The 115,343-nt window shown below is 63.0% G+C and carries 76 protein-coding genes, 2 other RNA genes and 7 pseudogenes (1 of these 85 only partly in view); 40 read left to right on the forward strand and 45 right to left on the reverse strand.

The features are described 5' to 3' along the window. Positions 1–116 precede the first annotated feature (116 nt). The 5 genes and pseudogenes from ACZZ0O_RS06080 to ACZZ0O_RS06100 all read left to right on the forward strand — a co-directional run bounded on the left by ACZZ0O_RS06080 (position 117) and on the right by ACZZ0O_RS06100 (position 5,915). Complete coding sequence (locus tag ACZZ0O_RS06080; RefSeq protein WP_323526526.1) at positions 117–557, forward strand: NUDIX domain-containing protein; 441 nt, start codon at positions 117–119, stop codon at positions 555–557. Positions 558–835: 278 nt separating this feature from the next. Continuing rightward, positions 836–4,558: a M48 family metallopeptidase gene (locus tag ACZZ0O_RS06085; RefSeq protein ID WP_463592404.1), complete on the forward strand. Its 3,723-nt coding sequence runs from the start codon at positions 836–838 to the stop codon at positions 4,556–4,558. 236 nt (positions 4,559–4,794) lie between these two features. Then, positions 4,795–4,923: pseudogene (locus tag ACZZ0O_RS06090) on the forward strand (alpha/beta hydrolase); the annotation flags it as partial. Positions 4,924–5,029: 106 nt separating this feature from the next. Continuing rightward, a complete protein-coding gene (locus ACZZ0O_RS06095; protein WP_055852817.1) occupies positions 5,030–5,428 on the forward strand; it encodes a host attachment family protein in 399 nt (132 codons plus the stop codon). A 157-nt stretch (positions 5,429–5,585) separates the two neighbouring features. Next, entirely contained in the window at positions 5,586–5,915 is a 330-nt protein-coding gene (locus tag ACZZ0O_RS06100) for a thioredoxin family protein (RefSeq protein ID WP_115526617.1), read from the forward strand. A gap of 88 nt (positions 5,916–6,003) precedes the next feature. Here the strand turns inward: ACZZ0O_RS06100 and ACZZ0O_RS06105 are convergent. Continuing rightward, positions 6,004–6,078, reverse strand: a non-coding RNA gene (locus tag ACZZ0O_RS06105) — sX9 sRNA. Positions 6,079–6,514: 436 nt separating this feature from the next. On the opposite strand from ACZZ0O_RS06105, the gene proP reads away from it, so the two are divergent. Then, positions 6,515–8,005, forward strand: coding sequence for a glycine betaine/L-proline transporter ProP (gene proP / locus ACZZ0O_RS06110; RefSeq protein WP_463590268.1), 1,491 nt, complete (start codon positions 6,515–6,517; stop codon positions 8,003–8,005). Positions 8,006–8,018: 13 nt separating this feature from the next. Here the strand turns inward: proP and ACZZ0O_RS06115 are convergent, their stop codons facing one another. Next, positions 8,019–8,477: an SRPBCC family protein gene (locus tag ACZZ0O_RS06115; protein WP_055852824.1), complete on the reverse strand. Its 459-nt coding sequence runs from the start codon at positions 8,475–8,477 to the stop codon at positions 8,019–8,021. Positions 8,478–8,644: 167 nt separating this feature from the next. On the opposite strand from ACZZ0O_RS06115, the gene ACZZ0O_RS06120 reads away from it, so the two are divergent. The 3 genes from ACZZ0O_RS06120 (at position 8,645) to ACZZ0O_RS06130 (ending at position 10,825) form a co-directional block, all read left to right on the forward strand. Continuing rightward, a complete protein-coding gene (locus ACZZ0O_RS06120; protein ID WP_115514851.1) occupies positions 8,645–9,439 on the forward strand; it encodes an EcsC family protein in 795 nt (264 codons plus the stop codon). 63 nt (positions 9,440–9,502) lie between these two features. Continuing rightward, complete coding sequence (locus ACZZ0O_RS06125; RefSeq protein ID WP_463590269.1) at positions 9,503–9,880, forward strand: DUF4431 domain-containing protein; 378 nt, start codon at positions 9,503–9,505, stop codon at positions 9,878–9,880. 309 nt (positions 9,881–10,189) lie between these two features. Continuing rightward, a complete protein-coding gene (locus ACZZ0O_RS06130; protein ID WP_463590270.1) occupies positions 10,190–10,825 on the forward strand; it encodes a DUF938 domain-containing protein in 636 nt (211 codons plus the stop codon). A 228-nt stretch (positions 10,826–11,053) separates the two neighbouring features. On the opposite strand, the pseudogene ACZZ0O_RS06135 reads toward ACZZ0O_RS06130, so the two are convergent. The 19 genes and pseudogenes from ACZZ0O_RS06135 to ACZZ0O_RS06225 form a co-directional block, all read right to left on the reverse strand. Further along, positions 11,054–11,227: pseudogene (locus ACZZ0O_RS06135) on the reverse strand (helix-turn-helix domain-containing protein); the annotation flags it as partial. Between the two features lie 83 nt (positions 11,228–11,310). Next, a complete protein-coding gene (locus ACZZ0O_RS06140; protein ID WP_463590271.1) occupies positions 11,311–13,107 on the reverse strand; it encodes a carboxypeptidase regulatory-like domain-containing protein in 1,797 nt (598 codons plus the stop codon). Beyond that, entirely contained in the window at positions 13,107–15,371 is a 2,265-nt protein-coding gene (locus ACZZ0O_RS06145; RefSeq protein WP_463590272.1) for a hypothetical protein, read from the reverse strand. The genes ACZZ0O_RS06140 and ACZZ0O_RS06145 overlap by 1 nt, the downstream gene beginning before the upstream one ends. Beyond that, positions 15,368–16,558, reverse strand: a complete 1,191-nt coding sequence (locus ACZZ0O_RS06150; RefSeq protein WP_463590273.1) for a BatA domain-containing protein — start codon at positions 16,556–16,558, stop codon at positions 15,368–15,370. The genes ACZZ0O_RS06145 and ACZZ0O_RS06150 overlap by 4 nt, the downstream gene beginning before the upstream one ends. Continuing rightward, entirely contained in the window at positions 16,555–16,887 is a 333-nt protein-coding gene (locus tag ACZZ0O_RS06155; protein ID WP_463590274.1) for a hypothetical protein, read from the reverse strand. The genes ACZZ0O_RS06150 and ACZZ0O_RS06155 overlap by 4 nt, the downstream gene beginning before the upstream one ends. A 343-nt stretch (positions 16,888–17,230) precedes the next feature. After that, the gene (locus tag ACZZ0O_RS06160; protein ID WP_463590275.1) at positions 17,231–18,127 is read right to left on the reverse strand and encodes a DUF58 domain-containing protein; all 897 of its coding nucleotides are present in this window, start codon (positions 18,125–18,127) and stop codon (positions 17,231–17,233) included. Positions 18,128–18,137: 10 nt separating this feature from the next. After that, complete coding sequence (locus ACZZ0O_RS06165) at positions 18,138–19,130, reverse strand: AAA family ATPase (RefSeq protein WP_463590276.1); 993 nt, start codon at positions 19,128–19,130, stop codon at positions 18,138–18,140. A gap of 211 nt (positions 19,131–19,341) precedes the next feature. Beyond that, positions 19,342–19,986, reverse strand: a complete 645-nt coding sequence (locus ACZZ0O_RS06170) for a DUF4159 domain-containing protein (RefSeq protein WP_463590277.1) — start codon at positions 19,984–19,986, stop codon at positions 19,342–19,344. A gap of 164 nt (positions 19,987–20,150) precedes the next feature. After that, positions 20,151–21,485, reverse strand: coding sequence for a TldD/PmbA family protein (locus ACZZ0O_RS06175; protein ID WP_055852849.1), 1,335 nt, complete (start codon positions 21,483–21,485; stop codon positions 20,151–20,153). Between the two features lie 14 nt (positions 21,486–21,499). Further along, on the reverse strand, positions 21,500–23,134 hold the full coding sequence (locus tag ACZZ0O_RS06180; protein WP_161962972.1) for a TldD/PmbA family protein: 1,635 nt from the start codon (positions 23,132–23,134) through the stop codon (positions 21,500–21,502). Positions 23,135–24,323: 1,189 nt separating this feature from the next. Continuing rightward, the gene (locus ACZZ0O_RS06185) at positions 24,324–25,952 is read right to left on the reverse strand and encodes a TldD/PmbA family protein (RefSeq protein WP_463590278.1); all 1,629 of its coding nucleotides are present in this window, start codon (positions 25,950–25,952) and stop codon (positions 24,324–24,326) included. A 179-nt stretch (positions 25,953–26,131) separates the two neighbouring features. Continuing rightward, positions 26,132–26,521, reverse strand: a complete 390-nt coding sequence (locus tag ACZZ0O_RS06190; protein ID WP_463590279.1) for a hypothetical protein — start codon at positions 26,519–26,521, stop codon at positions 26,132–26,134. A gap of 1,232 nt (positions 26,522–27,753) precedes the next feature. Continuing rightward, the gene (locus ACZZ0O_RS06195) at positions 27,754–28,227 is read right to left on the reverse strand and encodes a hypothetical protein (protein ID WP_463590280.1); all 474 of its coding nucleotides are present in this window, start codon (positions 28,225–28,227) and stop codon (positions 27,754–27,756) included. A 544-nt stretch (positions 28,228–28,771) separates the two neighbouring features. Next, a complete protein-coding gene (locus tag ACZZ0O_RS06200; RefSeq protein WP_463590281.1) occupies positions 28,772–30,385 on the reverse strand; it encodes a hypothetical protein in 1,614 nt (537 codons plus the stop codon). A 2-nt stretch (positions 30,386–30,387) separates the two neighbouring features. Beyond that, positions 30,388–31,284 carry an RDD family protein gene (locus ACZZ0O_RS06205; RefSeq protein WP_463590282.1) on the reverse strand — a complete coding sequence of 299 codons (897 nt, stop codon included), beginning with the start codon at positions 31,282–31,284 and terminating at the stop codon, positions 30,388–30,390. A 148-nt stretch (positions 31,285–31,432) separates the two neighbouring features. Then, complete coding sequence (locus ACZZ0O_RS06210) at positions 31,433–31,837, reverse strand: hypothetical protein (protein ID WP_463590283.1); 405 nt, start codon at positions 31,835–31,837, stop codon at positions 31,433–31,435. 146 nt (positions 31,838–31,983) lie between these two features. Beyond that, positions 31,984–32,451 carry a DUF4410 domain-containing protein gene (locus ACZZ0O_RS06215; RefSeq protein WP_463590284.1) on the reverse strand — a complete coding sequence of 156 codons (468 nt, stop codon included), beginning with the start codon at positions 32,449–32,451 and terminating at the stop codon, positions 31,984–31,986. Positions 32,452–33,077: 626 nt separating this feature from the next. Beyond that, a complete protein-coding gene (locus ACZZ0O_RS06220; protein ID WP_463590285.1) occupies positions 33,078–34,088 on the reverse strand; it encodes a class 1 fructose-bisphosphatase in 1,011 nt (336 codons plus the stop codon). Between the two features lie 480 nt (positions 34,089–34,568). Further along, entirely contained in the window at positions 34,569–35,771 is a 1,203-nt protein-coding gene (locus tag ACZZ0O_RS06225) for an amino acid aminotransferase (RefSeq protein ID WP_463590286.1), read from the reverse strand. A 156-nt stretch (positions 35,772–35,927) separates the two neighbouring features. Between ACZZ0O_RS06225 and ACZZ0O_RS06230 the strand changes: the two genes are divergently transcribed. The 4 genes and pseudogenes from ACZZ0O_RS06230 to adh all read left to right on the forward strand — a co-directional run bounded on the left by ACZZ0O_RS06230 (position 35,928) and on the right by adh (position 40,859). Further along, entirely contained in the window at positions 35,928–38,048 is a 2,121-nt protein-coding gene (locus ACZZ0O_RS06230; RefSeq protein WP_463590287.1) for a TonB-dependent receptor family protein, read from the forward strand. A 150-nt stretch (positions 38,049–38,198) separates the two neighbouring features. After that, positions 38,199–38,495: pseudogene (locus tag ACZZ0O_RS06235) on the forward strand (hypothetical protein). Further along, entirely contained in the window at positions 38,431–39,075 is a 645-nt protein-coding gene (locus tag ACZZ0O_RS06240; protein WP_463590288.1) for a hypothetical protein, read from the forward strand. Before ACZZ0O_RS06235 ends, ACZZ0O_RS06240 begins: the two are co-directional and overlap by 65 nt. Positions 39,076–39,329: 254 nt before the next feature. After that, complete coding sequence (adh, locus tag ACZZ0O_RS06245) at positions 39,330–40,859, forward strand: aldehyde dehydrogenase (RefSeq protein WP_463590289.1); 1,530 nt, start codon at positions 39,330–39,332, stop codon at positions 40,857–40,859. Between the two features lie 268 nt (positions 40,860–41,127). Here adh and ACZZ0O_RS06250 read toward each other — a convergent pair whose 3' ends face one another. Beyond that, a complete protein-coding gene (locus ACZZ0O_RS06250) occupies positions 41,128–42,456 on the reverse strand; it encodes an XVIPCD domain-containing protein (RefSeq protein ID WP_463590290.1) in 1,329 nt (442 codons plus the stop codon). A 71-nt stretch (positions 42,457–42,527) separates the two neighbouring features. Next, the gene (locus tag ACZZ0O_RS06255; protein WP_463590291.1) at positions 42,528–43,088 is read right to left on the reverse strand and encodes a hypothetical protein; all 561 of its coding nucleotides are present in this window, start codon (positions 43,086–43,088) and stop codon (positions 42,528–42,530) included. 453 nt (positions 43,089–43,541) lie between these two features. Here ACZZ0O_RS06255 and ACZZ0O_RS06260 point away from each other — a divergent pair, with 453 nt between their 5' ends. Next, complete coding sequence (locus tag ACZZ0O_RS06260; protein ID WP_115515095.1) at positions 43,542–43,937, forward strand: DUF779 domain-containing protein; 396 nt, start codon at positions 43,542–43,544, stop codon at positions 43,935–43,937. A 33-nt stretch (positions 43,938–43,970) separates the two neighbouring features. Here ACZZ0O_RS06260 and ACZZ0O_RS06265 read toward each other — a convergent pair whose 3' ends face one another. Continuing rightward, complete coding sequence (locus tag ACZZ0O_RS06265) at positions 43,971–44,144, reverse strand: hypothetical protein (RefSeq protein WP_162847477.1); 174 nt, start codon at positions 44,142–44,144, stop codon at positions 43,971–43,973. 152 nt (positions 44,145–44,296) lie between these two features. On the opposite strand from ACZZ0O_RS06265, the gene ACZZ0O_RS06270 reads away from it, so the two are divergent. The 3 genes from ACZZ0O_RS06270 to ligD are packed head-to-tail and all read left to right on the forward strand — an operon-like array spanning position 44,297 to position 47,772. Then, the gene (locus ACZZ0O_RS06270; RefSeq protein WP_115552477.1) at positions 44,297–44,695 is read left to right on the forward strand and encodes a hypothetical protein; all 399 of its coding nucleotides are present in this window, start codon (positions 44,297–44,299) and stop codon (positions 44,693–44,695) included. Beyond that, positions 44,695–45,651: a non-homologous end joining protein Ku gene (ku, locus tag ACZZ0O_RS06275; protein WP_463590292.1), complete on the forward strand. Its 957-nt coding sequence runs from the start codon at positions 44,695–44,697 to the stop codon at positions 45,649–45,651. Before ACZZ0O_RS06270 ends, ku begins: the two co-directional genes overlap by 1 nt. Before the next feature lie 3 nt (positions 45,652–45,654). Further along, positions 45,655–47,772: a DNA ligase D gene (gene ligD, locus ACZZ0O_RS06280; protein ID WP_463590293.1), complete on the forward strand. Its 2,118-nt coding sequence runs from the start codon at positions 45,655–45,657 to the stop codon at positions 47,770–47,772. Between the two features lie 240 nt (positions 47,773–48,012). Here ligD and lldD read toward each other — a convergent pair whose 3' ends face one another. From lldD to ACZZ0O_RS06300, 4 genes are all read right to left on the reverse strand, one after another. Continuing rightward, positions 48,013–49,173, reverse strand: coding sequence for an FMN-dependent L-lactate dehydrogenase LldD (lldD, locus tag ACZZ0O_RS06285; protein ID WP_055852886.1), 1,161 nt, complete (start codon positions 49,171–49,173; stop codon positions 48,013–48,015). A gap of 219 nt (positions 49,174–49,392) precedes the next feature. Then, positions 49,393–50,910, reverse strand: coding sequence for a carotenoid oxygenase family protein (locus ACZZ0O_RS06290; RefSeq protein ID WP_463590294.1), 1,518 nt, complete (start codon positions 50,908–50,910; stop codon positions 49,393–49,395). Positions 50,911–50,935: 25 nt separating this feature from the next. Then, positions 50,936–51,358, reverse strand: a complete 423-nt coding sequence (locus ACZZ0O_RS06295; RefSeq protein WP_323518234.1) for a DUF2141 domain-containing protein — start codon at positions 51,356–51,358, stop codon at positions 50,936–50,938. 208 nt (positions 51,359–51,566) lie between these two features. Then, positions 51,567–52,133: a methyltransferase family protein gene (locus tag ACZZ0O_RS06300; RefSeq protein WP_463590295.1), complete on the reverse strand. Its 567-nt coding sequence runs from the start codon at positions 52,131–52,133 to the stop codon at positions 51,567–51,569. A 33-nt stretch (positions 52,134–52,166) separates the two neighbouring features. Here ACZZ0O_RS06300 and ACZZ0O_RS06305 point away from each other — a divergent pair, with 33 nt between their 5' ends. The 4 genes from ACZZ0O_RS06305 to ACZZ0O_RS06320 all read left to right on the forward strand — a co-directional run bounded on the left by ACZZ0O_RS06305 (position 52,167) and on the right by ACZZ0O_RS06320 (position 55,461). Next, positions 52,167–53,393 carry a sensor histidine kinase gene (locus tag ACZZ0O_RS06305; protein WP_463590296.1) on the forward strand — a complete coding sequence of 409 codons (1,227 nt, stop codon included), beginning with the start codon at positions 52,167–52,169 and terminating at the stop codon, positions 53,391–53,393. Continuing rightward, positions 53,390–54,022 (forward strand): response regulator transcription factor, encoded by a 633-nt coding sequence (locus ACZZ0O_RS06310; RefSeq protein WP_055852897.1) that lies wholly within the window; start codon positions 53,390–53,392, stop codon positions 54,020–54,022. Before ACZZ0O_RS06305 ends, ACZZ0O_RS06310 begins: the two co-directional genes overlap by 4 nt. A 720-nt stretch (positions 54,023–54,742) precedes the next feature. After that, complete coding sequence (locus ACZZ0O_RS06315; protein ID WP_463590297.1) at positions 54,743–54,994, forward strand: hypothetical protein; 252 nt, start codon at positions 54,743–54,745, stop codon at positions 54,992–54,994. A gap of 398 nt (positions 54,995–55,392) precedes the next feature. After that, positions 55,393–55,461: non-coding RNA, sX9 sRNA (locus ACZZ0O_RS06320), on the forward strand. 4 nt (positions 55,462–55,465) lie between these two features. Here the strand turns inward: ACZZ0O_RS06320 and ACZZ0O_RS06325 are convergent. Both ACZZ0O_RS06325 and ACZZ0O_RS06330 read right to left on the reverse strand, forming a co-directional pair. Next, entirely contained in the window at positions 55,466–55,879 is a 414-nt protein-coding gene (locus ACZZ0O_RS06325; RefSeq protein WP_463590298.1) for a hypothetical protein, read from the reverse strand. After that, the gene (locus ACZZ0O_RS06330) at positions 55,876–59,214 is read right to left on the reverse strand and encodes an nSTAND1 domain-containing NTPase (protein ID WP_463590299.1); all 3,339 of its coding nucleotides are present in this window, start codon (positions 59,212–59,214) and stop codon (positions 55,876–55,878) included. Before ACZZ0O_RS06330 ends, ACZZ0O_RS06325 begins: the two co-directional genes overlap by 4 nt. A gap of 316 nt (positions 59,215–59,530) precedes the next feature. Between ACZZ0O_RS06330 and fabV the strand changes: the two genes are divergently transcribed. Both fabV and ACZZ0O_RS06340 read left to right on the forward strand, forming a co-directional pair. Next, positions 59,531–60,739: an enoyl-ACP reductase FabV gene (gene fabV, locus ACZZ0O_RS06335; RefSeq protein ID WP_463590300.1), complete on the forward strand. Its 1,209-nt coding sequence runs from the start codon at positions 59,531–59,533 to the stop codon at positions 60,737–60,739. A gap of 439 nt (positions 60,740–61,178) precedes the next feature. Next, complete coding sequence (locus ACZZ0O_RS06340) at positions 61,179–61,460, forward strand: hypothetical protein (protein WP_463590301.1); 282 nt, start codon at positions 61,179–61,181, stop codon at positions 61,458–61,460. 122 nt (positions 61,461–61,582) lie between these two features. Here ACZZ0O_RS06340 and ACZZ0O_RS06345 read toward each other — a convergent pair whose 3' ends face one another. Further along, complete coding sequence (locus tag ACZZ0O_RS06345; protein ID WP_463590302.1) at positions 61,583–62,605, reverse strand: PfkB family carbohydrate kinase; 1,023 nt, start codon at positions 62,603–62,605, stop codon at positions 61,583–61,585. Positions 62,606–62,890: 285 nt separating this feature from the next. Between ACZZ0O_RS06345 and ACZZ0O_RS06350 the strand changes: the two genes are divergently transcribed. The 9 genes from ACZZ0O_RS06350 to ACZZ0O_RS06390 all read left to right on the forward strand — a co-directional run bounded on the left by ACZZ0O_RS06350 (position 62,891) and on the right by ACZZ0O_RS06390 (position 78,773). After that, positions 62,891–65,671, forward strand: a complete 2,781-nt coding sequence (locus ACZZ0O_RS06350; protein WP_463590303.1) for a TonB-dependent receptor — start codon at positions 62,891–62,893, stop codon at positions 65,669–65,671. Between the two features lie 184 nt (positions 65,672–65,855). Continuing rightward, positions 65,856–69,056, forward strand: a complete 3,201-nt coding sequence (locus ACZZ0O_RS06355) for a TonB-dependent receptor (RefSeq protein ID WP_463590304.1) — start codon at positions 65,856–65,858, stop codon at positions 69,054–69,056. Positions 69,057–69,069: 13 nt separating this feature from the next. Beyond that, complete coding sequence (locus tag ACZZ0O_RS06360; RefSeq protein WP_115526657.1) at positions 69,070–70,047, forward strand: pectinesterase family protein; 978 nt, start codon at positions 69,070–69,072, stop codon at positions 70,045–70,047. Then, complete coding sequence (pelA, locus tag ACZZ0O_RS06365; protein WP_055852922.1) at positions 70,047–71,075, forward strand: pectate lyase; 1,029 nt, start codon at positions 70,047–70,049, stop codon at positions 71,073–71,075. Before ACZZ0O_RS06360 ends, pelA begins: the two co-directional genes overlap by 1 nt. Positions 71,076–71,282: 207 nt before the next feature. Further along, positions 71,283–75,128 (forward strand): LamG-like jellyroll fold domain-containing protein, encoded by a 3,846-nt coding sequence (locus ACZZ0O_RS06370; protein WP_463590305.1) that lies wholly within the window; start codon positions 71,283–71,285, stop codon positions 75,126–75,128. 186 nt (positions 75,129–75,314) lie between these two features. Continuing rightward, entirely contained in the window at positions 75,315–75,524 is a 210-nt protein-coding gene (locus tag ACZZ0O_RS06375; protein WP_463590306.1) for a hypothetical protein, read from the forward strand. Positions 75,525–75,877: 353 nt separating this feature from the next. Beyond that, a complete protein-coding gene (locus tag ACZZ0O_RS06380; RefSeq protein WP_463590307.1) occupies positions 75,878–76,783 on the forward strand; it encodes a hypothetical protein in 906 nt (301 codons plus the stop codon). 658 nt (positions 76,784–77,441) lie between these two features. Then, on the forward strand, positions 77,442–78,077 hold the full coding sequence (locus ACZZ0O_RS06385; protein ID WP_463590308.1) for a hypothetical protein: 636 nt from the start codon (positions 77,442–77,444) through the stop codon (positions 78,075–78,077). A gap of 342 nt (positions 78,078–78,419) precedes the next feature. Continuing rightward, positions 78,420–78,773 (forward strand): SymE family type I addiction module toxin, encoded by a 354-nt coding sequence (locus tag ACZZ0O_RS06390; RefSeq protein WP_463590309.1) that lies wholly within the window; start codon positions 78,420–78,422, stop codon positions 78,771–78,773. Positions 78,774–78,838: 65 nt separating this feature from the next. Here ACZZ0O_RS06390 and ACZZ0O_RS06395 read toward each other — a convergent pair whose 3' ends face one another. Genes ACZZ0O_RS06395 through ACZZ0O_RS06405 form a run of 3 tightly spaced genes read right to left on the reverse strand, consistent with a single transcriptional unit; the run spans position 78,839 to position 81,683 of the window. After that, the gene (locus ACZZ0O_RS06395) at positions 78,839–80,287 is read right to left on the reverse strand and encodes an XVIPCD domain-containing protein (RefSeq protein ID WP_463590310.1); all 1,449 of its coding nucleotides are present in this window, start codon (positions 80,285–80,287) and stop codon (positions 78,839–78,841) included. Then, entirely contained in the window at positions 80,284–80,967 is a 684-nt protein-coding gene (locus ACZZ0O_RS06400) for a hypothetical protein (RefSeq protein WP_463590311.1), read from the reverse strand. The genes ACZZ0O_RS06395 and ACZZ0O_RS06400 overlap by 4 nt, the downstream gene beginning before the upstream one ends. Before the next feature lie 26 nt (positions 80,968–80,993). Then, positions 80,994–81,683 (reverse strand): hypothetical protein, encoded by a 690-nt coding sequence (locus tag ACZZ0O_RS06405; RefSeq protein WP_463590312.1) that lies wholly within the window; start codon positions 81,681–81,683, stop codon positions 80,994–80,996. 517 nt (positions 81,684–82,200) lie between these two features. Between ACZZ0O_RS06405 and ACZZ0O_RS06410 the strand changes: the two genes are divergently transcribed. The 5 genes from ACZZ0O_RS06410 to ACZZ0O_RS06430 all read left to right on the forward strand — a co-directional run bounded on the left by ACZZ0O_RS06410 (position 82,201) and on the right by ACZZ0O_RS06430 (position 85,976). Next, positions 82,201–82,542, forward strand: a complete 342-nt coding sequence (locus tag ACZZ0O_RS06410) for a SymE family type I addiction module toxin (RefSeq protein WP_463590313.1) — start codon at positions 82,201–82,203, stop codon at positions 82,540–82,542. 935 nt (positions 82,543–83,477) lie between these two features. Continuing rightward, positions 83,478–83,921 (forward strand): lysozyme inhibitor LprI family protein, encoded by a 444-nt coding sequence (locus ACZZ0O_RS06415; RefSeq protein ID WP_463590314.1) that lies wholly within the window; start codon positions 83,478–83,480, stop codon positions 83,919–83,921. A gap of 545 nt (positions 83,922–84,466) precedes the next feature. Beyond that, positions 84,467–84,715 (forward strand): hypothetical protein, encoded by a 249-nt coding sequence (locus ACZZ0O_RS06420; protein WP_463590315.1) that lies wholly within the window; start codon positions 84,467–84,469, stop codon positions 84,713–84,715. Positions 84,716–84,901: 186 nt separating this feature from the next. Beyond that, positions 84,902–85,261 (forward strand): contact-dependent growth inhibition system immunity protein, encoded by a 360-nt coding sequence (locus ACZZ0O_RS06425; protein WP_463590316.1) that lies wholly within the window; start codon positions 84,902–84,904, stop codon positions 85,259–85,261. 109 nt (positions 85,262–85,370) lie between these two features. Then, positions 85,371–85,976, forward strand: a complete 606-nt coding sequence (locus tag ACZZ0O_RS06430; protein ID WP_463590317.1) for a hypothetical protein — start codon at positions 85,371–85,373, stop codon at positions 85,974–85,976. Between the two features lie 775 nt (positions 85,977–86,751). On the opposite strand, the pseudogene ACZZ0O_RS06435 reads toward ACZZ0O_RS06430, so the two are convergent. Both ACZZ0O_RS06435 and ACZZ0O_RS06440 read right to left on the reverse strand, forming a co-directional pair. After that, positions 86,752–87,014 (reverse strand): annotated as a pseudogene (locus ACZZ0O_RS06435) (hypothetical protein); the annotation flags it as partial. A 170-nt stretch (positions 87,015–87,184) separates the two neighbouring features. Next, a pseudogene (locus ACZZ0O_RS06440) lies at positions 87,185–87,364 on the reverse strand (hypothetical protein); the annotation flags it as partial. A gap of 235 nt (positions 87,365–87,599) precedes the next feature. Between ACZZ0O_RS06440 and ACZZ0O_RS06445 the strand changes: the two are divergent. After that, positions 87,600–88,699 (forward strand): IS3 family transposase gene (locus ACZZ0O_RS06445; RefSeq protein ID WP_463590318.1). Its coding sequence is split into 2 segments (ribosomal slippage): positions 87,600–87,861 and positions 87,861–88,699, totalling 1,101 coding nucleotides; the frame shifts between segments, so codons are not numbered across the junction. A gap of 606 nt (positions 88,700–89,305) precedes the next feature. Here the strand turns inward: ACZZ0O_RS06445 and ACZZ0O_RS06450 are convergent. From ACZZ0O_RS06450 to ACZZ0O_RS06490, 9 genes and pseudogenes are all read right to left on the reverse strand, one after another. After that, on the reverse strand, positions 89,306–91,303 hold the full coding sequence (locus ACZZ0O_RS06450; RefSeq protein ID WP_463590319.1) for a hemagglutinin repeat-containing protein: 1,998 nt from the start codon (positions 91,301–91,303) through the stop codon (positions 89,306–89,308). 233 nt (positions 91,304–91,536) lie between these two features. After that, positions 91,537–91,761 carry a hypothetical protein gene (locus tag ACZZ0O_RS06455; protein ID WP_153066720.1) on the reverse strand — a complete coding sequence of 75 codons (225 nt, stop codon included), beginning with the start codon at positions 91,759–91,761 and terminating at the stop codon, positions 91,537–91,539. Positions 91,762–92,324: 563 nt separating this feature from the next. After that, positions 92,325–94,094 (reverse strand): annotated as a pseudogene (locus ACZZ0O_RS06460) (hemagglutinin repeat-containing protein); the annotation flags it as partial. A 54-nt stretch (positions 94,095–94,148) separates the two neighbouring features. Beyond that, complete coding sequence (locus tag ACZZ0O_RS06465; protein ID WP_463590320.1) at positions 94,149–94,682, reverse strand: Imm42 family immunity protein; 534 nt, start codon at positions 94,680–94,682, stop codon at positions 94,149–94,151. A gap of 3 nt (positions 94,683–94,685) precedes the next feature. Beyond that, positions 94,686–95,144, reverse strand: coding sequence for a hemagglutinin repeat-containing protein (locus ACZZ0O_RS06470; protein WP_463592405.1), 459 nt, complete (start codon positions 95,142–95,144; stop codon positions 94,686–94,688). A 6-nt stretch (positions 95,145–95,150) separates the two neighbouring features. Next, complete coding sequence (locus tag ACZZ0O_RS06475) at positions 95,151–95,765, reverse strand: hypothetical protein (RefSeq protein WP_463590321.1); 615 nt, start codon at positions 95,763–95,765, stop codon at positions 95,151–95,153. Between the two features lie 2 nt (positions 95,766–95,767). Beyond that, positions 95,768–96,040, reverse strand: a complete 273-nt coding sequence (locus tag ACZZ0O_RS06480) for a hypothetical protein (RefSeq protein WP_463602939.1) — start codon at positions 96,038–96,040, stop codon at positions 95,768–95,770. 130 nt (positions 96,041–96,170) lie between these two features. Next, positions 96,171–107,291, reverse strand: coding sequence for a hemagglutinin repeat-containing protein (locus tag ACZZ0O_RS06485; RefSeq protein WP_463602874.1), 11,121 nt, complete (start codon positions 107,289–107,291; stop codon positions 96,171–96,173). 22 nt (positions 107,292–107,313) lie between these two features. Continuing rightward, positions 107,314–109,056: a ShlB/FhaC/HecB family hemolysin secretion/activation protein gene (locus tag ACZZ0O_RS06490; protein ID WP_463590323.1), complete on the reverse strand. Its 1,743-nt coding sequence runs from the start codon at positions 109,054–109,056 to the stop codon at positions 107,314–107,316. A gap of 917 nt (positions 109,057–109,973) precedes the next feature. Here ACZZ0O_RS06490 and ACZZ0O_RS06495 point away from each other — a divergent pair. Continuing rightward, positions 109,974–113,089, forward strand: a pseudogene (locus ACZZ0O_RS06495) (alpha-1,4-glucan--maltose-1-phosphate maltosyltransferase). Then, positions 113,086–115,343: the 5' portion of a maltose alpha-D-glucosyltransferase gene (gene treS, locus ACZZ0O_RS06500; RefSeq protein ID WP_463590325.1), read on the forward strand. It continues 1,093 nt past the right edge of the window; only the first 2,258 of its 3,351 coding nucleotides appear in the window; its start codon is at positions 113,086–113,088; the stop codon falls past the right edge of the window. The pseudogene ACZZ0O_RS06495 and the gene treS overlap by 4 nt, the downstream one beginning before the upstream one ends.

Below are 115,343 nucleotides of genomic sequence, written 5' to 3' on the forward strand. Positions count from 1 at the left end.
GCCTGTTGATCCGAGCGCAAGCCCCGATACCCCGCAGCGATCGGTCGCGGAGACAACACGCGCTGACCACGTCGGCCACATCTGGGACAATTACCAGCCTGCTCACGAGACAGCTCATGCCCCATTCCGATCTGCGTGCCCGCGTTGGCTGCGGTGCCTTCATCCAACGCGCCGATGGCCACTTGCTGCTGGTGTTGCGCGGGCGGGCGCCCGAGCAGGGGCATTGGGGCCTGCCTGGCGGCAAGGTGGACTGGATGGAAACGGTGGAAGCCACGGTAGTGCGCGAAGTGCTGGAAGAAACCGGCCTGCAGGTGCATCCGCAGCGCGTGCTGTGCGTGGTCAGCCACTTCGAGCCGGACATGGACCCGCCGCAGCATTGGGTGGCGCCGGTGTATCTGGCCACGATCGAAGGCAGCGAGACCGCCGAACTGCGCGAACCGCAGGTGCTGCTGGATATCGGCTGGTTTGCCCTGGATGCGCTACCCACGCCGCTGACCCGCTCGGCAAGGCAGGCGGTGCAGCAGCTCCAGGCGGAACGGGACGCACAGCCCGCCTGACACGTGTTACTGCCGGCGGGCCGCGCGTGGCAGCGCGCGGCGCCCGCCGGCACGCATGGATTTTGCAGCAGCAGTCCGTTATTTTTGGCGCGTCCGGGGCGAGGGGAGATCGCACCTGGACATCGAATCACCCGGCCGGGATGCCGATTGACTGCGTTGCGCCCGGTCACTCATTACAGGGAAGAAGAATGGAATCGCTCTATCCGCAAGGCCCGGCGGTAGTGCCGGAACGGCTCACCGCACCCAGCAGTAAATACCGACGCAATGCCTGGCTGGCCATGCTCGGGCTGGGCGGCTTCATCGCCGTGTATCTGGGATTGCTGGGGTGGTTCGGTTGGACGGCGTATCGGTTGGCGTCCGGGCTGCTGCAAGGCTCCGGCGGCGAGCAGGCCGTGTGGATGTGGCTGGTGGCCGTAGGCGCCGCGTTTCTGGCCGTCTTCATGGCCAAGGCATTGGTATTCAACAAGCGTGCCGAACGCGATACGCGCGCGCTGGAACTGCGCCCGGCCGAGCAGCCGGAGCTGTTCGCGTTCCTGCATCGGTTAGCCGACGAAGCCGGTGCGCCACGTCCGCACAAGGTCTACCTGTCGGCGCAGGTCAACGCCGGCGTGTTTTACGACCTGTCGCTGCTCAACCTGCTGCTGCCCTCGCGCAAGAATCTGGATATCGGCCTGGGCCTGGTCAATGTGCTCAACCTGGGCGAATTGAAGGCCGTGCTCGCGCACGAATTCGGCCACTTCGCGCAACGCACGATGGCGGTCGGCCGCTGGGTCTACATCGCCCAGCAGATCGCCGCGCATATCGTGGGCAAGCGCGATGCACTGGACAAGCTGCTGGCGACGCTGTCGCGGATCGACCTGCGTGTGGCGTGGATCGGCTGGGGGCTGTCGTTGATCGTGTGGTCGATCCGTTCGTTGGTCGAAATCGCCTTCCGCGGCGTGGTGCTGGCGCAGCGCGCGCTGTCGCGCGAGATGGAATATCAGGCCGATCTGGTGGCCGCCTCGCTCACCGGCAGCGACGCCCTCGTCCACGCGCTGCACAAGCTGGAAGCGGCCGACGACGGCTGGCAGCGCGCGTTGCGCTTTGCCGGGCGCGAGTTTGCGCAGGACCGGCCGGTCAAGGATCTGTTCGCCATCCAGTCGCGCACCATCGAACACATGCGCGTGGTCTTGAACGACCCCGGCCACGGCGTGGTACCGGCGGTGCCCGAGGATGCGGCGCACGCGTACCGGCTGTTTCAGAACGACATCGCACAACCCTCGCAGATGTGGGCCACCCATCCGCCCAGCGCCGCGCGCGAAGAAAACCTCAAGCGTCACTACATCGCCTGCCCGATCGACGCCCGCCCGGCCATGGACGTACTGCGCAACGCACAAGCGCTGCGCGAGCAGGTCTCGCTCGGTTTGTTCAACGGGCAAGCGCCCACCTGTGTGGACATCGAGGTGTCGCTGGCCGCGCTGGAGCGCGAGTTTGCAGCCCTATCGTTATCGCGGCGCTATCAAGGCCTGTACCTGGGCCGCTCCTGCACCCGCGCTGCGCGAACCGTGGCCGAGCTCTACGCCGATCCGTTGCCGCAGGACGATCTGCTGCAGGCGCTGGATGGGCTGTACCTGCCTGAGGATGGCCAGGCCATCGAGCAATTGCGCGAACGCGAGCGGCAACGCGCCAGCCTGCAGGCCTTGATGGACGGTGGGTTGCGCGCGAATGGCGGCGTGGTGACCTGGAAAGGCACCAGCCTGACGCGCGCGCAGCTGCCTGCGGTGATCGCAACACTCGATGACGAGCTGCAGGTGTTGCGTGCGCGGGTCAGCGGCCACGACCGACGCTGCCGCAGCGTGCATCTGGCCGCAGCCAACACCCTCGGCGGCGGCTGGCCCGAGCTGTTGCGTGGCTACCTGGCCGTGCTGCATTACACCGACCACACCCTCGCCGATCTGGACGATGCGCATCTGCTGTATCTGCAGACCTTCCACAGCGTGATCGCCGATGGCCGGGTGTCGGCTAAGGAGCTGCGCCAGCTGGTGGCCGCATGCAATGAGCTGCAACGGGTGCTGCGCCGGGTGTACGAACAGGTCGCGCACATGCGCTTGAATGCTCCGCTGGCCGCTGCCCTGGGCAAAGAACAGTGGCAGCAGTGCCTGCCGGAGTTCCGGCTGTCCGAGGCCGACGAAAACAACATCAACCCGTGGATGGATGCGGCCAAGGGCTGGGTGCAGGTCACCATGAGCGCGCTGGGCGAGCTGCGCGATGCCAGCCTGGAGCAGTTGCTGCACGCCGAAGATGCAGTGGCCGAGCAGGTGCGCCACGGCGCGCCGGCCCCCACCAGCGACACACCGGCGGCGGCACCTGCAGACTATCCGGTGCGTCTGCCGGGCGAGGAGCGTCAGCGCAACCTCAAACAAAACCTGTGGCAGCGCTTTCTGGCCGCCGATGGTCTGTTTCCCTCCGTTGCGCGCGTTGCGGTGGCCGCGTCCATCGTGGCCGGGGTGCTGTGGGCCGGCGGCACAGTCGGCCTGGCCGAGGTGGTGGCCTACAACGGCTTGCAGCAGACGGTGACGGTGCGCATCGACGACCAGATCGCCTCGCTGCCGCCAAACGGTCGCCATGTGTTCCAGCTGGCAGAGCAGGCAACACACCACATCAGCACGCGCTCGGCGGCGGGCGGGGTGATCGAAACCTTCGATGCGCCCAGCGGCGGGCACGGCGGCCAGTTCGCCTACAACGTGGCCGGCGCCGCGCTGCTGCTGCACTGGCGCGCCAGCTATGGCGCGGCAGCAGAAGACAGCACACGCCATCTCGACAACGCACGCTGGGAACGCACCACCGCGCAGGCGGTCTTCAACGAGCCGCCGCAAACGGTCAGTGGCAAGGGCAGCCAGTACCGCGATGTGGTGACCGCGGTGTCCGATCGGCCACCGCATCAACTGCTGGGCGAGCTGACACCTGCGCAGGATCTGGCGCTGATGCAGGCGCACGCACGCTGGGATGGCGCGCAATCGGCCTATCTGGAGCAATGGCTGGATCGCCTACAACGCGCGGCGCCGCAGGCAGTCCCGGCGATCCTGGCCGAGCGCCTGCAGCGCGACCCGCTGGATGTGGTGGCCTTGCGCGTCCAGCAGGACACCGCCACTCCGGAGCAGCGTGCTCAGGTCTGCAAACAGCACACGGCGATGGCCCTGGCCCGCCCCGACGCGCCGGTATTGCAGTACGCGGCGATCCGTTGCGGCAGCAACCCGGCGGCGCGCGATCGGGCCTTCCTCGATGCGCACGCGCGCTGGCCGAACGATCCGTGGCTGCAACGCGCTGCCGCTGCTGTGCATGCCGAGCAAGGCCGCTTGCCGGAAGCGCAGGCGCTTTACGAACAAGTCGCACAGGTTCCGGCGATGGCCGATGACATCGTGCCGCAGCTGGTGCGGCTGCAGCGTTACCGTGGCTTGGCCCCGGATCTTGCGGCGATGGCGCAGCGCTCGCCAGCGCTGGCCTCGATGCTTGCGCTGGCAAGCGGCGAGGGCACGCAGGACACGCCATACCAGGGCTATCACGCATTGGCCGCTGGCCAGTTGGCCGCTGCGGTGGCGGGCGCTGCGGCAGACCCCGATGTCCAGGCAAGGCTGGTGCGGCTGGCGGCAGCATCGGAGGGTGCCACCGCGGCACTACTGCAACAGGCACGCGCGCTCGGCGATGAGGCGGGGATCGACTATTTCACCGCACCCGTTGCGTGGGCCTTGGCCGCAAGTCAGGGCTGGCCGGTGCAGGCAGCGCGCGACACCACCCTGCGCGATCTCGGCGACGATGCCACGGCAATCTCGCATTTCTTTACCGCCGTGCAGGCCGGCAACAGCCAGCAAGATGCCGAGGCGGCATTGAAGGGAGTCAGCCTGACCGGGCGCGGCGTGGCGTATGCGATGGCGGCGGTGTTGCTCGGTCAGCGCTGTCCCCAGGCATGGCGCGACGGCGCACGGAACTTGCTGTTTACCAACGAGCGGCCGTATCTGGGCTGAGCGTGGCGCACAGCAGCTGGCACGCAGTGCTCCGCTGCGTGCCGGTGACGCAGCAGTCGCTGTGCGGGGAAAGGCGCCCCAACGCCGAGCGCCGATGCGCGTGCACAGCGCGCGTCTGATGGATGCGCCACTGCATGTGCATGTGCATCCCTGCCGCTGATCGTCTTCAGCAGGGATGCAAGGTGTGGCGCCACCGCGCACGTGTGCGACTGCCCACGCCAGGCACGCACGTGTGAGATGGGCTGGGCCGCGGGTTCCATCGCACCGACACGTTGCCTGAAAGCCAACAGGCGCTGCGCGTGACCGCGCGCTTTTTCAGCCGACATCTGAGGCTGCCGCTGCCAGCCTCGGCCGCGCCACGCTAACGCGGCACTGACACTGGCTAGGCACAGTGCTTACATCTTCTCGCCTAGGTTGAGACCGACTGGGTGCAGCACATGCCGCACCGATCATCGAAACAGGAGAAATCGGATGAGCCTGCAAATTCCTCAGGGTGCCTTGGTGGTAGTGGCCGACGGCGGCGAAGCGCGTTGGTTCACCAATACCGGCAACGAAGCCAAGGTGGTGCTGCGCCAGCATGCGCGCACCGATGTGCAGAACGTCGACGACGACGGCCCGGCCGGCAAGGCGCCGCAGGATCTCACCGACGCAGACCGGGACGAAATGACCTTCGCCAAACAGCTGTCGCACGCGTTGAACGATGGCGCACTGAAGCACGAGTACATGCACCTGGTGCTGGTGGCCGACCCGACCACGCTGGGCCGCATCCGTCCGTTGCTGCACAAGGAAACCCAACAGCGGCTGGTGGGCGACCTGGCCAAGGACCTGACCAACCTGCCATTGGAAGACATCCAGCGCGCATTATCGTAAGCGCAACGATCGAACCGAGCGCCGTTCGGCCCGCGCGGCCGGCGTTCGGGATCTGGGAGATAGCGTTCGTGCACCGCGCTGCCGACCGCAGCTTGCGCAGTGATCGGTCGCCTGTGCGGTAGGGTGTCGGTCACTTACGGTCATGGAGACAGTGTCGATGGGGTTTGTTCGCGATTACGCCACACAGGCACCGGAGCGTAGCGAGGTGGATGCGCAGGCCGGGCTGCAGCTGCTGGAATTCGGCACCGACTGGTGCGGGCATTGCATCGCGGCGCAGCCGTTGTTGCAGAAACTGCTGGGTGGTTATGACGCGATGGCGTACTACAAGTTCGAAGATGGAAAAGGGCGGCCGTTGGGTCGCTCCTTTCGGGTCAAGCTCTGGCCGACGGTGATCCTGCTGCGCGATGGCGAAGAAGTCGCACGTGCGGTACGCCCGCAGACCCGTGAAGATCTGCAAGACGTGCTGGCGGTGCTGGACGCAGGTTGACGCGCGCTGCGCTTGCGGCCTGCGCGGCGGTGAATATGTTGCGGTTGGCCCGATCGCGCGCGCCATCGCGCGCAAACGAACCGAGAGCGGCTAAAAATGCAGTGAGCAGTCGTCCGGTGGATGCAGACGGCGCACTCGGAATTGCAATGTACGAGTCGTACATGTCGCACTGAGCAAATGCGGTGCCTGCCTAGCGGCTGCACACGCGTTTTGTTGGCTGCTCCAAGCGTGCAGTAGTGCCACTGCATCAAAACGTCGTCATTGTCATCGCGAAGCAGGTATTGCTGCCGTTGATGCAATTGCAAAAAAATCAAGAAAAACGTCTGAAATCAGCGCACATCCTGCGTCGTGCACGGTCGCGTCTGCAGCCAATTGCTCGTTGTAGTAACATGGCGGGCTGATCAAGCCCTTGGGCGTACGCCCATCCCTTTGGTCATCTGTCCCGCAGCGCTGCTGAGTTGACGCGGCCGTCCGGGAATGCCTCCGGTCTCTCCAGTGCATGTGCTCCTGCCGTGTGTGTGAAGTGCCGTGTCCTGTGTGTTGTCGGGACGAGCGGGCAGCGATGGCCCGCAGCTGCAACGCACCTGGAGACCAAGCACATGCACGACACGCGCGCGATTCGTTCGCACTTCGGTTGGTTCAAACGCCGCCGCCAACTGCAACTCGACGACGTCACTGTGGTGGATCGCAGCATGCTGCGCCGCGCGGTGAGCGCCGCGGCGCTGGGCAACGCGATGGAGTGGTTCGACTTCGGTGTGTACGGCTATCTGGCGGTGACGCTGGGGCAGGTGTTCTTCCCGGCGAGCAATCCCACTGCGCAGTTGATCGCCACTTTCGCCACCTTCACCGTCGCCTTTCTGGTGCGGCCCATCGGCGGTATGGTGTTCGGCCCGCTGGGCGACCGTTATGGGCGGCAGAAGGTGCTGGCGGCCACGATGATCCTGATGGCCTTGGGCACCTTCAGCATCGGCCTGATTCCCTCCTACGAACGCATCGGTCTGTGGGCACCGGCATTGCTGTTGCTGGCGCGCTTGCTGCAAGGGTTTTCCACCGGCGGCGAATACGGCGGCGCGGCCACCTTCATTGCCGAATACGCCACCGACCGCAATCGCGGTGTGATGGGCAGCTGGCTGGAATTCGGCACGCTGGGCGGCTATATCGCCGGTGCCGCTACGGTGACCGCCTTGCACATGAGCGTGACGCCGGCGCAGATGCTCGATTGGGGCTGGCGCGTGCCCTTTTTGATCGCCGGCCCGCTGGGACTGCTGGGCCTGTACATGCGCATGAAACTGGAAGAAACCCCGGCGTTTCGTGCCTACACCGAGCAATCCGAACAGCGCGAACGGGAGACTGCCGGCCAGGGCCTGATGACCCTGCTGCGCCTGCATTGGCCGCAACTGCTCAAGTGCGTCGGCCTGGTGCTGGTGTTCAACGTCACCGACTACATGCTGCTGACCTATATGCCCAGCTACCTCAGCGTCACCATGGGCTATGCGGAAAGCAAGGGCTTGCTGCTGATCATCCTGGTCATGCTGGTGATGATGCCGCTCAATATTGTCGGCGGCATGTTCAGCGACAAACTGGGGCGTCGGCCGATGATCATCGGCGCGTGCATCGCCCTGTTTGCGCTGGCGATTCCGTGCCTGCTGCTGATCGGCAGCGGCTCGGATGCGCTGATCTTTCTCGGATTGATGTTGCTGGGTTTGGCGCTGGTGTGCTTTACCAGCTCGATGCCGTCCACCTTGCCGGCGCTGTTCTACACGCCGGTGCGCTACAGCGCCCTGTCGATCGGCTTCAACGTCTCGGTGTCGTTGTTCGGCGGCACCACGCCGCTGGTCACTGCCTGGCTGGTGGAGCGCACCGGCGACCCGTTGGTGCCGGCGTATTACCTGATGGGCGCGGCGGCGATCGGGCTGGTGACGATGCTGTTCGTGCGCGAAACCGCCGGGCTGCCGTTGCGTGGCTCACCGCCGGCGGTGGCCAGCGCTGCGGAGGCGCGCGCGCTGCTGCAGGCCGATAGCCCGGTCACGGTGGATGCGCAGTTGCCGCTACCCGGCGCGCCGTCGGTGGGCCAGCCGCGCACTGCATGAGCGCGTGCTGCGCTCAGCGTAGTGCGGGGTCGCGGGTGTCGGGCATGTCCGGGTAGGGCATGCCCTGCCCGGTTTCCACATAGCGCTTGAGGCTGCTGCCCAGGAAGTACTGCCAGCCCTGGGTGCACGCCTCCAGACACGGCGAATCACGGTAGCCGGACTGCACGAACTCCACGCGCGTGCCCTCGCTGGTGGAGATCAGATCGAAGCGCATCACCGTGCCCTCCCAGGCCGCGGTGTCGAGCATGTTGGAGCGCTCGCAGCGCCAGCGCACCAGCCGATGGTCGGCGCCTTCGTCGATGCGCAGGACCACTTGCCAGCCGTGGCTGCTCCAGTCCAGGCGCACGCAGTCGTCGGCCTGCTGCACCTCGCGCGTCCACCAGCGCGCCAGCTGCACGGGCTCGGATAGCGCGGCGGACACCACTTCGGGCGCGGCGGCGATCACGATGCTGTGGCGGATCTCACGGTTCATCTGATGGGCATTGCCTGCGTGGACGCCGATGATCGCGCATTTTGCCAGCCAATTGCAGCTTTGGCCGATCTGCGGCCGGCCGCTCGTCCGGCGCTCACACGGCGCTGGGTACCATCGACGCAGACCCTATGACGAGAGCAGGCATGACGACGCTTCCGATACCGGTGATGGATGTGGCCGCGCAGCGCGACCTGGCCACGGCGCACGCGCTGCTGGAAAACCCCGGCGTGGCAGCCCAGCTGGCCAACGCGCTGGGCGCGCCGATCGAGAGCTTGATCACCAAGCGGCTGCCCAAGATGGTGACCCGCAGCATCGATGGCCTCACCCGTCGCGCGCTGCAGGTGGCCATGAAGTCGGCATTGCTGAGCCTGCGCGGCAAGACCGAGCCGCTGCAGCCGGCCTCCACCACGCGGCACACCCTGGCGGTGGCGGTGGCCGGTGGTGCCGGCGGCTTCTTCGGCCTGCCTGGCCTGATGGTGGAGCTACCGCTGACCACCACCGTGATGCTGCGCTCCATCGCCGACATCGCGCGCGCCGAAGGCGAATCGCTGCAAAGCCCGGACACCGCGCTGGCCTGCCTGGAAGTGCTGGCACACGGCGGCCGCAGCGTGGTGGACGACGGCGCCGAATCCGGCTATTTCGCAGTGCGTGCGGCAATGGCGCAGCAACTCAGCGCCGCTGCCCGCCATGTCGCTGCGCATGGCTTCGCCAGCAAGGGCGCGCCGGCCTTGGTATCGCTGGTCTCGCGCATCGCCGCCAAGTTCTCGGTCAACGTGGGCGAGAAACTCGCCGTGCAGGCGGTGCCCTTGGTAGGCGCGGTGAGCGGCGCCACCCTCAACACGGTCTTTATCCGCCACTTCCAGGCCATGGCACGCGGGCACTTCATCGTGCGCCGGCTGGAGCGGCAGTTTGGCGAGGAGGCGGTGCGGCGGGCGTATGAGGCGCTACCTCCTGCGCGATAGGGCCTTACGATCTACCCTGATCACCATTGCAAGGGACTGCGTGAAATGAAAACTGCACGGCGTTTGCTGTTGATCCTGTGTGGCGTCATCGCCGCGCCTGCCTGTGCGCAGTCATACCGGTACGGCGCGCCGGAAGTCACGCTCCAGGGCATGCTCATCAGTGCCACCGGCCAGACACCCGATGGTGCGGAGGTGAGATATCCGGCGCTCAAACTCATTGCTCCGATCACCGTGGAGGCGACCGATGGCGAAGAGGACTTCGAGCCATCTGCAACCGGCATCACGCTGTTGCAGCTGTCCCTCGATGCAACAACCATGCGCGCGTTCAAGCAGTTGAAGAGCCGCCAGGCGCGCGTGTCCGGGACGCTCTTTCATTCGGATAACGGCCACCACTACACCGATGTGTTGCTGTCGGTGACTAGCGTTTCAGACAAGAACTAGCCGCTTGCGGCCTGCTGCTGTGTACAGGCTGCCGCCGTTGCGCGGGACGGCTCGGCTCAGGCGATTGGCAGTGACGGGCGATCCCGACGAGGCAGTGCACTTCTGGCGCATGCAGCGCAGCGCGCCAGCGAGCGGATGCACCTGTGGCGCGCGCCGCTACATGCAGCTTGGCACCGACGGTTCGACGCCGCGCGGCACACAGCGGCATGTCGAGTGTGAGCATCTCCGTCCCCCGGCCAACGCAATCTGCGCCGCGACGCGCGACAATGGCGAGCGCTTCAATGCCTCCTTTCTGTCCGGACCTTGGCCATGACCAAACCTTTCTCGCCTGCCTCCGCACGTAACCGCGATCCGATTCTTGCGGTGTTGCAGCGTTACTTCGCCGATCGCCACCATGTGCTGGAAATCGGCGCAGGCACCGGCCAGCATGCGGTGCATTTCGCTGCGGCGATGCCGTGGTTGCAGTGGCAGGCCAGCGATCACGCCGATCATCTGCCGGGCATGCAGCAATGGCTGGATGACGCCGCGCTACCCAACACGCCGCCGCCGCTGGCACTGCAGGCCGTGCTGACGCCGACGTCTGGCTTGGCGCCACCGCCGGCCTTGCCCGCGCTGCCCGATGGTCAGCGTGGATTCGATGCGATCTACAGCGCTAACACCTTGCACATCATGGGCTGGCCGCAGGTGCAGGCCTTGTTTGCGGGCTTGCCCGAGGTGATGGCACCGCAGGCAGTGCTGGTGGTGTATGGGCCGTTCAATCGCGATGGTCAGTTCACCAGCGACAGCAATCGCGACTTCGATGCGATGTTGCGCGCGCGAGATGCGGCGTCGGGCATTCGTGATGCGGCCGACGTGGACGCGCTGGCTGCGCAGGTGGGCTTGCAGCTGGTGGAAGATGTCGAGATGCCGGCCAACAACTACTGCCGGGTGTGGCGTCGGGGCTAGAACGCGTTGGCGTTTTGATGCGCGCCGGTCGTGCAGTTGCCGACGATGACCGCATCCGCGCCAGCGGCGGCAGTCATCGCATCGCCGACCGTGTAGCGTTGCCGTTGGTACCTATCGCGTTGTCGTAATGGCTGCACTGCAGCGCACACGCTGGATCACACGCGTTGCCATCGCTTCAATTCAGTCCTGCGGTGGATCGCGGCGAACCGCCTGCGGCGTCTTGCCGGTTCAGACCCGGAAGGCGCGGACGAACGCGTTGGTGTCTTCAAACCCGAGCAGCAAAGCGATCTCCGCGCTGGACATCATGGTCTTGCGCAGATAATGCTCTGCCAGCGCCGCGCGCACCTTGTCCAGCGTTTGCTGAAACGTGGTGCCTTCCTCATGCAAGCGGCGCTGCAATGTCCGGGTGCTTACTCATAGCCTAGGCGCTTGGTAGGACATACGGCAGCGTTCAAACCTTGCGCGCACGCATCACACATCGCTGCCTAGGTGGCAGGTGTCGAGCGGGCGCCACGCCACCGTTCCAACCACCACAGCACCGCCGCTGCGGCGACAAACCCCAGCCACCATGGCCAGCGTTGGCCGGGCTGGGGCGTTGGGCGTGCCTGATGTGGCGTGGCGCTGTGGTTGATGAGTGCACGCGTTGCATCGCGTTGCGTGTTGGCGAACAGGGCAGGCGCGTCGGCAGGTGCGCGGATGTAGAGCGCGCCGCTGCGTGTTGCGTCTTGCCAGCGATACCAACCGGTGTGCTCGGGCCAGAGGGCGGCGCAGGCCGCCGCGCCGGTGCCGGGGTCCGGTGGCAGTGGGCGGGTGGTGCCATCGGGCGAGAGCAGCTGTGCATCGCGGCTCAGGTTGCAGACGCTGATGCGTTGGTCGCGCCAACCAACGCGGGTGGGGCCGCGCGCTGTGGGTTGGGCGCGCGTCAGTGGCGAGAGCATCTGGCTCCACAGCGCGGCATGCAGATCGGGTTGGCCTTGCAGCACCATGCGGTAACTGTCGGTGACGGCGATCAGGCCGATACGCCCGCGCCCGATGGCGCGCCACCATGCGTACGGCGTGCCGTTGGATGCGCGCAGCACGGCGATGGCATCGGGGGCGTCGGGAACCAGCGTGCGGCGTTCCAAGGTGGGCAGTGCCTCGCTTGTGGCAGCGCGCGCGTCCGCTGCCTGCCGTGGCGATTGCGGATGCAGCGCCTGCTGTGAGGCATTGGATGCGGGCGCGACCAGCAGCGGCGCGGCGGAGTTATCGCCACGCAGCGGCAAGCCCAGCGCGGCGAAGGCAGCGCGTTGTGCGGCATCGAGCGGGCCGCTGAGGCGCAGCAACAGGCCCAAGCCGCGTTCGACCGCCGCCCGCACTGCATCGCGTTGCAGCCGCGACAGGCTGGTCAGCGCACGCTCGTCGAGGATCAACAGGTCGCTGCGGTCCAGCGTGGCGGCGTCCAGCGCACGCGGCGCGTCGCCCAGCTGCATGCCGCCGCCGGTGGCGATCTGGGTGTGCAGGTCCAGGCCGGCGTCGTGCGCCCAGCGACGCAGATATTTGAGCTCGGGTTGCGGGGCGCCGGCGATGATCCAGAGGTTGGCGACAGGGCTCTCCGCCACGGTCACCGGTACCTCGGCCTGGTCGCGCGGGCGTGCGTCCGGCCCGAGCACGCGCACCACAAAAACGCTGTCGCCAGCGGCGCGCACGCTGCCGCCGAGCTGGAAGCGGCCGTCAGCGTCGGGCGCAACCAGATCGACGCGGCGCCCGGCCGGGTCCAGCAGTTCGAGCCTGGCCTCGTGCACACCGGTGATGCGGCCGTGGATCCGCAGATCGGCCCCTGGCGCCAGCAACGGTGGCGTGGACAGCTCGCTCAAGCCGGGCGTGGGCGCGGGAGCGGTGTAGCGCAGCGGCCAGCCGCGCACGGTGTCGCGGTCGCGCGCGGGCAGGCCGGCGCCGACGATGCGCAGCCCGGTGGTGCCGGGATGGCGACGCAAGGCGGTGGCCAGATCCGGCATGCGCTCGGCATTGCGCAGCGCGGCCGGGGCTTCGGGTAGCGCGATGCGCGCGTCGCCGGGCGCGGTAGCCAGCGCTGCCGTGTCGCTGCCGGCGGTGGCCACCACCAGCGTGCCGCCATGCCCGGGCAGCGACGGCGGGACCAGTGCGCAATACAGCAGCGCGGCGCACAGCGGCTGCAAGGCGAGCAGGGCGGCCTTGCGCCAGCCGGCGATAGGGGCGCGGCGCAGGCGCCACCACGCCAGCAGCGTGATGCCGACCAGGGTGGCGATGATGATCCAGGTCGGCATCAGGGGCGCTCCTGTGCGTGCAGGGCGTCGAGATAGCGCTGGCCGCCAGCATCGGGGGCAGTGCGCGGTTGCACGGCAGCCGGCGGGCGCGCCAGTACCGGCCACAGCAACGCGCGCAGGCGTTGCCGGCAGCTGGCGCAGTCGGGTGTGGCGCGCAGGGTCTCGACGGCGGCGGCCAGGTCCAGCGGGGCATCGAGCTGGGTCTCGTGCGCCGGCAGCCAGCGCGCGAAGGCGTCCAGTGCGGCGGCATCCTGGGCGGGCGCAGCGTTGCCCAGCGACTGCCAGAGCGCCATCGGTTGCGGATCCGGGCTGGTGCGCGCGTCCAGGGCAGCGGCGCCGCGCGCCAGTCCGTCGCGCTTGCCGCTCATGCGCCGGCTGGGGTCGATCGGCGGCAGTTGCGTGCCGACGCGTGCCAGATAGATGCGCTCGGCCTGCTGCACCTGCTTGATGAAGCCCAGCGCCTTGTTGGCGAACGGCAGCGCGCGCTCGGGGTGGCCCTGGCGCAACTCGCCTTCGGATTGCCACATCTGGTCCAGTGCCGCGCGTAGCAGGGCACGGGTCTGCGGGTCCAGCAAGGTGGCCGCTTCGGCGTGGTCGTGGGTGTGGCCGAACTCGGTCAGCACGTCCTGCGCCTGGCCGAAGCCGCTGCGCTCGGGGCGCCCATCGGCGTGATCGTGGTCGTGGTCGTCCAGGGCAGCGGCGCCGCTGGCGGGGGCGTGGTCGTGGTCATGATCGGCGTGTGGTTGCGTGGCGTCATGGGCGTGCTCGTCCGGCGCGGCCGGCGCATCGGCGGTGGGCATGTCGGCCGTGGGCAGGTCATCGGCCGGGGCGTCGCCGGTGGGCGGTGCGTCGGCGGTCGGCGGGCCCTTTGGTGCGCCTTCGCTTTCTTCGCCCAGGAACTGGCCGTAGCGAAGGCGCAGCAGGCGCTGGTCCACGCCGATGGCGTCGGCGCGTTTGAGATAGGTGGCCGCGTCCAGGCGCGGTTTTTCCTTCAGCAGCGCCTCGGCGTCGATGATGATCTGGCGCTGGCTGCGGAAGTAGGCCGGCAAGGTCTGTTTGACGCTCGCCTCCAGGCCGGCAGCCATGGTCTGTTCCGGCGGCGGCCAGCGCAGGATCACGCTGGCGCTGCGGCCTTCCTGCGGGCCGGGCTGGCGGGTGTCATGCACGATCAGTTGCGCGATCAGGTCATCGCCGGCGGCCATGCCCAGCGCCTGCGGCTGCAGCGTGGCGGCGAAGTTGCGGCGGGTGGCCGGGCCGCTGCCGGTGAGCGTGCGGCGCTGGGTCTTGAAGGTGATGTTCTCGCCGCTGCCCTGGGCCAGGGTCAGGCGCAGCTCGGCGTTGGCGGCCACGGCGTAATCGTCGCTGGCTTCGAAGCGTAGTGCCCAGGCGCCATTGGCCGGCGTCCACAGCACCAGGCTCTGCTCGGGGGCGAGCACGCGCACCTGCGGCGGGCGGTCCGGCAGCACGTCCAGCCGGTGCAGTTGGCGGTCGGCGGGCGTGCCGTCGATGAGAATGCGGTACAGGTTGGCGCGCGTAGCGATCCATTGGCCCTGCCATTGGTCGCTGCTGCCCTGCCGGGTCAGTGGGATGAGGCGGCCGTCGGTGAGCCGCAACGCCACGTTGCGCGGGGCCGGGCTGACCTGCAGTTGCCAGTCCAGCCGGGTGCCGGCGGGCACGCGCGCATCCAGGCCGGGCAGCCGCGCGGCGGGCAGGCCGGTGTAGGCCGGCGGTGTGCTGCGCAGCTGCGCCTGACGCAGCATCGCAGCGCCGCTGCTGGCACGGGCGGCGGCCACGCGGTCGGCAGGGGCGGCCGGCGGCAGCGTCCGTGGCGGCCACAGCAGCAGCGCGCTGCAGGCGACCAGGCCGAGCAGGCTCCAGGGCCATGCGCGCCGCCACGGCCAGGCCGGGCGCAGATCGCGCGGAGTGCTGCGCAGGCGCTGCTCCAGCCGCTGACGTTGCAGCGCCTGCAGCGGGCCCAATTGCGTGGCCGGTGCGAACAGCAGGTCGCTGCTGTCGTCCAGATCCGGTTCGCGATCCAGCCGGCGGATCAGCCAGGTCTGGTCCAGCTGCCGCGCCGCGTGCAGCGCGACGGCGGCCAGCATCGCGACGCCCACCAGCAACAGCGGCACCACCGCGGCGTGTGCGCCCATGCGCCAGGCACCCGCGCCCGGCAGCAGCGCCAGCGGCCACCCGAACACCAGCACCCCGGCAGCGCGACGCCGGCGTGCGGCCTGCCAGGCGCGCTGCAGTGCGGGCGTGCTCATGCCGCGCTGCTCCGGCGTGGCGCGGTGGCCAGCCAGCGCTCGAGCGCAAACAGCAGCAACACCACACCGACCAGCCACGGTGCCAGCGGCCACGGTGGCGTGGTCAGCCGGATCGCGGCGCCGCGCTGCGGCTGTTGGGTCTGCGCCAGGGCGCGCTGCGGGATGGGAGGTGGCTGCAGCGCAGCGTGCAGGCGGGTGGGGAACTCGGCGTCCAACAACGCTGGCAGCTGCTGCGGCTGCAATGGCGCGGCCCAGCGCAGCAGGCGCCCACGCCCGAAGGCGGCAGCGTCGAGCACCGGCTGCCCCTGTGTTTCGAGCACGGGTTGCAGCGGCGCGGCGAGTGCGGGCGGCACCGGCGTGCGCGCATCCAGCAGCAGCTGGCCGCCGGCCGCAACCCAGTCCAGCACCGGCGCGGGCGGGGCGGTGGGCGACAGCCACGCCACCACCGTGCCGGGTGCCCAGCGCGCCGGCACGGCATCGGAAGGCGCGCCCACCGGCAAGCTGCCCGGCAGCGCCCAGGCGGCATGCACCGCGCGCAGATAGCGCAGGGCCGGTGCGGTGCGGTCGTCGGCAATTGCCTGCACGCGCAGCGGCACGGTGGCAGGCGTGGCGGCCACCGGTGACGCACCGGGCAGCACCTGCCACCGCACCGCACGCGACAGCTGCACCCGTTGCGCATCCACCACGCCCCACTGCGCGGGCACGATCACGCTGAGCGGCGCGTCTGCGGGCAGGCTGGCATCGAGTTCGCGCAGCAGGCTGCCAACCGGTTGCGGATTGCCGCCCTGCGCACCATTACTGGTGGCGACATCTGCCTTGGCATCGATCGGTGCAAAGCCCGGCGCCAGCCACACCCATTGCGCATCCTTGGGCTGCGGCAGCGCGCGTGCGGCGGCCAGGTCCACACCCGGGCTCACTGCGATACGCGGGTGCGCATCCTGATGCGCACGCAACGCCGGTTCTGCCAGCAGCAGCGCCAACGCTGCCAATAGCAGCAGGCGCACCAGCAGCAACGGCAGCTCATCCAGGCGCACGCGGTGGCGTGGGCGTGGCACTGCACGCAACCAGCGCAGCGCAGCGAAGTCGGTAGGCCGGTGCTCGCTACGCCGCGCCAGATGGATCAGCAGCGGCAGCAGCAACGCGGCCAATGCCACGAGCCCGGCGGGGAACAGCAACAGCAAGTTCATTGCCATGCCTCTGCGCTGACGCTGGGCGCGAGTGCATGCATGGTGCTGCCGGTGTGCGGGTGGCTGTGGATAGGGTGGGTTTGCTGTCTCAGCGGCAACAGCAGTTGTAGCCGTAGCTGCGACTCCACCTGCAATCGCAGCCGCAGCCGGAGTTGCAAGCCGCGCACGCGCGCGACGGCGGTCGGCGTTGCACTCGTGCGAAGACGTTGCCTAGGCAACTCTGCATGCAACTGCAACTGCAACTGCAACTGCAACTGCACCTGCACCTGCAGTTGCATGCAGAGTTGCATGGCGTGCACGTGCTCGACGTTGGTCAGCGTTGTACCCATGCAAAGACCTCGCCTAGGTAACTGCGGCCGCAACTGCGACTGCAATCGCAACAGCGATGGCCTGCGCAGTTGCAGGGCGTGCGCATGCTCAACGTTGGTCTGCACTGCACTCATGTGCAGGCGTCGCCTGGGTGATGCGGATACATCGCGCATGGCACTGTACGTCGCACTGGTATCGACATGCCATGCGCGATGTGGCGCGGCACGCGTGTCTGCCACTGCGCGCTATGCCAGCTGTTTGCAGGACGCGTTTGCCGCTGTGGTGGCTGCTGTACCGCCACTACCGATCGCGAGACCGATCGCGAGCTGGAATGCGCCGTCGTCGCCCCGCGCAGGCACACGCTCATCGAGCCGTACCCTGACCGAACAGCTGGCGCAGCGCGGCATCGGCCGGCGCATCCAGGTAATGCACGGCATGCGCGATGCCGGCCGCCTGCCAGCGCGCATGCCGCGCGCGCTGGGCCGCGGCAAAGCGTTGCAGATAGTCCGCGCGCATCGCCGCGCCGTCGCCGAGCAGTTCTTCGCCGGTTTCCGGGTCGCGGAAGCGGTGTCCGCCGCTGAATTGAAAATCGCGTTCGTCGCAGGTGAGCACCTGCAGCTGCAGTACTTCACGGCGCGCGGCGGCGAACTTTTCCAATGCGCTCGCCAGTTCTTCATCGAACCCATCGCCGATGGACAGCAGCAGATCGTGCGCGGCGATGCGTTCCCACAACGGCCGCAACGCCTCCAGCCCGGGCCAGCGGCCGCCGGCGCGCAAGCCGTGCAGGGCCAGCCACAGCCGGTCGCGCTGACGGCTGCCGACACCCGCCGGCACCGCAACCAGGCCGCCGCCATGCAAGGCATACAGGCCGACCCGGTCGCCTTGCTGCAGCGCCACTTCGGCCGCGCAGGCGGCCAGTGTCGCCATCGTCTGCAGGCGGGTGTGCGCCGGCCGCGCGCTGTCGGTTTGCCCGGCCGACGCGGTGGCATCGAGAAGCAACCAGAGCGTCAGCGGGCTTTCGCGCTCGGCTTCGCGCACGAAAAACCGGTCCGAGCGCGCGTAGAGCTTCCAGTCGATCTGGCGCAGCGCATCGCCCGGCTCGTAGGCGCGGTATTGCGCAAACTCCAGCCCGGCGCCGCGGCTGCGGCTGGCGTGCTGGCCGATCCCGTGCCCGCCCTGCGCCCGACGCGCACGCAGCTGCAAGCCGCGCAAACGGCTGCGCACATCGGCGGGAATCAGAGCCGGCAGCGGTGGATGCATGGCGCTGCGCTCAGTTCGGGAACGGCACCGCGCGCAGCAGCGCGGCGACCACATCATCGGCACTGCGTTGTTCGGCTTCGGCAGCGAAGGACAGCAGCAACCGATGCCGCATCACCGGCGCCGCAAGCGCCAGCACATCCTCGCGCGTGGCGGCCAGCCGGCCATGCAGCAACGCACGCGCCTTGGACGCCAGCACCAGCGACTGCCCCGCACGCGGGCCGGCGCCCCATTTGATCCATTGCCGCACCTCATCGCTGGCCTGCGGGCCAGGACGGCTTGCCCGCACCAGGCGATTGATCCAGGTCAGCAGATCCGCGCCCACATGCACGTCGCGCACCTGCCGCTGCAGCGCCTGCACGCTGGCCGCATCCATCACCTTGGGCACATGCGCGCTTGCGCTGCCGGTGGTCTGGCTGAGGATGTCGCGCTCTTCCTGCTCGCTGGGGTACTCCACGCGCACATGCAGTAAAAAACGATCCAGCTGCGCTTCCGGCAGCGGATAGGTGCCGGCCTGCTCGATCGGGTTCTGCGTGGCCAGCACGAAGAACGGATCCGGCAACGCATAAGTGGTGCCGGCATAGCTGACCGTGCGCTCGCTCATCGCCTCCAGCAATGCGGCCTGGGTCTTGGGCGGGGTGCGATTGAGTTCGTCGGCGAGCAGCAGGTTGGTGAAGATCGGGCCTTGCTGAAACCGGAAATGCCGGTGCCCGGTGCCGTGGTCTTCTTCCAGCAACTCGGTGCCCAGGATGTCGCTGGGCATCAGATCGGGGGTGAACTGCACGCGGCGGAATTGCAGTTCCAATGCCTGGCCGAGCGAGCGCACCAGCAGCGTCTTGCCCAGTCCGGGCGCGCCTTCCAGCAGGCAGTGGCCACCAGCCAGCAGGCCGATCAATAGCTGCTCCACCACCGCATCCTGCCCGACCACGGCCTGGGCCAAAGCGGCGCGCAGCGCGCCAAGTTGCGAGAGCTGGGCAGTGAGTGTGTCTTCGTCGGGGGAGGTCATGCGGAGTCTCTGGTGATGTGGCGGCGTGCGCACGGCGTATTAGCGCGTAGTACGGTGTTATCGATGGTGTTGCATGGTGCGAGCACGTTCCTGCGAAGCCACCGTGATCTGCGTATGCGATGAGGTTACCCAGCCAGACGTGCCTTACGTAGCAGCGTGCCTGCGCGCGACGCGTTATCGGTGGGCCGCATCGCGCGCGCTGCGCAGCATGTCAGTTGGTCAACGCATACATCACGATGTTCACGCCGAACTTGGTGTTGTCTTCGGCCAGAAAACGTTTGTTGCGCCAGTCGTAATCCCATTCGCAGCCGTAATCCTTATTGCTGTAGAGCACACCCAATCTTCCATCGATGCTGATGCCCTTGAGGTAGTCGTGCACCAGATCATCACCCCAGCCATTGAGTTCGAAGCTGGTGGCGGGCGGGCCGTCCGGGAACTTGAAGAATGCGCTGTAAAGACGATGGTTCTTCGGTAGTTTTTGCAGCGCGCTCTTGCCGAACAGTGCGGTCATCTGCGCCTCGAACGAGGTAGCGAACAAGCCATCGACATCGTGGTTGCAATCGTCCACAAACACGAAGCCGCCGTTACGCACGTACTGTTCGAAATTGCGCCGCTCGGCCGGATTGAATTCCACCAGTTTGTGCCCGGCCAGATAGCAGAACGGCGCTTGCAACATGCGCGGATCGGCCAGGTCGATGACGTGTTCTTCCGGGTCCACCCGCAGCTGCGTGTAGTCGATCAGCGAGGTGATCAGGTTGGACGGCATGCGCGCATCCACATCCCAATCGCCGGAATCGTAGCGCAGCCGCGTAAACCAGAAGTCGTAAGCGCCGGCCGCACGTGCCGGCCATGGCATCGCCAAACTGGCGGCGCTGCCAAGCAGTAGCTGCAGGAAATGGCGGCGCGATGTCGGAGCCGGGACGACACCGGGAACCGGAAGCGCTCGTGAACATTCAGGTTGAGAGAAGCGGCTCTTGCTCTCCCATTCCCGACTCCCGACTCCCGATTCCCGGCTTCTACTCACACCGCATCCGACAACGAGGTAAACGTGAAATCACGCAGCCGCATCGGCGGGATCATCATCACGTAGCTGGATTCATCGCCGGCCACGCGCACCGGCTTGCCCAGTTCGTCGATGTTGTTGAGCATGATGATCGGCGATTCGTTGAAGCGGAAATTCTTCACCGGGTATTTGATCTGCCCGTTCTCGATGTAAAAGGTGCCATCGCGGGTCAGCCCGGTCAGCAACACGGTCTGCGGATCGACCATGCGGATGTACCAGGTGCGCGTAACCAGGATGCCTTTCTCGGTGCCGCGCACCAGCTCGGCGATGTTCTTGTCGCCGCCGGCCATCAGCAGATTGCCCGGCTCACCGATCGCACGCTTGCCGTTCTTCTGCGCCCAATAGCGCGAATACTGCAGGTTGGCGACCTTGCCGTTTTCGACGATGGACATCTTCTCGCGTGGCAGGCCTTCTTCGTCCCACGGCATCACTGCTGCACGCGCGTCCCATGGGTCGGCGGTGATGTTGACGCGCGGGTCGTACACCTGCTCGCCCAGTTTGTTGCCGCCGCCTTTCTTGGACAGGAAGCTGCGGCCCTCATCGGCCATGCGCGCATCGAAGTAGCGCATCATGAACGAGATCAAGCCGGCCGCTGCTGCCGGCTCCAGAATCACGGTGTATTTGCCCGGTTCCAGCGCCTTGGCTTCGGCCGAGTCGCTGGCCTTGCGCATCGCGATGCGGACGTCCTGCTCGGCCTTAAAGTCGGACGCGTCCTTCAGATTGCGCCCCACCCAGCCCGAGCCGCGGCCGTCTTCGGTGCGCACGGTACAGGTGTAGTCGAAGCGTGCGTTGCGCTGATAGCCGAAGTTGCCTTTGCTGTTGGCGAACGCGGTAAAGCTCTGGCCATCTTCCAGAAAGCCGGCAGCGATCAGTCCCTTGCCCTTGCAGGGGGCGATCGAATCGGCTGCGACCTGCGCGCGGAACGCCGGGTCTACCGCTGCAGTGGATGCGCTGAAGGTGGGGCTGGCGGTGTAGGTCTGCTTGTCGACGGCCGGCATGAACTCCGGATTTTCCGGTGCCAGCTTTGCCAGATCTTCGGCGCGGCGTACCACGCGCTCGAGCGATGCATCGTCGAACTCGTTGATGGTGGCGGTGCCCACGCGTTTGCCAAACGCCACCTGCACCTGCAGATCGGTGTTGTCGACAATGCCGCTGGTGGACACGTTATTGAGCGCAAAACGGATATTGCCGTCGATGGCGCCAGTGAGCGTGGCGGTGCACTCATCGGCCTTGGACAGTTTGATGACCTTGTCCAGGATGGCCTTGGCCTGCGCTTCGGTAAGGATGCTCATGTGGGTTTCTCCTGTCAGCCGAGCGAGCGGGCGGTGCTGATGACGTTGATGCCATCGAAGCGTGCGGTGGACGAACCATGCGAGACCGCCGAGGACTGGCTGGGCTGGCCCTTGCCATCGAAGAACGAACCGCCCAGGCGGTAGTCGCGCTGATCGGCCACCGCGCTGCAGGCATTCCAGAATTCTGGCGTGCGGATCTGGTAGGCCACGTCTTCGAGCATGCGGGTGATCGCCCCATTCTTGATTTCGTAAAACAACTGGCCACCGAACTGCGCGTTGTAGCGCTGTTGGTCGATGGAGAACGAGCCGTCGCCGATGATGTAGATGCCGTTTTCCACGTTCTTGATCAAGTCGCTCACGCTCAGCGGCGTCTTGCCGGCGGCCAGCGAAACATTGGCCATGCGCTGGAACTGCACGCTCGACCACGAGTCTGCATAGCAGCAGCCATCGGAGGCGGTCTTGCCGAGGATATGCGCCTGGTCGCGGATCGCCTGGTAGTCCACCAGCTTGCCGTCGCGGATCAGGTCCCACTGTTTGGTCTTGACGCCTTCATCGTCGTAACCCACCGCGCCCAGGCTGCCGGGCTGGGTCTTGTCGGCGAGGATATGCACCTTGTCGCTGCCGTACTGGAAACCGGCCTTGAGCTTGTCCAGCGTGGCGAAACTGGTGCCGGCGTAGTTGGCCTCGTAGCCGAGCACGCGGTCCAGCTCCAGCGGGTGGCCCACCGATTCGTGGATGGTGAGCCAGGTGTGCGAGGGGTCCAGCACCAGGTCGTACTTGCCCGGCTTCACCGACGGCGCCTTGAGTTTTTCCTGTGCCTGCTTGGCGGCGGCGATGGCATCTTCCTTCATGTCGTAGGACAGGCCGTAGTTCACCACGCCATTGGGCGAGACGAACTTGCCCGACGCTGCGCCATCCAGATATTCGTAGCCCAGGCCCATCGGCGCAGACAGCCCCTCGCGGGTGCGGAACTTGCCGCTGGCCTTGTCGATGGCGGTCACGGTCAGTGGCGCCCAGATGCGATGCACATCCTGGTCGATGTAGGAGCCATCGGTGCTGGCAAAATACTTTTGTTCGTTGACCACGAACAGCATCGAGTTGACGAAGCTGGCGCCGGCCGCGGTGGCGGCGGCATTCACACCCAGCAGCAGATCCACCTTGTCCTTGATCGGCACTTCCATCGCGTTCTTGGTGATCGGCGTCTTCCAGCTGACCTCGCCGACACCGGGCGTGGGCGCCAGCTGCACCGGCGTGCCCTGCACCTTGGCATTGGCCTTGGCGATGGCAGCGGCCTGTGCGGCGGCCTTGGCCACGCCCTGCTCGGTCAGATCGTTGGTGGCAGCAAAGCCCCACGCACCGCCCACGATCACGCGGATGCCGGCACCGATGGATTCGGTGTTGACCACGTTCTGCACCTTGTCTTCGCGGGTGATCACGAACTGGCGCAGATAGCGGCCGATGCGCACATCGCAATAACTCGCGCCGGCCTGCCGCGCGGCGGTGAGCCCGGCATCGGCCAGGCGCTTCTTGCGGCCCACATCGAAGGGCGTCAACAACTGTTCGGCGGCAATCGCCTTGCCGAAGTAGGCCGGCACGATCAACCCGCCCATGGTCAGCCCGGTCAGGGCCAGGAAATCACGTCGCTGCACGGCAACTCCCCAATAGTCCCGCGCGGCGCGCAGGTGGTGTGGTGACGCGCACAGCTCTGCACGCGGTATCTCCGATTCTTGCCGGGCGAAGAATGCGGCGTCAAATGACTTTCGGCAGGGGGGTGTGGGTAAGCGATGTCCCACATGACGTCAGTGACGCGGCGGATCTGTCTTGAAACGTGGCGAACACGACTGGCTGCACATGCGTGCTACATCATCGCCGCGACACGCGGTTGATCGATGCCGCACGCGTTTGTCCTGTTGACGATCGCGCCTTGCGTGAAGATCGCAGGGTTGTGCGCAGTAGTTGTCTTACATGTTCCAAACAGCTTGAACACGCAGTGCGTATTCCAGTCGCGCAGTGATAGGGCTGCGGCTTTGGCTGCAGGGCCCTTGCCCGCCTACCATCACGGGACACGCTGCAAGTACGTCCATGTAAGCTCTTTGGCGGCATCCATGCCGCCAAAGGTCCCGCGACGGTAGGCGGGCAAGGACCAGTGAAGAGGGGCGGTGTGTTGGGTTTTCAATAAAGCGGCCAGCACACTGTCTGGTGCGGTGTCCTTACCGCTTGCGGGACGCTTTGGCGGCACGGATGCCGCTAAGGAGCGTCCAAAGATGGATTCACCGCGTGTCCCGCAAGCGGTGAGGGCACCGCATCCCCGACGCACCAGGCATTTGACTGCATTCGAGAGGCGGTATGTCTCGACGTCTCTGTGCTTCTGAGCCTAGTGACCACCGTGAATGTCTCAGTCGCGCATTGATACGGCTGCGGTTTCGCTGCAGGGTCCTTGCCCGCCCACCATCGCGGGACACGCTGCAAGTACGTCCATGTAAGCTCTTTGGCGGCATCCATGCCGCCAAAGGTCCCGCGACGGTAGGCGGGCAAGGACCAGTGAAGAGGGTCGGTGTGTTGGGTTTTCAATAAAGCGGCCAGCACACTGTCTGGTGCGGTGTCCTTACCGCTTGCGGGACCCTGTGGCGGCATGGATGCCGCCACGGAGCGTCCATGGACGGATTCACAGCGTGTCCCGCGAGCGGTGAGGGCGCCGCGCCCTCGACGAACTGTGTCGGTTTGGGTGCCCAACGGAACCATCGAGCGATGGAGGTACGCCGTGTCTCGTAAGATCTTAGGGCGGCACACCAAGGCCAACAAAGAACCGTCCCGTCAGCCGCTTTCAGTCCAACACGTTCAGCCCAACGAACGCGCGGTATTGATCACGTTGATGCCATCGAAGCGCGCGGTGGCCGAGCCATGCGACACCGCCGACACCTGGCTCGGTTGCCCCTTGCCATCGAAGAACGAGCCGCCCAACCGGAAGTCGCGCGCGTCGCAGACCGCGCTGCAGGCGTTCCAGAATTCCGGCGTGCGGATCTGGTAAGCGCCGTCTTCCACCAGCCGCGTGACCTGGCCGTTTTCGATCTCATAGAACAGCTGTCCACCGAACTGCGCGTTGTAGCGCTGCTGATCGATCGAGTACGAACCGCGTCCATGGATGTATAGCCCGCGCTCGACGTTCTTGATCATGTCCGCCACCGCCAGCGGCGTCTTGCCCGTTGCCAGCGACACATTGGGCATGCGCTGGAACTGCACGTTGGACCACGAATCGGCGTAGCTGCAGCCGTCGGAGGCGGTCTTGCCGAGCAGATGCGCCTGATCGCGCGTGCATTGGTAATCGACCAGGATGCCGTCCTTCACCAAGTCCCATTGCTTGGTCTTGACGCCCTCATCGTCGTAGCCCACCGCACCCAGGCTACCCGGCTGCGTCTTGTCGGCGACAAAGGTCACCGCGTCGCTACCCCAGCGGAACTTCGCATCGCGCTTGTCCAGCGTGGCGAAACTGGTACCGGCGTAATTGGCCTCGTAGCCCAGCACACGATCGAGCTCGAGCGGATGGCCCACCGACTCGTGGATGGTGAGAAACAGATTGCTCGGGTCGATCACCAGATCGTACTTGCCGGCCTTCACCGAGGGCGCAGTGAGCTTCGCGCGCGCCTGCTTTGCAGCGGCAATGGCGTCTTCGCGCGCATCGTAGCTGCTTCCATAACCGACCAGCCCGCCAGGCAGTGCATGCTTCTCGCGCGCATCGCCATCCAGATACTCATACCCCATGCCCATCGGCGAGGACAGCCCATCGCGGGTGCGGAATTTCCCACTGGCCTTGTCCACCGCGGTCACGGTGAAGGGCAGCCACAGCCGGTGCACATCCTGGTCGATATAGGAGCCATCGCTGCTAGCGAAATACTTCTGCTCGTTGATCGCAAACATGCGCGAGGCCACGAAGGTGGCGCCGGCGTTGAGCGCGGCCGCGTTGACGTCCATCAGCAGCGCGACTTTGTCTTGCAGCGGCACTTCCATCGCGTTTTTCTTGATCGGTGTCTTCCAACTGACCTGCCCGGCCGGCGTCACCGGCGCCAGCTGCACCGGCGTGCCGCCCAGCCGCGCATTGGCCTTGGCAATCGCCACCGCCTGCCGCGTGGCGGTGGCCACGCTATCGCTGGTCAGCGTATTGGTTGCCGCAAAGCCCCATGCACCCTCGGCCAGCACGCGCACGCCTACGCCACTGGATTCGGCATTGACCACGTTCTCCACCTGCGCCTCGCGGGTGATCACGAACTGGCGCAGATACCGGCCCACGCGCACATCGCAATAGCTGGCACCGGCCGCCTTGGCCGTGGTCAGCGCGGTATCGGATAAGCGGCGGTTGCGTGCCGCATCCACCGGGCTGAGCAATTGTTCGGCAGCGATCAGCCGCGTATGTGGCAGCAGCAACCCGGCTGCACCGATGCCGGACAAGGTGAGGAAGGTACGACGGTCCACAGCGGTTCTCCGTTGAAGGCGAGCGGCACGACTCCCCGCCGCGCCAGCCCCCGAGACTGGCTGGTGCGGGCGATGGCGGTCAAGGGGGCAGCGCAGGCATCGCGCCTGGCAGCTTCACCTGCAGCGCCGTCATGTCCGTCGCGTATACCCTGGGTTCCAGGCAATGCGCCATGGCGGGCTCAGCGTGCAGGTAGAGCCCGCAATCGTCGGTCCAACAGATAGCCCAGCAGGCCGCCGATAGCGATGGGCAGCAGCGCATAGATCGGGATGAAGATCAGCGCCAGCGCCGATTGCGCGTCGGCACGCAGATCCAGCGTGGCGTGCGTCCAGGCCAACGCACCGAAGCCAAGCAGGCACGGCATGAGCAGCGCGACCGCCCGCCGGTACGCAAAACTGATCGCCAGCAGCGCCCCCCAGGCGATTGCGTTGAATCCGCCCAACAACAGCCACCCGCCCCAGCCGGTGTCGGTGTATTGCCGCAACCAGTCCATGCCATACGGCAGTCGCACCGCGTACGGAAGTACCAGGCCAACAACAACCAGCAGGCAACGGGCAGTGCGCATACGCATCGGTACAGCTCGGTTAGCGCGGCGGGAGTGCGAGCGCGCCAATATTTGTGGATGGATGCGCGTGCGTCAACGTCCTCTGGCATGCAACGAACGGCAGTCCTTTCGCGTTGCAGAGCGCACTGCATTTCGTTAAGACGCACGCCATGTCGTTGCGCGGGCGGTACCCGGCGCTGCAGTAAAGTCCTGCGTACCGTGCACGTGCTATTGGCGCGGACAACGACATCGTCTTCGCGCGCTGCAGCTGCGCGTCCTAGCGCAGTTTCCTGGTGTACTGATACAACCAGCTGGCTATTGCAGCCCAAAGGGCGATGGCGGCGAAAAACAACTTCGCAATCCTCTCCGAATAGGTAATCTCAGGCAGATAGCCAAGCAGATACAGGCAAAAACCGACGATCGCTGCACTGCCCGCCCCGACCAGTGCGGCAGTGCGCCGACGTGCGTGCTTCAGCCAAGGAGCAAGTGCAGTGCGGGCGCTGCTAGAACCAAAAATGCAGGCAAGCCCAGGATGAACGAAAGGAGAGTAAAGATGGAAAGAAACAGGTCTCCGCCATGTCCGCTGTAAACTGCCAACACAATGAACAAGATGATGCCGCTGAAAACGACGCGGTAAGGCAGGCTTAAATCGATATGACAAGAATCTTGAAGCTCGCTTTCGCCATCCCTGCCAGGACCAGCAAGAGCGCCCTGCGATCAAACGCCCACGTCATGCCGGCTGAGTCGCAGCGAAGGTCGCATTCGAGATCAATATGCCAGTTCTCCAACGCATATGCGGTCGCTGTCATCAAGCCTGTACTGAACATTCTGCTTGGGGCACAGTATGTCACTCGCACGTGCGATATGGATGTCCAACAGCGCAGATCCACCTTGTGCATACGTATACACAAAGTACTTGGGTTACTCGCCCGTCTCAAATGGTAGTTCCTCCCAGGAACCATCGTAGGGCACGATGCAATCACTATGGGCGCTTGTATAAGCAGCCAAAGCCTCTGCGAGGGTGCCCACATCGGCAAGCACCGGGATAGGCGAGTCCACAACTACTGTCTCGCCCTGTCTGTGCACGAGTCTCATTTCGCTGGACGGGCCGATGATCTCGATCAAGTCTAACGATCTCCAAGCTGTTTGAGCCTTTATGAGCTCATTTCCGGGTTTTCTGTAACGAATGCTGTCAAGGCGATATGTCTATCGATGATGCAGGCAGCTTGTCCACGGACGGCAATTTGTCGCCAGCGCCATTACGTTACTCCAGCCGCCAATTGCTTTGTACGTTGATAGATGCAGCTTGCGACACCTGCCCACAACGTTGGGGGGATAACAAAGATGAACATGCTCGCTGCTGTGTCAGAGGGATCTGAAAGATAATTCAGCCCCGCCAGGGCTGCTGCGGTAAATCCAGCAAGCGCCGCGCCGATAACTCCAGCATTGCGTGGACGTGCATTCTTCAACTTCGGGAAGAAGTGCAGCATTGGTATGCCCAATGCAAAAAATGCGGGCGAGCCAAACATGAAAGAGACGATGCAGTAGTAGATAAGAAAGGTGCCATAATCGGAATTTCCTAAGAAAATTAAATAAATTACAACAATAATAAAGCCACTAAGCATTGTGGCTGCAATACATGAAAAAATAAAACGCCCTAGAAAAGATAGAGCGACTCCTGCCAATGATAGGAGGGTAGGCGCGCACGTCAAAAGCCGAGAATTTCTATTCATAGAGATATCTGATTTGTGTTGGCCGAGCTTAACGAGCAAGCTCTCACAAGAGGGCCCCGCCACGACAAAGCTACTGGTTCAGTGTCGATAACGCTTTCATAGCCTTCGAGCTGGGTGTGATGTGCACCTTGAGTGATGGCGTTATTTGCAATGCATTTAGAGGGCCATAATACCTCCGTTATTTCGAAGGGCTTACAGTTGCCGCACTTGGTTTAAGCCTGTTAGTCATCTGAGTAGTGCGGCTCAAAGGCGCGTTGCGGTCTCTTCTCGTCTCGGATGCTGTTTTGGCTGGATCAATCGATATCTCCGGCAGGTGCGCGACCATGCGCATCTGCCGCTGATATTCGAGGGTTTATAGGTGGTCGTTCTCAAAATTTTCATGCTCAGCTGCGCATCCGCCATGTCTCCGCGTTCCTGACACGCTACAGCCTGAAGGCGAGACTCAGCGGTAATCAGCGCTGTATCAACTTGCGGCAGAGGGGGTAGGCAGACCCCGCCTCCCTGCGTATCGCCGGCCACGTAATCGCGACCGCTTACCTGGGACTCAATCGAAATGGATGACCCGTAACGCGCGCAATGACTGCGCTGCCTGCGCAGGCGGCAATGCGAGTGCCTCGCGATACAGTTGTGCCGAGACTTTGCATCGCTGCGGTTCAGACCATGCGGCCCAGTCGATCGGTTGCTGCGCTGACTCGAGCGCGTTCCAGAACGTAGTGTTGTAGCGCAAGCGCGCTGCGCGTTCTTCTACGTCGGACACCGCGTGTTGCGGCGCCTGCGTGGCGGTGCTGGCGATCAGGTCGGCAAGTAGGCCACGTATGCGTGCGCGCGTTTCCTCGCTCTGTGGGCGTTCGCCGTTATCCAGCAACGTGTTGCACTTGGCCTTGTCCTGGGTACTCACCGCGTCGTCCCAGAGGGCGGCGATCCCTTGACCCCAGCGGATCATGTCGGCATCGGATGAGTACCCGAAGGCAAACGTGGTCATTGCGTCGTACAGCCTGACTAGCCAGGCAACTGCGATGTCTTTGTCTTTGGCGAGCAGCGCCTGACGAATCGACGGTGCGCGCTGCACTACCTGATCGGGCTGCTTCGCCGCATAGGCTAGATAGGCGCGCCAGGATGCGTCGCTTGCGCCCATCTGGTGCAAGGCGCCTGCCATGGCAATGGCAGCAGGGGTTGCCCGCCGGCCCTGCGCATCCACGATACGCACGCTTACGCCGCTATCGATCAACTCGGTGGCATCGACCCAGGCCATCGACGTGGGCGGCGTATTGCTGCGTTTGGACAACAATGCAGGCCCGAATCCGGCGCGTAGCAAAATGGCACGCGACTGTGCGTCCGCTTCCGCCAACGCAGATTCGCGCCATTCCCTGGGCACTCGGCCAGGCATCTTGGTTTGATGCAGCCCGATGGATCCACGCAAACCCAGCTCGCGCTCTGGCGATGCGGCCCACAGCAAGGTGCAGGCGCTGGCGCAATAGTCGTCGACCCGCACTACCAGCTCGCGGGCGCGGATGATCTTGGCGACTTCAAGCGCATCGTCAACCAGCCCGCCACCACTACGGATATCGATCTGTTGCAGATGCGGCGCGCGCGCCAGGGCGGCTTTGAAGTCGTCGATGAAATTTGCCGCGATGGTCCCTTCGATGCGCAGCACCCGTTTATCGGCGCTGAGCACCATGCGCGCGTCTGCAGCCTGGTGACGGGCACGATCGTTGGTCACCAACTGATACAGCAATGCCGCGATCAATGGCAGCGCCAATACCAACAACCACACCGACGTCCATGCGCGCGAGGCGCCATATCCCGGGTCGCGCCTGACTGCGATGCCCAGCACGGCTGCAGTGGACAGCAACGAGACCGCGAACAGGCTCAGGTGCCAACCCAGCGGCACCGGCAACTGCCCGGGGATGTGCAGGCCCCACAGCGGCAATGCGACGCCAAGGCCCAGGCAGCCCAACAATGCAGCGATCCCAAAGGCGGGTAGCCATGGCGGACGGCGTGGGCTCCAACGACGTCCGATTGAGACCCAACGTGTCTCCCCCGGGCACCACGACATGGTGTCGGCCCGGTAACGACCACTCCCGAACTCGGCGTGCACCTGGTCCATCTCCCACACACCGAGATAGCCCCGTCTGTCGCGCAGATGCAGTGGTCCCATGCTCATTGTATCCAGCGCATCAGCGCCACCAATGCCACCGAAGCGATGCCAGCCACCACATACAGGGTGACTTGCCAGCGACCTGTCGGCCGGTGGGTCACCATCCAGCCGCTCTTCATGTCCCAGGAGGTCTTACCTGCATTGATCAGTTTCACCAACGCGAACAGCTGCGTGATCGTGCTGATCAACGGCACGCCCATGGCCATGCCGAACACGAATACCCGGCCCTCGCGGCGCAGTGCATCTGCAAAGCCCAGCGCATAACCATCCGCACGAAGAACGCGAATACCGAACAACCATTTGCCGGGCGTGCTGCCGCACAACCCGATCCAGATGGCAAGCACCGGCATCAGCAACAAGGTGGTCAGGATGCCCGAGAGCAATGGCTTGGTCGACACCGGCACCACAAGTGCCGAATACAGCGGTGGGCTGACCGTGCCGACCACAATGCCGATGGAGAACCACAGCAGCAGGCCAAGTGCGAGGATGTCGAAAGCGCGCGCAAAGTAACGGCGCCATGGATGCGCACGGATGTCTTGCCAGCCATCGGCATAGACGTGCAGCAGCGGTGCGTCGGCCGGTAGCGCAAGCTGCGGTCGGCCGATGGTCGCAAGGAAATCGTTGGCATCGAAGTTGCGAGCCGCCTGGATAACGCCATCGGCCTGCCAAGTGTGCACAGGCGTTGCGACCAACGTGACATCAGGGATGGATGGCGGAGTGAGCTGCGACAGCGAGCAGCATGCATACGGCTTCCAACCCTCCATGCCCGCCGTCCACATCAGCGTGTCCGAGCGAATACGTCCTTCGGCAAACCACGCCTGTGCCTGCGTCCGGGTCGCCCCGATCGAGGCTCCATTCTCCTGGGCATACCAGTACTGCTCCATGTGCAAGGTGCCCATCGCGCTGACTCTATTGATGCATGCGGTAACGGCGCGGTGGCGCCCAACTTGAGGCGCTTGGTACCCATCCCTGCGATGGGGATCCAGATCGCATTGGGCACCCAGGCCTGCTCTGCCGGCGATGCTCCGTGCTTATTGGCATCCTTGATCAGGGATTGGCCTTGCGCAATGCCCCCATCGGGGTAAACAGGTAGCCGGCTGCGCGAATCTGGGTCAGTGCCTGTACTGCCAGAACCGCAAAACACAGATACTTAAAATAGGGAACAACCGCACACAGCACCATCGCGCCGGTGACGAACGAGGACCATCCCAGCGCGGTCGCCGTGAGGTAGCCGCCGTACGCGCCGCAGCCGACCGCAAGCACGCTCAGTGCCAGGCAGACGATGGTGGTGACGGTCCCCATGCCAACTGTGGCGACCATCGCCACTGCAATGCCAAAGCTCAATCCGCTGGCCAGACATGCCAGCACGATCCAGCGCAAACCACTGACCGCATCCCTTGCATTGGCCTGCTGTTTGTGGGATTTGTTGAAAGACAGGTTGCTGACGTCCATGCATCTTCTCCATCAAGAACGCGGATGCTGCAGCAGGCGGTCGCCGGCACACAGCACGATTTAAAAATGACCGGGATGCTGCATAAAGCGAATGGCGCTAGCGCAGCCGCCAACGCGCATCAAGATGGCGCTGGCGTCTGCACGTCTTAGCGCATCTGCGTCAAGCGTTCGACGATTTCTTCGGTGTGGGTTTCGATCAAGCCTTCCGAGGTGCCCCAAGCCGAGGTGTTAGTCGATTCCACATCGAATGCGGCCACCGTCTTGCCTGCGTCCTTGACCTCTATCGATGTCTTGACCTTGTCGCGCCCAGCCATGATGCCGGCCCAGAACCGTGCGCCGTTGCTGCGCATGTAGTAGTGGGTGACGCTGATGTCCAGTTCACGCGCTCCCGCCGCACCTTGCGACCCTTGAAGCTTGGCGGCATTGAGCTTGGCGTCGAGCTGACGTCGAAACACCGCCAGACTCGCCGCATCGGTATCCTCATTGCCCGTGATTTCGTACCAATACGTTGTGGCTGCATCAGCCTTGTAGCTCTGACGCACCACACTATTGGTGGAGCAGGCGCATAGAAACGCAGCGCTCGTCATCGCGAGCACCCAACCAATCTTCTTCATACATGTCCCCGGTGCAATCCATTCGAACCAGCCACTTGCCGACTGGTGAGCAAGCGTAACAAAGCAACCCGCCGTCGCATGTCGGGGAAATTCTGACGGTCGATACCTATAGCTATGCTCGGTTCCTCGACGAGGACGATGCGTGCCAGCAATGGGGGTCACGTCAATGCAAGTGTCGCTATCCGGCGCTGCGGGCGTGTATCGCAGTCTGGTGCATCGTCGATAATCTCGCCGCGGCTGGAACGATAATACGTGCAACACGGTTACGCCGCCGATGCCAGTTCTCTGGCGCGCTGACAGACGCAGCTTGCGATTCCTGCCCAAAGCGCTGGGCAAGCGACAACTACCGCGATGGTGTTTCAGGAAGACAGGGGCACTGATGAGTTATGCATCAAGCGCAGCATCAACATGCTGCGATTGCCGCTCCCGCAATTCCCGCACTCTAGATACGTCAAGTATTAACCTGGCTGGTAAGTGTGTGTACCAGCTATGCGGTAATCTGAACTGCTGCAAAGCACTTCTTCTTTCATGAGTCGTGGGGCACCGGGTGCATAAAAAAGACACCCGCAGTACGCGGGTGTCCTAGGTCAAATACGGTTGCTAGTCGCTAGATCAGACCGCCAGCGTTACGCCTTATCCGCATCCAGGTGATATCGCGTGGCCTGCGCCACTTCATTCTTCGAGCCCAAGAACACCGGCACGCGCTGGTGCAGTTGTGTGGGCTGGATGTCGAGGATGCGTTCGCGCCCGGTGGTGGCCGCGCCGCCGGCTTGTTCTACCAGCATGCTCATCGGGTTGGCTTCGTACATCAGGCGCAGCTTGCCGGGCTTGGCGGCGTCCTTCTTGTCCCAGGGGTAGATGAAGATGCCGCCGCGGGTAAGGATGCGGTGCACGTCGGCGACCATGCTGGCGATCCAGCGCATGTTGAAGTCCTTGCCACGGGTGCCGTCCTTGCCGGCCAGTAGGTCGCCCACATAGCCCTGCATCGCCGGTTCCCAGTGGCGCTGGTTGGACATGTTGATGGCGTATTCGGCGGTGTCTTCGGGTACGCGCATATTGGCCTGGGTCAGCAGGAAGCTGCCTTCTTCGCGCTCCAGGGTGAAGGCGTGGGTGCCGTGGCCCAGCGTAAGTACCAGCATGGTGCTGGGGCCGTAGATGCAGTAGCCGGCGGCAACCTGCTGGGTGCCCGGCTGCAGGAAGTGTTCGTCGCCGGGCTTTTCGGTGCCCTTGGGCGCGCGCAGTACCGAGAAGATGGTGCCGACCGAGACGTTGACGTCGATGTTGGAGCTGCCATCGAGCGGGTCGAACAGCAGCAGGAAATCGCCGCTGGGGTATTGGTCGGGCACCGGCTGGCTGTGGTCCATTTCTTCGGAGGCGCATGCGGCCAGGTGGCCGCCCCAGGCATTGGCTTCGAGCAGGATGTCGTTGCTCAGCACGTCGAGCTTCTTCTGCGCCTCGCCCTGCACGTTGCCGGTGCCGGCATCGCCAAGCACGCCGCCCAGCGCACCCTTGCTCACGGCGATGGAAATACGCTTGCAGGCGCGCGAGACGATGGTGATCAGCTGGCGCAATTCCGCATCGATACGGCCGGCGTGTTGTTCTTCGATCAGGAAGCGGGTCAGCGAGGGACGCGACATGGGGGCGGGCAGCCTGTGTAGGAAGTGGGCCGCCATTGTCGCCATTGCGCCGTTAGATTTCGATCACTTGCTGCGCGTTTCGGAGCGCGGTTGATCGAACATGTGCGAATGGGGGGCTGCGATGGTTGCGCTGCGCTTGCCCCATCCGCCCTTCGGGCACCTTCCCCCGCGGGCGGGGGAAGGGAGCAGGCAGTGCGCGTCGCCCGTCGATAGGGTGGCTGCTCCCGTGCATGCGGGGCTGGCGGGCGCAGCGCCTGTCGTCGCTCGCGGCTTGTGCCTCTGGCAAGCGACGGCGTCGGGCCTGGAACGTGTCGCCGCCCTGTCACGTGCATTGTCCGCGGTGAGCTGTGGAGCGCGTCGTGTGGCCGCAGGCCTGCCAAAGGCTCTGCTGCGCGGGCATAAAAAAACCGGGAGGCTTGCGCGCTCCCGGTACTTGCGTTGCGTAGATCGACCGATGCGGTCAACAGCATCGGTGGCCACTTACATCCGGCTGACGGTCGCCACGGCCTGGGCCACGTAGTCCAGATTGCGCTGGCTCAGTGCGGCCACGCAGATGCGGCCGGTGCCCACGGCGTAGATGGCGAACTCGTCGCGCAGGCGGTCTACTTGCGACCTGGTCAGGCCCGAGTACGAGAACATGCCGGCCTGGCGCTGGATGAACTCAAATTCCGGTGAGCCCAGCGTGGCCAGCCGCTCGACCAGACCGGCGCGCAGGGCGTGGATGCGCTCGCGCATTTCGGTGAGCTCTTGCTCCCACACATCGCGCAGTTCCGGGCTGGTCAGCACGCCGGCCACCAGCGCGGCGCCGTGCGTGGACGGGCTGGAATAGATGGTGCGGATGATGCGCTTGACCTGCGACTGCACAGCCTTGGCTTCGGCCGCGGTGGCCGAGACCACCGACAACGCGCCCACGCGCTCGCCATACAGCGAGAACGACTTGGAATACGAGCTGGCCACCACGTAGCTGTCGATGCCTTCGGCAGCGAGCAGGCGCACCGCGTAGGCATCGGCCTCGATGCCCTTGTCGAAGCCCTGGTAGGCGATGTCCACGAACGGGAACAGGTTGCGTTCCTTCAACAGGCCGGCAACCTGCTTCCACTGGTCCTTGGTCAGGTCCGCGCCAGTGGGGTTGTGGCAGCAGGCGTGCAGCAGCACCACCGTGCCCGGTTCGAGTTTTGCCAGATCGGTGAGCATGCCGTCGAAGTTCAGGCCGTGGGTCGCTGCGTCGAAGTAGGTGTAATCCACGACCTCGAAGCCGGCCGCGCCGAACACCGCGCGGTGGTTTTCCCAGCTCGGGTTGCTGATGGCGATGGTGGAGGTGGGCAGCAACTTCTTGAGCAGGTCTGCGCCCACGCGCAGCGCACCGCTGCCGCCGACGGTCTGCGAGGTCGCCACGCGCCCGGAGGCCACCAGTGCCGATTCGGCACCGAACAGCAGCTCCTGGGTGGCCTTGTCGTAGGCAGCCAGACCGTCGATGGGCAGATAGCCGCGCGGTTTGGCTTCCTGCGCGAGCTGCTGCTCGATCTTGTGCACGGCGCGCAGCAGCGGGATGCGGCCGTTTTCGTCGTAATAGATACCCACGCCCAGGTTGACCTTATTGGGGCGGCTATCGGCGTTGTAGGCCTCGGTCAGGCCCAGGATGGGGTCGCCTGGAACCTGTTCTACGTTTGCAAAGAAGGACACGGCATGACTCACTGAAGGACGAAAGAGTGGGGTACTTCCGGATCGTTGGCCGCTGCTGGGCCAAACCACTTCATCGTAGCAGGGCGTGGCGGGCGTAGCATGCTTCGTTCCGTACGCAACAATGCGGCCACAGGACGGATGAGGGACACTACGCGCATGCCCAGACTCACCTTGTTGGCCGCCGCGTGCGGCGTGTTCGTTGCGAGCGCCGTTGCGCCCGCCCTGGCCGCCGAGCCCACACCCCAGCTGCTGCCAGCCGTGCAGGTGGATGCCGCGCGCGTGCACGGGGTGGACGACTTCGACCTGCCGGCCTCGTTCACCGTGGTGTCGGCCGACGACGACAACCGCCGCGGCGCGCAGGTGTCCGAGCTGCTGGACGGCATCCCCGGGCTGGTGGCGCGCGACCGCCAGAATTACGCGCAGGACACCCAGCTGTCGATCCGCGGCTTCGGTGCGCGTTCCACCTTTGGCGTACGCGGTGTGCGCCTGCTGGTGGACGGCATCCCGGCGAGCATGCCCGATGGACAAGGCCAGTTGTCGCACTTCAACGTGCTGGGCGCCGAGCGGGTGGAAGTGCTGCGCGGGCCGTTTTCGGCGCTGTACGGCAACTCTTCCGGCGGCGTACTGCAACTGTGGAGCGCCGATGGCAAGCCGGATGATCCATGGCGGCTGCGTGCCACCTACGGCAGCAATGCCACCGTCAATGTGGGCGCGCAGTTGCTCGGGCAGCAGGGCGCGGTGCATTACAACCTGGCCGCCAATCACTTTGAAACCGACGGCTTCCGCGACCATAGCCGCGCCAAGCGCGACTCGGTCAACGCCAAGCTCGGTTTCGATCTGGCGCCCGGCAGCCGGCTGGATCTGGTGCTCAATTATCTCGACGCGCCCGATGCACAGGACCCGCTGGGTCTGACCCGCGCGCAATTCAACGCCGACCCGCGCCAGGCCACATCGGTGGCCACGCAGTTCAATACCCGCAAATCGGTGCGCCAATCGCAGGCAGGGGCGATCTTCACCCAGCAATTCGACAGCCAGACGCTGCGGCTGATGGCCTATGGCGGCCAACGCAGCGTGGAGCAGTTTCTGGCGGTGCCGGTGGCGGTGCAGCGCAACCCGCTGCACGCCGGCGGCGTGATCGATCTGGACAGCAATTACGAAGGTGCCGACGGGCGCTGGGCGTGGCAGGGGCAGGCGCTGGGCCGGCCGCTGCAGCTCACCGTGGGCGCGAACGTCGATCGCCAACGGCAGTACCGCACCGGCTACGAAAACTTCGTCGGCGCCACGTTGGGCGTGCAGGGCGCGCTGCGCCGCAATCAGCGCGACCAGGTCGAAAACGTGGACCAGTTTGCGCAGGCCTGGTGGCAGTGGAGCGACCGCTGGTCTGCATTGCTGGGCGTGCGGCATAGCCAGGTGCGTTTCAAGTCGGACGACCACTACATCGTGGGCCGCAATCCCGACGATAGCGGGCGGCGCGATTATTCGGCGACCACGCCGGTGGGCGGCATCGTGTTCCGCGCCACCGACGATCTGCGTTTTTACGCCTCGGCCGGACGCGGCTTCGAAACGCCTACTTTCAACGAGCTGGGCTATCGCAACGATGGCGCCGCCGGTCTGGCGCTGGATCTGGGCTCGGCCACGAGCCGCAATTACGAAGTCGGTAGCAAGTGGCGCGCGCAGAGCGGCGCGGCGCTGCAGGTGGCGTTGTTCCGCGCCGACACCGACGACGAGTTGGCGGTGGCCAGCAACACCAACGGCCGCAGCACTTTCCGCAACATCGGCGCCACCCGCCGCCAGGGCGCGGAGCTGAGTTGGCAGCAACCGCTGGGCGCCACCCAGCAAGTGCAGCTGGCTTACACGTTTGTCGACGCCACCGTGCGCGATGGCTATCTCACCTGCGCCAGCAGCGGCTGCGCCACGCCCACCGCACCGGTGGCCAGCGGCTCGCGCCTGCCCGGCGTGCCGCGCCAGCAATTGTTCGCGCGCTGGCAGTGGCAACCGGCGCAGTGGCAGTTCGCCGCCGAAACGGTGGCCTCCGACGCCACCGTGGCCAACGACCTGGCCACCGAACGCGCGCCCGGCTATGCGTTGGTCAATCTGGAGGCCTCGCGCCGCTGGACCACTGCGCAGGGTGCGCTGCGTACATTTGCACGCATCGACAACGCGCTGGACCGGCAGTACGTGGGCTCGGTGATCGTCAACGACGGCAACGGGCGCTATTACGAGCCGGGTCCGGATCGCACGTATACGGTGGGGCTGCAGTGGGATTTTGGTGGCTGACTAGGCCGCAGGCGGTGCGCGTCCAACAACGCGCCCGCTGCCCCGTAGGAGCGCACCCGGGCGCGACGAAGCCGTCCCGATGACACGCCTCGCTACGTGGCCGCCACAGCGGTGCGCAGAGGCATCTCCAGTAAAACGCCAGGCCACACCATGCGCGTCATCGATCACGCCCCCGCAGACTGGTTTCTCCTGCGCGAGGACAGCCGCTACTGGCTGGACATCAACTGCACGATGTCGGCCACCGGCTTCTCGATCCTGCTGTCGTTGAACGCAACAGAGCTCGCCGATGTGTTGGTAGACGCGCACGCCGCCTGCGCGCAACTGGCGGCGTAGGTACAAGCCAGACCACACGCCTATGCCGTGCGCGATAGCAGCGCCCTGCATGGCAACCGCGTGCTTGCGGCAGTGCAGGCATGGCGCGCCGCAGGCTCCACGACGGCGGCTTGAAGTCGCGTCGCGCCATGCGAAGAAGGCTGTCGTCACTCAACACGTGCGTGATAGTTTGGATCACTCATTCACTGCAAGGAGCGCAACGATGACAGCCTGGAAGCAAGCGTTGGTTTTTTCGACGACGGTGGCGTGTCTGCTGGCCTGCAATGTGGCCAGGGCAGACCATATGGACATGCGCATCGTGCACGACTACCCCGCCGGTGCCCCGGCCATCGCACAGATCCATGCCTGGCTGCTGCAACAACCCAGGCCGAGCGGTCAAACCAGGCAGATGCCGCCGCAGGCCGCTGCCGATTTGGGCACTGTTCGCGTCAGTACCGTCCTTTTCGATAGGCCCATGGGCACACGCATCGATGCAGCCACCGCGGCACTGCCCCTGCCGTCGCAAGGCCGCCCGCGCGATGAAGTCACCATCGATGCGTGCAACGCCGGTCAGCGTTATCGCTGGGTCTATGTATGGCAGCAGACGCCGGCCGCTGCATGGCAGTTGCGCTCCTACCATCAAAAAAGCGTCGCCGACTGCAAGGCACCGCTGGACGAGCCGATGCCGTCAGGGACACACACAACCACGCGTTGACCTTGGCGACAGTGCCCGCACGCCGATATCAACGTCACGCTGCCATCGGTATTGCCGCCACACGCGCTCTTTACTGCTTGTTGATCGTTGCCTTACGCCTATAGGCGATGATGCGCTGCAATGCATTTGAGCGGGAAAACCAGTCTTTCTGCGTAGCAAGAAATGACGCAGCGCAACAGCGCCTGACATGACATTGCGCTAGCACTTGCAGGGGTATACACGTTCGCATCGGACCACGCTGCCAGGAGACCATGATGAACGCGCTTGCCTCAACCAAACCGCTCAATACCGACCCGCAGTCCATCTTCAAATCGCGCTACGACAACTTCATCGGCGGTGCGTGGGTTGCGCCGCACAGCGGCCAATACTTCGACAACACTACGCCGATCAGTGGCAAGGTGTTTACCTCGATTGCGCGCTCCACCGGGCCGGATATCGAGGCGGCGCTGGATGCTGCGCACGCGGCAAAAGAGGCCTGGGGCAAGACCTCCACCACCGATCGCTCCAATGTGCTGCTCAAGATCGCCGACCGCATCGAGCAGAATCTGGAATTGCTGGCCTATGCCGAAACCTGGGACAACGGCAAACCGGTGCGCGAAACGCTCAATGCCGACGTGCCGCTGTGCGTGGATCACTTCCGTTATTTTGCCGGCGCGATCCGGGCGCAGGAAGGCGGCATTTCCGAGATCGACAGTGACACCATCGCCTACCATTTCCACGAGCCGCTCGGCGTGGTGGGGCAGATCATTCCGTGGAATTTCCCGTTGCTGATGGCGTGCTGGAAACTGGCGCCCGCCCTGGCCGCCGGTAACTGCGTGGTGATGAAGCCGGCCGAACAGACACCGGCGTCGATCCTGGTGTTGATGGAGGTCATCGGCGATCTGCTACCGCCCGGCGTGCTCAACGTGGTCAATGGCTTTGGGTTGGAGGCTGGCAAGCCGCTGGCCAGCAACCCGCGCATCGCCAAGATCGCCTTCACCGGTGAAACCACCACCGGCCGGCTGATCATGCAATACGCCAGCCAGAACCTGATTCCGGTGACGCTGGAGCTGGGCGGTAAATCGCCCAACATCTTCTTTGCCGATGTGATGGCCGAAGACGATGATTTTCTCGACAAGGCGGTGGAAGGTTTTGTGCTGTTCGCCTTCAATCAGGGCGAGGTATGCACTTGCCCCTCGCGCGCGCTGATCCAGGAATCGATCTACGACAAGTTCATGGAAAAAGCGCTCAAGCGCGTGGCCGCAATCAAGCAGGGCAATCCGCTCGATCCCAACACCATGGTTGGCGCGCAGGCATCGAGCGAGCAGCTGGAAAAGATCTTGTCGTACATCGACATCGGCAGACAGGAAGGTGCCGAAGTGTTGATCGGTGGCGAGCGCAACACGCTCGATGGCGAGCTGGCCGATGGCTTCTACGTCAAGCCCACGGTGTTCAAGGGCCACAACAAGATGCGTGTGTTCCAGGAAGAAATCTTCGGGCCGGTGGTGTCGGTCACCACCTTCAAGGACGAAGCCGAGGCGCTGGCGATTGCCAACGACACGCTCTACGGCCTGGGCGCTGGCGTGTGGAGTCGCGATGCGTCGCGGTTGTACCGCATGGGCCGCGCGATCCAGGCCGGGCGGGTGTGGACCAACTGCTATCACGCCTATCCGGCGCATGCTGCGTTCGGCGGTTACAAGCAATCAGGCATCGGCCGCGAGAATCACAAGATGATGCTCGACCATTACCAGCAGACCAAGAACCTGCTGGTGAGCTATTCGCCGAAAGCGCTGGGGTTCTTCTGAGCCGATGGCGTGCCGCCTGTTCGGGCGGCACGCCATCAACAGCGCAGGCACGGCGCCTCCGCATCGAGGGTGTCAGCGTGCCCCGTAGACGACGGCATGGCCGTTGCGCGCTGCTCGCTCGTATCACCCGAACGCCGCTTCTGCACGCAGTCCGTTGTCACGTTGCAATTGCTGGTCGCGTGTCCCGATCGATCAATCGCGCATGCAGCAACTCCTCGCAGGCAGCAGACCCTGCCGCCTGCAGGATGTTGCGATAACCGACGGCTGGCTACATCGCCATCGCGCGGTTGGTTTCGCGCGCCGGCTCTTGTTCGATGCCGGTCGGCAGATCCTGCCGCAGTTTCTGCGTGGATTGCTCAAGCGTCTGTTGCACCGCCTGGTCGCGATCGACGTAGGCACGGCGGTGTGCCGGGTCGTCCAGCCTGCCTTCCACCGCAAACAGACCGTTGCCCGCCTTGTTGGGCGTGACGTGGTCGATGCGGGTCAGCCCGCTGATGCTGGCGTCGTGGGTGAGGGTGCCGGCGGCTTGCTCCAGCTCCTTGCGGTCCTTGAACCCGCCCGCAGGGCCGAGCTTTTCCAGCGCGCCCACTGCCTGTTGGTACATCGCATGCTGCGGATGCGCCTGATCGGACAACAGCGGTTGGCGCGCTGACGCGTCACGTTGCTCCGCGGCGGCGGCATGCTCGGGCTGGCGCGGCTGGGCGTCGGCCAGCGCCTTGAAGGTATCCTGGCCGGCGATGCCGTCATCGCTCAGTTGGTGATCGCGCTGGAATGCCTGCACAGCCTGCAGGGTGCGATCGCCAAACTTGCCGTCGGTGCCCAATGGCTGGCCCTGGGCATCGGTGTATCCCAGCGCATTGAGGCGTTGCTGCAGCGCTGTGACGTCCGGTCCATGTTCGTTCTTGCGCAGCACGCCATCGGCAATTGGAGCGGCGCTCACCGCTGCGGCCCCGCCCGGCGCAGCGACTGTGCGGCCATTGCCTGAAATGTCCGTCACCTGGGCCGTACCGGTGAGGTTGGGCTGGGCGTGTTGCGGACGCTGATCGGTGGTGATCTTGCCGCTGCTGATGTCGCGCACATAGCGCTCGGCCTGTGGAAGGTAGCTGGTGTTGATGTCCACATGCACGTGCTTGCCGAACGCACTGGGATTGCCGTTGTTGAAGCCGCCCTGGATGCCCACCGACTGCCCGTATTCGATGCGCGCGCCGGTTTCCAGCTGGGTATTGCGCAGCTCCAGATGCCGATACTGCGCGATCATTTCGCGGCTCGGGTCGGAGGCGGGCTTGTCGTAGATCTGCACGATCCCGTCGCTGGCATCCACGCGGCCGATATAGCCGCTGGCAATGGCCGGCACCGGCACCGCACTGGCCCCACCGGCCTGCAGCACGAAATCCTTCGACACGTAATGGTCGCCATCGCGCGAGACGGTTGCCGCGCCGTTGTAGTTGCCGAGCAGTTCTTCGCGCTCGCCATTGACGGTGCCGTACACGCGCCCGCGCTCGTTACCGCGCGTGGGGTGATGGCGCTCGATGTCTTCGTAGTCGTGGATGTGCTGGACGCCGCGTCCGACCGATTCGACGATGGTGTACCTGGGCATGTGCAATTTCCTTATTGATAGCGAGACAACCAAGAGTGACGGAGTCTGCCCGCAGGCGGGCTAGCCGCCGATCAGCGCAGATGCTGGGTCAACTGCCAGCATTGCTGCGTGTAGTCGAACACATAGGCTTCCGGTGTCCCGACGGTCTTGATCACTTCTTCGTCGGGGGAGAACTCGGCCCTGATGAACTCTGCGCGCATGCGCTCGCCGTCGGGCTTGAGCTCCAGCTTCACCCGCGCCAGTTGCTCGGGCTGCTTGTCGGGTTCGTCGTAGGACCAGCGCGAATCGATCAGGACCAGCCGGAACGGCTCGCCGGGGCGGTCCACCGGCTTGCACGGGTCGCGCAGGTCGCGTTCTTCGACGTGTGGGGCACTGTAGGCCGCACGTAACGCCGGATCGGCGACGATCGCTTCCAGAAACGCAGAGAAGCCGTCTTCGGTTTTCTCGCAGGCTCCCTGGGGCAGCGCGGGGCGCTGTGCTGCCGGGGTGGCCGGAGGTACCGGTTCCGGGGCGGCGGTTGTCGTGGCCGTGGAGGTCGGCGCAGCGGGATCGGCGGCGGTAGTGGACTCGGGCGCCTGACAGCCTTGCAGTAGCAGGGCAAGCAGGGCGGCGGTGAGCAGGCGTTGCTTCATGGTGTGGTTCCTTCCGTATGAGCGTTAAAGCGCACAGTGACCAGCACCACGTGACGCGCAGGCGTCGGGCGGATGCGGATGGCGCACAGAGGCGGAGTGTACGAGTGGCATGTGAGGGCGGCGACTATCGGCCGCGTCCGCGCGGCCGGTGCCTCTTGCGCGTACCGCCATGTCTGCGCTCCATGCGGCTGTGGGGAGCGGGCTCACGCGCAGGCTGCGTGGTTGTCCGGTGCTCGGATGATGGTTGATCGCGGATACGGCCGAATCTGACTTGCCTCCTGCCGCTTGACCTCAAGCGGTACACGTCCCCTGCAGAACACCTGGGTGGCTACGACCGTGGCGACCGACACACCCGACACCCACATCGACTGTCGTATGCATGCGCGCCGGCATGACCGCGAGGGGCGTATCGTGCGCGATATGGCAGCCTGACGCGGCCATTGGAGGCGGATGATGCACGGCACGATCACCCAGACAGACCTGCCATTGCAGGTCATGGCCACGCTGCCAGCATTACAGCTGATCGACACACTGCGCGCGCGGCACGGCGATCTGCTGTTCCATCAATCCGGCGGGTGTTGCGATGGCTCGTCGCCGATGTGCTTTGCGGTGGGCGACTTCATCGTTGGTGATCGCGACGTGCTTTTAGGCGAGATCGGCGGCGCATCGTTCTACATCAGCGCGCCGCAATTCGAGTACTGGAAGCACACCCAGCTGATCATCGATGTGGTGCCGGGCCGTGGTGGCATGTTCTCGCTGGAGAATGGCGAGGGCGTGCGATTTTTGGTGCGCTCGCGGCTCTTCAGCGATGACGAATTCCGCCGTCTGCAGGCGGCGGGGCGGGCCTAGCACCGCCAGACTCGCCTCGCGACCGCGCCGCTGTCAGTGCTCGGCTGCCGGTGTGCTGCCCGGCGTCTTGGCAGGGGTGTCGTCATCGGCCGGGATCAAGCGGCCTGGTGCATCGCCTGCACCGCGATCCTCATACTGCTCGGCATCGCGCTTGCCGTGCTGTTCGCCCGGTTGGGTGGGTTGGTCGCGTAAGGGGTCGCGGGACATGGCGCCGCTCCTGGTGTCTGGATGGGCTGCCAGTTCAGCGCGTGTGCGGTGAAGGGCACGCAAATCGCACGATGTAAGCGGATTTCTCACGTCTGGATCACGGCAGCGGCGCTACTGATGTGGGCCCTCAACGCTGCACCGTGGAGCAGACCATGCGCCCCCAGGACCGCCGTCCCGACCGTCGCCTGTTCAGTGCGCAGGTGGAGCCTGCAGCGGCCAAGCGGACCCATCGCAAGCGACCGCCAGTCGATGCAGTCGGTGTAGCGCAGGACTTCCAGTGCTACAGCCTGGCCGATTATCAGCGCCGCCGCCGCCGGGGCGGGCCCACCTGGCGCGATCTGTCGCCGGCCTATGCGTTCGCCCGCCTGACCCACGCTGCAGACTGGCCGCGCGGCAATGACACGCTCTGCGAGCAGGCGCTGGCGGCGCAGTGGGACAGCATGCGCGGCAACTCGCGCCTGGACTGGCCGCATGCGCGCACCATCGTCGAAGACGCGTGGCTGGCGCTGGACCATATTCCCGAGGCAGCCATCCACGGAGCGGCGCACTGATGGCACGACCGATCTGGACCGGAACCCTGTCATTTGGCCTGCTAAATGTGCCGGTGTCGCTGATGTCCGGCGAACGCAAGGTGGACCTGCACTTCCGCATGCTCGACTCGCGCGACAAGAAGCCGATCCGCTTCGAGCGCGTCAACGCCGATACTGGCGATGAAGTGCCGTGGAAGGAGATCGTCAAGGCATTCGAGTACGACAAGGGCAGCTACGTCATCGTCGAAGAGCAGGACATCCGCTCGGCGTCGCCGGAAAGCCACGAGACGGTGGAGGTGGAAACCTTTGTCGATGCAGCGGACATCGACCCGCGCTATTTCGAAAAGCCCTACATCCTGGTGCCAGGCAAGAAGGCTGAAAAAGGCTATGTGCTGCTGCGCGAAACGCTGCGCGACACCGGCAAGGTGGGTATTGCCAAGGTGGTGATCCGCACCCGCGAATACCTGGCCGCGGTGATGCCGCAGGGTGATGCGTTGATCCTGTTGCTGCTGCGCTATCAACAGGAAGTGGTGGACCCGCAGGACTTCAAATTGCCGGCCGGTGCGGTGGGCGAGTACCGCATCACGCCCAAGGAACAGGAGATGGCCAGGCAGTTGATCGAGTCGATGTCCGGCAGCTGGCAGCCGGAGGACTATCACGACGAATTCCGCGGCAAGCTCGAGAAGATCCTGCGCAAGCGCATCCAGGAAAAGGGTGGCACCACGCAGGTGGAGGTGGTGCCCACCCAGCATGAAGACGCCACCACCAACGTGGTGGATTTCATGTCCTTGCTGCAGAAAAGCCTGCAGGCCAATACGCGCACACCGGCGAAGAAGACCGGCACAGTTGGCGCGAACGCAGCGTCGGCCAAGAAGGCCGCAACCAAGAAGATCGCAAAGAAAACCACCAAGAAGACGGCGAGCAAGGCAACCAAGAAAACCGCTGCAAAAGCCGCACCGCGGCGCAAGGCCGGCTAGCCGATGGGCCGGCACGACCACGCCACCAAGCGCAGCCCAACGCAGGCCACCTGGCGCACGCGGGCACTGGAGTTGGATGGCGCACGAGATGCGCCGTGTCCGACCGACTTGCGTGCGCAGTTGACGCTGTTGCGCGAGCAGGCCCCAGATGGCGATGGATGGCTGCATGAAATCAAATGGGATGGGTATCGCCTGCTGGCCGACCTAGTCGATGGCCGTGTGCAACTGCGCTCGCGTAACGACCAGGCATGGACCGAGCGCTTCCCGGAGGTAGTGAGCGCGCTGCAGGCGTTGCCGGTGCGCGACGCACGGCTGGATGGCGAGCTGGTGGTGCTGGATGCGCAGGGACGTAGCGATTTCTCCGCATTGCAACGGGCGCTGGATGGCAGCGCGCGGCAACCGCTGCGCTATCTCGTGTTCGATCTGCTCGGTGTGGCCGGCGTCGATCTGCGCGACACGCCGCTGCTGCAGCGCAAACAGCTGCTGCGTGCACTGCTTGGCGACACCCCGGGCACATTGGCCTACAGCGACCATGTGATCGGGCGCGGGCCGGAGGTGTTCGCGGCCAGTGCCGACAAGGGCTGGGAAGGCATTGTCAGCAAGCGCGCCGACGCGGCGTATCGCGGCGGCCGCGGTGCGGATTGGGTCAAGACCAAGCACGAAGACAGCGACGAGTTTGTGGTGGTGGGATACACAGATCCCAAGGGCACGCGCAGCGGCTTCGGTGCGTTGCTGCTTGCGCAACTGGACGGCAAGGCGCTGCGTTACGTGGGCCGCGTGGGCACCGGTTTCGATGACGCGTTGTTGGGCAAGATCACCACGCAACTGCGTGCGCTGCACAGCGACACCGCCACGTTGGAACTGCCATCGCATCTGCCGGGCCGTCCGCGCGATGTGCACTGGGTGCGGCCGGCGCTGATCGCCGAAGTGGCATTCCGTGGCTGGGCCAAGCAAGGGCTGTTGCGGCAGGCTGCGTTCAAGCGCTTACGGCAGGACAAACCCATGACCGATCTGGGCGGCGACCGCGCTGCACCCGCCAAGCGCGCGACCAAGACACGCGCTGCAGCAGCGACATCGAGCGCGGCGACGCAGGAGAACGCGAGCAAAAAAGTCTCCAGGACCACGAGCAGCGTTGCGAGCACACGCACACGTGCTGGCGAGGCAGCGTCCAAGAGCAGGACATCCATAGCATCGAGCGTCACCAGCACTGCATCGGCCACGTCGAAGAAGACAGCGGCGGCGCTGTCCACCGACGGCGTCACCATCACCCATCCCGAGCGTGTGGTGTTTCCCGCGCTGGGCATCAGCAAGGGCGAGGTGGCGGCCTACTACCGTGCCGTCGCGCCGCTGGTGTTGCCGGAGGTTGCGCGCCGGCCGCTGTCGTTGCTGCGCTGCCCCGATGGCGTGGGCGGCGACTGCTTCTTCCAGAAGCACCAGGGTCGGCAACTGGGCGCGCATATCGAGGCGATTGCGCTCAAGCAGAAAAGCGGCACTGAGGATTATTTGTATATCGAGGATGCAGCCGGCTTGCTCGAGCTGGTGCAGATGAACACGCTGGAGCTGCATCCGTGGGGGTCGTGCATCGACGACCCGGAGCATCCGGACCGCCTGGTGTTTGACCTGGATCCGGGCGAACAGGTCGCCTGGTCCGCGGTGGTGGCTGCCGCGCGCGACATCCGCACCAAGCTGCGCGCGGCAGGACTGGAAAGCGCAGTGCGCTTGTCCGGCGGCAAGGGGCTGCATGTCGTCGTGCCGATCGTGCCCGATGCCAGCTGGGAGCAAGCGCGCGATTTCTGCGAGGCATTTGCGCAGGCGCTGGCCACACAGGCACCGGAGCGTTACGTGGCCACCATGAGCAAGGCCAAGCGCCATGGCGTGATCTTTGTCGACTGGCTGCGCAACGGCCGCGGCAACACCAGCGTGTGTTCGTGGTCGCTGCGCGCGCGCGCGAAGGCCACCGTCGCAGTACCGCTGCACTGGGAAGAGCTCGGCAAGATCAGCGGGCCGGATGCGTTTCCGATCGACAAGGCCGTGCAACGTGCCAAGCGACAGCGTGTGGACCCGTGGGCGGAAGTGCTGGCAGTGAAGCAACGGTTGCCGACAGGTGAGGGCAAGCGCTAACGATCGACACGACGGCTGCGCAGTCGCTACGCAGAAGCAGTACGGCGTAGGAGATACGCGTACTTCCCGATGTCGAAGCATCGTGCCCGCTCAAGCAAAGAACTGCAGCCGCTCTAGCCGGCTGAGAGAAGGGCGCGGAGCGATGGCAGACAACGCCGCCATTGCTTATTGCCCGGCATGCACCCAGCAAAACCAATGCGGCCAAGCGCTTTTACCGATTCCCGATTCTCCATTCCCGATTCAAGGCGACACAGCGTTCTCGCGCGTCACCCGGCTCAACGCATCGCCACTGATCTCGGCAATCGAATGCGTGCCGGTCAGCGTCATTGCCACGCGCATTTCCTTCTCGATCAAGGTCAGCAAATTTTCTACACCGGCTTGGCCGCCGGCCGCCAGCGCGTAGACGAATGCGCGGCCCAACAACACCGCATCGGCGCCGAGCGCGAGCATGCGCACCACATCCAGCCCACTGCGGATGCCCGAGTCGGCCAGGATCTTGAGCTGCCCTTTCACCGCATCGGCAATGGCCGGCAACGCGCGTGCGCTGGACAGCACGCCATCGAGCTGACGCCCACCGTGGTTGGACACCACAATGCCGTCGGCGCCAAAGCGCACCGCATCGCGCGCATCGTCCGGGTCCAGGATGCCCTTGATCACCATCGGCCCGGTCCAGAACTCGCGGATCCATTCCAGATCCTTCCACGCAATCGACGGGTCGAAGTTGGCGCCGAGCCAGCCGATGTAATCCTGCAAGCCGGTGGGGCTGCCGCGATAGGCCGAGATGTTGCCCAGATCATGCGGTTTGCCGAGCAGGCCCACGTCCCACGCCCAGCGCGGATGCGTCACCGCCTGCAGCATCCGCCGCAGCGACGCATTAGGCCCGCTCATGCCCGAGTGCGCATCGCGGTAGCGTGCGCCCGGCGTGGGCATGTCCACGGTGAATACCAACGTGGTGACGCCGGCCGCCTTGGCGCGCTCCAGCGCATTGCGCATGAAGCCGCGGTCCTTGAGCACATACAGCTGGAACCACATCGGCCGGCTGATGGCCGGCGCCACTTCTTCGATCGGGCACACCGACACCGTGGAGAGGGTGAACGGGATCCCGCGCGCGGCCGCCGCACGTGCGGCCTGCACTTCGCCGCGCCGCGCGTACATGCCGGTGAGCCCCACCGGTGCCAAAGCCACTGGCATCGCCAGGGTTTCGCCGAACAGCTCGGTGCTCAGGCTCAGGTCGGACATGTTGCGCAGCACCCGCTGGCGCAGCGCGATATCGGCCAGATCCGAGACATTGCGCCGCAGCGTGTGCTCGGCGTAGGCGCCGCCATCGATGTAATGGAACAGGAACGGCGGCAAGCGCGCCTGCGCAGCGGCACGGTAATCGGAAGCGGCAGAAATGATCATCGAAGACGGACGACAGCTGCGGGGTAGCCGTTGAGTGTAAGGCGATCGGTGTGTTGCGGGGATGGGCGGCGCGTCTGTTGTAGCAACGCGTGTCTTACAACGGCCACGCTGTTCGTCAGCGTGGTGATGGCCTTGGCGTTCGCAACGCGCCATGCGTCGCTCGGTGAAGAAGGTTGTCAGCGGTCATAGGGCGCAAGCGCGGCCAGGTCCTCCGTCGCGCTACGCAGCCGCCACAAAATGCCCATGGAATCCCAGCGGAATCGCGTAGGGCAGCCATGCCTGCGCAATCGGCCCGGCATCGATGTGCTGTGCGTCCAGCACCATCAACCCGGTGCGTGCGCGCTGGGTGTCGAGCACCGTTCCCACCAGCCAGCCCTGGTCCGGGCGCGTGCTGCCCGGCTTGGCGACGAACACATGTTCTTCGGCCAGCACATGCGAGCCGTAGCGGTGCACCTGGCGGCGGTCGCGTTCCAGGTCGTAGCCGGCCACCGCGTTGAGAAACGGCGACTGGTTCGGGCCATCGATGCACGGCGCATACAGACGTGCGCCGTGCGTGCGTGGGGTGCGGTGGTCGAACAGCGGTAGTTCCAGGTTATCCACCGGATGCACCTGCCAGTGCGCGCGGCCGCTGGCCAGGTCCAGATGCAGGCTGCGTAGCTGCACCGCTGCCGGCTTGGCGTTCGGGTCGCCGTGCATGGCCGCGCGCATCGGCGAGCGGGCTTCTTCCGGATCGGAGTGCACGATGGCGCGCACCACGATGCGGTCGTGCTGCGCGTAGGCATCGGCAAAGTGATAGGCCACCGCAAAGTCGGCCTCGAACCAGCGCGGTTGGTCCAGTGCATCCTTGGGCACCACCGCAATCCGGCAGGGCGCATCCGGGGTGAAGCGCATTTGCTCGAAGAACGCGCCGTCGCCGTCCAGCCGCCGATACGGCGCCATGACCAGGATCAGATGGCGATCGGTCATCGCAAAGCTGTGCATGTAGGCCGGCGCATCGGTCTGCAGCAGCTGCACGCTGCGCAACGTGGCATCGGCGCCCAGGTGCCAGAGCACCACGCCGGTGGAGCCCACCACGCTGATCGAGCCAACATTCCAGACGCTGCCATCGTGGTCGGTCAATGGGTGCGCAGAAAACGGCATCGCGGCCAGATCCTCGCGCCAGGTGACCGGGCCGATGGTGCTTAGCGCGTCGGGGTCCAGTTCGATCGCCGAGCCGGCTTCCCACAGCGCAAACAGGCGGCCATTGAGCATCGTGACCGAGATGTTGGCGGTGTTGACGTCGTCGTTGTTGCGGCCAGGATGCATGTCCGGAACGGAGGTGCCGGCCGCGCGATACAGAAAGCGCCCGGCCTGCTGCTCCTGGGTGAACTTGTGGGTGGCCACCATGCGCCCACGGTGCTGCACCTGGCCGCCGCCCAGCTGCCAGCGGTGCACCATGCCGTCGCCGTCGAACCAGTGCTCGTAGCGGAACCCGGCGCGCTCGGTCCAGGCCGGGCCATTGCGATACAGGCTGCCTACCAACCCCTCGGGCAGTGCGCCCTGCAGCGTTGCGGTGGCCGGCCCCAGGGTGGGGCTGGTGACGCTACGCCAGCCCAGTAACCACGGCGTGCGCTGCAACTGCGCCTGGAACACGGCCGCTTCTGCGGCGTGTGCAGGCAGGCTGCGCAAGGCAAAGCCGCCCAGCGCAGCGCTGCCGGTGGCGGCCAGTAACGATTGCAGGAAGCGGCGGCGGTGCATGCATGGCTCCTTTCGCGCGTGGGCCTCAGCGCATCTGCACGCTGAGGCGTTTGCCGCTGGCCGGCAGGTCGAAGACGATTTCGTCGAAGCCGGGTTTACGCATGCCGGTGGGGTTGTTGCTGAAGCCGTAGCCTTCCACCGGCATGCCGATCAGGTTGGTGTCCAGCTTGCCGTTGGCGTTTTCGTCGTGATTGACCATCACCGCGTAGCGCCCGGGGGCCAGATTCTTGAACTGGATATGCGGTGCGCTGCTGGTGATCGGCACCGTCTGCGCCTGCACCGGGGGTTGGGCGCTATCCAGTTGCGCGGCGGTGGCGATCACCGCAATCCGTAACTGGCCCTGTTGCGAGCGCAGGCCGCTGATGCCCACGTCCAGATCGGCGGCGTTGACGGCAGCGCTGCCAAGCAGGCTGACCAAGGCGACAACGGCGTAAGTGCGGGCAAGCATGCAACTCTCCTGGCAACGATGGGGGATGCGGCGCGCGCAGCCCGATGGTACGCAGCGCGCCAACCCGGCAGCGGTGGCGGTCGTCGCAGATCGGCCGATGCGGCAGCGACACCAGACAGTGCGGCACTGCTCGTGCGTGCATGCGGCGCAGGCCGAACCGGTGTGCGAGCGCGCGAAGCCCCGCAGCGTTGCAGGCGCTGCTGCCAACTCACCACACCAGCGGCAGCAAGCGGCGGCTCTGCGCGGCATAGGCCGGGTAGGCAACCGGGAAGGCGCGTTGCAGTGCGGCTTCCTCGACCCGGATGCGATGCAGGAACGCCAACGTCACCGGCACCACGATCGCCACCACCGACAACGCATTGCCCATGCCCAGCGCCAGTCCGTAGAAGGCCATCAGCGCGCCGGTATAGGACGGGTGACGCAGCAGGCGATACGGCCCGCTGCGCACCAATTGGTGGTCTGGCTGGATGGTCACATCCACCGTGAACCAGCGTGCCAGCACCTGGATGGCCCACACCCGCAGCGCCAACCCGCCGCCGATCAAGGCGCAGCCGGCCCACTGCAGCGGCGCGTGCCAGCTCTGCGGCCAATGCGCCAGCCCGCTATAGGCCAGCGCCACCGCAATGGCCACCGCCGCATACAGCACCCGCCACAGCTGCTGCAGCGTGCCCTGATCGTGCGCGCCGCCATCGCTGGCGCGGCGACGGCGGCTGAGCAGCACTTCATAGCCGCCCCAGATCAGATTGAGTGCGAGAAACAGATTGGACGCAGACATGGCGTAACTCCGTGGCGATGGGGTGGGTTGGTGATGCCAGTGTGCGCAGGCGCCGCGCCCGGCACAGGGGCCGCAGGTCATCGATCCCACCTGCCGGAAGTCACCTTCTGCAGGCGCACCATTGCCGAGCGGACACGCGGCGGTCAGCATCGCCGTATGACATCCCCCCTGCGCGACATCGCCAAACCGCTCAACCTGGCCGGCATGCTCACCATCGCGGCGGTCATGCTGTCGTTCGGTCCGGAACTCTCATCGTCTGCGCGATGGCGCTGGGCCACCTTGATTGGCTTCACGCTGGTGTTCCTGTTGCGCTACCTGCTGCCGCCACGGCCGCTGCCGCAGCGGGGCGCCCTGTTGCTGCAGGCACTGCTGGCGGTGGCCTTGGTCTGGCTGGAGCCGCGCACCGGGACCTCGCCGGTGTTGCTGGTGCTGGTGGTCGCGCAGGCGGCGATACGCTGGCAACCGCCCCAGGTGCTGGCGCTGATGCTGGTGATCAATGCGGCCACGTATGCGATTTTCGTGCAGGCGCATCTCCCGCGCCCACTGCTGATGGTGACCATCTACACCAGCTTCCAGGCCTTTGCCGCGCTGACCGCCAACTACGCGCGCAGTGCCGAGCGCGCGCGCGATGCGCTGGCCTACGTCAACGCCGATCTGCTGGCCACACGCGCGCTGCTGGCCGACAGCGCACGCGACGCCGAACGCCTGCGTCTGGCGCGCGAGCTGCACGATGTGGCCGGGCACAAACTCACCGCCATGCGCATCAATCTGCGACTGCTCAGCGCCGACCCCGCGTTGGCGCAGCGCGACGACATTGCGGTGCTGGAGCAGCTGTCTGCCGAACTGCTGGCCGACATCCGCAACGTGGTGCAGTCCATGCGCGACGATCGCGGCCTGGACCTGCAAACCGCGTTGCGCGCGCTGGCCGCACCGTTCCCGCGCCCGGCGCTGCGCCTGCGCATCGACCCGGACGTGCGCATCACCGATGCCCGCGTGGCGGAGTTATTGCTGCGGCTGGTGCAGGAGGCGCTGACCAATGCGGTGCGGCATGCCGATGCCGACGAAGTCGCGGTGCATCTGCACTGCGAGAACGCGCAGCTGCGCGTGGACATTCAAGACGACGGCCGCCGCGCCGAGTGCATCCGCGAAGGCAACGGCATCACCGGCATGCGCGAACGCCTGGCGACCCTGCACGGCCACCTCGACCTAGGCCTCACCCCCACGGGCGGCATGCATCTGACTGCGAGAGTTCCGCTATGAGTTCACTTCGAATCGCCCTGGCCGACGACCAGATCCTGGTCCGCGCCGGCTTGCGCGCCTTGCTGCAGCAGCAAGGCGTGGAGGTGGTCTGCGAGGCCGACGACGGCCAGGCATTGCTGGATGCGCTGAGTGTCACCGCGGTGGATGTGGTGCTCAGCGATATCCGCATGCCCGGCGTCGACGGTATCCAGGCGCTGGGGCAACTGCGCGCCCGCGGCGACCGCACCCCCGTGCTGCTGCTGACCACCTTCGACGACAGCGACCTGCTATTGCGCGCCACCGAAGCCGGCGCGCAGGGCTTCCTGCTCAAGGACGCCGCCCCGGAAGACCTGCGCGATGCCATCGCGCGCGTCGCTGCCGGCGAGACCCTGCTGCAACCGGTCAGCACCGACCCGGTGCGCGCGCGTTACCAGTTCCGCGACCAACAGGCGCCGAGCGAGACCTTCAGCGAACGCGAGGTGGCGATCCTGCGCCTGCTGGCCGGCGGCTATTCCAACAAGGAAATCGCCCGCACCCTGTTCCTCGCCGAAGGCACGGTGAAGAACTACGTCTCCACCATCCTGGAAAAGCTCGGCACCCGCGACCGCACCCGTGCGGTGCTGAAGGCGATCACCTTGCGGGTGATTTGAGGGCGGGGAGTGGGGGCAAGTGCCAGGCGAAGCCGCAGGCGTGGTGGGGGGCACGAGGCTTCGCCCGTACCCTCATCCGCCCCTGCGGGGCACCTTCTCCCGATGGGAGAAGGAAGAGCTCCATGGCGACCGGGAAGCCTGTCGTCTGCTTCCGGTTGACCAAGGCTGATCCGCATGTCGATGAGGGAATCTTCCTCTGTCGATGAGGGAATCTTCTTCTGTCCAGGAGATAAGGGGGAGCCTAAAGCCCCTCTCCTGCGGGAGAGGGGTTGGGGTGAGGGTACGGGGCGAAGCCACCCGTGGAATCCGATGACACAGGGCTTCGCCCTCAACCTCGCCCATCCCTGCAGAGCAGCTTCGCGCAAAGGGAGAAGTAATAGCCCGCAGCCAGTCCGCATGGCTTGGCGCCAGCGACCAGTCACTCCAGTTTTGCTCCTTGGTTGACCTAAGAGCTGCACCCAAATGCCCCTTTTCCCACAGGTCACCCAGCTGTGGCGAAGGCAGGCAGCGACGCCAAGCACGCCGGTCCGTCAACCAGCCCGCACTCCGCACGGCTGCTCTATCTAGTTGTTTCAAAAAAGATTCTGAGAATCCGCCAGCTTCCACCAGCAACCGTAAGGTTGCCGTCAGGTCTGGCGAGCGGCCGCGCACCAAGGTGATCCGGCGGCCACTGGCGCCGCCCGGAAACGCGCCGCGCTCCGGTCTGCTGCGGAGTCCGTCATGCGCCAATCCCGATCCGTCGCTGTGCTTCTCGTTCTGTTCGCCACGGTGGGCTGGTCAGGCCCAACGCAGGCCGAACTGCCCGCACCCTGGGCCCAGGCCGCGTTGCTGACCAAGCCGTCGGCGGTCGACCCTGTTCTGCGCATGGTCTTCGGTCCTGGCGAACTGGACAGGCAGCGCGCCGCAGCCCGCGTCTGCGACAAAGATGCCTGCAATCCGCTCGGCCCCGACGCGTCCCCGGCCTGGTTATGACCAACGCAGGGAGCGAGCAACCACCGGCAGGCAAACAGCGGCCTGTCAGGGTTGCCGGGAACCGGCGGACCCATAGCGTCTTTTCCAGGCACGCAGACCGGCACGACAGTGCGCTCCCGGTGCCGACCGTCTGTCTCCACCGACTGGCACTTCGGCATCCAACGCCGCCGGTGTGACTGATTCGCAGCGGCGCTTGCCTGCAGTGAGCGCATCACGGCTCAGTGCCCTGACGGTCGCGCGCATTGCGCGGCCCTTCCCGCTTGACCGTTCAACCTAGCTAAACGGCACATCGCCTGGCAGCGAACTGCCAGACCGCGTGCAGCAGCAGATGAGGAGCGAGTAAAAAATCACTGCGCGACCACCAGGCGGGCGCGGCCGGTGCTCAGAATCGGGCGCGTACCACACGCTGCCGGTCCCTGCGCGCCGTCCACACCGACCTGGCAGCCGCTCGCTACGTCTGGTTAGCCGTTCTTATTCTCGGGGCGGACGTTCCTGCGGGTTGATCTTTGGATCGTTGCCGACCTGGGGATCGCAACTGAACCAGACTTTATTTCCTTTCTTGTCCTTGCGGCTTGGGTCTTCAACGATGAGAGTCAGAAAGATCAGTGTGGGGACGCTATTGGCGTTGACGACCGAGACGCTGCGGCCGCCGGAGGCAATCAAGGGTTCACTGATCTGTTTGAACGCGTCGGTCGTCAGCAAACTCTTGATCTTGAAATGCTTCGGAACAACGTCTTCATCGAAGTGATAAGTCAACGTCGATACGCCGTCGTCCTTGTCGACAATCAGCAGATCCGGAGCAAAGCTGTAGAAATATTCGCCAGCGCCCGTGTTTCCTCCGAATCCCACCCGAGCGACCGTGAGCTTGATACTGAAGTCCGTCATGACTTGTCCTGTTCCTTGAGAAGCGGGGCATAGAAGGAGACAAACCCCGGGTGGCGGTAGCCCGCTTGGTACAGCCATCCGAGCTGTTGCGTAACAGCAGTGCGCTGGCCCAGATGCACTTGGGCGCGAATCCAGGGGTCGAGCAGGTTCTTGTCGCGGCTGTTGCCTATGTCCTTGCCAAACAGCGTCACCGCGCGCTGCCATGCAGCACGTGCGCCATTGTCATCGCCCGCAGCTGCGCGTTGTTCGCCCTGCCAGACCAGCGCGAGTGCCAATGTCGAAATAGCGGACAGATCGTCGGGTTTGGCGCGATGCAGTGCATCCACGCGTGCCACGATCTGATCCAGGCTGCCCGCATGAGCGGCCTGGATGTGGTGCAAGCGCAGCGCGATGATGGCATCCAGCAATTCCCAGTCGGGCAGCGGCTGCGACTGCTGTAGCAGGCTGGCCATGGTGTGACGCGCCTGACCCAATTGCTGCGTGGCCTGCGCAGACTGCCCGTCCAATGCGGCGATCCAGCCGGCCTGCGTATAGGCATGCCCCAGATCGCTGCGCCAGGTCTGATTGTCCGGCTGCAAGGCCACCAGCGGCTGCAGGATGCGTACGCTGTCCTGCGCGTCGCGCTGCGCCTGGGGCAGATGACCCTGCACCAACGCCAGATTGGAGACGCGGATCAACGACACCGCCAGACGTCGTTGCCAGGCATCGGCGTTGGGGTCCTTGGCGACCAGCACGCGCAGCATCGCGATTTGATCGCGATACCCCTGCTCGGCAGGCGCCAGCAGGCCCTGGTTTTCCTGCGCCAGGCTCAGCCCGGACAAGCTGTCGATCAATTCGTAGCGCAGTGATGCATTGTCCGGAGCCCGCGCGCTGAGCACCCGCTTGAGCGCGATGTCGCGCGCAAAAAACCCGATCGCCGTTGCGACATCGCCCTGCGCGTTGGCCAGCATGCCCAGATTGTTGAGCGCGTACGACAGTTCCAGCTGCCAGTGAGGATCGGCCGGCACGCTGCGCACCAGCCACTCGCTGGCGGCCAGATACTGTGACCAATGGGTGTGCGCCAGCGCGAACTGCTTCTTGCGATAAGCCATATTCCCCAGCCAATACGCCGCCTGGCCGGTTTCCGCATGTGCATCCAGCATGTCGGGTGCGCGCAGGCGTGCCTGCTCGGCGGTGGCGGCCGCACGCGTAAACGCCGCCTGCGCCTCGTCCAGCTTGCCCTGGTTCATCAGTACTTCGCCGGTGGTCCGCAGGGCCCGGGCGTGGTTGATCAGATCGCCCGGTTGCATGCTGGCGTTGGGCAGATCTTCCAGATAGCGCAGCGAGCGGCTGCCTACGCTGTCGAGCAGCTTGAGATTGCCCACCGTGCGCAACTGCTCGGCCAGATCGCCCAGCATGTAGCTCACCAGTTGCTGGGCCTGATCGCGGCGCTCTTCTGCCACTTGCTGGGCCTGGCGCGCCTGCCAACCGAGCAGGAGCGATGCGCTGGCCAGCACCACCAACAAGGTGGCGGCTGTTGCATACAGGCCGCGGCGGCGTTGCTGCGAGCGCTCGCAGGCACGCAGGAACGCCACATCCACCGCATCCAGATCCTGTGGCATGCGCCGTGCGGCTTCGCGCGCTTCGCTCAACGGGCGCCCGCTGTTGAGCAGGTGATCGGTGCGCCGGCCCTCGCTTGCCCAGCGCTGCGCGGCCAGCTGCAGGCGCTTGCGTGCCTGCAGCAATCGGCGGTTTTCGTAGATCCACTCGGCCGCGCGTGGCCATTGCCGCAACAAGGCTTCGTGGGCCACCGCAAACCCCGGCTCGCCGGCCACCAGTTCGCTGACAAACAGCCGCGCATGCACGAAGGCATCGACCAGCGCATGCGCTGCACCGTCGGCCGGCAACGCCGACCAGGGTGCACGGCGTGCGGTCACCGCAGCGCTGTCGGGGTGGATCACGCTCAGCTGTGTCAGCACCTCGCCCAGCGCTGCCTGCGCGGCGGCCGGCAAGGCACGAAAGGTCGCTTCGGCGTGGTGCGCCAACGCACCTTCCAGTCCACCCAAGGCGCGGTAGGCCGCAAACGTCAGCAGGCCATCGTCGCTGCGCTGCGCGTGTAGCGCATGCAACAAATGCTGCAACAACGGCAACGCATCGGGCTGGCGCGCGGTGGCGTCGCGCAATACATCGTCCAGGCGGCTGACGCTGTCGTGCTCTTCTTCGAAGCGCAGCCCGGCCATCGCCGCGGGCACGCGAATGATCTGGCCGATCTCGCCGTCGCGCGGCGGCAGCAGATCCACATGCCCGTCGCCGCGTTTGAGTTCGACGATGTCCGGCAAGGCATCGATCAGCCGCGGATAAAAGTCGCTGCGGGTCAGCAGTAACACCCCCACATGCGCGCTGCTGCACAGCGCCTGCAATACAGCGGCCAGCGCGCTGCGGTCGGCATCGGTGATGCCGGGTGCGGCCACCATGGCCTCGGCATGGTCGATCACCAGCAGCAGATGCCGCTGGGTCTGCGCGCTATCGCGTACCGGGGCGCTGTACCGTAGCGCTTCGACGATTGCGGCATGCAGCGGGGCGGGGTGTTGCAGCCACTCGGCAAGCCGTGCCAGTTGCGCGGGCGAGAACACCGCGCGCTCGGCGATTGACCAGTCGCCGAGTGCGCGCGCGAGCGTGTCGTGCACATCGCCGCCACGGCATTGCGCCAGATTGCAGTACGTCACCGCCACCGCTTCCAGCCCATCCAGCCCGCCGGCGTGCGACAGCAACGGCACCACGCCGGCCCGCAGCAACGAGGTCTTGCCGCAGCCGCTCGCTCCACTCACCAGCACCAGCCCGCGCTGGCTGTGCAGCTGCGCGCGCAACGCCGCAACGACTTGTGCAATTGCGTGACTGCGGCCGAAAAACACCTCTGCGTGCGCCGGGTCGAAGGCCTGCAAGCCCACGTACGGGCTGCCCTGCGCCCACGACCCGGTGCCGATCACCGCGCCGCGATACTCCTGCGGAAACACCACCTTGGGCAGCAACCGATAGCCGCGTTTGCGGATGGTTTCGATAAAGCGCGGCTGGCGGCTGTCGTCGCCCAGCTTGCGGCGCAGCTGCGCGATGGTCTTGTGCACCGGGTTATCGCCGTAAAAGCTTCCGTGCCACACCTCGATCAGCAGCTGCTCGGCGCTGATCACTTCGCCGGCGCGCTCGGCCAGTGCGATCAGCACTTCCATCATGCGCGGTTCCAGCGTGATGGTCTGGCCGTCGTCGATCAGCGTCAGCCGCTCGGGCTCGACCAGCAGCGGGCCGAGGCGGAACCGCGGAACGGAGCTCAGCTGCGTGACGCGCTCGCTACGAAGAGACATCGCTCGGATACCGGTCGTACAACTGGAAGGGGCCTGGACAATCGCCAACAGGCACGGCACGGCAGCCCAGAAAAATAGCACAGCTGTTGCGGCGGCAATTGCCCGGCGTCGCGCTTCACACGGTGTGACGCGCGAGCGCAGGGCAGTGCTGTCGGGCGCGGCGTGCCGGTGGCTGGCAGGGCGACGCGCGTGGCAGGCAGTCGCCGCGCGCGGGCGCATCGCCCTCCATACAGCAGCGTGTGTTACGCATCAGGCTGTTTCGCATGCGGTGCACCGATTAAGATGCCGCCAGCATCTTGCTGACCAGGAGTCCACGTTGATCATCCATCCCAAAGTGCGCGGCTTCATCTGCACCACCACGCATCCGCTTGGCTGCGAGCGCAATGTGCTCGAGCAGATCGCCGCAACGCGCACGCGCGGCGTGCGCAACGACGGCCCGAAGAAGGTCTTGGTGATCGGCGCGTCCAGCGGCTACGGCCTGGCTTCGCGCATCACTGCCGCGTTCGGGTTCGGTGCGGACACGCTGGGCGTGTTCTTCGAAAAACCCGGCACCGCCACCAAGGCCGGCACCGCCGGCTGGTACAACTCGGCGGCTTTCGACAAACACGCCAAGGCCGCGGGCCGATACAGCAAGTCGATCAATGGCGATGCGTTTTCGGATGCGGCGCGCGAAAAAGTGATCGAGCTGATCAAGACCGAGATGGGCGGCAGCGTCGATCTGGTGGTGTATTCGCTGGCCTCGCCGGTGCGCAAGCTGCCGGGCAGCGGCGAAGTAAAGCGTTCGGCGCTCAAGCCGATCGGCAACACCTATACCGCCACCGCCATCGACACCAACAAGGACGCCATCATCCAGGCCTCGATCGAGCCGGCGACCGAGCAGGAAATCGACGACACCATCACCGTGATGGGCGGGCAGGATTGGGAACTGTGGATCGACGCGTTGGAAGGCGCCGGCGTGCTCGCCGACGGCGCGCGCAGCGTGGCCTTCAGCTATATCGGTACCGAAATCACCTGGCCGATCTACTGGCACGGCGCGCTGGGCAAGGCCAAGGTGGACCTGGACCACACCGCGCAACGCTTGAACGCGCGCCTGGCCGCCCGCGGCGGCAGCGCCAATGTGGCGGTGCTCAAGTCGGTGGTGACACAGGCCAGTGCGGCGATCCCGGTGATGCCGCTGTACATCTCCATGGTCTACAAGATCATGAAGGAAAAGGGCTTGCACGAAGGCACCATCGACCAGCTGGACCGCCTGTTCCGCGAGCGGCTGTACCGCGAAGACGGCCAGCCGGCCGAGCTGGATGACGAAAACCGCCTGCGCCTGGACGATTGGGAACTGCGCGACGACGTGCAGGAAGCCTGCAAGGCGCTATGGCCGCAGGTCACCACCGAGAACCTGTTCGCGCTCACCGACTACGCCGGCTACAAGCATGAGTTCCTCAAGCTGTTCGGCTTCGAGCGCGACGACGTGGATTACGACGCCGATGTGGCGACGGACGTGAGCTTCGATTGCATCGAGTTGGGGTGAATGGGGAATCGGGAATCGGGAATCGTGAATGGGGAATCGCAAGAGCGTGGCTCTCTGTTCTTCCAATTTCCGCACACACACGGAGCTATAGAAAACGGCCGGCAGTGATGCCGGCCGTTCTTATGGGGGCAGGCCGTGGTGTTGCTGTGGTTGCGTGGTTCTGCGGCGCGATGCGCTATCGATGCGCTGATACGGCGCGCTACTGCAGTGCTGCGTCGCGGCTACTGGTGACGCATCTGGCGCGCTCGCTAACGCCTTCATTGCCAGCCAGGCGGATGGCGCAACGTCTAGCGGCCTTCCTCTTCTCCGCCCGTCGGGCCGCTTTTCCCGAGGGAAAGGGGATCTGCGCGTGTGTTCCTCATCGCATCCTGGATGCACGCACCATTGCGTCAACAACGCGGCATCCATCCCCAAACACCAATCCCACTCCTGGCACCCAATGGACAAACTCATCGCCCATCTCGTCCTGGCCTTGCTCGTCAGCACCGTCTGCGCTGTGCTGTTGCGCTTTGTTCGGGTGCATGGCGCGCTCAAGGCACTGGCCAATCTCGCAATCACCACTGCGGTAGTCTGCGCCGCGGTGATGCAGGATGGCTCAGCACCACCCTGGCAGAACGCGCTGTTGATTGCGGCGTTTTTCAGCGTCCCGGCATCGGTCTGCGTGGTGCTGGTGAGTGCCGTAATGGCGTGGGTCATCAACAAGCGCCGCACGCGCCGCTAGTCCGTGTCGATCTGAGGTTCGCTAGATCGCACTGGGGCGCGCTCAAGATGCCTCATCGTTCCAACGCGGTCAGAGCAGCGGCATGAAAGCGCTCTTACGATTCCCGATTCCCGATTCCCGATTCACCGCTTCACATCGAACCGCGCATCGCCCACACACGCCTGCACGTCGGCCACCGACAGCGGATTGAAATCGCCGGGAATCGAGTGCTTCAGACAACCGGCAGCCAGGCCGAAGCGCACCGTGTCGTCCAGCGACCAGCCTTCGATTAGGCCGTGCAGCACGCCGGCGGCAAACGCATCGCCACCGCCGATGCGGTCGATGATGGGGTTGAGTTCTTCGCTGGGCGCGCGCGCCACCGCGCCCTCGCGCGGCACCAGCATCGCGCCCAGGCTGTGGTGGTCCACGTTATGCGCCACGCGCTGCGTGCAGGCCATCAACTGCAACTGCGGAAATGCGGCAAACGCCTGCTGCGCGGCTGATTCCACGCGCGCTTCCAGCGTGTCCTGCGGGAACTCGCCACCGAGCACCACACCGATATCGCGGTAGTCGGCAAACACCACATCGGCGCAGTCGAACAGCTGATGCAGGATGCCGCGCGCATCGCCCTGCCAGCGCTGCCATAACTTGGGCCGGTAGTTGCCGTCGAACGACACCTTGACCCCGGCCGCCCGCGCGGCGCGCGCTGCCGCCAGCGTGGCCTGCGCGACGTCGGCGCCCAGCGCCGGGCTCACCCCGGACAGATGCAGCCATTGCGCACCCTCAAGCAGGCGCGGCCAGTCGTAGGCATCGGCGGACGCCAGCGCAAACGCCGAATCGGCGCGGTCGTAGACCACTTCGCTGGGGCGATGGATCGCGCCGGTCGTCAAAAAGTACAGGCCCATGCGGCCATCCACCTGCCGCACATGGCGGGTATCGACGTCATGCCGACGCAGCTCACCCAGCACCGCGGCGCCAAGCGGGTTGTCGGCCACGGTGCTGACCATGGCCACGTCGTGGCCGAAATGCGCCAGCGACACGCCGACGTTGGCTTCGGCACCACCGCAATGCACGTCCAGTCGCGGCTGCTGCAACAGCAGCTCATGACCAGGCGCCCCCAGACGCAGCAACAACTCTCCAAAACACAGGATGCGGGCTCGACTCATGCGGTAGTACCTCGGCTGTGTGGTGCGTCACAGGGTGGGGGGCCGGCGGCGCGTTACGATGACCATCGGTGTCATTCTAGCCGGCAGCAAACCCGCCGGGCGAGCGTCATGATGCGACCTGAAGCGACCGCTTGCACCCCTTTAGGGCAAATATGGTGACGTTTTCTGCTGCGCTGCAAGATGTTGAACGACGATTCAGCTGGTAACGTCGTTTTGACCAGCGGTGTCATTGCCGCTCACACCCCCGCATTTCACATTGTTCATGGACCCTTGGGAGGGGAGGACATGCAATTTCGGACCACCAACCGGAAGACACCGGTTACCTTGCTGGCGTTGTCGATCGGCTTCGCGCTGAGCGGCCACCTGGCAGCACAAGAAACCACCCAAGCGCCTGCAGAACCGGCCGTGGACCTGGACACCGTCACGGTGACCGGCTATCGCGCCTCGGTGGAAAAGGCCCTGGACATCAAGCGCGGCGAAGCCGGCGTGGTCGATGCGATTGTCGCTGAAGACATCGGCAAGTTCCCCGACCTCAACCTGGCCGAATCGCTGCAGCGCATCCCCGGCGTCGTGATCACCCGTGAGGCCGGCGAAGGCCGCGCCATTTCGGTGCGTGGTCTGGGCCCGGAGTTCACCCGCGTGCGCATCAACGGCATGGAAGCGCTCACCACCGTGGGCGCCGGCGACCAGAGCGGCGGTACCAACCGCGGCCGCGGCTTCGACTTCAACGTGTTCGCCTCGGACCTGTTCTCGCAGCTGATCGCGCGCAAGACCGCCTCGGCCGATGTGGAAGAAGGCTCGTTGGGCGCCACCGTCGACCTGCGCACCGCGCGTCCGTTCGACTACAACGGCTTCACCTTCGCTGCCAGCACCCAGGCCGCTTATAACGCGATGGCCGAAAAGGCCAACCCGCGCGTGGCCGGCTTGATCGCCAATACCTGGGCCGACAACACATTCGGCGCCTTGCTGTCGGTGGCCTACACCGAGCGCGAAGTGCTGGAAGAAGGTTCCAACACCGGCCGCTGGGCCAATGGCACCAGCAACGGCGGTTTCAGCGCCACCTCGCCGTTCGCCGCCGCGCGCTCGGCCGATGTCTACCACCCGCGCTTCCCGCGCTACACCCAGCAGATCCACGACCAGCAGCGCCTGGGCATCACCGGCTCGCTGCAGTGGAAGCCGTCCGACCGCACCACGCTGTCGCTGGACATGCTGTATTCCAAGATCGACGCCAAGCGCGACGAGCATTACATCGAAGCGATCTCCTTCAGCCGCAACCGCGACGGGCTCACCCCGCGTCGTGCAGTGCGTGACGGCAAGCCCGCCACCATCGTGCGCAACGGCGAGATCCGCAACAACGCCTTGGTTTACGGCGAATTCGACAACGTCGACATCCGTACCGAAAACCGCCACGACGAGTGGAACACCGAGTTCAAGCAGATCAGCTTCGACATGGAGCATCGTTTCAACGATGCCTTCAGTGTCAATGCCCGGGTGGGCACCTCGCGCTCTGCGCACGAGAACCCGATCCAGACCACCATCATCATGGACAAGTACGACGTCGACGGGTACAGCTACGACTACCGCGGCAACAACCGCGCGCCGGTGCTGAACTACGGGATCGACCCGACCAATCCCAATGGCTGGGAACTTGCGGAAATCCGTTTGCGTCCGCAGTCGGTGGATAACGACTTCGACACCGGGCAGATCGACTTCAACTGGAACGTCAGCCCCGGCTTCCGCCTCAAGGGCGGCGTGCTGGCCAAGAACTACACCTTCAGCACCGTCGAACTGCGCCGCGCCAACGAGCTGGCCGTGCCCACCTTCGCCAACGGCACCACCATCGTGCCGGCAGACCTGACCGAACAGGCCGGGCTCAAGGGCATCAACGGCAGCCCCAACGCCTGGGTCGTGCCCAACCTGGATGCGGTGGCCGATCAGTTCGGCATCTACAGCAACAGCGGCACCTTTGCAGTGGCTCCGCGCGTCAACAACAGCCGTAGCGTCGAAGAAAAAGACCGCGGCGTGTGGTTGATGGGCGAGTTCTCCACCGATCTGGGGTCCATTCCGCTGTCGGGTAACTTCGGTGTGCGTTACGTGCGCACCGAGCAGGAGTCCACCGGGTTCGCGTTGATCAACAACATCCCGACGCAGACCACCGTGGGCCGCAAGTACAACAACACGCTGCCCTCGTTCAACCTGGTCGCCGAGCTGATGCCCGACCTGCTGCTGCGCCTGGGTGCGGCCAAGGTCATGAGCCGTCCCGGCCTGGGCAGCCTCACCCCCGGCGTCACCGTGGCTGTGGCCGGCGGGTCGCGCACCGTGGCCGGCGGCAACCCGGATCTGGACCCGATCGAAGCCACCAACGTCGACCTCGGCCTGGAGTGGTACTTCAACGAAGGCGCCATGGTCGGTGTCGGCCTGTTCTACAAGGACATCGAAAGCTTTATCCAGACCGCGCGCGAAGTACGCCCGTATTCCAGCAGCGGCCTACCGGCTTCGTTGCTGGACGGCACCGGTGCCACCGTCAACGACGACTTCGCCTTCAGCATTCCGCTCAATACCCCGGGCGGCGAATTGAAGGGCGTGGAAGCCAACTACACCCAGCCCTTCACCTTCCTGCCGGGCAAGTGGGCCAACCTGGGCGTGCAGCTCAACTACACCTGGGTCGATTCGCAGATCCAGTACCTGGCCAGCAGCGGCGCGCCGGTGATGAAGAACGATCTGCTCGGGCTGTCGCGCTCGTCGTGGAATGCCACCTTGTTCTACGAAGGCGAATCCTTCGCAGGGCGCGTGTCGGCCACCAACCGCGACGACTACCTGACCCAGGCACCGGGTTCGGAAGCCGGCTTCAACGTCGATGGCGTGCACGGCATGACCGGCACCACCATGATCGACGCCTCGCTGCGCTACAAGATCAGCAAGCAGCTGGAGCTGAGCCTGGAAGGCATCAACCTCACCAACGAAGCCTCCGACGAGTGGGTGTCCTCGCCGCGCACCGGCCAGTTGCCGCTGCAATACGGTGAAACCGGTCGCCAGTTCCTGCTCGGCGCCCGCTACAAGTTCTAAAAGCGTGTCCGCCCGCTGCGCACACGCGCAGCGGGCCTGATTCCAACGCCTGATCGCGATGACGTCTTGCGCCCGGTTTTTCGGGCGCGCATGCAACGCGGTGGGCGGGATGTTTCGTGCGACGCCGATGGCCTTGGGGGGCTGAGCGCGTCTTTGCAGCCAGTGCCAGGGAGAGAGCCGCATCATGCAAGCCCGTTCGTGTCGTCCTGCCCACGCGGCAGGCGCCCGCCTGTCCGCCGCGCGTCTGTCGGTGGCCATTGTGCTGGCCTTGCACGGTGTCGGCGCTGCCGCGCAAACCGTCGGTCCGCCCACCACGCCCACCGATCCGGTGGATCTCGACCGGGTGCAGGTCAAGGCAACCTATCGCGAAAGCCTGCAGCAATCGCTGGACGCCAAGCGTTACAGCGTGGAGCAGGTGGATGCGATTTATGCCGAAGATATCGGCAAGTTTCCCGATCTGAATCTGGCCGAATCGATGCAGCGCATCGCCGGTGTGTCGATCGACCGCGAAGGCGGCGAGGGCAAGCAGATCTCGGTGCGCGGCCTGGGTTCGGATTTCACCCGCGTGCGCATCAACGGGCTGGAAGCACTGGCCACTGCCGGTAGCGGCAGCGATGGCGTCAACCGCAGCCGTGGTTTCGACTTCAATACCTTTGCCTCCGAGTTGTTCAGTCGCGTCACCATCAGCAAGACCCAGTCGGCGCAGATGGACGAAGGCTCATTGGGCGCCACTGTCGATTTGCGTGGCTCGCGCCCGTTCGACTTCGATGGCTTTGAAGCCGCTGCGTCCACGCAATACGGCTACAACGATCTCTCGCGCGAAAAAGACCCGCGCTTCTCCGGCCTGATCAGCAACATCTGGGCCGATGGTCGCGTCGGCGCGTTGATGTCGGTGTCCTACAGCGAGCGCCATCTGCGCGAAGAAGGCTACAACCCGGTGCGCTGGGAGCACGGCAACTACCGCAACTCCAACCAGAGCACCGCCACCAACAACGGCACCTACGGGTTCTGCTCGCCAGTGGGCTACAACCCGCAAACCCCGCGCAACCCGTTGTCGAATGAAACCCGCGCCGGCGTAGGCTCGCAGGCCAACCAGGACCGCAACAACGGCTGGGGCAGCTACGGCCTCAGTGCCACCAGCTGCGGCACCGGCATCGCGCGCCCGGCCAATACGCCCGAAAACATCCAGGCCTACGAAACCGCCACCGATGCCTGGATTCCGCGCTACCCGCGTTATATCCGCACCGATCACGAGATCAAGCGGCTCGGTGTCACTGGCGCGCTGCAATTCAAGTTCAGCGACGACACCTTGCTCAACGTCGACCTGCTGTATTCCAAGTTGGACAAGGACCAGCGCGAAGATTCGGTTGGCGCCAACCTGCACCGCACCGCCAACTTCGGCGGCAAGACCCAGATTGCGGTGCGCGAAGCGCAGGTGGACGAGCAGAACCGCCTCACCTACGGCGTGTTCGACAACGTCGACTACCGCACCGAATCCAGCACCATCGAAGAATCCACCGAGTTCAAGCAGTTCAACCTGGACCTGGCGCACCGCTTCAACGACCAGGTGCGCATGACTGCATTGGTCGGCCATTCCACCTCCGATTACGAGCGCCCGGTGTTCTCGCTGGTCAGCTTCGACAACACCAACCTGGACGGCTTTGTGCTCGACCGGCGTAACGGTGGCGACTACCCCAGCATGACCTTCCCGTTCGACGCCGCCGACCCCAACAACTGGCAGTGGCTGGGCTATGGCGCGGTGCCGGTCAACAGCAATGGCACCGCGCGCGGCACCAACATCAGCGAAGTGCGGCTCAATCCGCAGTCGGTCAGCAACACCTTCGACACCGCCAAGCTGGATCTGGAATTCAACATCAATTCCACCTTCACCTTCCGCACCGGTCTGGCCTACAAGGACTACGACATGGAGACGACCGAGTCGCGCCATGTCTCCTACGGTCGCCTGGCGCAGGCGTTGCCGGCCGGCGTGGGCGTGGGCGATCTGAACACCACGTTGGACGGCTTCGGCCGCAGCTTGAACGGCAACTTTCCCACCACCTGGGTGATTCCGGATTTCCAGAAAGTCGCCGACCTGCTCAACATCAATTGCAACTGCGATACCGGCGTGCCCGGTGGCGATTACCGCCTGGCCGATGTCGGCCATTTCGGCTCGTCCAACAATAATTTCGCGGTCAACGAAAAGAGCCTGGGCACGTATCTGCAGCTGGATTTCAATACCGACCTGTGGGGTCGCGCGCTGCGCGGCAACCTGGGCGTGCGCTACGTGCAGACGCAGATTGCCGCCAGCGGCTATGCACCGTGCACGGCCACCGCCTCCGGCGCCATCTCGCCTAACTGCGAGTCGTTCTTCGGCGTGGCCAGCGCCACCGCCAACCCCGGCGAGCGCCTGCTGGTGCCCACCACCGTCAATCACAACTACCGCGATGTGTTGCCCTCGTTGAACCTGTCCTGGGACGTCAGCGATGAGGTCGTGCTGCGCTTCGGTGCGGCCAAGACCATGGCACGCCCCACGCTGGCCTACCTGTCGCCCAGCGTCAGCGGCGGCCCCACCCAGTTCTTCGATGACGGGCGCTTTTTCTCGATCAATCTGGGCAATCCCAAGCTCGACCCGTTCCGCTCCACCAACTACGACCTCAGCGCCGAATGGTATTTCCGCGAAGGCTCGCTGCTGTCGGCGGCGGTGTTCTACAAGGACATCCAGAGTTACGTGCAGCGCACCCGCGTGCTCACCACCTGGGAAGCGATGGGCTACTCGCTGGATCTGCTGCCCGCAGGCTTTACCCCGGACACCATCTTCAATGTGCAGAGCTACTTCAACACGCCCGGCGGCCCGCTCAAGGGCTTCGAGCTGACCTATCAGCAAGCCTTCGATTTCCTGCCCGGCTTCTGGCGCAACTTCGGCGTGCAGCTCAACTACACCCAGGTCGATTCCAAGATCAATTACCTGTTCAGTACCGCCGGCAACAGCAATACCAGCATCACCACCACCACCACCGAGCGCGACCTGCTCAATCTCTCGCCGCAGTCCTACAACGCCACCGTCTATTACGACGACGGCCGCTTCAGTGCGCGCGTGTCCACCAGTTATCGCGATGGCTACATCAACAACATCCTCGCCCAGGAAGACGTCTACGACCTGGACGGCAAGCGTCTTGTCACCGCCGATGTCACCGGCAAATACAGCGTTGAAAACGTCGATTTCAACATGTCCTACAAGCTCAACGACCACCTGTCGCTGACCTTTGAGGCGATCAACCTCCTCGACACCCCCGACCGTCGCTACGTCGATTCCACGCTGGAACTGCCGGACAAATACACCGTCACCGGACGCCAGTACTACGTCGGCGCGCGCTACAAGTTCTAACAGGAGCACAGCAATGCAACTGCATCGCAGGATCGTGTTACGCAACCTCGCCGCCACCGCCATGCTGGCGGGGCTCTCGCTCTGCAGCACGGTGGCCCTGGCCGCCGACCCGGTCTACACCGTGGCCAAGCAGGGCAGCGCCGGCTACCGCACCGTACAGGCCGCCATCGACGCCGCCGTACAGGGCGGCAAACGCGCGCAGATCAACATCGGCGCCGGCACCTACCAGGAACTGATCGTGGTGCCGTCCAACGCACCGGCGCTCAAGCTCACCGGCGCTGGCCCCACCCAGACCATCATCACCTACGACAACTACGCCTCGCGCATCAATCCGGCCACCGGCAAGGAATACGGCACCTCCGGCTCGTCCAGCGTCATCATCGCCGGCAACGACTTCACTGCCGAAAAACTCGCCTTGGGCAATCACGCAGGCCCGGTGGGGCAGGCGGTGGCGGTGCGTGTGGATGGCGACCGCGCTGCGTTCCGCAACGTGCGCTTCCTCGGTTACCAGGACACGCTGTACCTGCGCGGCGCCAAGCTGTCGTACTTCCTGGATTGCTATGTCGAAGGCACGGTGGATTTCGTGTTCGGCGCCGGCACCGCGCTGTTCGAAAACGTACAACTGCACTCGCTGGGCGATGGCTATCTCACTGCCGCTTCCACCCCACAGGAAAGTGCGCGCGGCTTCGTGTTCCGCAATGCCCGCGTCACCGCCGCCAGTGGTGTCTCGCGCGTGCACCTCGGGCGCCCGTGGCGACCGTATGCCAGCGTCAGCTTCATCAGCAGCCAGCTGGGCGCACACATCCTGCCCGAAGGCTGGAACAACTGGGGCAACACCGCCAACGAGGCGACCGCCCGCTACAGCGAATACCAGAGCAGCGGCAACGGCGCCAACCCGTCGCGCCGCGTGAAGTGGTCGCGCCAGCTCACCGCTGCGCAGGCCGCCGCGCTGGACCGTAACACCATCCTGGGCAGCTGGAGGCCGTTCTGATGATCCGCTTATCGACACTCGCATTCACCACCGCATTGCTGCTGGCCCCGCTGTCGGCCATGGCCGACAAGATCGCCGACAACATGTTGCTGCTGCAGACCGCCTCCGGTGGTTGGTCCAAGCAGTACAAGGGCGTGGCGGTGGACTACACGCGCACCTTTACCGCCGCCGAAATCGCCGAGCTGCAACAACCCGGGCGCAAGGACGACGCCACCATCGACAACAAGGCGACCACGTCCGAAATCACGTACCTGTCCACCGCCTTCAAGAACGAAAAGAACGCCAAGTACATCGCTGCCGCACGCCGTGGCGTGGACTATCTGCTCAAGGCGCAGTACGCCAACGGTGGCTGGCCGCAGTTCTACCCGGACCTGTCGTCCTATCACCATCAGATCACCTACAACGACGATGCGATGGTGCGTGTGCTCAACCTGCTGCAGGACATCGGCGAGGGCAAGGGCGACACCGGCGCGCAACTGCGCAGCAGCCACGGCGCACGCGCAGTGCAGGCAGTCACCAAGGGTCTGGAATGCGTGCTCGCCACTCAGGTCAAGATCGGCAGCACGCTCACCGTGTGGGGCGCGCAGTACGACGAAGTCACGCTCAAGCCGGCCAAGGCACGCGCGTATGAACTGGCCTCGTTGTCGTCCAGCGAGTCGGTGAGCATCGTGCGGTTTCTGATGCGCCAGCCCAACCCGTCGGCCAAGATCAAGACCGCGGTGCAATCGGCCGGTGTCTGGTTCGACACCCACCGCATGCGCGATCTGGCCACCAAGAAAATCGACGACCCCAACCAGGAAACCGGCAAGGACGTGATCCTGGTCGCGCAACCCGGTGCGTCGTTATGGGCACGCTTCTACGACCTGCAAAATCAACGCCCGTTGTATGCCAACCGCGAGGGCAAGGCCTTGACCGACTACATGCAGGTGCCCAACGAACGCCGCGTCGGCTATGCCTGGCATGGCACCTGGCCGGACAAGTTGTTGAAGGACGAGATCCCCAAGTGGAAGGCCGCAAACGGGCTGTAGTGGACGCAGCGATCGCAACTCCGCACGCGGCGCAGGCTGGCGCGCGCAGCACCCAGGCACGGCATGTACTCTCGTACGTGCCGGCCCGCGTGCTCGCCGCCAAGCGTGCGCCGCGTGCTGCGTTGTGGTGGCACGTTGCAGTGTCTGTCGCGCATGCGGTGCGGCAGTGGTTTTGAAAGAGACGAGGTGCGTGTGCTGAAGGTTTGGATGGGTTTGTTGTGTCTGATCGCGCTGCCGGTGAGTGCGGCCACCCCCACGGCCCCGGAGTTGCTGTTCCGGGTCTCGGCCGATCGCAGCCTGGAGGCCGATGTGGCCCGCGGCGATCGCGTCCCCAACTTCCGCGACAAGATCGCGCTGGTGCCCACCGGCAAACGCGGCAATGCCATCGAATGGGCCGACGACGGCGTGCTGTCGTGGAATGCGCCCGGCAACCTCTACACCCAGCGCGGCACGCTCGGCTTCTTCTGGCGTGCGCGTTACCCGGTCGGCGAAGCGCCGTTCGTGATCTTCCGCGTCGGCTATGCCGACCACACCAGCTGGGACATGGCCTGGCTGCGCATCGACTGGAACGGCCACGGCTTCGATGCCTTCGTCACCGATGCCAACCTTGCGCGCACCCGCGTCTCCTTCAAGCTGGATAAAAACCCCAGCGCCAGCGCGTGGACCCACATCGCCTTTGCCTGGGACGAAACCCGCGGCGTGCGCCTGTACGTAGACGGCAAAGAGGCCGCACGCGTGGACTGCGGTGCACCCTGCACCAACGGCGGTGCGCTCGATTACGATGCCGCACTCGACCAGTTCGGCCTCGCCGGCCGCGTCATGTCGCCGCATCAGGTGCAAAGCCGCTACAACTTTTTGCGCGGCAGCGATTTCGACGAGATCCGCATCTACGACCGCATGCTCGATGCCAATGGCGCTGCCGCACTTGCCCGCCTGCAAGAGCCCAGCACCGCCGAGCCGCCCACCCAGGCCGCCCAAAGCGCCGCCTTCCTGCACCGCTTCGGTTGGGACAAGGGCCACGCACCGCCCGTGCTGGACGCACCGGTCACCAGCATCCGCAAGGTGGAATTCACCGACGCGCGCGACCTCAAACAATGGATGTGGAAGGCCACCGACGGCATCGCCGAAACCACCTGGCCCGGCGTCTACAACCGCTCGCGCCTGCCGGGGCGCAACGATTACTTCCAGCTGCCCGACTGGAACACCTACGTCGAAGGCGGCAAGGCGCTAGACCTCACCCTGCCGGACGAGCCGGTCAACCGCATCGAGCTGCGCGGCGCCGCCTACGGCCAAGCCACCTACGCCACGCCCAATGCCCCAGCGCAGCCGCTGTTCGAGCGCAAGCAAGGCGTGGTGCGCAGCGTGGACCAGTTCGCGCCACGCCGCGGCGGCACGCTGCGCTTTGCCAATACCGCGCAGGAAACCCCTATCCAGGAAATCTGGGCCTACAACGTGCAACCGGGCGAGGTGCCCAAAGGCAGCGTGCAACTCAGCTATACCGTGCGCAGCGATATCCAGCCCGACTACGACAACCTCGCCTCGCTGCGCGACTACATCGCCGGCCGCTACCCGCTGAGCGAGCGCCAGACCGTGGTCGCGCTGCCCACCAAGGCACCGGCCCGCAAGCGCCCCAGCGACAAGACTGCTAACACCGCGCAGCACCCCATCGTGCACATCCTGGTGCCGTCCAGCCTGGGCGACCCGCCGCCCGACCAGGCGCTGATGCGCAGCTGGTCGTACGGCTGGGAAAACATGCACGACGGCCTGGACGGCATTGCCATCACCCTGCCGGCGCTGAACCTGCCGGCCACCCACAACGGCAGCATCCCGCTCAACATCCGCATCAAAGACCCCATCTGGCCCGCACGCGACATGATCGATGTGTCGGTCGCGGTCACCCCCGGCCAGCCGCGCACGCTGTGGCTAGACCTGCGCGACCGCATCTTGAGCAACGACAGCCTGATGCTCAGCATCGCCGCCGCCGCGCCCGGCTTCGATGCCAACGCACTCGACGGCACCCAGTTGCAGCTGGTGTTCAAACCACGCGCCGAGGCCATCACCGAGCACGTCGCCGATCGCTTCAATCAGGTCAAGGACAACTGGGGCTTTTTGGTCGAAGAACACACCACCTCCAAGCGCCAACTGCTCTACAAGCGGCTGGACGCCGACATCACCGACCTGCTGCGCGTGGACCCGGACCACGCCCTTGGGCGCGAATACTGGAACGACATCAGCTACGCCAACCAGGGCACGCTGCCTGTCGAGATGCCTGCAGTGCCCAAGGGCGTGCCCGCCTGGGCGTTCTGGCAGCTGCAAGACCTCAGCGCCACGCGTCGCTACATCCGCTGGTGGATCGACCAGCGCCAGGTGGCGTACGGCGATTTCGGCGGCGGCATCTCCGACGATTCCGACCTGGTGCAGCAATGGCCCGGCGTCGCCCTGATGGGCGTGGACCCGGACATCCTCAACGCCTCCATGCTGGCGCTGTCCGATGCCAACTACCGCAACGGCATGTTCACCAACGGCCTGTCCACCATCGAAACCGACGAGCTGCATTCCTACGAAGAGGGCATCAACCTCAACAGCGCCCTGCTGTATCTCAACTGGGGCGACCCGCGCACCGTCGAGCGCCTGATGGAAACCGTCAAAGCCTTCGACACCATCATCCAGGTCAACCCGCAAGGCCACCTGTTGTTCGCCAGCAATTGGTTCGGCGGCCGTAAGGTCTACCGCGAGCCCAACTGGCAATGGCAAAAGCCGTACTCCTTCCCCATCGTGCACCCGGCCATCATCCTGGGCGGCTTTAATGCCGACCCCAACAGCCGCCGCATCGTCACAGGATTAGCCGACGGCTATCTTGCCCACGCCTACACCAACGCCAAGGGCAACTGGGCACTGCCCAACGAGATCAACTGGCAAACCGGCAAAACCCGCGGCGGCGAACTGTTCGAAGGCAGCGGCGGCGCCGACACCTTGCACACCTTCTGGGCCGCCTACCGCTTCACCGGCGACGAGCGTTATCTCAAACCGATCAACTACCGCGTCGCCAACAGCGGCCCCAATGGCCTGTCGCTGCTCAACGAAAACTTCCTCGACGTCATGGGTAAGCGCAGCGACTGGAGCGGCAAGCTGCTGGATACCGCAAATAAAGACGATGGCAGCGCCCCGGACTTCCCGCATCATGTCGCCTGGGAGCAAACCGGCAATCTCGATTATCTCGCCAGCCTTTACCGCAGCGAGGCAAGAGAGAAACTGCAAAACTTCTACATGAACACCGAAGGCCACTGGTGGAGCGACCGCGTGGAATCGCCCACGGTCAACCTGCAACGCGCCCGCTTGGGTGGCGTGGCCCTCAAGCGCAATCAAACCTATCCCGGCCACACCGTCAGCTGGCGCTTCGCCGATCCAGAAGCCGCCACCCAAGTGGCCATCGCCATCCCCGCACCCCGGCAAGACCGCTTCACCGTCATCGCCTACAACACCTCCAGTAAAGCTCAGCGCGCCAGCATGACCGGCTGGAACGTCGCCCCAGGCCAATGGCGCATTACCCAAGGCGTGGACCGCGATGGCGACGGCAAGCTCGACAGCCCAGCCAAAACGCGCGAAGTGGCGTTCGAAAAAAGCGCGGCCATCGACATCGACTTCCCCGCAGCCCGCACCACCATCCTGCAGCTCGAACGCATCGCAGCCACCACCCCGGTCGAACTGCGCCCGGACCTGGGCATCGGTCATGGCGATGTACGCGTGACTGCAGATAGCATTGAGGTGACCGTGCACAGCCTCGGCCACGCCGACGCACCGGCCGGGTTTGTGGTGCTTGAGGATGCGCGTGGCAAGGAGCTGGCAAGAGCGGCATTTCCGGCACTCGCGGCACCACGCGATCTGCGGCCAATCACCAAGCAGGTACGCCTACCGCTGCCCAACGCCGCAAGCCTAAAAACCGCACAACTACGCGTCATCACCGATGGCAACGTCGCAGAGATTACCGACCTCAACAATATGCTGCCGCTGCCAACACCAACCACCGCACCAACGACAAAAAACAGCCCATAACCAACTCACCAATCCCTTCTCCCGCAAGCGGGAGAAGGTGCCCGAAGGGCGGATGAGGGCAAAGCCGATAAAGCCAACGATCACTCGCGCAAGCGCATTGACGCAACCCCAAAACTCGGCGAGGATCAAAACACGCAGTATGTAACGCAGCCGCAAAGCCAAAAATTTCTTCAGGGGTAAGAAAAAATGTTGAGCAAGGCATGGAGCATCGTGGCACTGACTGTGGCCGCACTCGGTTTGTTTACCGCATCCGCGCAAGCGCGCGTCAGAGCCTCCGGATCGCACCACACCACCAGTCACGGCGGTCACTACAGCGCAGGCCACGGCGCCTCGCACAAGGGTGGCAGCTACCGCAGCACAAGTACCAGCAACCACTATCGGCGTCACAAGTCCTAGCAGGCCTGCAGCCAACGCCACTCGGAAGTGCAGCGTAATGCAAGAACCAGGACGCGAAGAACGCGCTATCAAAAACTCCTGAAGTTACTGGCTGGCCTCGCCGATGGCATGCTCGCGGCGACAGGCGCATTGCTGGTGGCGCTGGTTGCAGCAGGCCAGGTACGTGAAGGACAGACGGGCGCATTGATCAGCGGAATTGGATTTCTGGTAATGGCCACTCACTGCCTACCAACTCATTCGAGCCGACGTCGCTCAGAAACGCGGCTTAATTCCAGCGTTAGGGCGCATGCCTGCCCCGATCACGACTTGTGAGATAGAGTTGATCTAGTCTGAATTTCCTACAGGGGGAACCAATGCAAGCTACGTACTATCAGTACTATTTCACGAAAGGAAACGGACAGAAAAAATATCGGGTAGATTTGCGGCCGTTCCTTCAGAAGTACTGCTCATGGAAGACGCCCGTTTTCAAATCCAAATTTGAGCATGCGGGAGAACGCCTCTATCTCATTCATACTGTTGGCGACCAGTACTTATTCTTGCACACGTTAGACAAGGAAATCATCAAGAAGATCGACTCAAAAAATCTAACGCTTGGCGACTTGAAAACATACCTCGCTGGAGACTCGGCTGGCTTCGCGTCATATCTTAATTTCCGCGAAGATTTTTTTGGGATTGCCTGCAAAGTTCTTTCACCGCGTGGCGCAACATTTTCAAGTTACATAAATCAAGTTATTGAGTCTCTCAAACTTCCTTACAAGTTCCACGCCGTTGCGCTAACCCATCAGATGCAGCGTAAAGACATCTCCAAGTTAAGTCGTGTCGGAAAAATTACCGTGGAACTACAAAGAAATAACCAGCTTCACGAGGACTTGATTGAGTTCATAAGCGGAAAGACCGGGCAGAACTATGCAGAGGTCGGCCCTATAGAGATAACTATAAGACCAGAAAAGAGGCTCGGTAATATAAAGGCCATATTGCAGGGCGTCTCATCACAAATCGGAAAGAAAGGTGTTACCGATTTTGAAGCCCGCGCGGTTACTGCTATAGCAGACAAGGTCATAGACGTCTATCTCGTTGGAGAAGGGGCAGTTCGCCACCCAATCAGTGGCGACACTGACGCAAAGATTCAAAGAGATTTCGACAAGCAAATGAATAAGAACGCGCTTCTTCAAGAAAAGCTTAAGGAAATGAGGTCAAGTGCCAATGTACAGAAAGCTACGTTTGCTGACCTTGATAATCCTACTAAGCCACGGGCTTAGCTATTGGATCACATTTCTTATACCTAATGGAGTTGCAAAAACCATCAACGCCGTCCCTGGGCGCATTGAGTCACTAGCAGCTCTCCTTGCTAGCTTCGCTTTCACTATGCTTGGGTTCTTGGCAGCGGTGCTTGCTTTGTTCGGAATTATGTCAGGGTCATCGCTACTCGCTAGGTACAAAAAGCACGGACACTTAGCAACCTTGCTGCTCGTGATGGGCGTAACAATGATAGAACTTGTTCTGACATTTGCATCTTCTATATCCCTGTATTTCGAACCATTAACAGACAGTTACGCTCAACTCTTAGCTTGGCTCATCACGACAAATTTTGTGATGCTGCTACTGAGTACATTGCCCGTCGTTATGCTCGTCAAAGGCACGCTAGACAGCATCAGGGATGACTAGCCATGCGCCCTAAAAAAGTACAAGGTCAGGTTCACTTTTGAAGTCAGTACTACCTATTTTCTATAAAATTAATGCTGTCTGTGGTGTAAATAAAATACGAGGTTGTAGTTAAGAATGTCTGAGCAAGCGAAGTCTATTGGAGCAGGCTCGAAGTATGCTTACATCTCGAGCTTGTACTTCGTAGCGGTAGGAGTTCTATACCTATGGGGTTACTGGCCCACATTCAATGTGAATATTCTCGAGTATGCTGGCTTGACCGACGTCATTAAGACTGCAGCCTACCCAATTGCATCCCTGTTTGTGTTCTTTGTGTTAGGTGCCGTGATGGGGGAACTTTTGGCTTACGGAGATTTGCTTCCCCCAGGGGGAGGAGTAAACACCGCGACGGGACGATTTCTTCAGAAGTTTGCTCCCTTGCTGATTATGGTCTATCTCTCAGTTACTCTATTATTATTTTTATTTGGGCCAGATGAAAAGTGGCGGATACTTCCAGTGCTTGTGGGACTTCCACTTTATCTGCTGGGACTTCGATTTGAGGTGCTTTCAGACCTCGTCTCGCATAAGAATATACGATCGATATTTATTTTTGTTTTGTCTGTACTCCCTTTTTTTGCATATGGGCACGGCAAGCTACGGGCGCTCGGAGTCTTGTCTGGAGAGGAGTATTCTTTCACGCCGAGCCAAGTCGGAAGTGTGCTTGCTGGTGTCGAGCCAATTGAAAAAAGGCCGCGTTACCTCGGCGTGGCCGGAGGTAATGTCTTCTTTTACATTCCCGAACACCGCTCGACAATAGTGGTAGCGATAAGTGAGTTGAAAGTTCTGGAGCTTCGCAAGCAAGTGAGATCTTCACCGTCGCGAGAGCCTAAACGAACAGCTACCGAGAAATAAGCGGCTAGGGCGTTCTTATGCTTCTTCAATGTCTGCGGGGCTGTCAGTGGATACCAACCCATAGCTTGAATCCTAATGGTTGACATCCCAACAATCCCGCAGCAATCTCTACCACAAGGAGCGTAGAAACTCCTCACGTAGCGGTACCCACCTCCGTCAAACCGGTGGGTTTTTTGTGCCTGCAGCGTCTTGCGGGCGCAACCGACGCAACGCCTGCGTCGGGAGGGCGGCTAATACAACACCCTTCGGGGAAATACGCCCGCCGGCTACGTGCGGTTTCTAACCTCCCGACATCCCGTCGCCAACCGGCGGCGGGGCCTGTTCGTCAAGGAGGGCTTTGCCATGCGTCGACCTACGTCCCGTCCCACATCAGCGCGCAAGCGCGCCACGGTGCCGCCGCCCACCGAGATCGGCTGGCATTCGCTCGACCCCTCGATCACCCCGCGGCCCTACCTCGAGCGCACCCCCATCCCCGAGCCCCGCCCCGATCCCAGCAAGCCGCGCCGCCCAGGCCGCCCGCGTGCCCCGCAACACTGCACCGTCGGCTACGGCTACTACCCCGACAGCCACCAACGCATCCCCACCCTCCGCCTACGTGGCCGCTGGCTGGAACAACTAGGTTTCACTATCGGCAGCAAACTCCACATCCGCCTGCGCAACGGCGAGCTGGTCGTCAGCGTGGCACCCAGGGACTGACCAACCCGCTGCGTGCCCTTGCACGGTGCGTGCATCCCGAAGACAGATGCGGGCATGCTGTCACTTCAAAGTGAAGCAACAGGGCCGCGCTGCTGTTGTTCTTGCGAGCGCTGTTGTTCCATTGCCCGCTCCTGCGTGCGCTCTTGGTCTAGTCGCTGGTTGACGGATTCCAGTTGCGTAAAGCTCTCTTGAACAGGCCGCTGCGCGGCGTCTGCCGTTGGCATATGCGCGCGCAACATCGCCGGATCTTTCAGGTCGCCTTGCACAACGAATAATGTCTGCGCAGTGGGCAAATCTTTCGTCTTCTCGCTGAGCAGTACGTGATCCACGCGTGTCAGCCCATTGTCTTTTGCCAAGACGAGCAGGCTGGCTGTCATCCGCTCACTGGTAGCGTCGAACTCGCGGCCATTGGCGGCATCCAACCGCTCTACCTTGCTGCGGATCTGCTGATGCATGGCGTGGTCCGGGTGTCCCGCATCTGCAGGTGTTAATGTGCGGCCAGGTTCATTCAGTGTTGCGAGGTTGGGAGCGTTGATGCCTTGCGCACCAGTATTCTTGAGCTGGACCATGCCATAGCCGTCTTTGCCAAGGTCAACGATGTTGAAGGTCTTTGCAGATCCCAGCTCCAGTCCGTTGCGCTCCAACTGTCTTGGGTCCAAGCCCAAGGATTTGAGATCGATGCGGATTTCCGGCGGCTGGCGATCATGCGCCAGATGCGCATAGCTCTGCGCGATATGGCTGATCGGATTGACGCCATAGTAGTTCCGGTAATCGGAGTCGCCATGAGGGCCTAGCGTGCCGCGACTGTCGTAGAAGCATTGTTCCACCGACTTTGTCAGCGCATCATTGCGTGAGAACGGGCGCGTCGTCAGCTCTTCATATGTCAATCCATTGGCAAACTGCGGTGGGTTAACGTCTCTTTCCACACAACGCGTCGTCGAGCGCTGGAGTAGGCGAAGTTCGACCATTTCATCAGGCATTTCAGGGTTTTGATGCTTGATGCGGTCGTGAAGTGCACGCATGCCTGAAATCTCTGAGAGCGCCTCATCCTCCCGAGTGCTATCCAGATAGACGCGTGTTGGCCCAGTCAGGTCGACCTGACCCTCGCGATTCTCGTGCGCCTCTTGCAGCCGGTTGCCCATTGTCTTTGCGAACTCGGCCAGTGCTTGAGTCCGGTGCTCTGCCAGCACACCATGCATCGTTTCATGCCCGAGTACTTCGGTGATGTAGTCAATCCGCTGCGCGCCAGTGAAGTCGCTGAACGCTGCTGCGCTGATGTTGAGCGTGCCGGGGCTCCCATTTTTGCCATCCTGGAAATGGCCACCATTGTTCTGGCCATGCGAGACCGCGATCGATCCGATATGCCCCTTCTCTATCGCATTACCAAGCAAATTCGAGAGGTAGGGCGATTCCGATAGCGCTTGACGAATGCTGGACTCGGCCTCTTTTGGAAGGCGCGGATCGTTTGCCATCTGTACCAGCAGTGGCTCGATTCTTGGATCAACACGAGTCATGCCTTGCCCCCATCGATCTGCATGCCGTAAGCGCATTCGCGCGAACCGCTGCCCTGACTGGTTCGGTAGATCAGCAACGCGACGGAGAAGCCTTGTGTCCCGTTGTTGAGCGGACGCCAATGTTGGCGCAGCCATCCTCCCTGGAAAGGTCTTTGCCCACCACGCCTGTAACCCATCTCCTCCAGTTTGCGTGACAGCGTCGTTGCGTCCCAAACGCAACGCGCGGTAGGCGTGCGCGTTGGGTCGATACGTTCGGGTAGACCGACGGCGACTTCCACACTCGAGAAGATTTTTTCTGCTGGTACGTGGGTTGCGTAAAAAGTGTACCCGTCACTTAGGGAAACATTTTTCATGATGTAAAAAGGATGCGTAGAGTCCTGGGTACCTCCGAACTTTGTGCCCAGCGCCGCCTCCAGCCGCATGTAATTCATATCGGCTGGTGACTTGAATCCATCAACAAACCTCAGCAACCTGGCTTCCAGCTCTTGAGAGCTAATGCCGGGCTTGTTTGGCTCCGAGCGATCGCCTGCAATCGCATCCTGCGCAATGACCGGTGCTGATGCGGATGACGTAGTGGATTCGCTTTTAGGATCGGCGCACGCGCCCTGAAGTCCAGCCGCAAGGAGCAGCAACAACAGGGCAAAAAATCTCCTTCCTGTTCTTTTCTGCTTGATATTCATAGGCTCTACTCTTCGAGGGACCCATTTCATGGCTTGCCTCCATCGATCTTGATGCTATGGACGCATTCTTGTTGACCGCTTTGTTCATTGGTTCGATAGAGAAGCAATGAGACCGAGAACATCTGACTTCCGCCGTTGATCGCGCGCCAATGCTGGCGTAGCCATCCGCCCTGAAATGGCCGCTGGCCACCGCGTGTGTATCCCATCCCTTCAAGCTTTTTGGACAGTGCTTCTGCCTGCAAGATGCAGATCGATGTAGGCACGCGTGTCGGATCGCTATGGTCAGGCAGAGTCACTGCAACCTCTATTCGGGAGAATCCATCTTTCGTTGGGCGATGCGTCGCGTAGAGTGCATACCCATCAGCCAGAGCGACGTCCTTCACGTCACGCCACGGGTATGCGGGATCAGACGGTGGTCCAAGTTTGATGCCAAGGACAGACTCGAGCCGCGGGTAGTCCAGATCCGATGGCACTGTCAGTCCATCAATGAAGCGCAACAGCCGGCGCTCTAGTTCTTTCAAAGTGGTGTTGGCAGAAACGACGTCAGCGCCACCATCGGTACTTTTGCTGTTCTCTTGACGGGGCGCCTTCACTGTCGCAGCAGGTGGCGTGCCTGCATCCCATCTTGCTTCATGAGGCGTGCGAGCGCATGCACTTGGCAGCGCTACTGCAAATAGCAGCAAAGGAAGCAAGCTGCGGAAGCTATTTTTTGTCACTGGGCTCCTGCTACTCACGCGATATCACGATGCTGACCAATTGTCACCCGCGCCACTGGTGTTCTGCACTGCCGGGTCCGAACCTGAGTGGCGCGTTGGTGATGGATATGAGGGGGAGCGAAAAGCAATTCATGAGCGGGTGGGGACGCGCTTTGAGTGGTACTCCCTCAATGTCCAATCCAACTCTGACTCCGCTGCTTCAAAGCTTGACGCAAGATCTTCCATCAACGCCTTCCAGATTGCCAGCTTCGACCGCTAGGCATACCACGTAGCGCGTTGCAATCTTTTCCGCAAGGAGCGTAGAAGCTTCTCGATCAGCGGTACACACCTCCGTCAAACCGGTGGGTTTTCTGTGCCTGCAGCGTCTTGCGGGTGCAACCGACGCGATGCCTGCGTCGGGAGGGCGGCTGACAACACCCCTCGGGGAAATACGCCCGCCGGCTCTGTGCGGTTTCTAACCTCCCGACATCCCGTCGCCACCCCGCGGCGGGGCCTGTTCGTCAAGGAGGGCTTTGCCATGCGTCGATCTACGTCAGGCCCCACATCAGCACGCAAGCGCACCACGGAGCCGCCGCCCACCGAGATCGGCTGGCATTCCGACCCCTCGATCACCCCGCGGCCTTACCTCGAACGCACCCCCATCCCCGAGCCGCGCCCCGATCCCAGCAAGCCACGCCGCCCAGGCCACCCACGTGCCCCGCACCACTGCACCGTCGGCTACGGCTACTACCCTGACAGCCACCAACGCATCCCCACCCTCCGCCTACGCGTGGAACAACTCGGCTTCACCATCGGCAGCAAACTTCACATCCGCCTGCGCAACGGCGAGCTAGTCGTCAGCGTGGTAGCTGCTGAATGACCAGCCAACTGCTCATATACCCGTATGATGAGTGGTAGGAGAACTCGCTTCTGGGATGACTGCAAAGCTGGCATTCTTGGTACATATTCGGTATCGGAACCAGATACGGAAAAATTTTTCAAACGCAGAAGGCAGAGATTATAATGTTTGGAACGTCCGATCCCTGTGCCATATTATTTGATTTTAGCGAGAGTCTATAGGGGCTCATCTAGGTTAAACATCCTCCGAGCATTTGAGGTTCCCGGCATACTTGGTTCTCATGACTATATCCCTTGTGACTTATCGCATCGCAGCTATTTTAATCGTTCCAGTCTTGTTCTTTGCTGTCGTCTATCTTCCTTTTGTTGGTGTAGAGTTTTTCATACGGAACGCCCAGCCTGGGGACCGGGAGGCCATGAGCTGGGCATTTGGGTTGTCTATGATAATTTGGCTGCCAGCCTTCACTGCGCTTGCGGCTTGGCTTTCATACAAAGTTGGGCGTTTGATGTGGCACAAAAAGTAGCAAATTATTCAGTTATCAGTGCCATGTTTTAGATGCCGGAATGATGGTAAAGCCGCGCTGACGCGTTGCCTGCGTCGGGAGGGCGGCTGACAACACCCTTCGGAGAAATACGCCTGCCGACGCTATGCGGTTTCTAACCTCCCGACATCCCGTCGCCACCCTGCGCCTGCGCGGCCGCTGGCTGGAATAACTTGGCTTCGCCATCGGCAAGAAGTTACACGTTAAGCGTACGCGACGGCGAACTGGTGGTAGGCCTGGTCACCGAGGGTTGAATCGGTAGGCTTCCTGCAACCGACTTGCCTGGATACTATGCAAGGTGCCTCTCACCCTCATCCAGGCCACCCCGCCCGCCGATGGCGGATGGGACGATTCGGCTCATCCACCCGATCAGACACTTCCTTCAATCCCATTAGCCCATCGAGGTTTGTACTGCATGAAGACAGCAGCCACAATATTCGCCATCTGCCTCGTCCTTTTTGTTGACGGGGGAGCGCTGGCATCTGAGAGCACCGCGCAGGTCATCAAGCGTCAAGCGCCCAAAGGCATTACCAGTGCATTCTATGAATGCATCGAAGAAGCAGAATTAGACAACGTCGCTCTTGCTGCGTGCCAATCTACGGAGAAAAAGAGACAAGACACGCGCTTGAATGCTGCGTATAAGTTGCTGCTCAGCAAACAGCGTGATACGTCCAAGGACGAACTGGTTCGCGCAGAGCGCGCCTGGCTCGAGCTCCACGGCACCAGCAAGGCCTTTGAGTCGTCACTTTATGGCAGCGAAATCGTGAGCAGTTTTCAAGTCATACAAAACGAAATTTTTCGTCTCTGCGAACGCGCCAACACGCTCGAAGAATACCTGTCTGTAGCAGATGATCGGTAGCCGAACTAGACCGTAGGGTTCGAGCGCATTTTCTATGCCGCCTGCGCAACGGCGAACTGGTTGTCAGCGTGGTTGATCAACGCGGAAAGGCAATGAGCACGAAGAGCGATGGCAATTGACGGCGCCCAACGAGTCGCCGAGGATCACTAGAACGCGGCGCTCATGCCCGTCGATGACCAGGCCCCAATGCAAGGACACTCGCCACCCGCAGAGACGCCCCGCGTACGGGCTGACCTCAGCACTCAGGGCTTGGGCGGAGACACCGCGTTCTACGTCCTCGATCCCACTGCATTGGTATCAGTGCATCCGCAGACGGGTAGGCATGTTTTTCTATGGGATGACGACGGCTCTGGAATCCTCCGTGGCTGGATTGGGGTCCTCGAGCATGTCCAAGTCGGCACGTTCACCAGCTTGGAGAGCAGTACCCATCCCTGGCAGCTTCTACCGTGGCCCTGACGCCACATTTTTGCCGCGCGAGTTTGTGGCCTGATGATCGATCATGCCGCATTGCTTCGTTGATCGGCCGACTCAGACATAGGATCCAAATGAGCAATCAAGTGTGTGCCGATCTCGATTCCGCATTGGTGGCCATTGATGCGTTTACTGGGCGTCCTGATGAGTTCGAGCTGCTCATCTCCAACACTCTGCACGATCCGTTTGGCGTCACTATGGCTGTCATCACTGACCGGGTACTCGGACGCGGCTGGTGGCCTGAGGGTTTTGAGCAAAGAGACGGCTATCGACTGTACCGTTACAGCAGTGCTGTTCGCGCGGGTAACCAGCAGAGCGCTTAAGCCTAACCTTACGCGGTCGGGGTCATTTACGTGCGGGAGACCTTTCGGTACGCTCGAAAGCTCAGCAAGAACTCTTTTCTCCCTAAAAAAAACCGTCGACCCAATGCGGCCTCATAGCTGCGCCCAAATGAAGTACTACTCGTCATGAGAATCATAGACGCAGATCCATCATTGGCAGAGCGCCCCATGCTTAAGTCCGGTGTGAGTGAGCGGGCTCACATACTCAAACAGCGACTGATCTCGGAACTGTCCTTGGCAGAGCTGGCGTTCTGTCTACGCCAAGACATTGCCACAGCGCCTGTCGCCGCAAGGCCCCTGGGGGCCTTGGCTGACGATCCGCTGCTTGAAGCCGAGGGGTATCCTGGCGACCTCCTGTGTAGCCTTCTGCATGCTGCTCAAAGCGGCAGACTCTCACCCGCGCTATCGCTCAAATTATGGGGCGTCTGCAGCGAGGCATTGGCAGGAGCCGAAGCGATACGAGAGTTGGTGGTACCTGCAGCTAGCGAATTCTTAAGGTCGCAGCGCGGTGGTGAGCAGGAGAGCTAGTCTGAAATTTCCACTCATCGATGTAGCTGCATCGATTTCGTTTGAAAACCTGCCTGCTCCGATTTCAGTGGCGGGTTAAACTCAAAGTTCCATTGAGAAGTTTAAGCACATGCAAGAATCAATCGATCTGCCGCCTATCCCGGAGTTGCGTCGCGTGACGCAATCACTCGCCATGCTTGATGCGATTCTTAGCCCGGAATGGGATTGCCGCTACCACAGCTTCAATAGCGCATGGGCGGCGGAAGCGGAAATGGCATCAATGCGCAACGGGTCTGGCGATGAGTGGTTCTTGCTCCTGGACCAGACGGGCGCAGCCATCAAGGGCTTTGCCCATGAAGTTGTAGGCGGCTCTATCATTCCACAGGAAATTCGAGCCCAAGTTCCGGCCGAGTTTTCGTCTTTTCTCAATGAGCCCGCGTTCTCAATGCAACATGCCACCTTCTGCTATTGGCGTAGAGCAGAGGACAGCGCCTGGAGCAAAGTTCTCGGCAGTCTTGATGACGACGGAGCCGATGAAATGCTGTGGTTGCTTGTCTCCGGGCCCTCCGGTTACAAAGAGTGGGCTGAAGACTACTTTGAGGTTCCGGTAGCGCTCGATGCAGTAAAGGCGTTATTCGCTCATCAGCCTCTCAGTGAGGCCATCATCCTGAGGATCAATCCAGAGGCGGACATCGATTTTACGTGCGAGCAGGCGCGGGAGATAGGATATCCTTAGTGACACTGACCTTCCTGATACTCGCGCTAGCTCGGCGTGGCGTGCTACTGATGGGTGTCTAAAAATCTTACGTACTTCCGTGCTATGGGGCTGGCATTAAATCTTGATGGATAATGCGAGCCGATGGCGCGGCCAGAGAATCAAGGACGTAGGCTTATGAGGTTAGTTCGAAAGCTGCACTTAATTTTATTTTCAATGGTACTTATCGCCGCTTGCGTAAGAGATGCAGATTTTCCCTCATGCGATCCTGGGTTGAGGCGTTTAGGTGACGTAGCGCCACTTGAGTTGCCGCACTCATCGAAAAAGTACCGCGGTCGAGTTGACCTGGTTTTTGAAGTCACTGGAGATGGAAAAGTTGTAAATCCCCGTATCTCGTTCTCTAACATCCATTTCCAGGGCGAAGATGCCTTGCCTCAAGGCGAGTACGAGGAGGTTCTACTCGCCTCTGTACGCGCCTGGAGATTCCAGCCACCCCCTATGACCTGTGTGATGCAGAGCGGAGCATGGTTTGACTAATTGCCATGATTAACTTCCGCAACAATCTGCAGTGCGTTGGGGCGGTTCGCTGGCATGTAGATGGTCGGCAACCGGCAGTAGTCATCACCGTTGCAAGTTGCGGTAAATTTCGTGCTTTCCCCTTATTACGTTATTGCCGGGCTTCGCTCATCGCGCTTGTCTTCGGCGTCACCACGCAACGCAGCGTCGCTGGGCAAGCTTCATCCAGCAAGCTGTGGCACACTCAGTCAAGGCGCCAGTGCTGGGGAGAATGGTTGCACCATCCAACACGGTGCTGCGCCAGCACCACCACATCGCCCTTCACCACGTAGCTGCGTTGCCTACATGCCGCCTCGCCCTTGCCGGGGCAGCCATCGCTGTCGTTGAGCAGGTATAGACGTGGCACCACAACCTTTTTGAGTGAAAATGCTGACGGGCTGCTGGTGAATAAGCCGTTGCGGCACACTGCCGCGTCGGCATCGCTGGGCGCGGCGTGCGCGATCGCCGAGACAGCCAACAGAACCATAACCAGGCCTTGTGTATCGCGATCACTCATCAGGTGGAGCACTAGTGTGGCCTAACGCCGGTGTGCGTTGTACATCGTGTGCTCGTGCACAGGCCGTTGTCGTACTCGGCAACAACCTCAAGGATGTGCGCAACCTTTGCAGCAACCAACTTACGATCTTGCAGACGACGATTGCTACCTGCCCATCTCAGATCGGCAGCGCACTCAGCTTGCGGCGCAGATAATTGCTGATCGCGCGGCTGGCGGATTTGCCTCGCCACGACGCCCAGCACAGGTACAAGCCTACGGTGCGTTCGCCGCCGCGATGTCCAAGCCCAAACCAGGTGCGATCGGTAGGAAACGCGTCGCGTTCGGGGCAGTGGATATCGTTGCAGTACGAGTGCAGCTAGGAAGCCTCTGAGACCCTCACAGTGCCCGATACTCTTAGACCATCTGGTTGACCGCTAAAGCGTTCGGATTCGCTAGGCGCGTAGTCGACGGTCAAAAATTTCGTTCATATATCAATAGCGTCCCGATAATGATGATGCATGACTGACTCGCCGTGAAGCGTCCTCGTTAACTCGATCCACTTGGAAGTAGAGTTCCATCCCAAGGAGCTCTGTATGAAGAAGTCGAAGTTCACCGAAGAACAGATGGTTCGGATCCTCAAAGAAGTCGAGGCCGGTGCAAGGGTTGGCGAGACTTGCCGCAAGCACGGGATCAGCGAGCCGACCTATTACGTCTGGAAGTCCAAGTACGCCGGCATGGAGGTGTCGCAGTTGCGGCATCTAAAGGATGTGGAAGCCGAGTTGGCCCGGATGAAGCGCATGTATGCCGAGTTGGCATTGGATCACCACGCGCTCAAGGACGTGCTGTCGCGAAAAGGTTGAGCCAGGCTCGTCGACTTGAATTGAGTCTGGCCATGCAAACTACTCACGGCCTCAGTGCCCGTCGAGCTGATCGGGTGCTGCAGCTGTCCCGATCTGCACGGCATTACCGTCCGCGCCAGCGCGACGATGGCCCGCTCATTGCCGCAATCGAGGCACACTTGAAGGACAACCCCGGCCACGGTTTTGGCCTGCTGATGGATTGGGCATTGCGACCGCAGGGCTGGGGCAAGACCCGCGCCTGGCGGGTCTACACCGCGCTGAAGCTCAACCTTCCACGTCGCGGCAAGCGCCGATTACCTGACCGCATCCGCGCGCCGCTGGAGATCCCGCAAGCGGCAAACCACACGTGGTCGGCGGACTTCATGTCCGATGCCTTGTGGTCTGGACGCCGCTTCCGCACCTTCAACATCAACGATGACTTCAATCGCGAATCGATGAAGATCGAAATCGACACCAGCCTGCCCTCGGCACGGGTCATCCGCGCACTGGACGAATTGGTCGAGCTGCGTGGTGCTCCAAGGCGACTGCGCCTGGACAACGGCCCGGAGTTCATCAGCGCTGCGCTCAGGCAGTGGGCACAGCAGCACGGCGTCACCCTGATCCACATCCAGCCCGGCAAACCTACCCAAAACGCCTACATCGAACGCTTCAACCGCACCTTCCGCACCGAAGTGCTGGACCGCTTCGTGTTCACCACGCTCGACGAGGTTCGGCGCATGGCAGAGGACTGGCGTCATCGATACAACCACCAACGGCCACATCGATCACTCGGCGGCTTGCCGCCCATCCGCTTCGCAATGGCACAATCAACAACCACCTCTACTTCTGAGTGACTCGAAGAATCGAGGACGCTTCAGCCGGACCGAAAAGATCGCAGCTGTGGAATTTCTGGTACACATATTTTGGTGCCGTTGTGCACGGAATGCTGAAGGCAAACCACAGATGCCTGCGCACGCGTGCGCAAAGTTACAGTGATACGGAGCTTAGTCGATCACCACATAAGAACTTGATTTCCTGTTAGAGAAAAGTTTATTGAGTGCCAGATAACCGTGCCTGACACGCAGGTGCAGCTCGCCAAGCTGGTGGCTCGCATGGTCCATCGTAACGATATTTTTTTTCCATCATGCATCGTTGTAAAGAATCAAACGCCTCGTTATTTCTTTCCATAAAACTAGAATTGCTTTCGTTAGCTCTGCGTTGAGCGTTGATGCAGCCTCCGCGCTCATCTCCACCGCACTCTAACCAAGCGTTCTTCAGATCGCCGGCTTGCATCTCAGTATTGCTCCAGTAATCTCTGAGGGGAGTCGCGTGATACAAAGCCTTCTCCGCCTCCTTGTCGCACAGCGCAAGTGGTGTCTGTGGTCCACATATGCGTCCGTTTCCAATAACGCAACCGGAAATCTGCAGGATTAGTAAAATAAAGATTGAGCGAACTATGATCACAGAGACCCCGATACAAGTTTTGAAATTGCATTCCAGACATCAGGCGGAAGTGCTTTGGCCATGGCAAATGGTGCTGCTACCGGAATAGCTGCTACCGTCCATGCCTCGTGAAATATTTTTACAGCTGTAGGTCTATCGCGAAGCGCGTTTCCCTGGGAATCGTATAAGCCAGCCAATTGGCCGCCTATCATGTCGTGCGGACCGGCAAACTGTTCTATCAGTTTATCCTGCCACGAACCTGCAGCGTATGGCTTGCCTGCCAAGGTCCCCTGTATTCCTTGAATACCTCCGGTGAGTCCGCCCAACTTCTTACCTTCTTTACTATTCAGGAATTCTGAAAGAGACTTGCCAGCTGTCTTGGCGTCCCATTGAACATAACCGTCGACGATTGCCAATGAACCATCCGGATTTTTCAAGCAACGCCCATTATCAGGCCCGCACAGTGCATCCAAGTCGATTCGGGTGCCTCCCAATTTATACCTATCATTATCAACGCCCACACTTGGGCCATTCTCATTGTTAAGTACATTCGGGTCTTTTGAAGTGGGATCGACGACTGCAGCACCGGGATCTATGACGCCTGCAAACGTCGAGGAACTCTCTTTCATTTTTTCACGCATCCAGTCTGCGGCAGAGCTTAACCCTTCTTTAGAGATAGCTCCAGTCGTCGATCCTGTCACCGCGCCAATGAGGATATTCAGCATCTTTTCTTGGGTTTCGATTTCATCCAGCTCAGTCGCAATTGCTGCAACTTCTTCAGGGGTCTTCGCTTGCTGCTCACGTTTGCTCAACGCTTCCTTTTTAGACCCTACATAACTGTTCACGGCACCGCGGGCCTGTTCAGTGAAGGTCGCAGTGATCTGTGCCTCGTTACGTACTTTTTCTGCCAAAGCAACAGGATCCCAATTCTTTGTCAGAGCGGCTGCGCTGTCCCCGGTCAATACATCGCGATTCAGTCCTGCAAGGACTGATTCGACACCTGCGCCCGTCAGCGCGAGTTGCGAGTTGGTATCGGTGATGGTTAGTGCCCCTCCACTGATGCCACTGCGTGTCACGCTTGTTTCGCTTCCTTTCTCGCTGGCAAAGCCAGGTGCCCCCAGGCTAGTGTCATCGCCAAAGTTCTGGACTGCCCACGTACTTCCCTTGTCGACAGTAGAGGGAGTCTGACTCCCGGGATTTGTCTCTTTGTCGTTGCCTTTTTTGCCGTCAGAGCTGTATCCACCCGAGAGGCTGATGCCCTTGGCCTCATAGCTACTGGTGTTGGTGATGTCGCTCACCGTGAGCGTACCGGTCTGCAGGCGGTTGACGCCGGCGTCCACGGCCGCCTGGGTGCTGGCGATCACGCCGCCCTTGAGATCGGTGTTGCCGCCCACCCGGATGTTGAAGCCGCCATCGCCGGCCTGGATGCCGCTTTGCTCGGTGACGCTGGCGAAGTCGCCATTGACCTTGTTGCTGCTGTAGCTGGCACTGGCGCTGAAGCCAAGACCGAAGGTCACGCTGCCGCCCACCGCCTTGTCCTTGCTGGCATAGGTGCTGGTGTCCTGCAGACTCTCGATGGTGAGGTCGCCGCCGATGTCGGCCAGCACCGTGTCGGCGGAGAGCACCGCGCCCTTCAGGGTGGTGTCGTTGCCGCTGATGATCGTTGCGGTCTTGCCTGCCGACAGATGGCTGTTGCGCTGGGTAATGTCTTCGCCGTCCGCCTTGCCACGCGAGCCGCTGGCACTGGCGGTGATACCGGCGGCCATTCCGTCTGGGCCGTAAGTGACCGCCACGCCGATCGCCGCGCTTTTGCTCTTGCTGGTGCTGTGCTGCTCGAAGGTGTCCTGCGCTGCCTCCAAGGTGATGTTGTTGTCGGCGGCCAGCAGCAGGTTGTTGCCGGCTTTGATGTCGCTGCCGCGCACCAGGATGTTGCTGTCCTCACCACCGCCGGTGGCGATCAGGTTGACGTTGCCGCCGGCCTGCAGCGTCGAGCCCTTCGAGGTGGAGCTACGCATGCACCCATGCAACAGCAAACCCAAGCTCTACTCCACGCTTCGTATCGGCCGGAAAGCCGTTATCAGGCACTGGCCGATTGAGCCTGTCTCCCGATGACTAGAACGTCTGCAATGTGTTGCCTCCAACTAAACACGAAAAATGATACTGCCAGTACAAGAATGGAGATGCCGCAGGCGCTGGCCCAGGCTTTGCCTACTGACTATTTGTGGAAATTAAATAATAAGAAATATGCTCATTCGATAAATTTCATAGTTGCATCACCCTTGCCTTTGACAACTTTCTCGACGACCTCGAGCCAATCCTCTATTGCAGCGGGATCTGCGCTAGACCCGTCTTCAAGAAGACTTAACTCAGATAATGCCGACCCTATTTCAGGGGAGCCAGTTCTTTTGTACACGGTAACCCAGTACTCAAACATAGAAACATATGCTTGTTTGACAGTGATCATATTATCCATTTGTATCTCCAATTATTATTTCGGCTTCGATAATCCTGTTCGCGCATCAAATGCTCTAGGGGTTTCATTAACTCCCCCGTTCTGAACAACTCCATTCCTAACCGTGACCCAAACTTGCGTCCCATCCTTTTGAGTTTTTGCAAACCACTGAGCACCAAATGCATCGACGCCAAGCTTGTTGCTCGAGTCCTGAGCTAGCTCTGTGAGAAGCTTTCTAGATTCCGGGGTGTCAGCCAAATGGCCCTTCCTAGATCTAAATATATGCTTAACTTGGGCTTCATTACTAGGGAATTCTACTTGTGACTCAACCGGTTTGACCGGATGCTGCTTTACAGAAGTACCTGCTTCACTGTCTGCGTCCGCAGAAGCAGCAGACGTTCTCGGGTTGAAAGCCTTACTCTCTGTCTCTGCTGCTTTTATTGATCTTCGTATGATGCTGGTGAGCTGGCTTCCGACTAGGCTCCCAGCCTCTCCAACAGCGATGCCCGCCCACATCAGGCGTTGAGTCGTCGCCCAATCAACACCTTCGACATAGCCGGCTTCCGCCCAGCGTCCTTGATCTTTCAGCAGAAGTTGATAATTGTTCTTGAGCGCGAGCTCATCGTAAGGACCGATCTGATCACTATATCCACTGAAGGCAATAGAGCCTTTCCAAGCAGCATTCCTTTTCCAATGGAAGTGAGGTCGCTCCCCCAGCTGGCTTGCTTATCAGCAGCGTCATACCCGAGATTCGTTCCTAGAAGTTGTAGCTCCTGATTTCTTTGCGTCGCTGCATGGTCAGAACTACGAATATCCTCAATATAGCTTTTGATTGAAGGATCGAATCGGGAGCCGTAAAGCGCATTTAGATTGACCGTGGGATCCTTCCACTCTTTGTCGGTACTCTGGAAGAATGCATGGCGATCCCCCATCGAATCTGTGTAGTAGCGTCCTTCCGACCCCTTGACGAGGAAGGCCTCGGTAAGAGCGTCTGTGCCGTTCAGCGCAGCCCAGTTCTCGTCTTCTTTCGATGCAGCAAATCGATTCAGCCTGACGCGAGCTTCTTCTTCGGTGAGAACGAGGCCGTTCTCCGCCATGTAGTCGATGTATTTTTCGACGACTTCATCGCTCTTTAGGAACTTCACCTCGGATGGGTGCAACTGACGATTATTGGTGTCGGCATTAAACGCCGTGCCCGGACCAGCAGCACCGCCAGTAACTGCACCCAGTCCCGCCGCAAGACCAGCGCCTACAGCTTCTCGCACACCATCGGGCAGGTTCTTTGTCAATTCGTTGAGCATTGGCGCTGACGTGGCGGCTGTCGCCGACCCCAGTGCGCCTTGCACGCCTCCACCCAGCAGGCCGATCGCTGTGTGCGCGGCCACCCGATACTCGCCGCCTTCGTCCCACTTGGCCGCTTCGTCTTCTTTACCTTGCAGGCGCAGTTGCGTGGCTTTGGTAGTGGCGTAATCACCAACGACCTTACTCGCCTGCTGCCCAAACGTCGCAGTGATCTCGGCCCCAGCACTCACCTGCTGCGGCTTCTGTCCGTCCCAGCCTTTGACCAGGCCATTGGCGCCGTCGCCAGTCAGCACATCGCGGTTCAGTGCCGCCAGTACATCGCTGACGCTCTGGCCGGTTTTGGCTTGCTGACCAGCCTGGTCGGTAATGACCAGCGTTCCACCGCTGATGCCGCTGGTGGTCAGCGATGTCTCGCTGCCGCTCTTGCTGGAGAAGCCGGCGCTTGCGCCTTGTGCACCGCTGCCCTGGTTTTGCCAGGACCAGCTGCTGCCTTGATTGCTGGTCGGTGGCGTCTGGGTCTCGGTCTTGGCGCCGTCCTTGCTGCCACCGGCAGCGTAGCCGCCCGACAAGCTGATGCCCTTGGCCTCATAGCTACTGGTGTTGGTGATGTCGCTCACCGTGAGCGTACCGGTCTGCAGGCGGTTGACGCCGGCGTCCACAGCCGCCTGGGTGCTGGCGATCACGCCGCCCTTGAGATCGGTGTTGCCGCCCACGCGGATGTTGAAGCCGCCGTCGCCGGCCTGGATGCCGCTTTGCTCGGTGACGCTGGCGAAGTCGCCATTGACCTTGTTGCTGCTGTAGCTGGCACTGGCGCTGAAGCCAAGACCGAAGGTCACGCTGCCGCCGACCGCCTTGTCCTTGCTGGCATAGGTACTGGTGTCCTGCAGGCTCTCGATGGTGAGGTCGCCACCGATGTCGGCCAGCACCGTGTCGGCGGAGAGCACCGCGCCCTTCAGGGTGGTGTCGTTGCCGCTGATGATCGTTGCGGTCTTGCCTGCCGACAGATGGCTATTGCGCTGGGTAATGTCTTCGCCGTCCGCCTTGCCACGCGAGCCGCTCGTGCTTCAAGAAATGGCGAAGCTAAAAATTGATGTGGAAAATATTTTTTATTCTAGCGATGAAAGGAAGCCGTTTACTACTTCCGAGATTTCATTCTTTGTTAAATAAGCCTCATATATGACGAGGGGTAACAGGTCTTCCCATTGCAGTACACCCGCTGAGTCTAGCTTCTGATGACTCACCTGCGCTCCTACTAATCTGACCTGATCTCCATGCGAGACTGAGAAAACATAAGCGCCGCCGTCTTCCAGGTTATAAGTGGATGCTTTGTATTTTTCGTCAGATTCAGGGTATTCTTCAGCTTCATTAAGGTTTTGAGGTAGTGCTAACTCCATCATTTCATTGAAAGCATCTAATGATGAGGAATGGAATATTCGCTCATTTTCAGGGAATGCTATGAGTGGGTGATTAAAGTCGAAGCAAACCGCATCACTGCCAAGAGTTGCTACTCTAAGTTTTTCAGGGAATATTTCGCCGTCAATGATGAAGTGAAAGATTCCATTCACATAGCTTTCTGGGTCAGTCCATTTACTCACTGGGGCAGCGAGAATCGCAAACTTATGTGGATTTCCAAAAACCATGATTCACCATCCTTTTCCGGGTATGCCAAGTGCCTTGGCCTCATAGCGACTGGTGTTGGTGATGTCGCTCACCGTGAGCGTACCGGTCTGCAGGCGGTTGACGCCGGCGTCCACGGCCGCCTGGGTGCTGGCGATTACGCCGCCCTTGAGATCGGTGTTGCCGCCCACGCGGATGTTGAAGCCGCCATTGCCGGCCTGGATGCCGCTTTGCTCGGTGACGCTGGCGAAGTCGCCATTGACCTTGTTGCTGCCGTAGCTGGCACTGGCGCTGAAGCCAAGACCGAAGGTCACGCTGCCGCCGACCGCCTTGTCCTTGCTGGCATAGGTGCTGGTGTCCTGCAGGCTCTCGATGGTGAGGTCGCCACCGATGTCGGCCAGCGCCGTGTCGGCGGAGAGCACCGCGCCCTTCAGGGTGGTGTCGTTGCCGCTGATGATCGTTGCGGTCTTGCCTGCATGTCTTATAGCTTGTCAGGCTGCATGACTTTTAACTGGGAATAGGGGTATTCCAGGATATGGAATATGATTTAACTCAAAAATACCATCTATTTCCTTTTTTAATTCTAAACTCAACTGCATTAGGCCAGAAGAATTTTTATTTTTTGACTTAGACTTTAGCGCTAAGTCATGCATTTTCTGTGAAAAGACTAGTGCTTCAGATTTACTATTTAGACCATTTACGGGAAAAATATCGCTGTCCATTTTTGCCGCATCTTCCCAGCCTTTGGATAAAATTAGCGCAGCTTCAGTATTAAAAAGTCCGTACTCGGCCACGATTTCTCTACAAGTCATAGTTGCCTCTAAATAGGTTGTCATCCAGATAAAAATTGAGTCCGATTCGGATTCTGAAAATGGATCGCTCTTAGATAGCTCGGTGCAAAGTTCTTCGGTCGATAATCCAGAATATTCAAGTGAGGGAATTGCGATTACTAGATTAGAACGGATACATCGATACAAAATTTCGACGGCGATCTGCCATTGGTTATTGTCATTATGAAAATTTGAAGCGAAGTTAATTGCCGAAAAGCTATCGGTGGAAAGCTCTGCAAGATTATTTTGCAGCCATATGGCTATTTCTTCATTCATGATTATGGACCGCCAATATCGTCTGCAGCACCGCGTTTGGGGAATTTTAATTTTATCATTCTCTTACCGCCATTCACCTGAGCAAGTCTTGGAATGTTCAGCTCTACTGTGGCTGTAGTGCGTAGGGTATCTTCACTCGCCGAACCCGCAGGTCTATAAGTGATGTAAGAGCCGTCGGGGGCTTTGGCGACCCAGCATCCATTGCAGTTTCCACCGTTCATCTTAGCACCCCTGCTAAGCTCCTCGGCTGATGGCTGACGCTTCAAAAAATTCAAGGCGAAATCCTCTGCAATATTAGTTGGATTGCTTGTGCCAACCATAGTCCTTGGAGTGCCAACTGGACCGATGGATTTTCCAGGAATTGTTCCAGCGTTTAATTCTTGAACTATGTCTTGCGCTGTACGCTTAGAAAGCCCATCTCCATGAATTGTTTCCGGCAGCGACTCGGAGGAGGTGTCGATGGGTCCCTTTCTGCCAGCAACGTCTTCGGGGGGGGGGCGGCTTGATGTTATTACCCCCTTTTCCCGCAATGATTCTTTCACCCCCCTTGAAAATCAGGGTCTGTAGACCAAGTACCCCTAAGTCGTATGCATCTTGCGCTAGAGGATTCCATCCATCAGATCGCTTCGGGTTAAAGGATGCTAAAACTCCAAGGCCCTGTGTCGAGAAGTATGGGGCGGTCAGCTGTGCTACCCCCTCTCTTCCCTGTCCATAAGAAAGAGTTGCAATTCCCAAACCAATCGGAATGCCAAAGCAAGACGCTCCAGTCTCGGGACAGAGTACAGCCGCGCCTGCGGCTATCTCATATCCACTAACCGTTCCCAGAGCTCCGCCAACCGCAGCGATAGCGCCCTTGGTTCTACTGATCGACTCATCATGAGCTGTACGAAGATCAGTAGCAGACGCGAGAAATCCATATTCCTCGAACGCGCCTGTGTTCTTGATTGTGCTTAGCTCGGCTTGGTAACTAAGTCCATTCGTCTGGAGCTGCTTCAATGCTGCGTACTGAGGATCGTCGGTTGGTACCCCATCTGCGCAACGGACATAGGCGCAAGCAGCTGCTGTGAGTCGGTACTGCTCGTCCTCTGATTTTCCTTCTTTCAATAGTTCCAGGGCTTTTGCTTCTACCTGATGCAATTGCCGATTATTAGCGTCTTCATTGAACGCGGTTGCCGCACCCGCCGAGCCACCCACGGCCGCGCCTAGCCCAGCTGCGATGCCCGCACCCACGGCCTCCCGCACGCCGTCAGGCAAGTTCTTTGTCAGCTCGTTCAATATGGGGGCCGCTGTAGCAGCCGTTGCCGAACCTAGTGCTCCCTGTGCTCCACCGCCGAGCAGTCCCATCGCTGTATGGGCAGCCACACGGTATTCGCCGCCTTCATCCCACTTGGCTGCTTCTTCCTCGTTGCCTTGCAGGCGTAGCTGCGCTGCCTTATTGGTCGCGTACTTTCCGACTTCCCTTGAAGCCTGCTGCCCAAACGTCGCAGTGATCTCGGCCCCAGCACTCACCTGCTGCTGCAGCTTCTGCCCGTCCCAGCCCTTGACCAGGCCATTGGCGCCGTCGCCAGTCAGCACATCGCGGTTCAGTGCCGCCAGGACATCGCTGACGCTCTGGCCGGTTTTGGCTTGCTGACCAGCCTGGTCGGTGATGACCAGTGTTCCGCCGCTGATGCCGCTGGTCGTCAGCGATGTCTCGCTGCCGCTCTTGCTGGAGAAGCCGGCGCTTGCGCCTTGTGCACCGCTGCCCTGGTTTTGCCAGGACCAGCTGCTGCCTTGATTGGTGGTCGGTGGCGTCTGGGTCTCGGTCTTGGCGCCGTCCTTGCTGCCACCGGCAGCGTAGCCGCCCGACAAGCTGATGCCCTTGGCCTCATAGCTACTGGTGTTGGTGATGTCGCTCACCGTGAGCGTACCGGTCTGCAGGCGGTTGACGCCGGCGTCCACAGCCGCCTGGGTGCTGGCGATCACGCCGCCCTTGAGATCGGTGTTGCCGCCCACGCGGATGTTGAAGCCGCCGTCGCCGGCCTGGATGCCGCTTTGCTCGGTGACGCTGGCGAAGTCGCCATTGACCTTGTTGCTGCTGTAGCTGGCACTGGCGCTGAAGCCAAGACCGAAGGTCACGCTGCCGCCGACCGCCTTGTCCTTGCTGGCATAGGTACTGGTGTCCTGCAGGCTCTCGATGGTGAGGTCGCCACCGATGTCGGCCAGCACCGTGTCGGCGGAGAGCACCGCGCCCTTCAGGGTGGTGTCGTTGCCGCTGATGATCGTTGCGGTCTTGCCTGCCGACAGATGGCTATTGCGCTGGGTAATGTCTTCGCCGTCCGCCTTGCCACGCGAGCCGCTGGCACTGGCGGTGATACCGGCGGCCATCCCGTCTGGGCCGTAAGTGACCGCCACGCCGATCGCCGCGCTTTTGCTCTTGCTGGTGCTGTGCTGCTCGAAGGTGTCCTGCGCTGCCTCCAAGGTGATGTTGTTGTCGGCGGCCAGCAGCAGGTTGTTGCCGGCTTTGATGTCGCTGCCGCGCACCAGGATGTTGCTGTCCTCACCACCGCCGGTTGCGATCAGGTTGACGTTGCCGCCGGCCTGCAGCGTCGAGCCCTTCGAGGTGGAGCTACGCTGCTTGGTCTCGCTCTCGCTCTGGCTGCCGCCCACGGTGACCGAGATGCTGACATTGGCCGCTTGTGCGGCGCCCTTGGCGGTGTCGGCGTTCATGACGCTGCTGGCGGCCTGGCCTGCGCCATAGGCGCTGTAGGCTGCCGAAGCGCCCGCTAACGCCTGCATGCGCGAGTCGCCTTCGGCCTTCTTGCCAGCCTCGCCACTGTTCACTGCTGCCTGGGCGAGATTGAGCGCGGCTGCACTCAACGTCACCGACAAACCGCCTTGCTTGAACTCGGTACGCTGTTCGCTGCTTGAGGTGTCATGCACCTCGGTGATGGCGATGTCCTTGGCCTTGGCGGTGATGTCGCCCTGCAGCGCCATCACATCGCTACCGGTGATCGCCAGTGTGTTGCCGGCGACCAGGGTGACGTTGCCCTCCAGGCTACCGACCGTGGTGCCGGTGTGGCTGACATCGGCGATGTCAGCCTCGGTCTTGACGGTTTGCTTGCCGATGGTGAAGCCGATGCCGCCGCTACCGAACAGGCCGGTTTTCACCGTCTTTTTGTCGTGCGCTTCGCTATGCGTGCTCTGTGCCGTTTCCAGGGTCAGGTTGTTGCCTGCCGCCAGGACGACGTCGCCGGTACCGACGATCTGTGTGCCTTGCGACAGCAGATCATTGCCTGCCGCAACGGAGATCCGCTCGCCGCTGAGCGAGCTGGTAATCGCCAGGCTGTCATGGCTCTCATCATGTGTCGTGACAGTCTTACCAGACAGGGCTTGATTCTTGCGGACCTCCTTATCCACCACCGCATCATGCTGCTCCTGCGTGGCGAGTAGCTTGATGTCGTTGCCGGCGGCCAGGGCGATGCCGCCGGTCTGGCTGGCCGCTGCGGTGGAGGCCAGGGTGAGGTCGCGGCCGGCCTGCATGACGATATCGCCGCCGGCACCGAGCTGGGTGCCGCGCACGGTTTCGTCGTAGGTCGAGGTGGCCAGCGAGTTGCTCTTGGTGACCGTGCTGCGATCGCGCGAGCTGCTGTCCACGGCTGCGACGCTGTTGATGTCGCGCCCGGCCTGCAGAGCCAGGGTCTTGCCTGCACCGACTTGCGCGGCGGTCAGAGTGAGATCGTTGCCTGCCGCCAGCACCACGCTGCCCGCGCCCTGCACGGTGGTGCCGAGGTGGGTGGTCTCGCTGCTGCGCTGGAAGTTACGGCCGTTGGCGGTGGTGTCGGTGGTGTTGGAGAGCGTCTGCGTGCTGAGGTTGAGGTTGTTGCCTGCCACCAGTTGGGTGACGCCGTCGGTGCCGGCGTTGCGCAGTTGCGCCGCCTGCAGGTTGACGTCGCGGCCAGCTACCACCGACAACACGCCGTTGCCGTTGGCACCGGTGACGTACAGGCCGGCCACACGCTCAAGTTGGGTGGTGGTGTATTGGTGATAGCCGCCGCCGCTGAGTGTTTCCACGGTGGAGGCAACGGTGATGTCGCCGACCGCCTGCACGCTCAGCGCATCCACTGCACTGACGCTGGCGCCTTCGATGCGGATGTCGCTGGCCGAGCGCAGCCCCACCTGGTCGCCGCTGATGCTGCCGCCCAGGTGCTCGATGCGGCCGGCATCGATGGACACCAGCTGACGGCCGGCAATGGTGCCGGTGTTTTTCAGGCCACCGGCCAGGGTGACGTCGACGTTGGCACCGGCTAGCAGTGCGCCGCCGGCGTCCAGGTCGCCGGGTCGCAACCGCAGGTAGACCTGCGGTACGAGGGCGGTGGTGGTGCTGCCATCGGGCAGGGTGACGGTCTGCTCCACCAACCAGACGATGTCGCTGGTGAGCTGGGCCATCTGCGCGTCGGTCAGTGCTACGCCCGGACGCAGGTTCCAGGCCTTGCCGACGGTGGCGCCGGCATCCAGCAATGCCTGGTACTGGGCTTCGTCGCTCTTGTAGCCTTCCAGGAAACGCCGGCCAGTGAGTTGGCCGATCTGCTCGCGCACCAGCTTTTGTTCGTAGAAGCCATCGCCCAGGCGCTTTTGCACCGCATCGGCGGAATACCCCATCTGATTGAGCAGATAGTCCGAGCCCAGCCAGCTGCGGTAATCGGCGAACTGCGGGTCGGTCTCGACCAGATAGTTGCCGCTGGCGGGCCTGAGCGTGAACAGGCTGCCGCTGGGTGCGCGGGTATTGGGCGTGCCCATTGCGATACGGTCCGGCGAGCCGCCGGCCGCATCGACCACGCGTGCGCCCGTCACCGGGCCGCTGCTCCCGACGCCGCCGACGTTACCGGCGCCGCTCTGTCCTGCGGTCTGCGTTGCCGCCGCCAGCGCGCGGTCGGCGGCATTGGTCGCCACGCCACCGGGGCCGGCAATGCCACCTATGCCGTTGCCGGTGGGCGCTGTTTGCGACCCGCGGATATTGAGGTTGGCAACTGCTGCGCCATCGCGCACGTTGGGTGCGTCGCGACCCTGGTTGAGGTTGCTCACATCGCCGACATCGATGCTCAGCGTGCCGCCGCTGGTGAGCTGGCTACCGATCTGGCCAATCTGCTCGGAGATGGAGGGATTGCTCCAGCTCCGGGTGGTGCCGTTGTAGGCGGTGGTGACGTTGCTGAAGCTATGTGTGCGGAACAGGGTGTAAGCGAGGTTGGTGATACTGGCGGTATGCGTCAGCCCGGTGATCGCCAGATCGCCGCCAGCGGCGATGCGTGCGTATTCGTTGCGTAACGCATCGGTGCCGATCCGCAGGGTGCCGCCGGCCTGGATGACCGCCTCTGGTCCTGCACCCGGCTGCAATACATCTTCGACCACGGTACGGGTGGCCATGCGATAACGCTCGTTGTCATTGAGCCTGCCGCCACCGGTGCCCTGCGGATTCATCAGGATGTGATCGGGATCGGTGTAGGCGAACTGCGCCCATAGCTGCACGCAATTGGTGGTGCAGGTGCCGTAGGCGTTGGAGTACTGCAAGGTGTCGCTGTTATAGCGAAACGCGGGCGAGCCGGGCTGGATCTGCGACAGCTCTCGGAACGGGTCGTCCGCGCCCGCGGTCACCTGGTCCGGATTGACCTGGTTGTCCTGGCGGCCGGTGTAGTAGATGGTCAGCGTGCCCGATTGCGAATTCAGGCGCGATCGCTCGCCCGTGGCTTGATACATGCCGCCGCGTGCGAAGAAATAAGCGCTGGTCTGTGGCGTGACGCGGATGACCGCGCGACGCACCTGGTAGCCGTCCGGGGTGGTGTAGGGCGTGTCCTCAAGAATATCGTCAGGACTGAGATAGTAGATCTCGAGGGCCGCGTAATTGCTGGTCGAACGAATATTGGACGTGTCGTTCTCGCCGTTGTTACGCCAAGTCGGCTGATCCAGGCGCACCGGCGCCAGGGTGGTAGTGGTTTGAGTCACCACCACGTTCTGGCGAATATTGTTGACTGTGGTCGCTTGCAGATCGAGATCGCCGGCTACGTCGATCACAGAGCCCAGGTTGTCGATCTGCCGCGCCACGCCGGTGGCCAGGCGATTGCCATCCAGGCTGCCGCCAATGGCGGCATCGCCATCGCTATAGATCAGGCCACGATCAGTATTGGTCAGTTGACCCACGCCCAGGTCCAGGCGCTCGCGTGCGGCCACCGTGGCCACGCGGCTGACGCCGGCAATGGTTTCGGCACGGTTCTGCAGCAGACCGGCGGCGATTGCGACGTGGTCGCCATACACGCGTCCGGTGCCGACGTTGTCCAGCGTGGCAGCTTCCAGGTGGGTTACCGCACCATCGATCAGCCCGCGATTGACCAGCTGGCCGCCGGTCTTGATGTGCGTGATGCCCTGGCTGCTGATCTCGCCATTGGCGGCGTTGTCGACGTTGCGCGCAGCCAGGTCGAGGTTGCCTGCACGCAAGATGCCTTGATTGGACAAGTCGCCATCGGTCTGGATGGACAGTGTGCCGTTGGCGCTCATCTCGCCGGTATTGGTCAGGCCTTCGCGCAAGCTGAGTGTGAGATTGCTCTGTGACTGCAGTTGCCCGTCGCCGCTGAGGTTGCGTGCGGTTACGCTCTGGTTGCCGTCCGACCGCAGCAGGCCGGCGCTGTTGGCGACTGCATCGGCACGCATGTCCAGGCTGCCGCCAGAGGAAATCTGGCCGCCTGCATTGTTGAGCGATGACGTCAGTTGCAGGTTGCCTGCAGCGTCGGTGATGACTTGTCCTTGGCGGTTGTCCAGCGATTGCGCCTGCAGCTGCAACTGCCCGGCCTGCAGACCCAGTGCGCCGGTGCCGCGCGTGGTGCGGTTATCCACGGTGGACGCATGCAAGGTCAGTGCGTTGCCTGCAGCGACCAGGCCCGCTTGGTTGTCGAGCGCACCGTTCAAGGTCAGGTCGACGTTCTGCCCCGCCTGCAGTCGGCCGCCGACGTTATTCATGCTCGCGCTGGTGAGCGCGAAATTGCCTGCGGCGCTCAAGGCCCCAGCGGCGCTGTTATCGACGCTGGCGACCGTCAGGCGTGCATCGCCTTGCGCAAACACCGCACCGCCACGGTTATCCAATGCACCGCCATCTACCTGCAGACGGCCGCTGGCGAGAATGCCGCCATTGCTGCCGGAGCCGGTATTGGTAATCGCTTGGCCATTGGTTTGCAGCAGCAAGGCTGCTTGCGACTGCAGTCGACCACCGGCGTTGTTGAGTGCGCCGCTGCGAATCTCCAGCGTGCCGACCTGGCTGCCGATGGTGCCGCCGACGTTGTCCAGCAGTTGCGCCCGCGTATCGACCGCCGCGCTGCCGCCGATGATGTTGCCGGCGCGGTTGGAAAGACCGGCCGCTTCCAGGCGCAGTGCGTTGGTCGCCTGGATGGCGCCGCCGTTGTTGCCGATGGCGTTATCGGTGACGAGCGTGAGATCGGTGCCGGCGACGACGTTGCCGGTCGCGTTATCGAGGGTGCCGGCATCCAGGACGAGTTGAGCTGTACTGGACACCACGCCCTGGCTGCGATTGTCGAGTAGTCCCTCCACGTCCATCCGCAACATGCCGCCCGCTGCGTGCAAGGTACCGGCCTGGTTGTCGATGCTTGCAGCGGCGACGCGCCCGTCACCGGCCAGCAGGATCTTGCCCCGCTGGTTATGCAAGGCCTGGTCGATGCTCAGCGTGGACTGCCCGGTACCTGCGGCCTGCAGCGTCCCCTGGGTATTGATGAGCGTCTGTGCGCCGATTGCCAGCACACCGTTGCCGCCGATGGTGCCGCCGGTGTTGTCCAGCGTGTTGCCAACGCTCAGCCGCAGCTGCTGGTCGCCGCTTGCCGACAGTTGGCCGCCTGCGGTGGTGAGGTTGCCGGTGTCCACTGCAATGGTGCGTGCAGAGGTGGTGGCATTGCGTAGATCGGTGCTCTGGCCGGTCACGTGCAAGCTGCCGTTGCTGATTAGCTTGCCCGCGTTGCCGGCAAGTGTCTGTGCATCGATCTGCAGTTGGCCGCTGCCTGCGTGCTGGATCGTGCCTCGTGTGTTGTCCAGCACATCGCTGGTCAGCGACAGGTCGCCATTGCCTGCAACGGTGCCGCCGGCATTGTTCACTACAGTGGCACGGAGAGTGCTCGCCGTGCTGCCACTGGCCACGATGCGTCCGCCGCGGTTGTCCAGGGTCTGTGCTTGCAACTCCACGCTGTCTGCGCCGATGGCTGCGTCACGGTGATCGATCGCGGTTGCTGCCACCGACAGCGCGCCGCCGGTCACGATGGTGCCCTTGCTGCCGTCCAGCCGTGTGACGGCGATCTCCAGACCACCGGTGCCGGAGTGGCTGAGCGTTCCGTCCTGATTGATCAGCCGATCTGCACCGATGTGCAGGGTGCTGCCGTTGCTGGCAATGCGGCCGTTTGCATTGTCCAGTTGCCCGCTGATGTCGAGACGGCCGCCGGCGCTGCCAGCGGCCACCAGGGTTCCGCCGCGGTTGGACAGCGCCGCGGCCTGCACGGCGAACGCGCCGTTGCCGGCGATAGTGCCGCCATCGTTGTTGAGCGCGCCGGTCAGGGTGAGGCGCAACGCATCGGTACCGGTCGCACTCAGCTGGCCGCCTGCGGTGCTGAGGTTGCCGGCATCGACCACGATGCGCTCGGCCTGGGTGGTGCTGCCGGCGCCAAGAGCGAGGTCGCCGCCGTCCAGCTGCAGCGTCCCCAGGCTGAGCAATTTACCGCCTGCGCCCTGGAGCGTATCGGCGTCGACGTTCAATGTGCCGGTACCGGCGTGTTCGATGGCGCCGCCACGGTTGTCCAGCGTGGACGCACGTGCGGTGAGGTTGCCACTGGCGGCGAGGCGGCCGCCCTGGCTGTTGTCCAGCAGATTGCTTGCGTTGACCTGCAATGCAGCGCCATTGGCCGCAACGACCGTGCCGCCGCGATTGATCACGCTGCCAGCTTGCAGCTGCACCGCGCCATTGCCGGAAATCGTTCCGGCGCTGTTGTCCAATGTGCCGCCCACGATCAGGGCGGCCTGTTCGCTGCCTGCCGCCAGGATCGCGCCACGCTGGTTATCGACGGAGCCTGCAACGATGTTGATGCCTGCATTGCTGGCAAGATTGCCATCGCGGTTGTCCAGGCTGTCGCGCACGGTCAGTCGCAGCGCCTGATCGCCCAGCGATGTCAGGCGGCCGCCCGCGGTACTGAGCGTGTCCGCAGCGATGCCAATCTGCTGGGCGGACGTGACGCCTTGCGCAAGATCGATGCGCCCGCCATTGATCGCTAGCCCACCGTTGCTGATCAGGCGTCCTGCGCGGCCCTCGAGTGCGGTGGTATCGATGGTCAGCATGCCGCTACCGGCCTGCTGAATCTGGCCACCCGCGTTGCCCAACGTGCCAGCGCGAAGACGCAGATCGCCATTGCTGGCAATGGTGCCGCCATCGCCGTTGTCGAGGCGGTCACGGACTTGCAACGTCGCCGGTTGAATGCCGGTCGAGAGCAGCGCGCCACCACGGTTATCAAGGCTGGTTGCCTGCAGCTCGAGCTGTGTGGTGCTCACCGTGGCATTGCGGTGATCCACCGCACCTGCGCGCCAGGTGAGCGCGCCCGGTGTGGCGATGCTGCCGCCGGCACCGGACCAGTCCTGCGCCGACAACGTCAGACCTTGCATTCCGGCGTGTTCGATGCGGCCCTGCGCATTGACCACTGCCTGTGCGCTGAGTTGTAGCGCTGCCGCATTACTGGAAATTACGCCGCCCTGGTTGTCCAGCAGCCCGCGCACCTGCCAGGCGGTCGCCGCACCGCCGGCATGACGCAGTTCACCGCCTCGATTGCTCAGCGCCTGTGTGTCCAGACCGAGTGTATTGGCCACCGTGAGGCGGCCCTGGTCGTTGACCAAGGCGCCAAGCTGCAGATCGGCATCGCCATAGACGGCGAGCGTGCCGGCGCGATTGCTCAGGTCGCCGCGTGCGCTGAGTGCGGACACGCCCAACCGCCCGCCACTGTTGTCCAGCCCATTTGCAGCCGACAGCGACACCGAGCCTCCGCCGTTGATGCGGCCACCATCGTTGTCCATCAGGCCGGAGACGGTCAGCGCGCCTGCGGCAAGCGGCACGATGCCAGGCGTCGGCACGCTGACGGGAGGCGGTGTACCGCCGTTTCCACCGTCGGTGCTGCCGTTGTTGCCGTTGCCGCCGTTGCCGCCGTTGCCGCTGTTGTCGCCACCGGTGCCGGGCGTTGCACCGTCGCTTGGCGCGACGGCGGCGATTGCGCCGATGCTGCCATCGGCACGGTTACGCACACTGCCGGCATTCAATGCCAGTGCCTGCACGCCGGTCTGCTCGATAGTGCCGTTCTGGTTACGTAATGCAGCTGCATCGATCTGCAGCCGTTGCGCATTGAGCACGCCACCGCTGTTGTCCAGATCGGCCGCTGTGGACGCGCGCAATTCGCGCGTGGCGCTCAGCGTGCCGGCATTGGCGATACCGCCAGTTGCGGTGATGCGCGTGTCTTGCCGCGATTGCAAGGCACCGGTGTTTTCCAGCCGGCCATCTACCGTGACGACCAGTTCGCCGGCTTGCGCACCGATGTTGCCGGCATTGCGCACGCCGACGCCGCGTTCGTTGCCGACCAGCCAGATCTTGTTGGCAAACATGCCGCCCAGCGCGCCGACGTCCAGTGCGAAGGTGGGTGCCGGACCGGTGGCGGCCTGCGGCGCGATGCGTGCCTGGTCGGCACTGACCACGTTGTTGCCCAGGCTGGCCTGCAGCTGATTTGCCCAGATGCCGGCATTGACCTGCAGCGAGCGGGTGATCAGATCGGTGTAATCCGCGCCGCTGGTATCCAGGCCCGCACCGCCCACCTGGATGGCGCCGCCGGTCACACGATAGCCTTCCAGCGCCCCGCCGGAGAGGATGGGTGTGCCGGTAGTCAGCGTCACCCGGCTGGCGTTGAGGAACCCGCCACCGTCGACCTGGATGCCGGCTGGATTGGCAATGATCACTTCTGCGCGAGGCCCGGCGACTTCCACGTAGCCATTGAGCCGGCTCGCCGGCCCGTTGACCTCATTGAGAATCACCCTGGCGCTGCCGGTGGCCAACCACGGGTTGCCCTGCACCCAGCCACCCATTTGGGTCTGTGTCTGTCCACGGGCATTGTTGAGGATGGCGCCTTCGCGGCCAACGTCGAACTGCGAATAGCGATTGCGCGACACGCCTGCGGCCGACGGCGTGGTGATGTTGACCATCGGCACGCCGTTGGGAGCGGTCAGGACCGTCGGGCGCTCGCCGCCTGGCGCGGCCGGATCGGCCACGATACGGCCAGCCGACTGTGCCTGAGCAAGGTCGATGACACCGACCAAGCCGAGTGCGCACAACATCGCAAACTGCAGTGGCTCTATCGTGAGCCTGTGCGCGCGCGTAGCGGCAACACCCGTGCTGCCACCCGGTGCACGGACCAACTCGGATGCCACTTGCCACACGCGCAGCGCGCGATTGAAGACCAGACGGTAGACGCGATTCATGTCACTAATCCTTGTGGAATGTTTAGTAGCGCCAGGACAGGCTGAAGCCGAACGTGGTGTAGTCGGTCGGGAAGTTCGCCGGTTTTTCCAACGGGGCGCCGACGAACCCGTCCAGGGAGACGTGTTGCCATCCCCCGCGCAGCCCCAGGCTCATGCCGGCCAGATGGTCGCCGCTCTGAAAGCGCGCGGACTGCCCACCGATGTGGCCGTAATCGGCGCCCAGATACGTTTCTAGCCCGCCACCGAGTGCCAGGCTGAGGTCATTGCGTAGCGACCAGCCACGGTCGCCGCTGAGCGTCAATTCGCCATCGAACCCGCGCACGGTGAAGCGCCCGCCTATCGCAAAGCGGTCCTGCGGCGCCAATGGCGTGCGGTTCCACTGCGCGCGCCAGGAGGCGCTGTAACGCAGACGTTGAGAGCCAAGTTGGAACGGCACCGTCAGCTGGGCATCGGCGACGATGAGTTTCATGCGCGAGGTGCCTTCGAGCGTAATCGACGGGTCGAACGCGCGTGCAAGTTCTTCCGGAGCGCGCAATGCATCGAACGCACCGGTGCCGCGTCGATACGCAACGCTTGCATCCAGGGTGACTTTGCCAAGGAACTGGCGGTGGTTCAGGCCAACTTCCCAGCCGGCGGTGCGCCGCCGTTGCACTTCGATTTCGGTGTCGTCGATGGCGCTGGTGGACTGTCGCCACCAACCGCGCCCATACGCCCCGAACTTGATCGTGGCATTGCGAAATAGCAGGCGATCGATGCGCGCTTCGGCAGTGCGACTGCGCCCGCTGTAATCATAAGTCTCGATCGCGCCGGCCACTGCCTGGCTGTAGTCGTATGCGCTGGCGGTGACGCCAAACAGCCAGTAGTCGTAGGGCACGTCGTAGTGCACCGTCCAGCTATCGGTGTCCTTGCCGGCACCATTGAACACGCCCTTGCCGAGGCTGACGTAGAACAACTCGTTGAGGCCCAGGGGATTGTCGAGCGACAGTGTTCCGTTTGCCTGCAGTTTGCCGGTGGCGTCGCTGCCGGCATCGTCCAGGCTCAGGCTGGCGCGCACACGTGACCGCTGTTGCCACGCAATGGCCAGGTCGCTCTCTCCCGGGCCGGTTCCCTGGCCTTCGGCAGGAGCGATCTGGATGTCGGCAACCACGGTCGGCACACGCTGAAAGTTCTCCAGGCCCTGCTCGATGTCGCGTAGATTGAGCAGATCGCCGCTACGTGCAGGCACAGCATTGGCGATCGCTGCACGTGCGGATGTCGGGTCGCTGAAGCGGGCGGTATGCACACGCCCGGGGACCAGCGACAACGTCAGGGTGCCGCCGGTGAGATCCTGTGGCGCGGCTAGCACGCGCGTGGTCACATAGCCGCGTGCAATGACCGCGTTCTGCACACGCTTCATCACCAGGTTGATGCCCTCGGTGCCCAGGCAACTGCCAATGGCTGGGTCTTGCCGAGGGTTGGCAGCTTTCAATGACCAACGGAATTCATCCGCAGCCTGCCCATCGAGCACGATGCGCTCGATCCGAAAGCACGGCGATTCATTGGTTGGAAGACGCTCGACGCCATCGCCCGGGGCGCGTTTCAGGCGAACATCCGGCCGCGCCTCCTGTTGCTCGCGCAGAACGCGCTCGCGCTCCTGCTGCCGCAACAACTCCTGCGCGGCGGGATCGACGATCTGTTGCGCAGAGACCTGGGCTGCCGTGCCCGCAAAAAGCGCAATACACCACGTGGCACGCATGCGTGCCGTTCCTTTTTTGCCTGAATCCATGTGCAGATGACCGCCCGACTCGATAACGACTTACCGACGCTTCCGCGCCGCCCCTAACGATATTTTAATGCAAACGGAAGAGCTTGCCTGTAGGAAAAATCCTGACCTTCTATTGCAGATCGTGATACGAGGAGAAACAAATTTCGCTATTGAAATTAGCGATTTGGGTGGTTTTTCAGTAGATAAATTTTTATCGAAATATTCACTAGTTAAATTTATAGACGGAAATATCAAGATTTATTTCTTTAGATCGAACGCGTGAACTCATGAGTTCACGCGGCTGCAGGTTAATTGCTTTTGTCGGTTAGATATTCAGGCTGATCCGCTCGAATTTCTAATTGTGTTAGCCATCATTTTTGGTTTCGTTGCATGTGATTTGCTCTTGCTCTGACTTGCATCGGTAGCGGCAGCGCGTTACCGCTTTACCGCCTCGACTGCATGACCCGGGTTGCCAGCAAGGCCAAGACGACACCCACACGGCATCGCCGTGGATCAAACGTCGCGATGGATGTTGTCGCGCAGATGACACGTCGACCAGTCTGTCTATGTCCCACGCGTTGACTTGCACCCCCGTCAGCGATGCACCCGACCTCTTCCACGGCGCGTTCTCGTGCCGTCTCACCCGCACCGCCGCGCTTGTTTGATTTTCGTCAATTCGACCGACACATGAAATTCGCAGTGGGAGTGTTTGACTGCATGGGTCAAGAATCGTTGCGGAGTTGCGCATGAGTGCAGTCACAGGTAGCAGGGTCGGTCGGGCGTCGCGCTGGCAGGGGTCGGGGCGGCAAGGCGTGATCCAGGCGGGTGTTGGACCGGCGCTTCCTCCGCGAGTCGCTGCGGCGTGGCGACATGACGCGTGCGATATGTCCCCCATCGTCACGGTGCGTTCGCGCGCCGTGATCTGCTGAGGAGGCGCCATGCGGATCTGTGTTCTCAATGAGGCGTCTTCGTCTGCCGGGCTGGAGCAGCGCTGTAGTGCGGCCCGCGAGGCGGGCTGCGACTACGTGGTGATGGCGGCGCCATTCGCGCGCGATGCGGAAGGACGGTTGATTGAGCCTGCGGCTGGTGCCGATGCCCACGACGACCACCTGCGCGAGGCAGCGCAGGCGGCGCACCGCGCGGGCGTGAAGCTGTTGATCGATGTGCGCCTGGATGAAATCGGTGGGGCCAGCGCGGTGGTGCGTGACAACCCGCAGTGGTTTCGTGCACGCAGCACGGCGGTGCCGGACCCGCGTCAGCCGCGCGCCACGCCGGAGGTGGCCGAGGCGCGCTTTGCTTATGCGCAGGAAGGTGCGGCGCTGGTGGAGTGGTGGAGTGCGCGCTTGCTGGAGTGGGCCGGGCAGGGCGTTGGCGGTTTCCGGCTATTGCAGCCGCAACAGGTGCCGGTGCAGCGCTGGCGCGAGTTGATTGCGCGCGTGCATGCGCAGGCGCCGGAGGTGGTGTTTGCGGCGTGGACGCCCGGGTTGGGTCTGGAAGCCTTGCAGCAGTTGTCTGGTGCCGGCTTCGATGCGGCGTTTTCGTCGCTGGCGTGGTGGGACGGGCGCGGCAGTTGGTTCTTCGATGAGGACACTGCGCTGCGTGCGCTGGCGTCCCAGGTCATTGCTGTGCTCGATGCGCCCGATGGCAAGCGTGCAGCATCGCCCGAGCAGCACTGGCAGCTGGCGCTGGCCCTGGGCGGCGCCTGGTTGCTGGACGATGCGCAGCTGGATGCCTTGCCGCAATCGATCCGCGCGGCCGATGGGTTGCCGACCAGCAATGCCGGCATGCGGCTGCGCCCGCTGCTACGCGAATCCACCGGCCTTACAGCGGTTGCGGTCGAGCCGTTGGGCGGTTTGCCCGCCTTGTTATTGATCAATGGCGATACGCGGCATGTGGTGCCGGTGCCGGCATCGGATTTGTTGCGGCTGCTTGGCGATGCCGAGGCGTTGGTGGCCGAGGATGGCCGCACCTTGTCCGGCGCAACGCTCGACGCATTGGAACCGGGCGAAGTGCGCGTGTACCGCAGCGTGCCGGCACGCCATGTGCTGGCGGTGCCGCGCATGCGGCCGCGTGCGCAGACCGCGGCTGCCTGGCCGCGGGTGTGCATCGAATCGGTGACGCCCTCGGTCGATAACGGCCGCTTCCCGGTCAAGCGCACAGTGGGCGACCGCATCTGCGTGGAAGCCGATGCCTTCTGCGACGGGCACGACCGCATCGCGGTGGCGGTGCTGTGGCGGCCGGCCGATGCCAAGACCTGGTCCAGCGCGCCGATGCGTGCGCTGGGCAACGACCGGTGGCGCGCAGAGTTCCCGCTGGAGCGCATCGGTACCTATGAATTCCGTGTGGAGGGCTGGCGCGATGTCTTCGCCACCTTGCATGCCGATCTGGAAAAGAAGCGCGCGGCCAACACGGTGTTGCCGGTAGACGTGCAGGAGGCGGTGGCCGTGGTGCAGGCCGCGCATGCACGCAGCACCGGTGCGTTGGCCGAGCGTTTGCAGGCCCTGCTCACCCGCATCGGTGCGCAGAGCGAGCCGCTGCAACAATTGGCCATCGTGCTGGAACCGGACACCGCGCAGGCGATGGCGCTGGCCGACGACAAGCCGTTCCGCTCCGAGACGCCGGTGACCTACCGAGTGGAATCGGAACGTCGCGCGGCGCACTTTGCCAGCTGGTACGAGCTGTTCCCGCGTTCGCAAAGCGGCGATGTGGCGCGGCACGGCACCTTCGACGACGTGATCGGGCGGCTAGCGCATATCCGCGCGATGCACTTCGATGTGCTGTACATGCCGCCGATCCACCCGATCGGTGCAAAGAACCGCAAGGGCCGCAACAACTCGGTCACCGCCGTCGATGGCGAGCCGGGCAGCCCGTACGCGATCGGTGCCACCGACGGTGGCGCAGCACCGAGGTGCATGCCGAGCTCGGTGGGCTGGAGGGTTTCCGTCGCCTGATCCAGGCTGCGCGTGCGCATGGTCTGGAAGTGGCGCTGGATTTCGCAATCCAGTGTGCGCCAGACCACCCTTGGCTACGCGATCACAAGGACTGGTTCACCTGGCGCGCGGACGGTTCCATCCCGTATGCGGAAAATCCGCCGAAGAAATACCAGGACATCGTCAACGTCGATTTCTACGCCAGCGGCGCGGTGCCGGACTTGTGGAACACGCTGCGCGACGCAGTGCTGTTCTGGGTCAATGAAGGCGTCACGCTGTTCCGGGTGGACAACCCGCACACCAAGCCGTTCCCGTTCTGGGAGTGGTTGATTGCCGATGTGCGCGGGCGTCGCCCCGACGTGGTGTTCCTGTCCGAAGCCTTTACCCGGCCGAAGATGATGTACCGCTTGGCCAAGTGCGGCTTTTCGCAGTCGTACACCTATTTCACCTGGCGCAACCACAAGCACGAACTGCAGGACTATGTGGAAGAGTTGAACGAAGGCGTGCCGCGCGAGTGCTTCCGCCCGCACTTCTTCGTCAATACGCCGGACATCAATCCGTTGTTCCTGCAGACCAGCGGGCGCAACGGGCATTTGATCCGTGCTGCATTGGCGACCACCTTGTCGGGCCTGTGGGGCATGTACCAGGGCTTCGAACTGTGCGAGGCCACGCCGCTGGCACCGGGCAAGGAAGAGTATCTGGACTCGGAGAAATTCCAGTTGCGTGCGTGGCCCGAGCGCGCGCCCGGCGACATCGTCGATGAGATCACCCGCTTCAATCAGCTGCGGCGCATGCACCCGGAACTGCAATCGCATCTGGGGACGCGCTTCTATCAGGCGCATAACGACCAGGTGCTGTATTTCGGCAAGTTCCTGGATGCCGGGTATCTATCGCGCAGCCGCAGCATGGTGCTGGTGGCGATCAACCTGGACCCGCATGCCGGCCAGGAAGCGGATATCGAAATCCCGTTGTGGGAACTGGGCTTGCCCGATCACGCCACCGTTGCGGTGGAAGATCTGTGGGACGGGCATCGGTTCGAGTGGCAAGGCAAACACCAGCACATCCGTGTAGAGGCAGCGCGACCGTTCGCGTTATGGCGCATCCGCGCAGGAGAGGTCGCATGAATGCAGTTCCCGCTTTACAGGCCGACGCTGAACAATCGGCGGTGATCGCAGATCAGCTTTGGTACAAGGACGCGATCATCTACCAGGTGCACGTCAAGTCGTTTTTCGACTCCAACGACGATGGCATCGGCGATTTTCCGGGACTGATTTCCAAGCTGGATTACATCGCCGAACTCGGCGTGGACACCATCTGGTTGCTGCCGTTCTACCCGAGCCCGCGCCGCGACGATGGTTACGACATCGCCGAGTACATGGCGGTGCATCCGGACTACGGCACCATCGCCGACTTCGAGCAATTGGTGGCGCAGGCGCATGCGCGCGGCATCCGCGTGGTTACCGAGCTGGTGATCAACCACACCTCCGATCAGCATGCGTGGTTCCAACGTGCACGCAACGCGCCAGCCGGCTCGCCGGAACGCGACTTCTACGTCTGGTCGGATACCGATCAGGAATACGAAGGCACACGCATCATTTTTTGCGATACCGAAAAGTCCAACTGGACCTGGGACCCGGTGGCCGGGCAGTACTTCTGGCATCGATTCTATTCGCATCAACCAGACCTGAATTTCGACAACCCCGCCGTGCTGGAAGCGGTGCTGGAAGTGATGCGCTTCTGGCTGGATCGCGGTGTGGATGGCCTGCGTCTGGACGCGGTGCCATACCTGATCGAACGCTCCGGTACCTCCAACGAAAATCTCCCCGAGACCCACGCCATCCTGCGCAAGATCCGCGCCACGCTGGATGCCGAATACCCGGACCGCATGCTGCTGGCCGAAGCCAATATGTGGCCGGAAGACACCCAGCAATACTTCGGCCAGAACGCCGACGAATGCCATATGGCGTTCCATTTCCCGCTGATGCCGCGCATGTACATGGCAATCGCGCGCGAAGACCGCTTCCCCATCACCGACATCATGCGCCAGACCCCGGAGATTCCGGAGAGCTGCCAGTGGGCGATCTTCCTGCGTAACCACGATGAGTTGACGCTGGAAATGGTCACCGATTCGGAGCGCGATTATCTGTGGAAAACCTACGCCTCGGACCGTCGCGCACGCATCAATCTGGGCATCCGTCGCCGCCTGGCACCGCTGCTGGAGCGCGACCGCCGCCGCATCGAATTGATGACATCCTTGTTGCTGACCATGCCGGGCACGCCGGTGCTGTATTACGGCGATGAGATCGGTATGGGCGACAACATCCATCTGGGCGACCGCGATGGCGTACGCACACCGATGCAGTGGTCGGTCGACCGCAATGGCGGTTTCTCGCGCGCCGACCCGGCACAGCTGGTGCTGCCGCCGGTGATGGACCCGCTGTACGGCTTTCAGGCGGTGAATGTGGAAGCGCAGATCCGCGACCAGCATTCGCTGCTGACCTGGACCCGCCGCATCCTCAGTGTGCGCAAGCGCTACCAGGCGTTCGGCCGCGGCGTGCTGCGCTTTTTGTATCCAGGCAACCGCCGCATGCTGGCGTATCTGCGCTGCTATCAGGACGAAACCGTGCTGTGCGTGGCCAACCTGTCGCACACACTGCAGGCGGTGGAGCTGGATCTGTCCGAGTTCGAAGGCCGCGTGCCGGTGGACATCATCGGCGGAGGCAGCTTCCCGCCGATCGGCCGGCTGACCTATCTGCTCACGGTGCCGCCGTTCGGCTTCTACGCGTTTCAGCTGGTCAGCGAAGGCACCTTGCCGGACTGGCATGTGCCCAGCCCGGTGCCGTTGCCGGACTACCGCACGCTGGTGCTGCGCAGCGACACCGACGAAAGCAACGCGCTGCTGCCGCATCTGCCGACCCTGGAAGGCGAAATCCTGCCGGCGTGGCTGTCGGCGCGGCGCTGGTTCTCGGCCAAGGATCAGGCGCTGCGCAGCGTGCGCATCTCGCGCCGCACGCCATTGCCGGGCGATGAGCCAGTGAGTTTGCTGGAGCTGGATGTGGAGCTGGAAGACGGCCACCACGCGTCCTACATGCTGCCGATCGGCATCGTGTGGGAGCGCGACCAGCCCAGCACCCTGGCCGAACAGCTGGCCCTGGCGCGCGTGCGGCAAGGGCGCGAGGTGGGCTATCTCACCGATGCGTTTGCGCTCAAGCCGATGGTGCGCGGGGTGATCGATGCCTTGCGGACCAATGCGACGCTGGACTTCTGCGATGGCGATGATCCTTCGCAGCAAGGCCAGGTGCGCTTCGAAGCGACGCCGGCGCTGGCCAAGCTGGAGATCCCCGCCGATCCGGACATCCGTTGGTTATCGGCCGAACA

The organism is Xanthomonas sp. AC360 (assembly GCF_979258225.1).

What these genes read in the sequence shown, in the direction of transcription:
- ACZZ0O_RS06080 (WP_323526526.1), top strand. Translation starts at nt 117, where the DNA reads ATGCCCCATTCCGATCTGCGTGCCCGCGTTGGCTGCGGTGCCTTCATC.
- ACZZ0O_RS06085 (WP_463592404.1), top strand. Translation starts at nt 836, where the DNA reads ATGCTCGGGCTGGGCGGCTTCATCGCCGTGTATCTGGGATTGCTGGGG.
- ACZZ0O_RS06095 (WP_055852817.1), top strand. Translation starts at nt 5,030, where the DNA reads ATGAGCCTGCAAATTCCTCAGGGTGCCTTGGTGGTAGTGGCCGACGGC.
- ACZZ0O_RS06100 (WP_115526617.1), top strand. Translation starts at nt 5,586, where the DNA reads ATGGGGTTTGTTCGCGATTACGCCACACAGGCACCGGAGCGTAGCGAG.
- proP (WP_463590268.1), top strand. Translation starts at nt 6,515, where the DNA reads ATGCACGACACGCGCGCGATTCGTTCGCACTTCGGTTGGTTCAAACGC.
- ACZZ0O_RS06115 (WP_055852824.1), bottom strand. Translation starts at nt 8,477, where the DNA reads ATGAACCGTGAGATCCGCCACAGCATCGTGATCGCCGCCGCGCCCGAA.
- ACZZ0O_RS06120 (WP_115514851.1), top strand. Translation starts at nt 8,645, where the DNA reads ATGGATGTGGCCGCGCAGCGCGACCTGGCCACGGCGCACGCGCTGCTG.
- ACZZ0O_RS06130 (WP_463590270.1), top strand. Translation starts at nt 10,190, where the DNA reads ATGACCAAACCTTTCTCGCCTGCCTCCGCACGTAACCGCGATCCGATT.
- ACZZ0O_RS06140 (WP_463590271.1), bottom strand. Translation starts at nt 13,107, where the DNA reads ATGCCGACCTGGATCATCATCGCCACCCTGGTCGGCATCACGCTGCTG.
- ACZZ0O_RS06145 (WP_463590272.1), bottom strand. Translation starts at nt 15,371, where the DNA reads ATGAGCACGCCCGCACTGCAGCGCGCCTGGCAGGCCGCACGCCGGCGT.
- ACZZ0O_RS06150 (WP_463590273.1), bottom strand. Translation starts at nt 16,558, where the DNA reads ATGAACTTGCTGTTGCTGTTCCCCGCCGGGCTCGTGGCATTGGCCGCG.
- ACZZ0O_RS06155 (WP_463590274.1), bottom strand. Translation starts at nt 16,887, where the DNA reads ATGGGTACAACGCTGACCAACGTCGAGCACGTGCACGCCATGCAACTC.
- ACZZ0O_RS06160 (WP_463590275.1), bottom strand. Translation starts at nt 18,127, where the DNA reads ATGCATCCACCGCTGCCGGCTCTGATTCCCGCCGATGTGCGCAGCCGT.
- ACZZ0O_RS06165 (WP_463590276.1), bottom strand. Translation starts at nt 19,130, where the DNA reads ATGACCTCCCCCGACGAAGACACACTCACTGCCCAGCTCTCGCAACTT.
- ACZZ0O_RS06170 (WP_463590277.1), bottom strand. Translation starts at nt 19,986, where the DNA reads ATGCCATGGCCGGCACGTGCGGCCGGCGCTTACGACTTCTGGTTTACG.
- ACZZ0O_RS06175 (WP_055852849.1), bottom strand. Translation starts at nt 21,485, where the DNA reads ATGAGCATCCTTACCGAAGCGCAGGCCAAGGCCATCCTGGACAAGGTC.
- ACZZ0O_RS06190 (WP_463590279.1), bottom strand. Translation starts at nt 26,521, where the DNA reads ATGCGTATGCGCACTGCCCGTTGCCTGCTGGTTGTTGTTGGCCTGGTA.
- ACZZ0O_RS06195 (WP_463590280.1), bottom strand. Translation starts at nt 28,227, where the DNA reads ATGAATAGAAATTCTCGGCTTTTGACGTGCGCGCCTACCCTCCTATCA.
- ACZZ0O_RS06200 (WP_463590281.1), bottom strand. Translation starts at nt 30,385, where the DNA reads ATGGGACCACTGCATCTGCGCGACAGACGGGGCTATCTCGGTGTGTGG.
- ACZZ0O_RS06205 (WP_463590282.1), bottom strand. Translation starts at nt 31,284, where the DNA reads ATGGGCACCTTGCACATGGAGCAGTACTGGTATGCCCAGGAGAATGGA.
- ACZZ0O_RS06210 (WP_463590283.1), bottom strand. Translation starts at nt 31,837, where the DNA reads ATGGACGTCAGCAACCTGTCTTTCAACAAATCCCACAAACAGCAGGCC.
- ACZZ0O_RS06215 (WP_463590284.1), bottom strand. Translation starts at nt 32,451, where the DNA reads ATGAAGAAGATTGGTTGGGTGCTCGCGATGACGAGCGCTGCGTTTCTA.
- ACZZ0O_RS06220 (WP_463590285.1), bottom strand. Translation starts at nt 34,088, where the DNA reads ATGTCGCGTCCCTCGCTGACCCGCTTCCTGATCGAAGAACAACACGCC.
- ACZZ0O_RS06230 (WP_463590287.1), top strand. Translation starts at nt 35,928, where the DNA reads ATGCCCAGACTCACCTTGTTGGCCGCCGCGTGCGGCGTGTTCGTTGCG.
- ACZZ0O_RS06240 (WP_463590288.1), top strand. Translation starts at nt 38,431, where the DNA reads ATGGCAACCGCGTGCTTGCGGCAGTGCAGGCATGGCGCGCCGCAGGCT.
- adh (WP_463590289.1), top strand. Translation starts at nt 39,330, where the DNA reads ATGAACGCGCTTGCCTCAACCAAACCGCTCAATACCGACCCGCAGTCC.
- ACZZ0O_RS06250 (WP_463590290.1), bottom strand. Translation starts at nt 42,456, where the DNA reads ATGCCCAGGTACACCATCGTCGAATCGGTCGGACGCGGCGTCCAGCAC.
- ACZZ0O_RS06255 (WP_463590291.1), bottom strand. Translation starts at nt 43,088, where the DNA reads ATGAAGCAACGCCTGCTCACCGCCGCCCTGCTTGCCCTGCTACTGCAA.
- ACZZ0O_RS06260 (WP_115515095.1), top strand. Translation starts at nt 43,542, where the DNA reads ATGCACGGCACGATCACCCAGACAGACCTGCCATTGCAGGTCATGGCC.
- ACZZ0O_RS06265 (WP_162847477.1), bottom strand. Translation starts at nt 44,144, where the DNA reads ATGTCCCGCGACCCCTTACGCGACCAACCCACCCAACCGGGCGAACAG.
- ACZZ0O_RS06270 (WP_115552477.1), top strand. Translation starts at nt 44,297, where the DNA reads ATGCGCCCCCAGGACCGCCGTCCCGACCGTCGCCTGTTCAGTGCGCAG.
- ku (WP_463590292.1), top strand. Translation starts at nt 44,695, where the DNA reads ATGGCACGACCGATCTGGACCGGAACCCTGTCATTTGGCCTGCTAAAT.
- ligD (WP_463590293.1), top strand. Translation starts at nt 45,655, where the DNA reads ATGGGCCGGCACGACCACGCCACCAAGCGCAGCCCAACGCAGGCCACC.
- lldD (WP_055852886.1), bottom strand. Translation starts at nt 49,173, where the DNA reads ATGATCATTTCTGCCGCTTCCGATTACCGTGCCGCTGCGCAGGCGCGC.
- ACZZ0O_RS06290 (WP_463590294.1), bottom strand. Translation starts at nt 50,910, where the DNA reads ATGCACCGCCGCCGCTTCCTGCAATCGTTACTGGCCGCCACCGGCAGC.
- ACZZ0O_RS06295 (WP_323518234.1), bottom strand. Translation starts at nt 51,358, where the DNA reads ATGCTTGCCCGCACTTACGCCGTTGTCGCCTTGGTCAGCCTGCTTGGC.
- ACZZ0O_RS06300 (WP_463590295.1), bottom strand. Translation starts at nt 52,133, where the DNA reads ATGTCTGCGTCCAATCTGTTTCTCGCACTCAATCTGATCTGGGGCGGC.
- ACZZ0O_RS06305 (WP_463590296.1), top strand. Translation starts at nt 52,167, where the DNA reads ATGCCAGTGTGCGCAGGCGCCGCGCCCGGCACAGGGGCCGCAGGTCAT.
- ACZZ0O_RS06310 (WP_055852897.1), top strand. Translation starts at nt 53,390, where the DNA reads ATGAGTTCACTTCGAATCGCCCTGGCCGACGACCAGATCCTGGTCCGC.
- ACZZ0O_RS06315 (WP_463590297.1), top strand. Translation starts at nt 54,743, where the DNA reads ATGCGCCAATCCCGATCCGTCGCTGTGCTTCTCGTTCTGTTCGCCACG.
- ACZZ0O_RS06325 (WP_463590298.1), bottom strand. Translation starts at nt 55,879, where the DNA reads ATGACGGACTTCAGTATCAAGCTCACGGTCGCTCGGGTGGGATTCGGA.
- ACZZ0O_RS06330 (WP_463590299.1), bottom strand. Translation starts at nt 59,214, where the DNA reads ATGTCTCTTCGTAGCGAGCGCGTCACGCAGCTGAGCTCCGTTCCGCGG.
- ACZZ0O_RS06340 (WP_463590301.1), top strand. Translation starts at nt 61,179, where the DNA reads ATGGACAAACTCATCGCCCATCTCGTCCTGGCCTTGCTCGTCAGCACC.
- ACZZ0O_RS06345 (WP_463590302.1), bottom strand. Translation starts at nt 62,605, where the DNA reads ATGAGTCGAGCCCGCATCCTGTGTTTTGGAGAGTTGTTGCTGCGTCTG.
- ACZZ0O_RS06350 (WP_463590303.1), top strand. Translation starts at nt 62,891, where the DNA reads ATGCAATTTCGGACCACCAACCGGAAGACACCGGTTACCTTGCTGGCG.
- ACZZ0O_RS06355 (WP_463590304.1), top strand. Translation starts at nt 65,856, where the DNA reads ATGCAAGCCCGTTCGTGTCGTCCTGCCCACGCGGCAGGCGCCCGCCTG.
- ACZZ0O_RS06360 (WP_115526657.1), top strand. Translation starts at nt 69,070, where the DNA reads ATGCAACTGCATCGCAGGATCGTGTTACGCAACCTCGCCGCCACCGCC.
- pelA (WP_055852922.1), top strand. Translation starts at nt 70,047, where the DNA reads ATGATCCGCTTATCGACACTCGCATTCACCACCGCATTGCTGCTGGCC.
- ACZZ0O_RS06370 (WP_463590305.1), top strand. Translation starts at nt 71,283, where the DNA reads ATGGGTTTGTTGTGTCTGATCGCGCTGCCGGTGAGTGCGGCCACCCCC.
- ACZZ0O_RS06375 (WP_463590306.1), top strand. Translation starts at nt 75,315, where the DNA reads ATGTTGAGCAAGGCATGGAGCATCGTGGCACTGACTGTGGCCGCACTC.
- ACZZ0O_RS06380 (WP_463590307.1), top strand. Translation starts at nt 75,878, where the DNA reads ATGCAAGCTACGTACTATCAGTACTATTTCACGAAAGGAAACGGACAG.
- ACZZ0O_RS06390 (WP_463590309.1), top strand. Translation starts at nt 78,420, where the DNA reads ATGCGTCGACCTACGTCCCGTCCCACATCAGCGCGCAAGCGCGCCACG.
- ACZZ0O_RS06395 (WP_463590310.1), bottom strand. Translation starts at nt 80,287, where the DNA reads ATGACTCGTGTTGATCCAAGAATCGAGCCACTGCTGGTACAGATGGCA.
- ACZZ0O_RS06400 (WP_463590311.1), bottom strand. Translation starts at nt 80,967, where the DNA reads ATGAATATCAAGCAGAAAAGAACAGGAAGGAGATTTTTTGCCCTGTTG.
- ACZZ0O_RS06410 (WP_463590313.1), top strand. Translation starts at nt 82,201, where the DNA reads ATGCGTCGATCTACGTCAGGCCCCACATCAGCACGCAAGCGCACCACG.
- ACZZ0O_RS06415 (WP_463590314.1), top strand. Translation starts at nt 83,478, where the DNA reads ATGAAGACAGCAGCCACAATATTCGCCATCTGCCTCGTCCTTTTTGTT.
- ACZZ0O_RS06420 (WP_463590315.1), top strand. Translation starts at nt 84,467, where the DNA reads ATGAGCAATCAAGTGTGTGCCGATCTCGATTCCGCATTGGTGGCCATT.
- ACZZ0O_RS06425 (WP_463590316.1), top strand. Translation starts at nt 84,902, where the DNA reads ATGCTTAAGTCCGGTGTGAGTGAGCGGGCTCACATACTCAAACAGCGA.
- ACZZ0O_RS06430 (WP_463590317.1), top strand. Translation starts at nt 85,371, where the DNA reads ATGCAAGAATCAATCGATCTGCCGCCTATCCCGGAGTTGCGTCGCGTG.
- ACZZ0O_RS06450 (WP_463590319.1), bottom strand. Translation starts at nt 91,303, where the DNA reads ATGCGTAGCTCCACCTCGAAGGGCTCGACGCTGCAGGCCGGCGGCAAC.
- ACZZ0O_RS06455 (WP_153066720.1), bottom strand. Translation starts at nt 91,761, where the DNA reads ATGGATAATATGATCACTGTCAAACAAGCATATGTTTCTATGTTTGAG.
- ACZZ0O_RS06465 (WP_463590320.1), bottom strand. Translation starts at nt 94,682, where the DNA reads ATGGTTTTTGGAAATCCACATAAGTTTGCGATTCTCGCTGCCCCAGTG.
- ACZZ0O_RS06475 (WP_463590321.1), bottom strand. Translation starts at nt 95,765, where the DNA reads ATGAATGAAGAAATAGCCATATGGCTGCAAAATAATCTTGCAGAGCTT.
- ACZZ0O_RS06485 (WP_463602874.1), bottom strand. Translation starts at nt 107,291, where the DNA reads ATGAATCGCGTCTACCGTCTGGTCTTCAATCGCGCGCTGCGCGTGTGG.
- ACZZ0O_RS06490 (WP_463590323.1), bottom strand. Translation starts at nt 109,056, where the DNA reads ATGGATTCAGGCAAAAAAGGAACGGCACGCATGCGTGCCACGTGGTGT.